Annotated in this window: 102 protein-coding genes and 2 pseudogenes (2 of these 104 only partly in view); 42 read left to right on the forward strand and 62 right to left on the reverse strand. The window is 68.7% G+C overall.

The window, feature by feature from the left end; translation table 11 throughout:
• The 3 genes from WDJ58_RS06290 to WDJ58_RS06300 all read right to left on the reverse strand — a co-directional run.
• A protein-coding gene (locus tag WDJ58_RS06290) for a hypothetical protein (RefSeq protein ID WP_338916790.1) crosses the window boundary here: on the reverse strand, positions 1-454 show its 5' portion. The gene continues 26 nt to the left of window position 1, outside the view; the window shows 454 of its 480 coding nt (coding positions 1-454); its start codon is at positions 452-454; its stop codon lies off the left edge, out of view.
• Between the two features lie 592 nt (positions 455-1,046).
• Entirely contained in the window at positions 1,047-1,439 is a 393-nt protein-coding gene (locus WDJ58_RS06295; RefSeq protein WP_338916791.1) for a hypothetical protein, read from the reverse strand.
• A complete protein-coding gene (locus WDJ58_RS06300; RefSeq protein ID WP_338916792.1) occupies positions 1,436-1,987 on the reverse strand; it encodes a DUF7097 family protein in 552 nt (183 codons plus the stop codon). The genes WDJ58_RS06295 and WDJ58_RS06300 overlap by 4 nt, the downstream gene beginning before the upstream one ends.
• 105 nt (positions 1,988-2,092) lie before the next feature.
• On the opposite strand from WDJ58_RS06300, the gene WDJ58_RS06305 reads away from it, so the two are divergent.
• From WDJ58_RS06305 to WDJ58_RS06315, 3 genes are all read left to right on the forward strand, one after another.
• Positions 2,093-2,452, forward strand: coding sequence for a DUF192 domain-containing protein (locus tag WDJ58_RS06305; protein WP_338916793.1), 360 nt, complete (start codon positions 2,093-2,095; stop codon positions 2,450-2,452).
• A gap of 61 nt (positions 2,453-2,513) precedes the next feature.
• The gene (locus WDJ58_RS06310) at positions 2,514-3,863 is read left to right on the forward strand and encodes an aminotransferase class III-fold pyridoxal phosphate-dependent enzyme (RefSeq protein WP_338916794.1); all 1,350 of its coding nucleotides are present in this window, start codon (positions 2,514-2,516) and stop codon (positions 3,861-3,863) included.
• A gap of 71 nt (positions 3,864-3,934) precedes the next feature.
• Positions 3,935-4,930: a D-2-hydroxyacid dehydrogenase gene (locus tag WDJ58_RS06315; RefSeq protein ID WP_338916795.1), complete on the forward strand. Its 996-nt coding sequence runs from the start codon at positions 3,935-3,937 to the stop codon at positions 4,928-4,930.
• Between the two features lie 4 nt (positions 4,931-4,934).
• Here WDJ58_RS06315 and WDJ58_RS06320 read toward each other — a convergent pair whose 3' ends face one another.
• Both WDJ58_RS06320 and WDJ58_RS06325 read right to left on the reverse strand, forming a co-directional pair.
• Positions 4,935-5,603, reverse strand: a complete 669-nt coding sequence (locus WDJ58_RS06320) for a hypothetical protein (RefSeq protein WP_338916796.1) — start codon at positions 5,601-5,603, stop codon at positions 4,935-4,937.
• A gap of 376 nt (positions 5,604-5,979) precedes the next feature.
• Entirely contained in the window at positions 5,980-7,152 is a 1,173-nt protein-coding gene (locus tag WDJ58_RS06325; protein ID WP_338916797.1) for a M24 family metallopeptidase, read from the reverse strand.
• Positions 7,153-7,334: 182 nt separating this feature from the next.
• Here WDJ58_RS06325 and WDJ58_RS06330 point away from each other — a divergent pair, with 182 nt between their 5' ends.
• Genes WDJ58_RS06330 through WDJ58_RS06340 form a run of 3 tightly spaced genes read left to right on the forward strand, consistent with a single transcriptional unit; the run spans position 7,335 to position 10,932 of the window.
• Positions 7,335-8,738: an aspartate aminotransferase family protein gene (locus WDJ58_RS06330; protein ID WP_338916798.1), complete on the forward strand. Its 1,404-nt coding sequence runs from the start codon at positions 7,335-7,337 to the stop codon at positions 8,736-8,738.
• The gene (locus WDJ58_RS06335; protein WP_338916799.1) at positions 8,735-10,087 is read left to right on the forward strand and encodes an amidohydrolase; all 1,353 of its coding nucleotides are present in this window, start codon (positions 8,735-8,737) and stop codon (positions 10,085-10,087) included. Before WDJ58_RS06330 ends, WDJ58_RS06335 begins: the two co-directional genes overlap by 4 nt.
• The gene (locus tag WDJ58_RS06340; protein ID WP_338916800.1) at positions 10,084-10,932 is read left to right on the forward strand and encodes a VOC family protein; all 849 of its coding nucleotides are present in this window, start codon (positions 10,084-10,086) and stop codon (positions 10,930-10,932) included. Before WDJ58_RS06335 ends, WDJ58_RS06340 begins: the two co-directional genes overlap by 4 nt.
• Before the next feature lie 44 nt (positions 10,933-10,976).
• Here the strand turns inward: WDJ58_RS06340 and WDJ58_RS06345 are convergent, their stop codons facing one another.
• On the reverse strand, positions 10,977-11,594 hold the full coding sequence (locus WDJ58_RS06345) for a hypothetical protein (protein ID WP_338916801.1): 618 nt from the start codon (positions 11,592-11,594) through the stop codon (positions 10,977-10,979).
• 180 nt (positions 11,595-11,774) lie between these two features.
• On the opposite strand from WDJ58_RS06345, the gene WDJ58_RS06350 reads away from it, so the two are divergent.
• The 3 genes from WDJ58_RS06350 (at position 11,775) to WDJ58_RS06360 (ending at position 14,343) form a co-directional block, all read left to right on the forward strand.
• Positions 11,775-12,425, forward strand: coding sequence for a hypothetical protein (locus WDJ58_RS06350; RefSeq protein ID WP_338916802.1), 651 nt, complete (start codon positions 11,775-11,777; stop codon positions 12,423-12,425).
• 135 nt (positions 12,426-12,560) lie between these two features.
• On the forward strand, positions 12,561-13,478 hold the full coding sequence (locus tag WDJ58_RS06355) for an ABC transporter permease (protein WP_338916803.1): 918 nt from the start codon (positions 12,561-12,563) through the stop codon (positions 13,476-13,478).
• Position 13,479: 1 nt separating this feature from the next.
• Entirely contained in the window at positions 13,480-14,343 is an 864-nt protein-coding gene (locus WDJ58_RS06360) for an ABC transporter permease (RefSeq protein ID WP_338916804.1), read from the forward strand.
• Positions 14,344-14,554: 211 nt separating this feature from the next.
• On the opposite strand, the gene WDJ58_RS06365 is transcribed toward WDJ58_RS06360, so the two are convergent.
• The 4 genes from WDJ58_RS06365 to WDJ58_RS06380 form a co-directional block, all read right to left on the reverse strand.
• On the reverse strand, positions 14,555-14,878 hold the full coding sequence (locus WDJ58_RS06365; RefSeq protein WP_338916805.1) for an ArsR/SmtB family transcription factor: 324 nt from the start codon (positions 14,876-14,878) through the stop codon (positions 14,555-14,557).
• Positions 14,879-15,050: 172 nt separating this feature from the next.
• A complete protein-coding gene (locus WDJ58_RS06370; protein WP_338916806.1) occupies positions 15,051-16,130 on the reverse strand; it encodes an ABC transporter ATP-binding protein in 1,080 nt (359 codons plus the stop codon).
• A 55-nt stretch (positions 16,131-16,185) separates the two neighbouring features.
• Complete coding sequence (locus WDJ58_RS06375) at positions 16,186-17,436, reverse strand: substrate-binding domain-containing protein (RefSeq protein ID WP_338916808.1); 1,251 nt, start codon at positions 17,434-17,436, stop codon at positions 16,186-16,188.
• 193 nt (positions 17,437-17,629) lie between these two features.
• Positions 17,630-18,727, reverse strand: coding sequence for a Leu/Phe/Val dehydrogenase (locus tag WDJ58_RS06380; RefSeq protein WP_338916809.1), 1,098 nt, complete (start codon positions 18,725-18,727; stop codon positions 17,630-17,632).
• Between the two features lie 358 nt (positions 18,728-19,085).
• Between WDJ58_RS06380 and WDJ58_RS06385 the strand changes: the two genes are divergently transcribed.
• Positions 19,086-19,274: a hypothetical protein gene (locus WDJ58_RS06385; RefSeq protein WP_338916810.1), complete on the forward strand. Its 189-nt coding sequence runs from the start codon at positions 19,086-19,088 to the stop codon at positions 19,272-19,274.
• A 9-nt stretch (positions 19,275-19,283) separates the two neighbouring features.
• Here WDJ58_RS06385 and WDJ58_RS06390 read toward each other — a convergent pair whose 3' ends face one another.
• Together WDJ58_RS06390 and WDJ58_RS06395 are read right to left on the reverse strand one after the other, a co-directional pair.
• Positions 19,284-19,976, reverse strand: coding sequence for a helix-turn-helix domain-containing protein (locus WDJ58_RS06390; protein ID WP_338916811.1), 693 nt, complete (start codon positions 19,974-19,976; stop codon positions 19,284-19,286).
• Between the two features lie 186 nt (positions 19,977-20,162).
• Positions 20,163-21,176: an agmatinase family protein gene (locus tag WDJ58_RS06395; RefSeq protein ID WP_338916812.1), complete on the reverse strand. Its 1,014-nt coding sequence runs from the start codon at positions 21,174-21,176 to the stop codon at positions 20,163-20,165.
• Positions 21,177-21,263: 87 nt separating this feature from the next.
• Here WDJ58_RS06395 and WDJ58_RS06400 point away from each other — a divergent pair, with 87 nt between their 5' ends.
• The 4 genes from WDJ58_RS06400 (at position 21,264) to radA (ending at position 25,273) form a co-directional block, all read left to right on the forward strand.
• Complete coding sequence (locus tag WDJ58_RS06400) at positions 21,264-22,094, forward strand: SDR family NAD(P)-dependent oxidoreductase (RefSeq protein WP_338916813.1); 831 nt, start codon at positions 21,264-21,266, stop codon at positions 22,092-22,094.
• Positions 22,095-22,438: 344 nt separating this feature from the next.
• Positions 22,439-23,317 (forward strand): zinc metalloprotease HtpX, encoded by an 879-nt coding sequence (htpX, locus tag WDJ58_RS06405; RefSeq protein ID WP_338916814.1) that lies wholly within the window; start codon positions 22,439-22,441, stop codon positions 23,315-23,317.
• A gap of 82 nt (positions 23,318-23,399) precedes the next feature.
• Complete coding sequence (pspAB, locus tag WDJ58_RS06410; RefSeq protein WP_338916815.1) at positions 23,400-24,053, forward strand: PspA-associated protein PspAB; 654 nt, start codon at positions 23,400-23,402, stop codon at positions 24,051-24,053.
• Between the two features lie 179 nt (positions 24,054-24,232).
• A complete protein-coding gene (gene radA, locus WDJ58_RS06415) occupies positions 24,233-25,273 on the forward strand; it encodes a DNA repair and recombination protein RadA (protein ID WP_338916816.1) in 1,041 nt (346 codons plus the stop codon).
• A 94-nt stretch (positions 25,274-25,367) separates the two neighbouring features.
• On the opposite strand, the gene WDJ58_RS06420 is transcribed toward radA, so the two are convergent.
• The 3 genes from WDJ58_RS06420 to WDJ58_RS06430 all read right to left on the reverse strand — a co-directional run bounded on the left by WDJ58_RS06420 (position 25,368) and on the right by WDJ58_RS06430 (position 27,882).
• Positions 25,368-25,925 carry a carboxymuconolactone decarboxylase family protein gene (locus WDJ58_RS06420; RefSeq protein WP_338916817.1) on the reverse strand — a complete coding sequence of 186 codons (558 nt, stop codon included), beginning with the start codon at positions 25,923-25,925 and terminating at the stop codon, positions 25,368-25,370.
• Between the two features lie 86 nt (positions 25,926-26,011).
• Positions 26,012-26,974 (reverse strand): ABC transporter permease subunit, encoded by a 963-nt coding sequence (locus WDJ58_RS06425; protein ID WP_338916818.1) that lies wholly within the window; start codon positions 26,972-26,974, stop codon positions 26,012-26,014.
• Positions 26,971-27,882: an ABC transporter ATP-binding protein gene (locus WDJ58_RS06430; protein ID WP_338916819.1), complete on the reverse strand. Its 912-nt coding sequence runs from the start codon at positions 27,880-27,882 to the stop codon at positions 26,971-26,973. Before WDJ58_RS06430 ends, WDJ58_RS06425 begins: the two co-directional genes overlap by 4 nt.
• A 211-nt stretch (positions 27,883-28,093) precedes the next feature.
• Between WDJ58_RS06430 and WDJ58_RS06435 the strand changes: the two genes are divergently transcribed.
• Positions 28,094-29,191 (forward strand): hypothetical protein, encoded by a 1,098-nt coding sequence (locus tag WDJ58_RS06435; RefSeq protein ID WP_338916820.1) that lies wholly within the window; start codon positions 28,094-28,096, stop codon positions 29,189-29,191.
• A gap of 111 nt (positions 29,192-29,302) precedes the next feature.
• A complete protein-coding gene (locus tag WDJ58_RS06440) occupies positions 29,303-29,545 on the forward strand; it encodes a hypothetical protein (RefSeq protein ID WP_338916821.1) in 243 nt (80 codons plus the stop codon).
• Positions 29,546-29,677: 132 nt separating this feature from the next.
• Here the strand turns inward: WDJ58_RS06440 and WDJ58_RS06445 are convergent, their stop codons facing one another.
• A complete protein-coding gene (locus WDJ58_RS06445) occupies positions 29,678-29,965 on the reverse strand; it encodes a hypothetical protein (protein WP_338916822.1) in 288 nt (95 codons plus the stop codon).
• A 133-nt stretch (positions 29,966-30,098) separates the two neighbouring features.
• Here WDJ58_RS06445 and WDJ58_RS06450 point away from each other — a divergent pair, with 133 nt between their 5' ends.
• On the forward strand, positions 30,099-30,779 hold the full coding sequence (locus WDJ58_RS06450) for a class I SAM-dependent methyltransferase (protein WP_338916823.1): 681 nt from the start codon (positions 30,099-30,101) through the stop codon (positions 30,777-30,779).
• Between the two features lie 412 nt (positions 30,780-31,191).
• Here the strand turns inward: WDJ58_RS06450 and WDJ58_RS06455 are convergent, their stop codons facing one another.
• Positions 31,192-31,755, reverse strand: coding sequence for a DUF1684 domain-containing protein (locus WDJ58_RS06455; protein ID WP_338916824.1), 564 nt, complete (start codon positions 31,753-31,755; stop codon positions 31,192-31,194).
• A gap of 47 nt (positions 31,756-31,802) precedes the next feature.
• Positions 31,803-32,081 (reverse strand): DUF5789 family protein, encoded by a 279-nt coding sequence (locus WDJ58_RS06460; RefSeq protein WP_338916825.1) that lies wholly within the window; start codon positions 32,079-32,081, stop codon positions 31,803-31,805.
• A 185-nt stretch (positions 32,082-32,266) separates the two neighbouring features.
• Here WDJ58_RS06460 and WDJ58_RS06465 point away from each other — a divergent pair, with 185 nt between their 5' ends.
• The 3 genes from WDJ58_RS06465 (at position 32,267) to WDJ58_RS06475 (ending at position 33,887) form a co-directional block, all read left to right on the forward strand.
• Positions 32,267-33,058 carry a PHP domain-containing protein gene (locus WDJ58_RS06465; protein WP_338916826.1) on the forward strand — a complete coding sequence of 264 codons (792 nt, stop codon included), beginning with the start codon at positions 32,267-32,269 and terminating at the stop codon, positions 33,056-33,058.
• Between the two features lie 64 nt (positions 33,059-33,122).
• Complete coding sequence (locus WDJ58_RS06470; protein ID WP_338916827.1) at positions 33,123-33,281, forward strand: DUF6757 family protein; 159 nt, start codon at positions 33,123-33,125, stop codon at positions 33,279-33,281.
• A gap of 147 nt (positions 33,282-33,428) precedes the next feature.
• Positions 33,429-33,887, forward strand: a complete 459-nt coding sequence (locus tag WDJ58_RS06475) for a hypothetical protein (protein WP_338916828.1) — start codon at positions 33,429-33,431, stop codon at positions 33,885-33,887.
• Positions 33,888-33,926: 39 nt separating this feature from the next.
• Here the strand turns inward: WDJ58_RS06475 and ligA are convergent, their stop codons facing one another.
• The 3 genes from ligA to WDJ58_RS06490 all read right to left on the reverse strand — a co-directional run bounded on the left by ligA (position 33,927) and on the right by WDJ58_RS06490 (position 37,670).
• Positions 33,927-36,023: an NAD-dependent DNA ligase LigA gene (ligA, locus tag WDJ58_RS06480; RefSeq protein WP_338916829.1), complete on the reverse strand. Its 2,097-nt coding sequence runs from the start codon at positions 36,021-36,023 to the stop codon at positions 33,927-33,929.
• Positions 36,024-36,085: 62 nt separating this feature from the next.
• Entirely contained in the window at positions 36,086-36,958 is an 873-nt protein-coding gene (locus WDJ58_RS06485) for a hypothetical protein (RefSeq protein WP_338916830.1), read from the reverse strand.
• 313 nt (positions 36,959-37,271) lie between these two features.
• Positions 37,272-37,670, reverse strand: a complete 399-nt coding sequence (locus WDJ58_RS06490) for a hypothetical protein (protein WP_338916831.1) — start codon at positions 37,668-37,670, stop codon at positions 37,272-37,274.
• Positions 37,671-37,780: 110 nt separating this feature from the next.
• Between WDJ58_RS06490 and WDJ58_RS06495 the strand changes: the two genes are divergently transcribed.
• The gene (locus WDJ58_RS06495; protein ID WP_338916832.1) at positions 37,781-38,956 is read left to right on the forward strand and encodes a pyridoxal-phosphate-dependent aminotransferase family protein; all 1,176 of its coding nucleotides are present in this window, start codon (positions 37,781-37,783) and stop codon (positions 38,954-38,956) included.
• Between the two features lie 5 nt (positions 38,957-38,961).
• On the opposite strand, the gene WDJ58_RS06500 is transcribed toward WDJ58_RS06495, so the two are convergent.
• Entirely contained in the window at positions 38,962-40,662 is a 1,701-nt protein-coding gene (locus WDJ58_RS06500) for an acyl-CoA synthetase (RefSeq protein WP_338916834.1), read from the reverse strand.
• A 6-nt stretch (positions 40,663-40,668) separates the two neighbouring features.
• A complete protein-coding gene (locus tag WDJ58_RS06505; RefSeq protein WP_338916836.1) occupies positions 40,669-41,112 on the reverse strand; it encodes an ester cyclase in 444 nt (147 codons plus the stop codon).
• Between the two features lie 164 nt (positions 41,113-41,276).
• Between WDJ58_RS06505 and WDJ58_RS06510 the strand changes: the two genes are divergently transcribed.
• Positions 41,277-42,101, forward strand: coding sequence for a helix-turn-helix transcriptional regulator (locus WDJ58_RS06510; protein WP_338916837.1), 825 nt, complete (start codon positions 41,277-41,279; stop codon positions 42,099-42,101).
• 166 nt (positions 42,102-42,267) lie between these two features.
• Here the strand turns inward: WDJ58_RS06510 and WDJ58_RS06515 are convergent, their stop codons facing one another.
• Positions 42,268-43,695: an FAD-dependent oxidoreductase gene (locus tag WDJ58_RS06515; protein WP_338916838.1), complete on the reverse strand. Its 1,428-nt coding sequence runs from the start codon at positions 43,693-43,695 to the stop codon at positions 42,268-42,270.
• A 175-nt stretch (positions 43,696-43,870) separates the two neighbouring features.
• On the reverse strand, positions 43,871-45,067 hold the full coding sequence (locus WDJ58_RS06520; protein WP_338916839.1) for an MFS transporter: 1,197 nt from the start codon (positions 45,065-45,067) through the stop codon (positions 43,871-43,873).
• A gap of 118 nt (positions 45,068-45,185) precedes the next feature.
• Here WDJ58_RS06520 and hjc point away from each other — a divergent pair, with 118 nt between their 5' ends.
• Positions 45,186-45,713, forward strand: a complete 528-nt coding sequence (gene hjc / locus WDJ58_RS06525; RefSeq protein WP_338916840.1) for a Holliday junction resolvase Hjc — start codon at positions 45,186-45,188, stop codon at positions 45,711-45,713.
• Between the two features lie 205 nt (positions 45,714-45,918).
• On the opposite strand, the gene WDJ58_RS06530 is transcribed toward hjc, so the two are convergent.
• Positions 45,919-46,203 carry a HalOD1 output domain-containing protein gene (locus tag WDJ58_RS06530; RefSeq protein ID WP_338916841.1) on the reverse strand — a complete coding sequence of 95 codons (285 nt, stop codon included), beginning with the start codon at positions 46,201-46,203 and terminating at the stop codon, positions 45,919-45,921.
• Between the two features lie 206 nt (positions 46,204-46,409).
• Positions 46,410-47,105 (reverse strand): SWIM zinc finger family protein, encoded by a 696-nt coding sequence (locus tag WDJ58_RS06535; protein ID WP_338916842.1) that lies wholly within the window; start codon positions 47,103-47,105, stop codon positions 46,410-46,412.
• 159 nt (positions 47,106-47,264) lie between these two features.
• On the opposite strand from WDJ58_RS06535, the gene WDJ58_RS06540 reads away from it, so the two are divergent.
• The gene (locus WDJ58_RS06540) at positions 47,265-47,471 is read left to right on the forward strand and encodes a DUF7472 family protein (RefSeq protein WP_338916843.1); all 207 of its coding nucleotides are present in this window, start codon (positions 47,265-47,267) and stop codon (positions 47,469-47,471) included.
• Between the two features lie 108 nt (positions 47,472-47,579).
• Here WDJ58_RS06540 and WDJ58_RS06545 read toward each other — a convergent pair whose 3' ends face one another.
• The 6 genes from WDJ58_RS06545 to WDJ58_RS06570 form a co-directional block, all read right to left on the reverse strand.
• Entirely contained in the window at positions 47,580-48,350 is a 771-nt protein-coding gene (locus WDJ58_RS06545) for a class I SAM-dependent methyltransferase (protein WP_338916844.1), read from the reverse strand.
• Positions 48,351-48,450: 100 nt separating this feature from the next.
• The gene (locus tag WDJ58_RS06550) at positions 48,451-49,500 is read right to left on the reverse strand and encodes a DNA primase large subunit PriL (protein ID WP_338916845.1); all 1,050 of its coding nucleotides are present in this window, start codon (positions 49,498-49,500) and stop codon (positions 48,451-48,453) included.
• A 169-nt stretch (positions 49,501-49,669) separates the two neighbouring features.
• A complete protein-coding gene (locus WDJ58_RS06555) occupies positions 49,670-50,089 on the reverse strand; it encodes a universal stress protein (RefSeq protein ID WP_338916846.1) in 420 nt (139 codons plus the stop codon).
• A 70-nt stretch (positions 50,090-50,159) separates the two neighbouring features.
• Positions 50,160-51,338, reverse strand: coding sequence for an inorganic phosphate transporter (locus tag WDJ58_RS06560; protein ID WP_338916847.1), 1,179 nt, complete (start codon positions 51,336-51,338; stop codon positions 50,160-50,162).
• Positions 51,339-51,459: 121 nt separating this feature from the next.
• A complete protein-coding gene (locus WDJ58_RS06565) occupies positions 51,460-51,993 on the reverse strand; it encodes a hypothetical protein (RefSeq protein WP_338916848.1) in 534 nt (177 codons plus the stop codon).
• 193 nt (positions 51,994-52,186) lie between these two features.
• Complete coding sequence (locus tag WDJ58_RS06570) at positions 52,187-53,713, reverse strand: (R)-citramalate synthase (protein WP_338916849.1); 1,527 nt, start codon at positions 53,711-53,713, stop codon at positions 52,187-52,189.
• Between the two features lie 388 nt (positions 53,714-54,101).
• On the opposite strand from WDJ58_RS06570, the gene WDJ58_RS06575 reads away from it, so the two are divergent.
• Positions 54,102-55,358 carry an MFS transporter gene (locus WDJ58_RS06575; RefSeq protein WP_338916850.1) on the forward strand — a complete coding sequence of 419 codons (1,257 nt, stop codon included), beginning with the start codon at positions 54,102-54,104 and terminating at the stop codon, positions 55,356-55,358.
• A gap of 105 nt (positions 55,359-55,463) precedes the next feature.
• On the opposite strand, the gene WDJ58_RS06580 is transcribed toward WDJ58_RS06575, so the two are convergent.
• Positions 55,464-56,342 (reverse strand): universal stress protein, encoded by an 879-nt coding sequence (locus tag WDJ58_RS06580; protein WP_338916851.1) that lies wholly within the window; start codon positions 56,340-56,342, stop codon positions 55,464-55,466.
• 198 nt (positions 56,343-56,540) lie between these two features.
• Complete coding sequence (locus WDJ58_RS06585; RefSeq protein WP_338916852.1) at positions 56,541-57,689, reverse strand: DUF4332 domain-containing protein; 1,149 nt, start codon at positions 57,687-57,689, stop codon at positions 56,541-56,543.
• A 354-nt stretch (positions 57,690-58,043) separates the two neighbouring features.
• On the opposite strand from WDJ58_RS06585, the gene WDJ58_RS06590 reads away from it, so the two are divergent.
• Positions 58,044-58,883: a CPBP family intramembrane glutamic endopeptidase gene (locus tag WDJ58_RS06590; RefSeq protein ID WP_338916853.1), complete on the forward strand. Its 840-nt coding sequence runs from the start codon at positions 58,044-58,046 to the stop codon at positions 58,881-58,883.
• A 16-nt stretch (positions 58,884-58,899) separates the two neighbouring features.
• On the opposite strand, the gene WDJ58_RS06595 is transcribed toward WDJ58_RS06590, so the two are convergent.
• Entirely contained in the window at positions 58,900-59,424 is a 525-nt protein-coding gene (locus tag WDJ58_RS06595) for a hypothetical protein (RefSeq protein ID WP_338916854.1), read from the reverse strand.
• A 290-nt stretch (positions 59,425-59,714) separates the two neighbouring features.
• On the opposite strand from WDJ58_RS06595, the gene WDJ58_RS06600 reads away from it, so the two are divergent.
• Positions 59,715-61,478 carry a DUF4013 domain-containing protein gene (locus tag WDJ58_RS06600; protein ID WP_338916855.1) on the forward strand — a complete coding sequence of 588 codons (1,764 nt, stop codon included), beginning with the start codon at positions 59,715-59,717 and terminating at the stop codon, positions 61,476-61,478.
• A 155-nt stretch (positions 61,479-61,633) separates the two neighbouring features.
• Here WDJ58_RS06600 and WDJ58_RS06605 read toward each other — a convergent pair whose 3' ends face one another.
• The 9 genes from WDJ58_RS06605 to WDJ58_RS06645 all read right to left on the reverse strand — a co-directional run bounded on the left by WDJ58_RS06605 (position 61,634) and on the right by WDJ58_RS06645 (position 69,822).
• Positions 61,634-62,302, reverse strand: coding sequence for a cupredoxin domain-containing protein (locus WDJ58_RS06605; RefSeq protein WP_338916857.1), 669 nt, complete (start codon positions 62,300-62,302; stop codon positions 61,634-61,636).
• Between the two features lie 151 nt (positions 62,303-62,453).
• Entirely contained in the window at positions 62,454-63,038 is a 585-nt protein-coding gene (locus tag WDJ58_RS06610; RefSeq protein ID WP_338916858.1) for a hypothetical protein, read from the reverse strand.
• A 250-nt stretch (positions 63,039-63,288) separates the two neighbouring features.
• Positions 63,289-63,843, reverse strand: coding sequence for a metal-dependent hydrolase (locus tag WDJ58_RS06615; protein ID WP_338916859.1), 555 nt, complete (start codon positions 63,841-63,843; stop codon positions 63,289-63,291).
• A gap of 13 nt (positions 63,844-63,856) precedes the next feature.
• The gene (locus WDJ58_RS06620; RefSeq protein WP_338916860.1) at positions 63,857-64,798 is read right to left on the reverse strand and encodes an SAM-dependent methyltransferase; all 942 of its coding nucleotides are present in this window, start codon (positions 64,796-64,798) and stop codon (positions 63,857-63,859) included.
• Positions 64,795-65,205 carry a 6-pyruvoyl trahydropterin synthase family protein gene (locus WDJ58_RS06625; protein ID WP_338916861.1) on the reverse strand — a complete coding sequence of 137 codons (411 nt, stop codon included), beginning with the start codon at positions 65,203-65,205 and terminating at the stop codon, positions 64,795-64,797. The genes WDJ58_RS06620 and WDJ58_RS06625 overlap by 4 nt, the downstream gene beginning before the upstream one ends.
• Entirely contained in the window at positions 65,202-66,218 is a 1,017-nt protein-coding gene (locus tag WDJ58_RS06630) for a zinc-dependent alcohol dehydrogenase (RefSeq protein ID WP_338916863.1), read from the reverse strand. Before WDJ58_RS06630 ends, WDJ58_RS06625 begins: the two co-directional genes overlap by 4 nt.
• A 9-nt stretch (positions 66,219-66,227) precedes the next feature.
• Positions 66,228-66,983 (reverse strand): GTP cyclohydrolase IIa, encoded by a 756-nt coding sequence (locus tag WDJ58_RS06635; RefSeq protein WP_338917821.1) that lies wholly within the window; start codon positions 66,981-66,983, stop codon positions 66,228-66,230.
• Between the two features lie 35 nt (positions 66,984-67,018).
• Complete coding sequence (locus tag WDJ58_RS06640) at positions 67,019-67,831, reverse strand: CDP-alcohol phosphatidyltransferase family protein (protein ID WP_338916865.1); 813 nt, start codon at positions 67,829-67,831, stop codon at positions 67,019-67,021.
• On the reverse strand, positions 67,828-69,822 hold the full coding sequence (locus WDJ58_RS06645) for an aldo/keto reductase (protein ID WP_338916866.1): 1,995 nt from the start codon (positions 69,820-69,822) through the stop codon (positions 67,828-67,830). Before WDJ58_RS06645 ends, WDJ58_RS06640 begins: the two co-directional genes overlap by 4 nt.
• Positions 69,823-70,150: 328 nt before the next feature.
• Here WDJ58_RS06645 and WDJ58_RS06650 point away from each other — a divergent pair, with 328 nt between their 5' ends.
• The 3 genes from WDJ58_RS06650 (at position 70,151) to solA (ending at position 72,928) form a co-directional block, all read left to right on the forward strand.
• Positions 70,151-71,257, forward strand: coding sequence for a glycosyltransferase (locus tag WDJ58_RS06650; protein WP_338916867.1), 1,107 nt, complete (start codon positions 70,151-70,153; stop codon positions 71,255-71,257).
• A 26-nt stretch (positions 71,258-71,283) separates the two neighbouring features.
• On the forward strand, positions 71,284-71,661 hold the full coding sequence (locus WDJ58_RS06655; RefSeq protein WP_338916868.1) for a DUF7475 family protein: 378 nt from the start codon (positions 71,284-71,286) through the stop codon (positions 71,659-71,661).
• Between the two features lie 142 nt (positions 71,662-71,803).
• The gene (gene solA, locus WDJ58_RS06660; protein WP_338916869.1) at positions 71,804-72,928 is read left to right on the forward strand and encodes an N-methyl-L-tryptophan oxidase; all 1,125 of its coding nucleotides are present in this window, start codon (positions 71,804-71,806) and stop codon (positions 72,926-72,928) included.
• A 123-nt stretch (positions 72,929-73,051) separates the two neighbouring features.
• Here solA and WDJ58_RS06665 read toward each other — a convergent pair whose 3' ends face one another.
• Positions 73,052-73,234 carry a hypothetical protein gene (locus WDJ58_RS06665; RefSeq protein ID WP_338917909.1) on the reverse strand — a complete coding sequence of 61 codons (183 nt, stop codon included), beginning with the start codon at positions 73,232-73,234 and terminating at the stop codon, positions 73,052-73,054.
• 119 nt (positions 73,235-73,353) lie between these two features.
• Positions 73,354-73,983: a hypothetical protein gene (locus tag WDJ58_RS06670; protein ID WP_338916870.1), complete on the reverse strand. Its 630-nt coding sequence runs from the start codon at positions 73,981-73,983 to the stop codon at positions 73,354-73,356.
• A 212-nt stretch (positions 73,984-74,195) separates the two neighbouring features.
• On the opposite strand from WDJ58_RS06670, the gene WDJ58_RS06675 reads away from it, so the two are divergent.
• From WDJ58_RS06675 to WDJ58_RS06685, 3 genes are all read left to right on the forward strand, one after another.
• Positions 74,196-75,563 (forward strand): endonuclease/exonuclease/phosphatase family protein, encoded by a 1,368-nt coding sequence (locus tag WDJ58_RS06675; RefSeq protein WP_338916871.1) that lies wholly within the window; start codon positions 74,196-74,198, stop codon positions 75,561-75,563.
• Positions 75,564-75,657: 94 nt separating this feature from the next.
• Positions 75,658-76,842 carry an NAD(P)/FAD-dependent oxidoreductase gene (locus WDJ58_RS06680; protein ID WP_338916872.1) on the forward strand — a complete coding sequence of 395 codons (1,185 nt, stop codon included), beginning with the start codon at positions 75,658-75,660 and terminating at the stop codon, positions 76,840-76,842.
• A 168-nt stretch (positions 76,843-77,010) separates the two neighbouring features.
• Positions 77,011-78,171, forward strand: a complete 1,161-nt coding sequence (locus WDJ58_RS06685; protein ID WP_338916873.1) for a pyridoxal phosphate-dependent aminotransferase — start codon at positions 77,011-77,013, stop codon at positions 78,169-78,171.
• A 48-nt stretch (positions 78,172-78,219) separates the two neighbouring features.
• Here the strand turns inward: WDJ58_RS06685 and WDJ58_RS06690 are convergent, their stop codons facing one another.
• A complete protein-coding gene (locus WDJ58_RS06690) occupies positions 78,220-79,353 on the reverse strand; it encodes an iron-containing alcohol dehydrogenase (RefSeq protein ID WP_338916874.1) in 1,134 nt (377 codons plus the stop codon).
• A gap of 936 nt (positions 79,354-80,289) precedes the next feature.
• Between WDJ58_RS06690 and WDJ58_RS06695 the strand changes: the two genes are divergently transcribed.
• Positions 80,290-81,975: a thiamine pyrophosphate-binding protein gene (locus WDJ58_RS06695; RefSeq protein WP_338916875.1), complete on the forward strand. Its 1,686-nt coding sequence runs from the start codon at positions 80,290-80,292 to the stop codon at positions 81,973-81,975.
• A 185-nt stretch (positions 81,976-82,160) separates the two neighbouring features.
• Here WDJ58_RS06695 and WDJ58_RS06700 read toward each other — a convergent pair whose 3' ends face one another.
• Positions 82,161-82,469 carry a cupin domain-containing protein gene (locus tag WDJ58_RS06700; RefSeq protein ID WP_338916876.1) on the reverse strand — a complete coding sequence of 103 codons (309 nt, stop codon included), beginning with the start codon at positions 82,467-82,469 and terminating at the stop codon, positions 82,161-82,163.
• A gap of 166 nt (positions 82,470-82,635) precedes the next feature.
• Entirely contained in the window at positions 82,636-84,489 is a 1,854-nt protein-coding gene (locus WDJ58_RS06705; protein ID WP_338916877.1) for a CocE/NonD family hydrolase, read from the reverse strand.
• 431 nt (positions 84,490-84,920) lie between these two features.
• Here WDJ58_RS06705 and WDJ58_RS06710 point away from each other — a divergent pair, with 431 nt between their 5' ends.
• From WDJ58_RS06710 to WDJ58_RS06730, 5 genes are all read left to right on the forward strand, one after another.
• Complete coding sequence (locus WDJ58_RS06710) at positions 84,921-86,150, forward strand: MFS transporter (protein ID WP_338916878.1); 1,230 nt, start codon at positions 84,921-84,923, stop codon at positions 86,148-86,150.
• A 647-nt stretch (positions 86,151-86,797) separates the two neighbouring features.
• Positions 86,798-88,570: a hypothetical protein gene (locus tag WDJ58_RS06715; protein WP_338916879.1), complete on the forward strand. Its 1,773-nt coding sequence runs from the start codon at positions 86,798-86,800 to the stop codon at positions 88,568-88,570.
• Positions 88,571-89,653: 1,083 nt separating this feature from the next.
• Positions 89,654-93,685, forward strand: coding sequence for an Ig-like domain-containing protein (locus tag WDJ58_RS06720; RefSeq protein WP_338916880.1), 4,032 nt, complete (start codon positions 89,654-89,656; stop codon positions 93,683-93,685).
• 427 nt (positions 93,686-94,112) lie between these two features.
• Positions 94,113-96,023, forward strand: a complete 1,911-nt coding sequence (locus WDJ58_RS06725) for a PKD domain-containing protein (protein WP_338916881.1) — start codon at positions 94,113-94,115, stop codon at positions 96,021-96,023.
• A gap of 30 nt (positions 96,024-96,053) precedes the next feature.
• Positions 96,054-97,757, forward strand: a complete 1,704-nt coding sequence (locus WDJ58_RS06730) for a hypothetical protein (protein WP_338916882.1) — start codon at positions 96,054-96,056, stop codon at positions 97,755-97,757.
• A gap of 124 nt (positions 97,758-97,881) precedes the next feature.
• Here WDJ58_RS06730 and gfo6 read toward each other — a convergent pair whose 3' ends face one another.
• Positions 97,882-98,958, reverse strand: coding sequence for a D-xylose 1-dehydrogenase Gfo6 (gfo6, locus tag WDJ58_RS06735; protein ID WP_338916884.1), 1,077 nt, complete (start codon positions 98,956-98,958; stop codon positions 97,882-97,884).
• Between the two features lie 113 nt (positions 98,959-99,071).
• Positions 99,072-99,917 (reverse strand): annotated as a pseudogene (locus tag WDJ58_RS06740) (SMP-30/gluconolactonase/LRE family protein); the annotation flags it as partial.
• 197 nt (positions 99,918-100,114) lie between these two features.
• On the opposite strand from WDJ58_RS06740, the gene WDJ58_RS06745 reads away from it, so the two are divergent.
• The 3 genes from WDJ58_RS06745 to WDJ58_RS06755 all read left to right on the forward strand — a co-directional run bounded on the left by WDJ58_RS06745 (position 100,115) and on the right by WDJ58_RS06755 (position 104,438).
• Positions 100,115-100,654: a universal stress protein gene (locus WDJ58_RS06745; protein ID WP_338916885.1), complete on the forward strand. Its 540-nt coding sequence runs from the start codon at positions 100,115-100,117 to the stop codon at positions 100,652-100,654.
• A gap of 513 nt (positions 100,655-101,167) precedes the next feature.
• Positions 101,168-103,093: a VWA domain-containing protein gene (locus WDJ58_RS06750; RefSeq protein WP_338916886.1), complete on the forward strand. Its 1,926-nt coding sequence runs from the start codon at positions 101,168-101,170 to the stop codon at positions 103,091-103,093.
• A gap of 247 nt (positions 103,094-103,340) precedes the next feature.
• Entirely contained in the window at positions 103,341-104,438 is a 1,098-nt protein-coding gene (locus tag WDJ58_RS06755) for a LeuA family protein (protein ID WP_338916887.1), read from the forward strand.
• A 22-nt stretch (positions 104,439-104,460) separates the two neighbouring features.
• Here the strand turns inward: WDJ58_RS06755 and WDJ58_RS06760 are convergent, their stop codons facing one another.
• The 10 genes and pseudogenes from WDJ58_RS06760 to WDJ58_RS06800 form a co-directional block, all read right to left on the reverse strand.
• The gene (locus WDJ58_RS06760; RefSeq protein ID WP_338916888.1) at positions 104,461-105,654 is read right to left on the reverse strand and encodes a CaiB/BaiF CoA transferase family protein; all 1,194 of its coding nucleotides are present in this window, start codon (positions 105,652-105,654) and stop codon (positions 104,461-104,463) included.
• Positions 105,655-105,808: 154 nt separating this feature from the next.
• Entirely contained in the window at positions 105,809-106,921 is a 1,113-nt protein-coding gene (locus tag WDJ58_RS06765; RefSeq protein ID WP_338916889.1) for an ABC transporter ATP-binding protein, read from the reverse strand.
• A gap of 9 nt (positions 106,922-106,930) precedes the next feature.
• Positions 106,931-107,803 carry a carbohydrate ABC transporter permease gene (locus tag WDJ58_RS06770; RefSeq protein ID WP_338916890.1) on the reverse strand — a complete coding sequence of 291 codons (873 nt, stop codon included), beginning with the start codon at positions 107,801-107,803 and terminating at the stop codon, positions 106,931-106,933.
• Positions 107,803-108,714: a carbohydrate ABC transporter permease gene (locus WDJ58_RS06775; protein ID WP_338916891.1), complete on the reverse strand. Its 912-nt coding sequence runs from the start codon at positions 108,712-108,714 to the stop codon at positions 107,803-107,805. The genes WDJ58_RS06770 and WDJ58_RS06775 overlap by 1 nt, the downstream gene beginning before the upstream one ends.
• 4 nt (positions 108,715-108,718) lie before the next feature.
• Positions 108,719-109,897, reverse strand: coding sequence for an ABC transporter substrate-binding protein (locus WDJ58_RS06780; protein ID WP_338916892.1), 1,179 nt, complete (start codon positions 109,895-109,897; stop codon positions 108,719-108,721).
• 135 nt (positions 109,898-110,032) lie between these two features.
• Positions 110,033-110,107: pseudogene (locus WDJ58_RS26330) on the reverse strand (twin-arginine translocation signal domain-containing protein); the annotation flags it as partial.
• A 453-nt stretch (positions 110,108-110,560) separates the two neighbouring features.
• Positions 110,561-112,240 carry an ATP-binding protein gene (locus tag WDJ58_RS06785; protein WP_338916893.1) on the reverse strand — a complete coding sequence of 560 codons (1,680 nt, stop codon included), beginning with the start codon at positions 112,238-112,240 and terminating at the stop codon, positions 110,561-110,563.
• Positions 112,237-112,896: a hypothetical protein gene (locus WDJ58_RS06790; RefSeq protein WP_338916894.1), complete on the reverse strand. Its 660-nt coding sequence runs from the start codon at positions 112,894-112,896 to the stop codon at positions 112,237-112,239. The genes WDJ58_RS06785 and WDJ58_RS06790 overlap by 4 nt, the downstream gene beginning before the upstream one ends.
• A 100-nt stretch (positions 112,897-112,996) precedes the next feature.
• A complete protein-coding gene (locus tag WDJ58_RS06795; RefSeq protein WP_338916895.1) occupies positions 112,997-114,268 on the reverse strand; it encodes a DNA double-strand break repair nuclease NurA in 1,272 nt (423 codons plus the stop codon).
• Positions 114,268-114,873: the 3' end of an SMC family ATPase gene (locus tag WDJ58_RS06800; RefSeq protein ID WP_338916896.1), read on the reverse strand. Its footprint extends 2,109 nt past the window's final position; only the last 606 of its 2,715 coding nucleotides appear in the window; its start codon lies off the right edge, out of view; it ends in the stop codon at positions 114,268-114,270. The genes WDJ58_RS06795 and WDJ58_RS06800 overlap by 1 nt, the downstream gene beginning before the upstream one ends.

A 114,873-nucleotide genomic window follows, 5' to 3' on the forward strand; every position in this document is an offset into this window, starting at 1 on the left:
GACACGGCGGGCGATACTGCGGCTCGGTAGCGCCGGTCTCGCCGCCGGGGTCGCGGGGTGTTCGATCCCGCTCGACGGCGAGGATCGAGGCCGGACGGCCACGGTGACGCCCGCGCCGCTGCCGACGGTCGACGCCGATAGATCCCGGCTGCCGCCGGTCGGTGCGGTGGTCGAGTTCGGTCCGCTCGAACTGCTCGTCGAGAGCGTCGAGCGCTCCGATCGGGCCACCGTGCTCGGGACCGAGATCAGGCTGGTCGACGACGACGAGTTCCTCGCCGTCGAGACCCTCTTTTTGAACACGAGCGATCGGTACCTCGCGGTCGACGTCGACCGGTACGAGGTGGCCCACGGGACGGGGGTCGCCGAGCCGATCGAGCCGTTCGCCGGGCTCGCCGCGTCGAGCTTCGGTGGCTGGGCGTTCGCGCCGGGCGAGCGACGGCGGGTACGGCTCCACTACAAGATCCCGCCCAGGGCCGCCGACGCGCGACTCCGCGGGTCGGTTCGGATCCGCTCGCTCCCCGACGAGGCGACTGCCGTCGCCGTCCTCGAGATCGATCTGACCTCGGTGACTGCCGATTCCACCGGGCTAGAGGGGTCGCTCTCGGCACCGGTTCGCGAGGTCGGCAAGGGGGCCGCCGCGTCCGGGCTCTCGGTGACCGTCCGCGACGTCGCGGTCCCGGTCGCGGTGCCGAACTGGACGCCGCCTCCCGGACGCGAGCACCTCGCGCTCTCGCTCTCGGTCACGAACGAGGTCGAGCCCGGGCGACCGATAGTCGTCGCGCTAGGGCGGTTCGGCGGGCTGACGCTGGCCGATCCCCGGGGGACGGCGTTCACCGAGGAGGTCCGGTTCGACGGGACGCTCGCGGACGAGCGCCGCTACGACGGCTCGTCGGCGCTCCTCACGGGCGAGACCCGTGAGGGGGTACTGGCGATCCCGGTGCCGGTCGAGGCCTCCCGCTCTACCTGTTCTGGACGCCGCCGGTCGCGCTCTGGGAGGTCGGGACGGAGGTCGCGATCAACCGGTTCGTCTGGCGGCTCCGCTGAACTCACCGGAACCCGAGCACCCGATACCGGTGGGCGAGGTACGCGACGGCGACCAACGTTCCCAGCCCGGGGACGAAGACGGCGTAGTAGTACCCCGGGGGGACGCGCCCGGTCCGGGAGGCGACGTACAGCCCGTCGTAGTGGACGGCCAGGGGGCTCGCCAGCCAGTTCCCGACCACGACCGCCCAGTAGAGCGGGACGAGCAGCCGGCCGCCGGCCGGCAGGTACGCGCCGGCGACGCCCGCGAACCACAGGAGGAACGCCGACACGGGGATCACGGTGGCGACGACCGCGACGGGGACCCACCAGAGCGAACTGCCCGGGGCGTCGGCCACCGCGAACACGAGCTCCTCCTCGGTGCTGTCGGCCTTCGTGGGGGCCCGCGACCGGCTCATCGCTCGTCGTCGTACCGCTCGGCGGCCGTGGCGAAGCCGGTCTCGTCGAGCTCTCGCGAGCGCCGCCCCTCGGCGGCCGCCACCGCCTCGGGATCGGGCGAGGCGTCGTCGTCGATGCGCGCCCAGGACCGGTGGACCTTCGCGTGACACCAGCGACAGAGGTAGACCGTCACCTCGTGAGCCGGTTCGTCCCCCGCTCGCTGGGGTGTGTCGGCCGATCCGTCGCGGTAGGAGAGGTGGTGCTCCTCGAGCAGCGGTCGCTCAATCGAGTTGGCGACGCGGTGTTCCTCCAGCCCACACCGGACGCACTCGCGGTCGTGCTGGCGGGCCCGGAAGTGCGGGCAGTCCTTCCACTCCCACTCGCCGTGGGGGTCGGCGGCCGGACACCGCAGGTCGTCCGCCCGGCGCTCGGCGGCGAACTCCGGATCGTTCTCGGCGCGCTCGACGGCGTAGCGACACCGGCCGTCGTCGGTGAGGTGGTCGCATCGCTCGACGAACGCGTAGGGGTCGTCGACGCCCACGGAGGTGCCACCGGGGGCCTTCTCCATGCCCGGAAGTGGGACGCGCGGCGCTTGAACCTGACGCGGCCTCGTCCGCGCTCGCGGTTCGATTCCCCGCCAACCGTTTTGTCCCGGCGTCGAGTCGCTCGGACCGTGCGCGTCGTTCACCGACCGTCGGGCGGGCCGGAGCGGACACTCGCCACGGACGTCGACGTGGCCGACTCCCTCCTCGGGAGGGCCCGCGGGCTGATGTTCCGCCGGTCGATACCCGATGACTACGCGCTCGTCTTCCCGTTCGGGAGACCCGTAACGCGGGGGCTCCACATGGTCTGTGTGCCCTTCGACATCGACGCGGTCTGGCTCGTCGACGGTCGGGTCCAGCGCGCGACGCGACTCCGGGCCTGGCGGGGGTTCGGCCGAGCCTGGGGGGATACGGTCCTCGAACTCCCCGCGGGGGCCGCCGACGGCGTCGACCCCGGGGACCGCGTCGATCTGGTCGGCGCGGGGCAGTAGCGACCCCGCCGGACGACCTCGGAGAGACAAATTTTATAGACACTCTCAACGGTTTCCGTGTATGGATCGGGAGACAGCCACACCGCGGATCGACTCGATGCCGGGCGAGCGCGCCAGGGCCTGGGTCGAACACCACCGCGAGGCGGCCGCACCCAGCGAGCACTCCCACGCGTTCGTCTGGGACATCACCGCGGACGCCGAGGGGCCGTTCGTCACGGACGTCGACGGGAACGTCCTCATGGACTTCACCTGCCACATCGGGGCCGCGCCGCTCGGCTACGGGAACCCCAAGATACTCGAAAAAGTTCGAGAGTTCGATCTGGTCGAGCCGCTGAAGATCGCCGGCCAGGACCTCTATTTCGCCGGCGGGAACGGCCTCGACGACCGCGAGTTCCCGGGCTCGTCCCGGCTGATGCACGAACTGGTCGATCGCTCGAGCCAGTACGGCCACGACACGGTGTTCCTCTCGAACTCGGGCGGGGAGGCGGTCGAGAACGCGATGAAGGTGGCCTACGACGCCTGCGAGCGCCCGAAGTACGGCATCACCTTCACGGGGGCGTTCCACGGCCGGACCCTGGGGACGCTCTCGATCACCCGGGCCAAGGACGTCTACACCCGGAAGTTCCCCGAGATAGCGGGGATCCGTGAGGTGCCGTTCTGTGCCGATCGGACGTGTTCGCCGGGGACGTGTGACTGCGGGTTCTTTCGGGGGTCGGGCTCGCGCTCGCGTCTGGAGGAGCTGTTCGCCCCCGAGTTCCGGAGCCTCGATCCCGCGGAGGTCGCCTACATCGTGATGGAGCCGATCCAGGGGGTCGGCGGCTACAACTTCCCGAGCGAGGCGTTCACGAGCGAAGTCGCCCGTGTCAGCGAGCGGTACGACATCCCGCTGATCGTCGACGAGATCCAGACTGGGGTGGGTCGGTCCGGCCGGATGTGGGCCTCGGATCACTACGACCTCGAACCCGACCTCATCACGGCCGGGAAGGCGCTCCGCGTGGGTGCGACGGTCGGCCGTGGGGAGCTGTTTCCGGACGAGCCCAACAGGTTGGGATCGACCTGGGGCGGCGGCGACGTCGTCTCCTCGATGTACGGCGTGTTCACGCTCGAGGCCATCGACGAGTACGACCTCACGGCCAACGCGACCGAACGCGGGCGACAGATGCGTGAACTGCTCGCCGACGCCGACCCGGAGGGCGTCGTCGACGTTCGGGGGCTCGGACTCCTCCTCGCGGTCGAGTTCGACACGGCCGAGCGCCGGGACGCCGTCGTCGAGGCGGCGCTCTCGCGGGGACTGATGACGCTCGGCTGCGGGAAGAAGACCGTCAGGCTGCTCCCGCCGCTCGACGTCACCGAGCGGGAGATCGAACTCGGGGGATCGCTGTTCGTCGAGAGCGTCGAGGCCGTCGCCTGACCGCCCGGGCCCGACCTCGGGCCGCCGCGGACCGCCACCACTACTACCACCCCCGTCGCTACCACCGAACCATGACCGACGAGACGGACGGGACGGACGGAGCGGACGAGTTCGACGTCCTCGTCCTCCGGCACGGGACCGAGGGGCTCTCGATGGAGTCGTACGCCGAGGCGCTGCGCGAGCGTCTCCCCGACAGGGACGTTCGGCTGGCGCGCACGCCCGGCCAGGAGCGCGACCTGGTTGGGGGAGCGCGGATCGTGACGGGGAGGAACATCGACGAGTCGCTGATCGACCGTGCGGAGCGGCTCGAACTGTTCGCGTGTACGTTCGCCGGGACCGACCACGTCCCGACCGACGCGCTGGCCGAGCGCGGCGTCGCGGTGACGAACGCGGGCGGCATCCACGCGCCCGGTATCGCGGAGGGCGCTATCGGGCAGATGCTCACGTTCGCCCGGCGACTCGACGAGGGGTGGCGACGGAAGGGGAACCACGAGTGGCGGCACTTCCAGTCGAACGAGTTCATGGGTTCGACGGTCACCGTCGTCGGCCTGGGCTCGATCGGGCGGGCGCTCGTCGAGCGACTCGAGGGGTTCGGCGTCGAGACGATCGGCGTCCGCTACACCCCCTCGAAGGGCGGACCGACGGACGAGGTGATCGGCTTCGAGACCGAACCGCTCCACGAGGCGCTCTCGCGGACCGACTACCTGGTGATCGCCTGCCCGCTGACCGACGAAACCAGAGGACTGATCGACGCCGAGGCGTTCGCGACCCTCCCCCCGGAGGCCGTCCTCGTGAACGTCGCCCGGGGTGGCATCGTCGACACTGGGGCGCTGATGGACGCGATCCAGGACAACGGCATCCGGGGGGCGGCCCTGGACGTGACCGACCCCGAACCGCTCCCCCCGGACCACCCGCTCTGGCGGTTCGAGAACGTCCTCATCACGCCACACACGGGCGGGCACACCCCCCAGCACTGGCCCCGCCTCGCGGATATCGTGGCGCGGAACGTCGACCGGCTCGACTCGGGCGATCCGCTCGAGAACCTGGTCCGCGCGCCGGAGGAGTGAGGGCTCAGTCGTTCCTGGGGGTCGGTCCCGTGTCCCCGTCGTGCGCCCGGAGGATCCGCTCGTAGTAGGGGATCATTATCTCCATGGCCTGCCTCCAGTGGTCCTCGGTGTGCATGTCGTGGAGTTCGACCGCGAGGAGGTAGCGCGCGGCCTCGGGGCCGTAGCCGGACTGGCCCTGATGGGGCTTGTGGGGGTACTCGGGGTCGGCCATCGCCGCCCGGAGCTCGTACATCTGCGCGCGCTGCATCGGCTGGGCGTAGTCCCCGCCCACCTTGTGTCGCTTCCAGGCGACCGTGCTGTCCGGGGCGTACTGCGGGTCCATGCCGACCAGCGCGGCGCGCTCGGCGAACGCCTCCTCGACGGGGCTCCAGTCGGCCTCGGCCAGCGCGTCGTAGTCGAGCTCGCCGTCGACCGTACACGTCGCCTCGACGTCGTCCTTCGCCCACAGCGCGTCGACGTACGCGGCGGCCGCCGCCCGGGTCGTCGAGGGGTCGAGGTGGGCGAACTGGTATCGGTCGACGACCGCGAAGGCGTCGATCGCCTTCTCCCGCTCGCGCCGGTCGTGCCACCGGAACCCGAGGCAGATCTGTTCTGCCATCTCGCTCGCGACGTCTCTCGCGGGCTCGTCCCCGAAGACGGCCGAACTCGCCCCGTGGTCGGCCGAACTACTCATTGTCACCCCACGAGGTGCCACCGTCGGCGGACGGGGCCGCCCGATCGCTCCCGAGGCCGCTCCGCGTCGATCCATCGTGCTCAGCTACCCTGCCGGGGGTCGTCGGGGTCGTCGTCGACATATTTTCACCAATCACGGGACGTAGTAAAAACTGGACGCAGTGACTTCAGATTCTGAAGAAACCCCGGGCGGAGTACCGCATATTCTGGTGATACATCGAGAGGCATGTGTGGTTTAGCTCGCTACATCCGCGTACGGATCTACAGGTCATAAACTCCTGATCCGGCTCAGAATCCGATCCACGCTCCCTTCGCCACGAACCGGACGTGGCTCGCGGGGGTGCGACCGTCCCGACCGGGCCACGGTTCGGTCGCCCTCAGAGGAGTTCGCGCGGGAACTCGGCGAACGTCTCCGCGCCGTCGTTCGTCACCCTGAACGTCTCGCTGATCTCGACGCCGAACTCGTCGTACCAGATGCCGGGGATGAGGTGGAACGTCATGTCCTCCTCGAGCACGGTGGTGTCCCCGGGGCGGAGGCTGGCGGTGTGTTCGCCCCAGTCCGGCGGATAGCCGAGCCCGCAGGCGTAGCCGATGCGGGACTCCTTCTCGATCCCGTACTCGGCGATGACCTCCCGCCAGGCGGCCTCGATCGACTCCGCGGTCACGCCCGGCTCGACGGCGTCGAGCGCCGCCTCGAGCCCTTCGACGACTATCCCGGCGGTCTCGTCCATCTCTCTCGGGGGATCGCCCACGTTCACGGTGCGGGCCATCGGGCAGTGATACCGGTGTTTGCAGCCGGCGAGTTCGATGATGACCGGATCGCCCTCCTCGAACTCCCGGTCGCTCCAGGAGAGGTGTGGCGTCCCCGTGAACTCCCCCGAGGGCATCAGCGGGGCGATCGCGGGGTAGTCCCCGCCGTCGGCCTCGACCCCCTCGATGAGCGCCTCGTAGATGGCCGCCGCGGCGGTCGACTCGCGGACCCCCGCCTCGATGGTCTCGACGCCCGCACGCATCCCGTGTTCGGCGATGCGCGCCGCCCGCTCCATCAGTTCGAGCTCCCGGTCGGTCTTCTTCAGCCGGATCCAGTTGACCAGCAGGGTGGCATCCTCGAGGTCCGCCGCTGGGAGGTTCTCCGCGAGGCGCTGGTGTGTCCATGCGGTGTAGTAGTAGGCGTCCATCTCCACGCCGACGGTGGCGTCGTCGAGACCGAACTCGGCGACGACCTCCGCCGTGTAGTCGGCGGGGTGGAGGTCGTACGGCGAGTGGACGTGCTCGTCGCTGTACGAGCGGACGTGCTCGTCGGGCAGCCAGGTCGTCACCTCGGCGGCCTTCGCGTCCATCTCCCGGCCGATCCACACCGGATCGGCGTCGAGCGTGACGAGCACCCCCTGATGGACGTAGAACGACCACCCCTCGTATCCGGTGAGGTAGTTCATGTTCGCCGGGTCGGTCACGAACAGGGCGTCCAGCTCCGCCTCCCGCATCCGCTCCCGGGTCCGGTCGAGCCGCGTCTCGTACTCGGTCGTCGGGAAGGGACTCGCTCGCTCCATACCCGCCGGTCCGGACACGTCGTGATAAAATTTCGTGTACGGGGGGTACAGCATCCGTGTACGACTCCGATCGGCCTCCGGGGCGGCGACGTGACAGCTATTCTCCGAAATAATCGGCAATCGCGTGCCGATTCGGCGCTACGGCGGACAATCTATTTACGTCGGGTTTCCGTCCTCCCGACATGGCCGGTCCACCCATCGACGAACTGCATTTCGCACAGAAACCGGACGTCGGCGAGGTCCCGGGTCCGAAGACCCGCAAGCAACTGGAGCGCCAGCGCGAGATCGACTCCAGCGCCGTCGCCTACCCCGAGGACATCCCGATCGCGTTCGAGGAGGGGCGCGGCGCGACGATCCGCGACGTCGACGGGAACGTCTACCTCGACTTCTTCGCGGGCATCGGCGTGCTCAACGTCGGCCACTCCAACCCCTACGTCCTGGAGGCGGTCCACGAGCAGGCCGACAAGCTGGTCCACACCGTCGACTTCCCGACCGACGCCCGGCTCGACCTGATCGAGAAGCTGAACGAGATCGCTCCCGGGGACCTCGCGGACAGCAATCGCGTGGTGTTCGGCGGTCCCACCGGGAGCGACGCGGTCGAGGCGAGCATCAAGCTCGCGAAGTACAACACCGGCGGCGACGGCCTGGTCGCGTTCCGCGGGTCCTACCACGGGATGACCGCGGGGGCGCTGTCGCTCACCAGCACGAACAAGTTCAAGGAGGACTACTCGCCGATGCTCCCGGACGTCGTCCACGTCCGCTATCCCAACTCGTTCCGCGACCGCGGCGAGGGCGACGCCGTCTCGGTCTGCACCCGCGACGCGGCCGACTGCTGCGGGTCGTTCTCCTGTGCCCGTGCGCTCGACGAGGTCCGCGAGACGATCGAGGACCCCTACAGCGGGCTGGCGAACCCCGCGGGCATCTTCGTCGAGCCCATCCAGGGCGAGTCCGGCGTCGTCGTCCCGCCCGAGGGGTTCCTCGGTGGGCTCCGGGAGATCGCCGACGACAACGACCTCCCGCTGATGTTCGACGAGATCCAGTCCGGGCTGGGCCGCACCGGCGAGTGGTGGGCCAGCGACCACTACGGGGTGACGCCCGACATCATGACCTCGGCGAAGGCGATCGGCGGCATCGGCTTCCCGCTCTCCTGTACGATGTACCACGAGGACCTCGACACCTGGGACGCGGGCGGGCACGCGGGCACCTACCGCGGGCACGTCGTCGCGATGCGGGCCGGGCTCCGGGCCATCGAGTACATGGAGGATCACGACCTGCTCTCCCACGCGACGGACCTCGGGGAGTACATCCGGGGTCGGCTCCGCGAGGCCGGCGAGGGCAACCCCCTGCTCGGCGAGGTGCGGGGCAAGGGGCTGTTCATCGCCGCGGAGTTCACGGAGGACGGCCTCGTCGAGCGCATCCAGAAGCGGTGTCACGAGAACGGTGTCCTCGTCTGGACGGCCGGCCGCGGCGGGCGCGTGCTCCGGCTACTCCCGCCGCTGGTGCTGACCCGCGAACAGGCCGAGGTCGGCCTCGACGTCATCGCCGAGGCCATCGAGGCCGAGTGCGCCCGGGAAGTGAACGCGTGAGCGGGGTAGACCGGGGGGACGCGACGGACGTTCCGGACCGGATCGTCGAGCGACGGCGGGCGTTCCACCGCCGACCGGAGCCGGGCTGGTGTGAGTTCCTGACGACGAGCCTGCTGGTCGACGAACTCGAGTCCGTCGGCGTGGACGAGCTTCACGTCGGGCGCGAGGCGCTCCCCGGCGAGGCGCGGATGGCCGTCCCCGACGAGGCAGAGCTCGACACCTGGTTCGAGCGGGCCCGCGAGTCGGGCGCTCGCGAGGACGTCCTCGCCGCGACCGAGGGCGGACACACGGGCGTCGTCGCCGTCCTCGACCGGGGGGAGGGACCCCACGTCGCGCTCCGGGTCGACATCGACGGGCTGCCCGTCGAGGAGTCGACCGACGGGAGCCACCGGCCGGCGAGCGAGGGGTTCCGCTCCGAACACGAGGGGACGATGCACGCCTGCGGCCACGATGCGCACATGACCATCGGCCTCGGCACCCTCGAGGCGGTGAAGCGGAGCGAGTTCGAGGGCCGGTTCACGATCCTCTTCCAGCCGGCCGAGGAGCTCGGCGGCGGCGGCAAGCCGATGGCCGAGAGCGAGCACGTCGAGGGGGTCGACTACCTCTTCGCGGTCCACGTCGGGCTCGATCACCCGTCTGGTGAGGTGGTCGGCGGCACGGTCGAGCAGCTCGCGGTGAGCAACGTCCGGGTCGGGTTCCGCGGTCGATCCGCCCACGCGGGCAAGGAGCCCAACCGGGGGGCCAACGCCATGCAGGCGACCGCCGCGGCGGTACAGGGCGCCTACGGCATCCCCCGGCACGCCGACGGGGCGACCCGCGTCAACTTCGGCCGAGCGGAGGTCGGCACCGCGGCCAACGTCATCGCAGAGGAGGCGGCGCTGTGGGGCGAGGTTCGCGGTGAGACGACCGAGCTGATGGAGTACACCCGCGAGGAGCTCCGACGGATCGTCCGGGCGGCGGGCGAGATGCACGGCTGTGAGTCCTCGTTCGAGGTCGTGGGCGGGGCCCCCCGGGCCGACAGCGACGAGGAACTGGCCGAACTCGTGGCCGGGGTCGCCGCGGCCGACGACCGGGTCGACTCGGCGGTCACGCTCGACGCCTTCGGCGCGAGCGAGGACGCCACGCACCTGATCGAGACGGTTCAGGGAGCCGGCGGGCTGGCGACGTACGCGATCGTCGGGACGGACCACCCCGGCGCACACCACACCCCGACGTTCGACGTCGAGGAGGCCGACCTCGCCCTCGCTATCGACGTCCTGGCGGCGTCGGTGCTTCAGACCGCCGAGGAGCGCCCCGAACGCGGGGGACGCGAGGGCGACGACGAACGGGAGGGGGTGGTCGGAGGATGAGCGACGAGGGATCGAACAGCGATCTCCCGGCGGTCGATCACGCGGTCGTCGCCGGGTCGGACCTCGACGCGCTCGGGGCCGCGTTCGCCGAGGCCGGCCTCGTCACCGAGTACGGCGGCGAGCACTCGAACGGCGTCACGCACAACCGGGTCCTGGGATTCGCCGACCGGTCGTACCTCGAACTCATCTCGACGGTCGAATCGGGGGCCGAATCCCCCTGGTGGGACGAACCTATCCGCGGCGACGCCGGCCCGTGCGCGTGGGCGCTCCCGGTCGCCGACATCGAGGCCGAGACCGACCGCATCGAGTCTCTCGGCGTTCCCGTCGACGGGCCCGACTACTACACGCGCGAGCGGCCGGACGGCGTCACCATCGAGTGGGACCTCACCGAGGTCGGCGAGGAACTCGGTGCGACGCTCCCGTTCCTCGTCGCCGACCGAACCCCCCGCGAGTACCGGATCACGGAGTCCGAGAGCGTCGCCGGGACGGGGATCACGGGTATCGCCGAGGTGGTGGTCTGCGTCCCGAATCTCGACTCGGTAGGTCGGTTCGCGTCGTTCTTCGAGGCCGACTCGGTCGAGCGGACGACCCACGAGGGGTTCGGCGCGGAGCTCGCGCGGGTCGAGGACGCACCCGTGACGCTCGCGGAGCCGCTCTCCCCGAACTCGTGGCTCCGCGACCGCCTCGATCGGTTCGGCCCGCTCCCGTGTGCGTACCTGCTCGGGAGCGACGGGTCGGAACGAGTCGCCGAGCGGATCGATCTCGGGGGGAGCGAGCCGTGGTTCGACGACGAGGTGGGGTGGGTCGACCTCGACGTCGCAGGGCGGCTGGGCGTGTTGCGGTAGGTCCTCAGCTCCCGACGTCGGGTGGGGGTCGTCGCCGCGACCGCTCACGCGCAGTCGACGAGGATCCGGTCGACCCCGACCTCGACCCGGACCCGGAACTCGGTGACGAGCGAGTGCGGCGGCGCGCAGGCGTCGACCCCGGCGGCGGCGACGGTCGTGGGCACGCCCGCCTCCGCGACGGGCACGGCGACCCAGAGCAGGCTCGTGCCGGCACCAGCACGAGCGAGCGCCGGGAACGGCCGGTGCGTCCCCGACGCGTTCGCCGCCACCCGGTACCGCGCCACCCCGGTGCGGTTCGGTACCCGGACGCCGACGACACCCCCTTCGGCGAGCCGCGCGTCGAGGCCCGAGGGGTCGGTCGCGTAGTCGACGACCGCGGTCCCCCCGTCGCGGTAGAACACCTCGACGACCGAGACCGGGCCCTCGACCACCGAGAGGATCACCACGTACTCCCGCGCCCGCCCGTTCTCCAGGACGACCGGTGCCGGTTCGGCCATCGACGGTTCGGCCGTCGGTGTCGGCGTCGACCCGTCCGCGGGGACCGCCACGGGCGTCAGAGTGGGCGTGGGGTCGCCGTCCGTGGGTCCGCCGACCCCTCCGAGCGTGCCACAGCCGGCGAGAACCGCGAGGAGGAGTACCGCCAGGGCGGGAGTCGGGCGCATCACCCGATTCTCGGACGGTGGGGGGGTAAGGCCTGCGGCTCGTGGATCGTACACACTAACCGTCGACAGACGGTCCTCCCGGTCGGCGTAACGTCGCTCGCGTGGCACAGAAGCGGACGAATCGACGGTAGCCACGCCCGTGCACAACGCTTAAGGGCCTATCGTAAACGATTCTCGTGTATGAGCGATGGCGACGCAGACGACGACCACGGGCTCACCTTCTCGCCCGACCGCTCGCGCGGGATACTCACGCCCAGCGACAGGGAGTTCCTGCTGGGACGCAAGACCGACTACACGGAGCACTCGCGCAAACAGAAGCGCAACCGCATCCGCCGTCGGGTCCGCAACGCGGTCCTCGATTTCACGATCCTGTTCGACTACCTCGAGGACCGGGACCGGGAGCTGGTGTTCAACCCCGACGCCGACCACCGCGAGGAGTACACGCGGGGGATCACGAACATGCTCGCGTTCCTCCACCTGGGAACGATGGGCTACTACACGCCGTTCAAACACATGCTCGGCGAGGGGGTCAACCGGGCCGAACAGGAGCTCGCGGGGTCGGACTACCGGATGGTCTCCGTGGAGTTCAACGTCGACCCGGTGGGGAACATCGACGTCGACGCCGTGCTGGACAAGCTCGAGGCCGAGCGGTTCGAGGAGGTGACCGACGAGGAGCTCCGCGCGTTCGTCCGGCTGCTCACCGAGACCGGCCTGGTGTCGGCCGACGAGATGCGTCCGGCCATGAAGGAGCACATGTCGGCGTTCGTCGAGCGCCTCGAGGCCTCCGACCGGGCACGCGACGCCGCGCTCCGCGATCTCAGGAACGGCTGACCGCCGATCGGGACACGAAGCCGGGGCCCGCGCGGTAGCCCCCGGCTCTCGGAGTCGGGCGGACGCCTTCGGATCCCGGCAGGTTTGGTGTTGTCACAACACATTAGGGGGGGCGGCGAGATGGTCCACCCGTCTATGGCAACCGAATCGTCGTCGATCATCTCCCGGGTCAACGAGGGAGCGTCGGCGTTCATCAGGGCGAACCGGCGGTCCGTGGTCGGGATGGGGCTGCTGTTGCTGCCGGCCCTGCTGTTCGTCGCGCTGTCGATGGTGTTCCCGACGGTGATCCTCTTCGAGTTCAGCTTCCAGCCGTTCGTCGACGGCAACATCGTCGAGGGGTTCACCCTGGCGCACTTCGAACGCGCGCTCGGCGTCGACCTCTACCAGGGCATCCTCTTCCGGACCGTCCGGATCGCGGTGATCGTGACGCTGCTCGACTTCCTGCTCGGCTTCCCGCTGGCCTACGCCGCGGTCAGGAAGGGCGGGCTGGTGGGCAAGCTCATCGTCATCTCGACGCTCGCGCCCCTGACGATCGACCTCGTCGTCCGATCGTTCGGCTGGTTCGTGCTCCTCTCGGGCAACGGGCTCGTCCCCACGCTGCTGACCGCGACCGGGCTGTTCGACCAGCCCCCGAAACTCCTGTTCAACGAGGTGGGGATCATCATCGGGCTGACCCACGTGATGCTCCCGTTCATGGTGTTCCCGATCGTGAACGTGATGCACACCATCCCGCGATCGCTGGAGGACGCCGCCCGTAACCTCGGGGCCAACCGGTTCACGGTGTTCGCGCGGGTGCTGTTCCCGCTCGCGCTCCCGGGCATCAGCGCCGGCGTGCTCATCACGTTCATCGTCGCGATGGCCTCCTACGTCACCCCGGCCATCCTCGGCGGTGGCGTCGACGTGGTCCCCGTCGTGATCACCGACACCATCACCAGCACGAGCAACTGGCCGTTCGCCAGCGCGCTGTCGGTCATCCTCGTGGTGATCGCCCTGTTCGTCATCCTGGGCTACCAGCGCGCGCTCAAGCGCATCTCCGGCGTCGGGGGTGTCTGAAGTGGCGACCGAGGACTCCGGCTCGGGTTCGAACGTCAGGCTCGACCGACTGCTCGAGCGGGCCGCCGACGCCGGCTACGACCTGCTGGTCTACGCGACCATCCTGTTCCTCCTCGCCCCGCTGGTCGTGGTCGTCATCATCTCGTTCCAGTCGAACGCGTACGCGGGGTGGCCACCCCAGGGGTTCACCCTGGAGTGGTACACGACGCTCCCGGAGAACCTCGCCAACCTCGGGGTGGTCTCGGCGCTGTTCTCCAGCATCTACCTCGCGGTCGCCACGGCGGTGATCTCGACGACGCTCGGCGGCCTCGCCGCCTTCGCCATCGTCCGGTACGACTTCGAGTACCAGATGACCCTCGAGACGGTGCTCATCTCGCCGCTCATCTACCCCTGGATCGTCATCGGGTTCTCGCTGCTGCTGCTCGTCGGTCGGATCAACGACCTGCTCGGGCTGAACATCCGGTTGTCGTTCTGGACGCTGCTCATCGGGCACGTCATCTTCACGCTGCCGTACCCGATACGGACCATCGGGGCCAGCCTCCAGAACTACAACCTCTCGCTGGAGGAGGCCGCACAGAACCTCGGCGCGACGGAGCTCGAATCCTACCTCCGGGTGACGCTCCCGCTCGTCCAGCCGGGCGTCCTCTCGGGGCTCGTGTTCACGTTCGTCCTCTCCTTCAACCAGTACATCATCTCACTGTTCCTCTCCGGCCCGGAAATCAGCACGATGCCGCTGGTGCTGTTCAGCCTCTTCTACAACACCTCACCCGCCCAGCTGGCGGCCATCGCCACCCTCCTGATGGGTGGCATCCTCACCATCGTCCTCGTCATGGAGTACGTGGCGGGGATCAGCGAGTTCATGTGAACTCACCCCGGGCCGTCTCCGGCCCGACCCGGCGTCCGCACCGGACGCATCACCGGTCGCTTCCCGCCCGACTCGACGACCCGCGCTACGGCGGCTCGACCTCGGCTCTCCCCGTCGAACGCCGGCCGTCGAGGCCCGTACGGACGGTCGTGACGCCACCGGCGATCGGTCGGACCGTTACACGATCACCGGCTGAGGACGACGACATCCCTCACTCGACCCGCTCCATCGGGTCGCGGGTCAGCGTGAGGTCGATGACGAACTCGCCGTCCTCGATGTCGAACCGGGCGGATTCGAGTGTCGTCTCGTAGACCTTGTGGTGGTGGCCGTCCTCGTCGACCCGGCGGTCCTGTCGGAGCAGGTCGTGATCCTCTAAGACGTCGAGCCGGCGGTAGACGGTCGGCTGTGAGACCTCGAGTCGCTCGGCCAGCGCCTCGGCCGAACGGGGTCGCTCGGACGCGAGCGTGAGGATCCGACGCGCGCGCTCGTCACCGAACACGTCGAAGACGTTCCGGGGGTTCCACTCCTTGCCCACGGTTACCTCACAGCACTCCCAGACCCGTGAATGCTACGCCGACCGAGCGGTCGCGGGCGGGGTCCCGGGCGCGACGCTCGGCGTGTGTGTCGAACGTCCGTGAACGGGCCACAGAACGGAGTCGGAACGGCGACGGGCGAGGGACGGCCGACGGCCCGGTCCGGGGTCGTGTTCAGACGTTGGCGACGCGGGTGTCCCCGCGGTCCCAGGTGAGGACGACGTCGTCGCCCTCCTCGAACCGGTGTGTCGAGTGTTTGTTCTCGGTCTCGGCGATGATCTCCTGACCGTGGACGTCGACGTAGTAGCGCAGCTTCGAGCCGATGAACAGCACCCTGTTGACCGTCCCCTCGACGGCGTTGTCCCGCGAGGGCGTCACCCCGGGGGCCTCGAGGTCGATCTTCTCCGGGCGGACGAAGACGACCTGCTCCCCGGGATCGCCCCCGCGGTCGGTGACGGCGATGTCCGACCCGTTCAGCCGGAGCGAGAGGCCGGCGTCGCTCCGGGAGAGATCGCCCTCGAGGAAGTTGGTGTCGCCGATGAAGTCCGCGACGAACTCCGTGGCGGGCTCCTCGTAGATCTCGGTGGGGGTGGCGATCTGCTCGATGTGTCCCTCGTTCATCACCGCGACCCGGTCGGCCATCGTCAGCGCCTCCTCCTGGTTGTGGGTGACGTAGAGGGTCGTGATTCCGAGCTCGTTCTGGAGCTCGACGAGTTCGACCTCGAGCTGGTCGCGGAGCTTCTTGTCGAGCGCCCCCAGCGGCTCGTCCATCAGGAGGACGGCCGGCTCGATGGCGATGGCGCGTGCGGTGGCGACGCGCTGCTGTTGCCCCCCGGAGAGTTCGGGCGGGTTGCGGTCCCGGAACCCGGACAGGTCGACCATCGAGAGCACCTCCTCGATACGCTCGTCGATCTCGTCGGAGGAGTAGCCCTTTCGCTTGAGTCCGAACGCGATGTTCTCGCCCACGGTCATGTGGGGGAACAGCGCGTAGTCCTGGAACACCATCCCGGTGTCGCGCTTGTGGGTCGGGACGGTCGTGACGTCCCGCCCGGCCAGGGTGATCCGGCCCTCGGTGGGGGTCTCGAACCCGGCCAGCATCCGGAGGGTGGTCGTCTTCCCCGACCCCGAGGGGCCGAGCAGGGCCAGCAGTTCGCCCTGCCTGACCTCGAAGGAGACGTCGTCGACCGCCGTGATGTCCCCGAACCGCTTGGTGACGTTCCGGTACTCTATCGCCGCCGCGTCGCCGTCAGTCATGATCTTTGTGGAGTCGGAGTGTTCGGTGTTCGGTTCATCGACGGGTGGGAGCCGCTCAGCCCGAGAAGATCTCGTTCCAGCGCTGGCTCCAGTCGTCCCGGTTGTCCCAGATGTACTGGAAGTCCGGGAACGCGAGGTCCTCGAACGTGTCCGGCGTCGCGGCACCGAACTCGAGGGCCTGATCGGCGACCGTGGCGTTCTGGTTGGTGACACCGCAGCCCATCGCGGCGGAGGCGGCCTCCTGGAACTCCACCGAGAGACACTCGTTGGCGTAGGTCATCGCCGCCTCCATCTTGTCGGTGTTCCTCGGGACGGCCACGCTCTCGGCGAACGCGATACCGACGGGGTCGGGCCGGAACACCGGTGTGATCGGCGCGTCGTTCTGGAACATGTCGAACACCATGTAGTCCCAGAAGACGTTGAGCGTGTCCACGTTGCCGCTGGCGAGCTGCTGTTTCGCGCTCGCGACGCCCTGGTAGCTGTTCGAGACGTTCGGCTTGAGGTTCTCCTCCAGGTACTGGAAGCCGGCCTCGACGTCCAGGTCCGAGGAGCTGAAGTCCTCCCCGGTGGCGATGGCCGAGGCCATCAGCAGCAGGTACGGACCGCCGGACCACGAGAACGGGACCAGCGACGTCGACTCGGACTCGGTCATCACCTGCTCGTAGCTCGTCGGGGGTTCGTCCCACATGTTGGTGTTGACGACCGGGAGGACCTCGCCGATCTCCCAGGAGACCCCCGTCGAGTCGTAGTGGACGAACTTGTCGTAGATGTCGCCCAGGTTGGTGACGATGTCCTCGTGGTCGCTCATCGGCTCCAGCCACTCGTTCCTGGAGGCCCGCTCGATGCCGATGACGTCCGGGATGATGACGTCCGGCGGGTTGTCCGGGTTGGCCTGGATCTGGGTCAGCTGCTGGGTCGTCACCGCCGTCTCGGTGTTGATGTTCAGGTTGTACTTCTCCTCGACGCGCGGGATGAGCTCCTGCTGGTGGACGGTACTGATCGAGCCCACGTTGAGCATCACGTTCAGCGTCTCGCCGCCGAAGTCCCGGGCCTCGCCCGAGTCCGTCCCGGCGTCGGTCTCGGTGCTCCCGCCGTCGCCGCTGCTGGTCTCCGTCGGGGTCGGGGTCGAATCGCCGTCCCCGCCCCCGCCGTCGCCAACCTCGACGCCGCCGTCCCCGCCGTCCCCACCGTCGCCGCCGCCGAGACAGCCGGCGAGTCCCGTCAGCCCGACCGTCCCGGTCAGCCCGGCGGCCTTCAGGAACGTCCGCCTACTGTCCTTGCGTGTCGGTCTCTCCTCGTTTGTCATTGTCGTACAGTCAACCGTTGCCGGACCAGATACATATAGTTTAACGATACGGAACCCCGATCGGAGATTATTTTAATATATTTAGAACGAAAATAAATGGCTACTGTTTCACGGACGCCATCCGTCCACGAAAAATGTGTACGAGTTGCCGTCCGGCGGGTTTCGGGTCGTGGTTACGTCGCGGTCGCAGGGGTCACCAGACGGGGTCCCGGACGTCGTGGACCTTCGGACGCATCGACCCGACGGCCTCGATCCGCTCCTCGGCCACCTCGTTCGCCACCGCGTAGGTCGGCCGGTCCTCCTGCTCCGCGCGCCGACCGATGTCCAGCATCCGGTCGTAGATGGCGTCGATCATCGCCCGGGCGCGCTCGTGGTTGTACCCGCCCTTCCGGAGGAGGTCCGTGTCGTCGATGGTCCGCCCGGAGTTGGCGAGGTAGTCCGGCGCGTAGAGGATCCCCTCCTCGTGAAGCCGCGTTCCGTGGCGCTCCTCGTCGTCGAGCTGGTTGTTCGCCGCGCCACAGACGATGTCACACTCCAGTTCGGGGATGGTCTCGTCGTTCACCACGAACCCGAGCGCCGAGGGCGCGAACACGTCGCAGTCGACGCCGTAGACGTCCTCCGGGCCGACGACGCCGACCCCGTACTCGTCGACGAGCGCGTCCACGGTCTCGGTGTCCGGGTCCGCGACCGTGACCTGTGCGCCGCGTTCGGAGAGGTAGTGGACCATGCTCGCGCCCATCTCGCCGACCCCCTGGATGGCGACGTGGAGGTCCGCGAGGTCGCGGTCGTCGTAGGTCAGGTCACAGCAGGCCTCCATGGCACGGATGACGCCGAGGCCACCGCCGTGATACTCCTCGCTCGGGTGGTCGAACTGTTCGGGCAGCCCGATCACGTAGTCCGTCTCCATGTTCACCCACCGGAGTTCGCGCTCGCCGGTGCCGACGTCCCCGCCGGTGACGAACCGGCCGCCGAAGCTGTCGACCATCCGGCCGTACGACCGGTAGAGCGCCTCGGAGTTCTGGTCCTCGTCATCGACCCAGATGACCGCCTTCGCCCCACCCATGTTGATCCCCGAGATGGCGTACTTGTAGGTCATCGCGCGCGAGAGCCGGAGCACGTCGACGATGGCCTCCTCCTCCGACTCGAACGCGTAGCGACGGGTCCCCCCCGCGGCCGGCCCGAGGGTCGTGTCGTGGATGCCGACGAACCCCCGGAGACCGGTCTCGTCGTCACGGAACGACTTCAGCTCCTTGTGGCCGTGTTCGGCCATCATCTCGGTCAGATCGGTCATACTCCCGAGTATCGGATCGGGGATATAGTTCTGGTGCCCGGCCGCGCCAGCTCCGGCGTCGTCTCCGGGTTTCTGTCGAACCAGTTCCGCTCGTGCCGCCTCCCGGTGACGGTCGATTCCGAGACGCTTCGAACGGCTCTCACTCGGCGGCGGCCAGCAGGGGATTTTCGGAGACTGGATCACACAAAGAATTATGATGATCGGCCTGTCAGGCACGGTAACGCGAGCAACGGACCGTTGCCGGGCGCATCCCCTCCGACTCCCACCCTGTGTCCTGGCCCGCCCGGGCGAGACCCTGGGTCGGAGGTTCGGAGGGGCCTGCTCCCACAGACGGCCCTGTGTCGTGCCCCCTGGCCACATGAACGCCTCCGATCTATCGGCCCTCGACCTGTCGGACAGAGAGGAATTACGCGTCGCACTCACCGCGCTACTCCGCGCTGCCAACCAGCAGAGCAGCAGTATTTCCGGTGGGTACCGGGTCGAAATCGAGGACGGCGAGCAGGGGTTCGGTGTCGAGATCTACCGGGTCTCGACCCCCGACGAGTAGGCGGCAGTCTCAAGCGTTCTTCGGCTGTGGGGTACGCGCGTGGTTCGATCCCTGGGAGCCGAGCAGGTACGCACAGACGGCCGAGTGCGCTCGCCGGAGTCGCTGCGACGCGGCGGTATCCGAGATCCCGAGTCGATCGGCCAGGTCGACGAGCGTGATCCGCCTGGGGACGTCGAAGTACCCCTCCTCGCAGGCGATCGTCAGCGCCTCCCGCTGTCCCTCGGTGAGCATCGACTGCACCGTACCCTCTCCGAGTCCCTCGGGCGTCGATTCGAACAGCCGTCTGAACTCGAACGCGATCTCGTGGTCGCGACAGAACCGGTAGACGTGCTGGTACGCCGTTCGGTCCGGGAACCGAGCCCGGCACCACCATCCGTTCCGCGTTCCGATGGCCTCTTCGAGCACGCCGCCCACCTCCATGAACTCCGGCAGCAGATCCGCCGTCCGACCGAGTTCAGTGAGGTCCACTCGATACAGTCGACGCTCATCCAGATCGACGAGCGTCGACGGGTTCCTCGCCGAATCATCGTCCTCGATCGCCGTGTTCACCGCCTCGAAATCGTCGCTGGTGACCCAGACGAGCATCTGGGTCGGACCGTCCGGCTGGGTGCACGTCTCCTCCCAGCGGAGCTCACAGTCGGGAACCCGCCGAAGGACCTCACCCAGAATGGGGGAATCGACGACGAACTCGGCGAGGATCATAACTAATACCTCGTTATATATAATTTAAAATTATGCTAAATTTGCATACACGAGAATGGTGGAATTATCCGGGCGCTCCCCGATCCACACATCCAGCGATCACGCCTCCACCTGTGTCTCTCCCGCCACGATCTCGACGTGTTCCCGGCTCATCTCGTCGTGGCACACGGTCCGTGCCCCGTGTTATCAGTCCTCCGCCGCCTTCCGTGCGCCGAGGAACTGCGTGACGACCGCCGCGCCGACCATCGAGGTCGTGTCGTTGGCCTCGAGCGGCGGGGCGACCTCCATCAGGTCGGCCCCCCGAACGGCCTCGTGCTGACCGATCTGGAACACCGCTTCGAGCAGTTCGTGAGTGAGCAGTCCGCCCGGGCTCGGGGCCGTCGTCCCGGGGGAGACGCCGGCGTCGAGTACGTCGATGTCGACCGAGAGGAACACCGCGTCGGTCCCGTCGGTCGCCCGTTCGAGCGCGCGCTCGGCCGTCGCCGCGACACCCTCCGCCCGGATGTCGCGGGTCGTGACGATCTCCGTGCCGTTCTCCCGGAGCCAGTCGACGTAGTACTTCGAGTTGTGCCACCCCGAGAGGCCGTACTCGACGAAGTTCCCGTGGTCGAGCTTCCCGGAGTCGTCCTCCAGCAGCCGCCGGAAGGGCGTCCCCGAGGAGAGCTCGCCGCCGTGGGAGTGCCGGACGTCGTGGTGGGCGTCGACGTTGATCACGCCGACGTCCCCGTCGACGGCGTTCATCAGCCCCTTGCCCGTCGGGTACGAGAGCGAGTGATCGCCGCCGATCGTGACGGGGAAGACGCCCCGTTCGGTGAGCGCGGTACAGACCCGCTCGACGCGGTCGTGGGTCCCCCGGACGTCGGTGTGCTCGACGCGGACGTTCCCGAAGTCCACCACGTCGAGCCCCTCGCTGATGTCGACGTCGAGCGCGGGGTTGTAGCAGGTGCCGTGGGTGAGCTTCGAGCGCACGCCCTCGGGTCCGTAGCGCGACCCGCGCGCGCCCGCGACGCAGGCGGTGTCGAACGGCGCACCCAGGATGCCGACGTCTGCGCTCTCGGCCTCCCGGAAGTCGTCGATGATCTCGCCGACGTTGACGTCGTACTCGTCCTCGACGCCCACGCTGTATCCCGGATACGGTGAGAGCAGCTCCCGCACCTCCTCGGGCAGGTCGAACCCCGTTCCGTCCGTGGTTTCAGACATGTCATGAGAAGTCGACGGGGACGCCATAGGGGTTTGGGTCGCGCGGTGAGAGGTAGGGTTATACCGATCCCCCATCTGCCACGCCACATGACCGGCAGACTGGCGGGGAAGACCGCGATCGTCACGGGGTCGAGCAGCGGTATCGGGGAGGGTATCGCGCGGCGGTTCGCCGCCGAGGGCGCGAGCGTCGTGACGAACTCGCGGTCGATGGAGCGGGCGGAGGCGACGGCGGAGTCGATCCGGGACTCCGGGAACACCGCCGTCGCCGCCGAGGCCGACGTGAGCGAGAAGGCCGAGGTCGAGGCGCTGGTCGACGCCGCGGTCTCCGAGTTCGGGAGCCTCGACGTGATGGTCAACAACGCCGGAATCAGCCACATCGACCCCGTCCTGGAGATGCCCGAGGAGGAGTGGCGGCGCGTGATCGACGTGAACCTGACCGGGCCGTTCTTCGGCTCGCAGGTGGCGGGCGAGCGGATGGCCGAGCAGGGCGACGGCGGACAGATAATCAATATTTCGAGCATCTTCGGCTCCATCGGCGTTCAAGGCCGGGCACCGTACAACGCCTCGAAGGGCGGGCTGAACAACCTCACGCGCAACCTGGCGGTGGAACTCGCCGAGTACGACGTGGGCGTGAACGCGCTCGCGCCGGGGTTCATCAAGACGGCGCTGGACGAGCAGACCCGCGAGGAGAAGGAGGGGGAGGACGAGGACGTCGATCGCTCGGACCGTCCCTGGCCCCGCTACGGCTACGAGGACGGGGACATCCGCGACCGCGTTCCGCTGGATCGGTTCGGCTCCACCGAGGAGATGGCCAACTGCGCGACGTTCCTCGCCGAGGGCGACCACTACATGACGGGTGAGGTGATCCACGCCGACGGCGGCTGGCTGGCGTTCGGCTGGGGGAGCAAGGGCCGGTGACATCCTCCTCGCCGTAAACGACGAGGCTTCCCACGGCCCCGCACCGCTGGGTTGGGAACGTACGTGTACGACCCGACGTGTCGATGGGAGTGCCACGCCCCCGTTACTCCTATCGGCCGGTGGGTTCGGGTGGTTCTGCCCCGGTGACTCGGAGGTATCTCAGTTCTTTTGTGTCGGTGATACTTACTCACTCCCCAGACAACATACGTGTGCGTGTCGGATTCACGCCCGCGGTACACGGCGGGATTTTCTCCTTGATGAAAGACAGCCAGCTCGGCTCCCGGTCCCCGGTTCCGGCCGCGCGCGACGGGGAAGTTTATGAACGCGAGCGAACTAGAGGAGGCATGGAGTGGAAGACGGACTGGGGACTGCGGGGGCGCATGTTCCTGACGATGTTCCTGCTGTTCGCCCTCTACATCGTGTTCGTGGGAGCGATGGCGGCCTTCTTTCCGACCCGAATCCTCCCGATCCTCGTCGTGATGACGCTGTTTCTCGGGGCCCAGTTCCTCTTCAGCGACAAGCTCGCGCTCTGGTCGATGGGCGCGAAGGAGGTGAGCGAGGAGGAGTACCCCGAGCTACACGCGATGGTCTCGCGGCTGTCCCAGCAGGCCGACCTGCCAAAGCCGAAGATAGCCGTCGCGGACTCGCGGGTGCCCAACGCCTTCGCGACCGGGAAGTCCCCGTCGAGTTCGGCGGTCGCCGTCACCACGGGGATCATGCGGACCCTGAACGAGGACGAACTGGAGGGGGTGCTCGCCCACGAGCTCGCGCACATCAAGAACCGCGACGTGATGGTGATGACCATCGCGTCGTTCCTCTCGACCATCGCGTTCGTCGTGGTGCGGTGGGGGTGGCTGTTCGGCGGCGGCCGCGAGCGCGGCGGCAACCAGGCCCCGGTCATCGTCGCCATCCTCGCCTCGCTGGCGGTCTGGATCGTCTCGTTCCTGCTCATCCGGGCGCTCTCGCGCTACCGCGAGTACTCCGCCGACCGGGGCGGGGCGGTCATCACCGGCAAGCCCTCGGCGCTGGCCTCCGCCCTGCTGAAGATCTCCGGACGGATGGATCAGGTGCCCAAGGAGGACCTCCGGGATCAGGCCGAGATGAACGCGTTCTTCATCATCCCCATCAAGTCGGGCATCGTCGGCCGGCTGTTCAGCACTCACCCCTCGACGGAGAAGCGGGTCGAGCGCCTGCGTGAACTCGAGCGGGAACTGGAGACGTAGGCGGCCGGTATCCGCACGGACTGGCCCCGCGTCGACGCGCCGACACCGCTTCCCTTTACCTCCCGGGCCCTCTCCCTTCGGTATGGGCATCTTCGACACCCTCCGGGAGGTCCTGGGGGTGCGGGCCGAGACGGACGCGGCCCGCAACGCCGACCCGGACGACCTGTTCGGCATGACGACGGCGTACGTCACGATGGAGGCCGACCTCGGGTACGTCCCGACCTCCGACGCCGCACTCTGCTTCTCGGGCGTGGACTCCTCGCAGTTCGCGGACGCCGTCGAGGAGGTCGAGGCGATCCTCGAGGCCGGCGAGAAGGAGACGGGAACCGAGTTCGAGGTCCGCGGGGACTCGAAGGGCTACGAGTGGGTCGTCCTCCACGACGACGACTTCGAGGATCTGGTCACGAGCGTCCACTTCGCGGCCGACACGCTCGTCGAGCACGGCTTTGGCTCACGACTGCTCGCGGCGCTGTTCAGTTTCACCCGCGAGACACCTGGGTCTCGGGGGGGAGACGGCTCCGCCGCCGCGCGCGACCGAGACGGCACGACGGCCTACTGGATCTACTCCTTCCGGCGCGGCTCGTTCTACCCGTTCGTCCCCGAGGCGAACCGGGAACGGGATTCGAGCGCCGAGTTCAAGCTCCAGTCCGTCCTCGACGGCGAGATCGAGGTCGAGGACGACACCTCCTACTGGTACCCCCTGTGGCCCGAGGGGAACGGCCATCCCTGGGGCTGAGCGGGCCGATCCGGTCCTTCTTGACTCGCCGCCGCGCGACCCCCGCTCCCGGCCGTTCCGCGATCCCTCATACTTGAACCTGTGTCAGGACTGTCATCCCGTCCCCGCTGTGCCCTTCGATTTCACTTTCACTGGCCTGTTAACGAGGGTTTATGTGCTATCCCGCGGAAGGACCGTCCATGGCAACGACTGCTGCCGACCTGGAGGAGCTGCCGGGCGTGGGCCCCGCGACGGCCGAGAAGCTGATGGACAACGGCTACGACTCGTACCAGAGCATCGCCGTCGCCAGCCCCGCCGAGCTGTCGAACAAGGCCGACGTCGGCGAGTCCTCCGCCGGCGACATCATCAACGCCGCGCGCGACGCCGCCGACATCGGCGGGTTCGAGACCGGCGCGGCCGTCCTCGCGCGACGCGAGCGCATCGGCAAGCTCAAGACGCTCGTCCCGGAGGTCGACGAACTCCTGGGTGGCGGCGTCGAAACCCAGTCGATCACCGAGGTGTACGGCGAGTTCGGGGCCGGCAAGTCCCAGATCACCCACCAGCTCGCGGTGAACGTCCAGCTCCCCGCCGAGTACGGCGGACTCGAGGGACGTGCGGTGTTCATCGACTCCGAGGACACGTTCCGCCCCGAGCGCATCGACGAGATGGTCCGCGGGCTCGACGAGGAGGTCCTCGCGGCGACGATGGAGCTCAAGGGGATGGAGGACGCCGACCCCTCGAACGAGGGCGACATGGAGGAGCTCGTCTCCCGGTTCCTCGACCTGATCCACGTCGCCAAGGCGTTCAACTCCAACCACCAGATCCTGCTCGCGGAGAAGGCCAAGGAGATCGCCGGCGAGTACGAGGAGGACGAGTTCCCCGTCCGCCTGCTTTGCGTGGATTCGCTCACCGCCCACTTCCGCGCGGAGTACGTCGGCCGCGGCGAGCTCGCCTCGCGCCAGCAGAAGCTCAACAAGCATCTCCACGACATCGACCGCGTCGGCAACCTCTACAACGCCGCGGTGATCGTCACGAACCAGGTCCAGTCGAACCCGGACGCCTTCTTCGGCGACCCCACCAAACCCATCGGCGGGAACATCCTCGGGCACAAGTCGACGTTCCGTATCTACCTGAAGAAATCGAAGAACGACAAGCGCATCTTCCGGCTCGTCGACGCGCCGAACCTCCCCGACGGCGAGGCGATCATGCGGGTCAAGGGCAGCGGCCTGAAGCCGGAGTAGTCGGACAGGTTCGCGCGCTCGTCCCTCGTTCGCCCAACCTCCCGTTCCACCCCTATCCGCCGAGCGCGATAGCGTCACGGGAGGCCGTACCGTGCTACGGAAGCTTCGGACTTCCCTCTCCGGGTGTCACCTCGAACGCGTTGAGCACGCAGGCGATCGTGCTGTAGTAGCCCATCGTCGCCGTGAGTTCGACGACGCCCTCGACGCCGAACTCGGCCTTCGCCTCCTCGAAGGGGTCGTCGGGGACCGCGCGGTCACGGAACAGGTGTCGTCCGTAGCGGACGACCAGCGCCTCGGTCCCGGTGAGGTCGTCGAGCGGGTCGCGTTCGGCGACGACCTCGATCGCTTCTTCGCGGACGCCCGCCTCCCGGGCGATCGGCTCGTGGGCCGCCCACTCGTAGGCGCAGTCGAACTCCCGAGCGGTCGTCAGGATAGCGAGTTCGCGAACCGAGTCGGGCAGTCCGCTCTCGAAGCGCACGTACGCGCCGAGGTGTCCCACTCTACCCGCGAGTTCGGGACTGTTCAGGAGCACGCCGAACGGGCCGCTGATCCGCCCCCGACTCTCCATGATGTCGTCGTAACGCTCGCCGCCCCCCTCCGGGACCTGCTCCCGCTCGGTGATGTAGGGGACTCGCGTCGTATTGCCTTCCATCGTCGTGAGGTCCTTCCACCGTGGCTTAGGTGTTCGCCCTCCCCGATGATTCGAACGACCGCCGACGTCTCCACCTCCGTCCGATTCTACAGGTCCGCCCGTTCGAACGCCCAGTAGCCGAGCGCCACCGGAACCACGATCCAGAGCAGCAGGTAGATCACGAGCGCGGGGTCGGTGAGGTAGACGGGGAGGCCATCGCCCTGCTGGAGCGCCTGCGCGTAGATCTGTCCCTGGAAGCCGCTGAAGACGCTCGTCCGGGCTTCGAGCGGCGACTGTGGGCCGACGCTGGCGACGAGCGACTCGTACGCCCTGACGGGGTTGATGTGCCGGATGACGAGGAAGGTCTGGATCAGCGCCTCGTTCCCCAGGTCGGTGTTCTCGGCGATCCGCTGGAAGACCGCGTTCGAGAACTGGCCCCAGAGGAGGGTGAAGAGGACGTAGAGCCCGACGACGCCGACGACGGCACGTCGAGCCGTCGACGCGGCGGCGCTCGCGCCGAGGGAGATGGCGACGAAGACGATCCCGACGAGCGCCGTCGCGAGCGCGAACGCGAGGAACCCCACGGGTTCGAGCGTCACGCCCAGGATCGGGAAGACCGGCGCGGCGACCAGGAATCCCAGGAGGACGGGCACGGCGACGACGCCGCTCCGGCCGAGGAGCTTGCCGAGGACGACCGAGAGTCGCGAGTGCGGGAGCGAGAGCAGGAGCTTCATCGTCCCGGACTCGCGCTCGCCGACGAGCGCGGCGTAGCTCACGACGATACCGGTGAGCGGGATCAGGAGACGGGTGATCTGCGTGAGCGTACCGAGGAACGCGTCGGAGTTGAGGCTCTCGCGGACCTGCTGGGCCTGCGTGGCGTTCGTCCCGTTCGAGGCGTTCGCGGCGTTCTGGAGCGCCTGCGAGACCTGATCGGCGAAGAAGAACGCCGCGCTCGCGAAGAAGACGACGAAGACGGCACCGAGGATCAGCAGCGCCCGGGACTTGATCGCGTCCCGGAAGTCCTTCTCGGCGACGACCCGGACCGATCGGAGCAGGGCGTCGGTGTTCACGCCGACCCCTCCGTGTAGGCGGCGAAGAGGTCCTCGAGCGAGGCCTCGCGGGTGGTGAAGTCCTCGACCTCCGCGCCGGCCGAGCCGAGCGCCTCGAGGACGTCCATCTTCACGTCGCCCTCGCAGGCGACGACGAGCCGGCCGTCGTCCTCTGCGCGGACCTCCGAGACGCCCTCGACCCCCCGAGCGGCTTCGACCGCGCCGTCGGGGAGCGTCTCGACGTCGATCTCGAGGGTGGTCTCCGCGCCGCTGCGCTCGCGGAGCCCCTCCACGGAGTCGACGGCGACGAGCTCGCCCTCACGGAGAATGCCCACGCGGTCACAGACGGCCTCGACCTGTCCCAGGATGTGCGAGGAGAAGAACACCGTGGCCCCCCGGTCGCGCTCGGCGCGGACGAGTTCGCGCATCTCGCGGGCCCCGTTCGGGTCCAGCCCCGCCGACGGTTCGTCGAGGATGAGGAGGTCGGGTTCGCCGACGAGCGCCATCGCGAGCGCGAGGCGCTGGCGCATCCCCGTCGAGAACCCCCCGGCGCGGCGACCGGCCGCGTCCGAGAGTCCCACGCGGTCGAGGAGTTCGTCTGGGTCGTCGGTCGCGCCCTTCGACTCGATAGCGAAGCGGAGGTGTTCGCGGGCGGTCAGGCGTCCGTAGACGTCGAACCCCTCGGGGAGCACGCCCGTCCGGTCGCGGACGGCGACCGATTCGGTACCCGCGTCCCGGCCGAGCACCTCGACGCTGCCGGCGTCCGGACGGACGAAGTCCAGCAGGACGTTGATCGTCGTGGACTTGCCCGCGCCGTTCGGTCCGAGGAACCCGAACACCTCGCCCTCTTCTACCGCGAGGTCGAGCCCGCGTAGCGCGGTCACGTCGCCGAACCGCTTCTCGACCCCTGCCAGCTCGATGGCGGCCATATATACGTGCTTCCCAACCCTGTCCTAAATGCCTTCAGTTCTCCTTCGCCATCCGAGCCGGGGTTCCCGTGACGACGAGCGCACGGCTCGGCTCCTCCCATTTCCTGTCGAGCCTTCGTCGCCGGGTCGCGCTCCCGTCCCGCCGCCGGAGGTAAAAACATTCACTTACAGCGATCAATTTATGATATGTGGTAACATAACAATAGTGATCATGAGTACCACCGAGTCCACGGAACCGACCGGCGAACGGGCGACCTCCGTGTCCGAGACGGCCGAGGGGTTCGGGGGAGCCGGGACCCTCGGGTCCCGGCTGCGCGCGTGGTGGGCCAGACGTTCGATGAACGGGGCGGCCTACGTCCGTCTCCACTGCGAGCTCCGGACGGCCCGCCCCGAGTTCGAACTGCTGGCGACGCGGAGCGGCTCGGAGGACGAGTCATGGGTCGCGTACGGCCGGGAGCTGCTGGAGATGGCCGAGGAGGCCCTCGACCGCGGTGCCATCGACGAGGCCTGGCGTCACCTCAACACCGCGCGGCGGTTCGAGGTCTACGGGCTTGAACGGCTCGCCGCGGCCGAGGAGTGTCAGGGGGACCGGTCGGAGCTCGAGGTCCGCGCTGCCGCCGTCCGCGAGGAGGCGCTCGACGCGTTGAGCGGCTGGCAGCGACGGGCCGTGGTCGACCTCCTCTGTGACGGGTCCGAGGGGCTCAGGGACGACGTCACCGACTCGGAGCTCCGGGCGGCCAGCCGAATCCTCCACGAGCGGTACGAGCGCGTCCACATGGGCCGGAGCGAGCGACAGCGACAGTTCAACCAGCTCGTCCTGATGGCCGCCCTCTCCGGGCTGTCGCTCCTCGTGCTCACGCTCGCGGACTGGATGTGGGCGGACGCCCCCGGCCTCGCCGGGGCCGTGGCCGGCTTCCTCGCCACCCCGTTCGGCGCGACCGGCGCGGAGGTCGCCTCTCCGGGTTTCGCCCTCTTCATGACGGTCGCCGGGGTGATGGGTGCCTCGCTGTTCGGCATGCGGTCGCTCCGCAACCGGGCGCTCTCGACCGACGTCGCCCAGCAGATCAACCAGCTCACCGTCACCGGCGCGCGGGGAGTGATCGGGGCGATCTCCGCGCTGCTGTTCTACTTCGTTCTCCAGACGTCGCTGCTCTCCGAGGGGGCGCTGCTGGCCCCGGAGCTGGTCACGCCGGAGCTGATGATCGTCGTCGGGTTCGCGGCTGGGTACAGCGAGCGGATGGCCCCGGACGTGGTCTCCAGGGTCGCTTCGATCACGGATTCCGACGAGGACGACGAACCGGGGGAGTAGGACGGGGTTATCCCCAGGTCCGCGGTCCCGTGCGGTTGTCCGCTCCCGAACAGGATACGGAGCAGACGGATGTGGCGATACCTCTTTGCCGAGTGCGTGCTACGTCTACGCATGTCGAGGCACGACGCTACCTTCGAGATCAGTTCGAAGACGAACGCCCACGCCGTCCGACGCCTGCTGGAACAGACCTACGACGTGGTACGGGAGGAGGTGGCGCGCAGCGACTTCGAGGAGATCTCGGGATCCCCCGACGAGACGCTCGAAGCCTTCGAGACGCTCTGTGAGGCGATGGACCGTCCCGCGCCAGGCACGCTGACAGTCGTCTACGAGCGACACGCCGAGACGTTCGACTGAACGAACGACGGACCGGGGTGCGGGTGACCCCGACGAATCGACGCTGTGCCCCTCGGTCGAATCTCGTTCCTCACGTGCGTATCGGCCTCTCGACGACGGCCGCCCGTGGAGACGTTCGCGGCCCTCGAGATCTCATATCTCCTCGTCCGGATCGTGGTTCTCGCGGACCCGTCGTGCCTCCCGGCGATAGCGCCCGCGGTCGGCCTCGGGAACGGGTTCGAGGTCGGCGACCGGGATCTCCCGCCCGGCGGTCGTCGGGTTCCGCTCCAGCATCCGTGCCGAGAGCTCCCTGCGGAGCGCGCGCTCGCCGTCCGGGGTGGCGTACACGAGCGACACCAGCCCGCGGTCGTCGTAGTCGCGCTCGACCAGCCAGGTCAGGACCGTCCCTCCCTCGCTCCCGTCCTCCTCGCGCTCGGTCATGCCGGGTGGCAGGCCCCCGGGATGCTTCGGCGTGGCGGTCCGGCGATACGCGAGCCGGGCCCGGTCGGGCCGTCGCCGAGCACCGGGGCCTCCGTGTCGCGTCCCTTATCACCGTCCGCGCGGAGGCCCCCATATGACCGTCCGCGAGGAGTTCGACGCCTGGGCGGCCGACGGCCGCGACCGGGGGATGGAGGAACGCCACTGGCACACCGCGAGGCCGATCCTCGCGCGGATGCCCGTCGAGGCGGGCGAGACCGTCCTCGACCTCGGGTCGGGCTCGGGGTACGCCGCCCGGGCGCTCCGGGGGACGGCGGACGCCGGTCGCGCCTACGGGCTCGACGGCTCGGCCGAGATGGTCCGCAACGCCCGGTCGTACACGGACGATCCCCGGGTGGGGTTCCTCCAGGGTGACTTCGGTCACCTGCCGTTCGCGGACGACTCGGTCGATCACTGCTTCTCGATGGAGGCGTTCTACTACTCGGCGGACCCACACCGGACCCTCGAGGAGGTGTCCCGGGTCCTCCGGCCGGGTGGGACGTTCTTCTGTGCGGTGAACTACTACGAGGAGAACGTCCACAGCCACGGCTGGCAGGCGAACATCGACGCCGAGATGACTCGCTGGTCCCGCGGCGAGTACCGTGACGCGTTCCGCGCGGCGGGCCTCCACGTCGCCGAGCAGGACAACGTCCCCGACCGGGAGACGGAGATCCCCCCGGCGAGCGAGTTCCCAACCGACTCGTGGGCGACCCGGGAGGCGATGGTCGAGCGCTACCGGAACTACGGGACGCTGCTGACCGTCGGCGTCGTCCCCTGATACGGTCGTGCGTAATTCGTTACCGCCGATCGCGTGTCCTCGTTCGGATTCACCCGCTGAGCCCTCTGGAGTCCGAGACTGCCGAAAGTGACATCCTCCTCGCCGTACACGGCGAGGCTTCCCACGGCCCCGCACCGCTGGGTTGGGAACGTACGTTTCCGACCCGACGTGTCGATGGGAGTGCCACGCCCCCGTTACTCCTATCGGCCGGTGGGTTCGGGTGGTTCTGCCCCGGTGACTCGGAGGTATCTCAGTTCTTTTGTGTCGGTGATACTTACTCACTCCCCAGACAACATACGTGTGCGTGTCGGATTCACGCCCGCCGTACACGGCGGGATTCTCTCCTTGATGAAAGATAGTTACGCACGACCGTATGAGCCCCCCGTCGGATCCCCACGAACCCCGATCGGGCTCAGAACCGCTCGCCGGCCTCGATCCGAACGTCGAGGTGGTTCTCCGCCGGCGGGAGCGGGCACGCGAACGCGTCGTTGTAGGCACAGAACGGGAAGTACGCCAGGTTGAAGTCGAGGGCCACGGTCGAGGCGTCCTCGATCCGCCCGTCGACCTCGAACTCCATGTACCGGCCCGCGCCGTACGTCTCCTCGGGGGCGGTCGCGTCGCGGAACGGGACGAACAGCGAGCCCTCCTCGCCGGGCCGCCGGTAGGCGTAGAGTTCGCGGGGGCCGTCGAGGTCGAACTCGAGGCGGGCGACCCGCTCGTACTCGACCGGCTGGCCGGCGGTCATCTCCATCTCGAAGGTCTCGTCCGACTCGACGGGTTCGACGGTCGCCTCCACCCGGCAGGCCGGGTCGGGGTCGTAGTAATCCAGGCCGTCGAACGTCTCCCGCTCGTCGTCGGGGAGCGGCGACTGCCGGTGCTCGGCGAAGAAGCGGTCCTTCTCCTCGCGGTGGGCGAGGAGTTCCTCGCGCCACGCCCCGTTCTCGTCCGCTCGACCGCGGTCGTGACTGTCGCTCACGGACGGTGTTGGGGCTCGCCGGAGAAGACGGTTGGGTCGCCTGCGCTCTAGAACGAGACCTGCTCGGGGCCGGCCTCGCCGATGCCGGGGGCGTCGCGGTCGGAGTAGCCCACGCGACCGACGGCCCCGCTCGAGACGGCCTGCCAGGTCGCGATCCGGGCACTCTCGCTGTCCTCGTAGGTGTACTCCCCCAGACGAGAGAGCACCTCGCCGAACGTCTCGGAGCCGTCCTGGAACTCCAGCACGGTCTCCCCGTAGGCCTCGATCAGTTCGTCGCTCGTCGCCGGGTAGCTGTGGCCGTCCAGCTTCGCGTCCAGGTCTGCCATGAATCGCATCGTAAATTGTGAGAGTTCGAGATCCTTAATGAACTTTATGGTTGGATTCTACCCCGGCGGCTAGGGTCTTTCAGGGTCATTAATGGCCGTGGCACCGGGGGGGTACCGGCAAACGAGGGCCGAACCGGGAGGCTCCGTCCCGCAACGGGTTTGCCGGGGCTCTCCTACTCCCCCCCATGGTCGTCGCCGACCTCCACGTGCACACGAGGAACTCCGACGGGTCGATGGCGCTCGCGGACGTCCCCGCGGCCGCCGACCGTGCGGGGGTGCGGGCCGTCTGTATCACCGACCACGACCGCCTCCACCCCGATCTGTCGACGCCGGTCGTCCACATCGAGGGGACGACCGTTATTCACGGCATCGAACTCCGCGTGGATGCCGGGCCGTTCCGCGTCGACCTCCTCGGCTACGGCGTCCGTCGTACGGACGCGCTCTCCGCGGAAGTCGAGCGTCTCCAGAGCGACCGGATCGAACGCGGCCGGGCCATCGTCGAGTGCGTCGAGGACCGTCTCGGCGTCGACCTCGACGTCGACCTCTCGGCGGGGGTGGGCCGACCGCACGTCGCCCGTGCTATCGCGCGCAGCGACGCCCCCTACGACTACGACGACGCGTTCGCGGAGCTCATCGGCGGCGACGGCCCCTGCTACGTCGCCCGCGACGTCCCCGACTTCGAGACGGGTGTCGACCTCCTGGCCGATGCGTGCGGGCTGGTCGGGCTGGCACACCCGTTTCGCTACCCCGACCCGGACGCGGCCCTCGACCTGTGCTCGGACCCGCGCGTCGGGGCCGTCGAGCGGTGGTATCCATACGACCGCGAGGTCGACTCCCGGCCCGTCGATCGCGCGCTCGACGCACACGACCTCGTTCCGACTGGCGGGTCCGACGCGCACGACGATATCCTCGGGCGGGCGGGGCTCGACCGGCCGGCCTACCGCCGGTTCCGGAGCGAGGTCGCGCTCCATCCCTAAATCCCGTGAGACGCGGATTGACGGGGCCGCAGGGTTCAAACCGGGCGGGGTCGAACCCCCTCGTATGCAGTGTCATTACTGCGACCGCGAGGCGGCCGTCGCCGTCGAGAAGGACCTGGTGAAGGTCGGCCTCTGCGAGGACCACTTCCAGGACCGCCTGGAGGAGCTCTCGGACTCGGGCTGGCTCGACGAGCTCCAGGGCGAACTCGACGTCGACCGGTAACCCTCGCAGGATCGCCCGCCCACGACGCGCCCCCCGGTCCCCTCGCCCTCCCTCCGCCGAATCCCGGTCTGTCAGCTGGTAGCAGTACCCTTCGTCGTACTCGCCGCCGTGAACGGACTTACGTCCCTCCGGTCTCACTCTCCCGGGATGACGAACGGCGCGTGGCCACGTCCGAGTGACGCCCGCCGGGTCCGGCTGGCCCTCCACCTGTTCGAGGGGACCCTGATCGGCGGGGCGCTCGCACTCGGGGCCGGACTCCTCCTCGGCCTGTCGCGCGTCGTCGGTGGTGCCGTCGGGAACGACCCGCTATCGCTGGTGCTGGTCGCGCTCGTCGTCGTCGCGCTCGTCCGCGGGGGGTTAGCCGTCGCCGCCGACCGGAGCTCGGGACCGGATTCGAGCGAACCGTACCGCGACTGGCGGCGAGCCCGCAGGCCGCGACTCGTCGGGGTCGTCGCGCTCTGTGTCGCCGTCACGCTGCTCGCGGCCGCGCTCGTCCTCGGTGGAGATTCGCTGGCGCTCCCCCTCCGTCTCCTGGGTGCCCCGACGCTGCTGCTCGGGACGCTCGGCTACGCGTTCGTTCTCCACCGGGTCGGGGTCCGTATCTGAAACCCCCGGTACTGCCCGGCTCGTCCCCGTCGCCGTCGCTCACTCCACCTCGATCCCGTGCTCTTCGAGCAGGTCGCGGAACGCCCCGCCGTCGAGGACCGGGACGTCCTCGGCGTCGGCGTCGTCGAGCTTGGACTGACCGGGGTTCTCCCCGGCGACGAGGTAGTCCGTGTTGCCCGAGACGCTCGACGTGGCCGACCCGCCGTTGCGCTCGACGAGGGACTGTGCCTCGTCCCGCGTGAACCCCTCGAGGGCGCCCGTGAAGACGAACGTCAGGCCCGCGAGGGCGTCGCCGGTCTCGACGTCGACCTCCTGGGGGTCGACGTGTTCGAGCAGTCCGGCGAGCACGTCCTCGTTGCGTTCGGAGTCGAAGAACTCCCGTATCTCCCCGGCGACGACGTCGCCGATCCCCTCCACCGCCCGTAGCTCCTCGCTCGACGCCTCGCGCACGGCGTCGAGCGAGCCGAAGTGTCGCGCGAGGTCGCGGGCGACCGTCGGCCCCACCTCGGGGACGCCGATGGCGACGAGGAAGTCCGCGAGCGGTGGTTCCCGGGCGGCGTCCAGTTCCGCGAGGAGATTGGTAGCGCTCGTCTCGCCCCACCCCTCCAGTCCCGAGAGATCCTCGCGTTCGAGTTCGTAGAGGTCGGGCAGCCGCTCTACGAGACCGGCATCGAGGAGCTGTTCGACCGTCCGCTCCCCGAGTCCCTCGATGTCGAGTGCGCTCCGGGAGGCGTAGTGCTGGATCGCGCGCTGGAGCTGTGCGTCACAGGCTAACCCTCCAGTGCAGAACGCCATCGGGCCGTCGCGTTCGACCGCCGACTCACAGACCGGACAGTGATCGGGGAACTCGAAGTGCCCCTCGGAGTTCTTCTCGATCACCTCCTCGACGTACGGGATGACGTCGCCCGACCGGAGCACTCGGACCTGATCGCCGACGTTCACCTCCAGCTCGGCGATCTGCTCGGGGTTGTGCAGCGACGCCCGCGAGACGGTGACGCCGCCGACCTCGACGGGATCGAGCAGCGCGACGGGCGTCAATCGACCGGTGCGACCGACCTGGACGGCGATGCTCCGGACGGTCGTCACCTCCGAGCGGGCGGGGAACTTGTACGCGAACGCCCACCGGGGGGCGCGCGAGGTCGACCCGAGCGTCTCGCAGGCCCCGTAGTCGTCGACCTTCACGACCACCCCGTCGATCTCGTAGTCGAGGTCGTCGCGCTCCTCGAGCAGGCGGTCGCGGTAGTCGATGGCGTCTTCCACGTCCCCGACGCGCTCGACCCGATCGTTCACCTGCAGGCCCCACTCCGGGAGCGTCTCGTGGCGTTCCCAGTGGCTCCCGAACTCCCGCGAGGACTCGAGGACGTCGAAGAAGAAACAGTCGAGGGGGCGCTCGGCGACCACGCCCGGGTCGAGCTGGCGGACGGTTCCCGCGACCGCGTTCCGTGGGTTGGCGAACGGTTCGTCCCCCCGTTCGACCAGCTCCCGGTTGTACGCCTGGAAGGCGTCACGCGGCATGAACAGCTCACCTCGAACGGCCAGGAACTCCGGGGGGTCGCCGCCGAGCCGTGCGGGGACCGACCGCACCGTCCGGACGTTCCGGGTGATGTCGTCGCCGGTCTCGCCGTCCCCCCGGGTCGCGGCCCGCTCGTAGACGCCGTCCTCGTAGATCACCTCGACGCTCACGCCGTCGAACTTCGGCTCACAGACGTAGTGGGGGTCCCCCTCCCAGTCGGCCCGTTCGAGGGTCCGCCGCACCCGCTCGTCGAACTCCCGGACGTCCTCCGGATCGCCCGAGGAGTCGACCGAGAGCATCGGGGCGACGTGTTCGACCGATCCGAGCTCGTCCAGGGGCTCGCCGCCCACCCGCTCGGTAGGTGACCCTTCCGTGTCGAGGTCGAACGCATCCTCGAGCTCCTCCAGCCGGGCGAACAGCCGGTCGTAGGTCCGGTCCTCGATCACCGGGTCGGCCTCCTGGTAGTACCGTCGGTCGTGGAACCGGACGGCCTCGCGGAGCCGCTCGGCCTGTGCCTCGGCCGCCTCCGGCGAGAGCTCCTCGACGGGCTCGAACTCCGTCGGGGGGTCCCAGACGTAGGGGTTGTCCACCGCGGGCGACCCGGACTCGGAGGTCTCGCTCATCACCGGAACTCGGGCGCGCGGGCGTCAAAAACGGGCCGGTTACGGTCGGTCGGCGGTCGCGCTCAGGCCGCCTCTATCGTCGCCCGCCACGGCCCGAACGAGTGGACGTTGAAGTAACCCACGTTCCCCTCGCTCGGGGACCAGACGGCCGAGAGGGACTCGGGCGCGGGTCCGAGCGAGTTGAAGATGATCTCGCCCGGTCTCCCCAGCGCGTCGGCCGCCCGGACGTTGTAGTTGTACGTCGCCGGGTCGCCGTCGAACGCCAGTCGGGGCTCGAGCGTCTCCAGCGAGATCCGGGTGGGCCCGTCGAACGCGACCGGACCGATCACGTCACTGTCGTTCCTCTCGACCGTCAGCGGGGATGCCCGACCGGTCGTGGGTACGCCGGGCTGTTCGACCGTGACCTCCCACTCCCCGTTGCCGTAGGGGCCGCCGGCGTGCGTGACGTCGATGAAATACTCCCCCGGCTCGAAGTGGGTCACGAGCCGGGCGGTGTACTCGTTGGTCGACTCGCTCTGGGTCGGTTCGAACAGCTCGTTGATCGCCAGCACCGACGGCAGGAGGGTCTCCCCCGCGTCGTCGACGGCCCTGGCGATGAAGTTGGAGTTCCGCATTCCGGCGTAGTCGAACCGGAGGGTGAGGACCACCGGGCCTCCCAGGGCGGTGAACCGCTCGGAGGTCCCCGCTCCGAGACCGGCCGAGCGAACCGCGGGTGCGCTCAGGTCCTCGACCGACGTCGGTTCGGTCGTGGCCGTCCCCGTGGCGGTCGCCGATGGCGTCGGCGGCGGTGTGGGGGTGGTCGCTGCGGCGCCGGCTTCGGACGACTGCTCTCCCGGGGCCGGGGAGGGTTGGGGTGCCGGGCCCGCGCCGGTACATCCCGCGAGCAGCACACCGCCCGCTACACCGGCACGCACGAGCAGTGCACGACGATTCATATTGGTTGTTAATGTAATATAGAAATATAAGCGTAGCGACGGTAGCGGTCCGCAGTCCCCGACCCGCGGCCCGTCGGAGTGATGGCTATAGTCGCGTTTGGATGTCTGTACTCACGGACGGGGGGAACGTCACCCTCCGGCGTGTGTCATCGGTTCCAAACGCTACTATAACGAGCCCACTCGATCCGGTCCCCAGGGCACGACGGCGGTTCGAGTCGCCCGATAGCGGTCCTCGTGTTCCGGTCCCGGTGGAGTGTGCCACCTGGGGCCATCACGTGCACACGACACGGGGTCGACGTCGCCGGCCGACCGCTCACTCGTCGAGGATCGGCCCGACTTCCTCGTCCAGGTAACGGAGACAGTCCTCGACGTCCCGGATGGTCGCGACGTCGCCGTCACGCTGGATGGAGACGATGACCCCGGACTTACCGGGAAGGTGGTCGGGCCACGCGATCACCCACGCCTGCTCGAAGACGTTGACGTTCGCCTCCAGCGGCCCGGCCTCAAACCGTCGCTCGGTGTCGAACAGTCCCAGCTGTCGGACGATGGCGTCGTCGACGATCGCCCGGTCCTCCTCCTCGGAGTACCGCTCTCTGACGTCCTCGCGCATCCGCGTCTCGAACTTCCGGGTCTCGCAGCGAGTCACGACCCGGAGGTCGTCGCCGACGCGCTCGTGGAGGTCCGCCCAGACGCGGTCGACTATCGACCCCACGTTTCGGGCGTTATCCGGGGGTACGTTAGGAGTGGCGACGGTTAGCACACCCGAACGACGGGTTCACACGGAACGACGAGGCTTATCTTCCCGCGCCCTCACGGGCGTGTATGAGCGACGCAGACGACTTCCTGCTCCTCAACCCCGGGCCGGTCCCGCTGTCGGACGCGGTCCGGCGGTCGATGGACGAGCAGATGGTCTCACACCGGTCGGCCGAGTTCGAGGACACCTACCGCCGGGCCCAGGAGGGGCTCGACTACGTGTTCACCCGCTCGACGCCCGACGAGGCGTCGACGGCCGCCGACGGCACCTCCCTCATCCTCAACGGGACGGCGACGATGGGGATGGAGGCCGCGGTGGCGAATCTCGTGGACGAGAGCAGCGAGGTGGTGACGCTGGTCAACGGGAAGTTCGGCCGCCGGTTCAAGCGCATCGCCGAGCGCCACGCCCGCGCCGAACCCGTCGAGGTCGACTGGGGGGAGTCGTTCGACCTCGACGCGGTGGCCGACGCGATAACGGACGACACCGACGTCGTCACGATGATCCACAACGAGACGAGCACCGGCCTCCTGAACCCCGTCCCGGAGGTGGGCGAGCTCGCCCGCGAGCACGACGCGGCGTTCGTCGTCGACGGCGTCACCTCCATCGGCGGGGACGAGTTCCGCATCGACGACTGGAACGTCGACGTCGCCATCACGGACGCCCAGAAGGCGCTCGCGGCCCCACCGGGCACGAGCGCGATGTTCGTGACCGACCGGGCGAAGGGACGCATCGACGGCGAGGGCGCGCCGTTCTACGAGGACCTCGACTGGCACCTCCGGAAGGCCGAGGGCCACCAGACGCCGTTCACGAGCGCGGTGCCGCTGTTCCGCGCTCTCGCGGTCGCCGTCGAGGAGATCCGTGAGGAGGGAATGGGCCCGCGGATCGAACGCCACCGCCGCCAGTCCCGGGCGTTCCGCGGGGGGTTCGACGCGCTCGGCCTCGAGGCGTTCCCGACGCTCCGGGAGGGGACCGAGAAGTCGAACACGCTCACCGCCATCGAACTCCCCGCGGTCGTGAAGGACGATCCGGACGCGTTCTTCGGCGCGGTCAAGGAGCGCAACGTCTCCATCTCGGGCGGGCAGGCCCACCTCGGCGGGGAGATCTTCCGCGTCTCGAACATGGGGAACTTCACCCCCGAGCAGATCGTCCGCGGCGTGCGGACGGTCGGCGAAGCGATGAACGACGCAGGATTCGAGTGCGAGGTCGAGGCGGGCGTCGAGGCCGCCCGCTCGGAACTGGCGTAGGGCTGCTACTCCGCCAGTCCCTCGCGCTCCCGGAGGCTCTGGCGTCTGACCTTCCCGGTCGTCGTCCGCGGGAGTTCCTCGACGAAGGCGAGCTCTCTGGGGTACTCGTACTTCGCCAGCCGCTCCTTGACGTGGCCCTGTAGCTCCCCGCGGAGCGCGTCGTCCGGCTCGTAGCCCTCCCCCGGGACGACGAACGCCTTGGGGACCTCCCCGCGTTCGTCGTGGGGGACCCCGATGACGCCCGCGACGGCGACCGCCTCGTGGCCGGCGAGCGTCTCCTCGATCTCGTCGGGGCCGACCCGATACCCCGAGGTGACGATGACGTCGTCCTTGCGGCTGTGGAACGAGAGGAACCCGTCCGCCCGGCGGGTCCCGAGATCGCCGGTCCGGTGCCAGCCGCCGTTCCTGACCGCGGCCGTCTTCTCCGGGGCGTTCCAGTACTCGAGGAACGCCATCGGGTTCCCCTCGTACCGGAGGGCGATCTCGCCGACCTCCCCGTCCGGGACCCGCTCGGGCCGCTCGGGGCCGATCACGGCCACCTCCGACCCGGGGAGCGGCTTGCCCACGTGTCCCGGTTCGTGCGCGATGCCGAGGGCCTCGCAGTCCCCGACGAAGACGCCCGCCTCCGTCTGGCCGTACGCCTCGTGGACGGCGATTCCGTCCACCAGTTCCCGGAGCCACTCGACGACCGCCTGATCGAGCGCTTCCCCGCCCTGGACCGCCACGTCGAGCGAGGAGAGGTCGTACTGCTCGATCCCGGGCACCTCCATCAGCATCCGGTAGACGGTCGTCGGCCCGGCGAGACTCCCGACGCCGTACCGCTCGACGGTTCCGAGGGTACGCTCGGGGTCGAACTCGGGGTTCGCGTCGGCCACGACCGAGCCGCCGTAGTAGAGGCTCGACAGCAGGCCGACGTACATCGTCGCCACCCACGACCACTCCACGGGCGAGTACAGCGGCCGGCCCGTCGCGGGGTTCATGTCCCGGGCAACCGTCAGATAGACGACGAGCGTGCCCAGCAGGAACCGGTGGCCGTGGACCGTCCCCTTCGGCGGGCCGGTCGTCCCGCTGGTGTAGAGGATCGCCGCCGGTTCGTCGGCCCCGGTCTCGCGGGTCTCGAACGGCTCGGACTCCCCCTCGATAGCCGCGTGGAACCCCGCCTCGTCCTCCCGTGGCTCGGCGTCCACGGTGAGGACGGTGTCGAGGTCCCGGCAGTCCCCCCGTACCTCCCGGAGCGCCTCCAGCGCCGCCGCGTCGGCGACGAACGCGCTCGCGCCGCTATCCCGGAGCCGATAGCCGAGGCCGTCGGGGCCAAACAGCAGACTCAGCGGGACCGTCACCGCACCGAGCTTCCAGACCGCGAGGTGAGCGGCGACGAACTCGATCTTCTGTGCGCCGCTGACTCCCACGCGATCACCCCGCCCTACCCCCCGCTCCCGCAGGTGGTTCGCCAGCCGGTCCGCCATCGACCGCAGGTCGGCGTAGGTGTACTCGCGCTCCCCGGTCGCCTCGACCGCGTGGAGCGCGACCCGGTCGGGGTCGGCCTCGGCCCACCGGTCACAGCAGTACGTCGCGGCGTTGAACTTCGCAGGTATCTCCCACTCGAACGCGTCGTACAGCGCCCCGTAGCCGTCCCACTCCCGCTCGTGGAAGCGGTAGGTCTCGATACGCGGTTCGACCTCCCGTGCGGGTTCCTCGGTCGCCATCCTCGATCACCGCGTGAGGTCCTCGACCCGGCCGAGCTGTTCGAGCATACCGAGGTCGTCCTGGCGGTACCGCTTCTCGGCGATCCTCCCGTCCTCCATACGGAAGAGAGCGATCCCCTCGACCTCGATGGACTCGCCCGTGGGCTCGATGCCGAACAGCTCCCCCTCGTGGGTGCCGGCGATGGTCCACCGTGCCGTCGCGCGGTCGCCCGCGACGACCACGTCGTGTATCGTTCCCGTGACGTCCGGGAACGCCTCCATCATCGTCGCCGCGTACTTCCCGTACGCCTCGATCCCCTCGACCGGCCCGTCGACACCCCACAGTCCGTAGACGACGACGTCCCCGGTCATCGTCTCCTGCAGGACCGTCGGGTCCTTCTCGTTGTACCCCTTCTCGATGTACCGCCGTATCACCGCTTCGTGCTCCCGTTCCGAGGTGGTCTCTGACATGGCTCCCTCCTGCATCCGGGCGGGGACGCTCGCAGCGGTCCGCGCGGATGCGGTTCGACGGTGGGGCCCCGGCGCCATCCCCTTACCCGCTGGGCGGACGGCCACGGCGTGGGCTCGCGACCACGGTACGAACATTGATAACGGATAACACGGCTAGCTCCCGTATGGCTCGCGACGCCCGGCCGTTCCCCGAGGCGGCGCTCGAGGACGTCGCGTACCTCTCCCGGTCGACCAACCGGGTCCGCATCCTGGAGACGCTCACCGACGAACCCCTGACCCGCCGGGAGCTGATGGACGCGACGGGGGTCTCGCGGACGACGCTGGGTCGCATCCTCAACGAACTCGCCGAGCGGGGCTGGGCGGAACGGAGGGCCGACGGCCGATACGGGGCGACGGGGACGGGCGAACACGTCGCCGCCGCGTTCATGCCGGTCGTCGACGCGATGGCGACGATCCGGTCGCTCGGCGGGGCGGCGGCGTGGCTCCCGGCGTCGGTCCACGACGTCGGCCTCGACGCGTTCCGGGACGCCACCGTCCACCGACCGGATCCGAACGCCCCGATGTCGTTCGCCCGCGAGCTGGTCGACCGCATCGGGGGTGCCGACGACGTCCGGACGCTCACGTATCTCGCCCCCCCCGAACACAGCGTCGCGGAGGTGCTCCACGAACGCATCCGCGACGTCGACGTCACCTCGGAGTTCGTCCTCGCCGGAGGCCTCACCGAGTACCTCGTCGAGAACCCCGAGCGGCGGGAACGGTGGCGCGAGTCCGTCGAGTCCGGCGCCGTCGTCTACGACTACGAGGGATACATCTCCTGTAACCTGTTCGTCATCGACGGGACGGTGCTCGTCGTCAACACCAGTACGGAGGACGGATCGCCGGGGGCGTTCCTCGAGAGCGACCACCCGCGGGTGCTCGAGTGGGCCGAGGACCTCGTCGCGAGCTACCGAGCGGACTCCGAGCGCCTCGACGCCGAGGCGTTCGCCTGAGGCGTCGACCGTCGAGTGGGACGCTCCGCTCCACGTACCGCCGAAACATCGCTACCTGACGGAACCGGCGTGCGAGATGGAGCGGCGCACTCGTCGGATGGACCCGGACGAGTCGGCTCGTCTACACTGTCTCCCAACGGACGGCCGTCCGTCGCCGGGGTACGGATCAGGGGGACCCCGAATCGGTGTCGTCGACGAGCGGTATCGCCTGATCCGGCTCACTGGTGTGTCGGCCGGGGTCGAGTACCGTGGGTCTGAGCACCCGCCACAGCACACCGGGTCGGAACAGCGATTCCGGCCCTCGTTCCAGGGTGAACACGCGGAAGAAGGCGTCGCGCAACCTGCCGTCGGTGTGCGCTTTGCGCGTCAACCGCCCGACGTACCAGTTGAGGACGTCCGTCCCCCGCGGCTTGGGTCCGGTCGTCTCCGCGAAGGCGAAATCGCCGCCGACAGCCGTGTTCCACGGTACGTCGACCGGGGTCTCGATGCGATCGAAGAACCGGGGGCCGATGGCTTCCGTCCCGCCCTCCGCGAGGGTGTGATGGAGCTGCAGCGCCTCGAGGGCGGCGACCGACATCCCCTGTCCGTAGATCGGGTTGAAGCTCGCAACCGCGTCGCCGATGACGACCAGGCCATCGGGGAACCGGTCGAGGGTCTCGTACCGGAGCCGCCGGTTCGACGGGAGTGGGTAGTGGGCGACCTCCTCGGACAGCCACCGCTGGGATTCGAGAAGCCCGGCGATGTCGAGTCCGGGCAGATTCGCCACGAAGTCTCGGAACCCGTCGGGGTCGGTCGGCGGGTGATCGCCGTGCATGCCGAACGCGGAGACGAGCCACTGCCCGTGTTCGGCCGGGAAGACGCCCACTCCCCTGGTGCGTGGCGGATCGGGTGTCACGAAGAACACCCGGTTGTCCCCGACAGGTCGCTCGATGAGGGCCGTGCTGTACGCCAGGTCGATCCCGACCTCGTCTACCGGCGGCGTCGGGTAGCCGTTGCGGTCCAGCCACCCCGGGGTCTTGCTCGCACGTCCGGTCGCATCGACCACGAGGTCCGCGCGATACTCGCGGTAGTCCGCGTCGTCGTCTCGGACCTCGACCCCGCCGACGGCCGACCGCTCGTCGTTCATCCGGTAGTCGACGAACTGGTGACCCGCGCGTATCCTCACGCCATCGAGGGCTGCGACGCGCTCGCGGACGGTCCCTTCGATGAGCGGGCGCGTCGCGAAGAGCGTCTCCAGCGGCTCGTGGCCCTCAGCGAGGACCCCCCCTCTATCATAGATGACGGCATCCGAGACGAAATCAAGAGGCACGGCACCCACCGAGAGTAACTCCTCGCAGTATCCCGGGAAGAGGTCCTCCAGCGTGGCCCGCCCGGCCTCGAGGAGGGCGTGGAGGTGGCGTCCCTGTGGGACGCCCCGGCGGGCCACGGGCTCCTCGGGGAGTCGGTCGCGCTCGATCACGGTGACCCTGTCGTAGCCGTCAGCGAGGACCCGGGCCGCCAGGAGCCCTGCCATGCTCGCTCCGAGCACCACCGCGTGGGTGCCGAGCCGCCCGACCCGTCCCCGTTCGTAGCTGTCTATCGCGTCGAGCGTCATGGTACTGCGGAATCAGGAACGAGAGCGTGTCACATTACCCCGTGGGCCCGCGCTCGCGGTGTGATCGACCGTGCACGCTCCGGGCACCCGTCGACCGGGACGCCGCTCGGAACGTCGTCCGGGCTCCGACGAACGCCCCTGCACCCTTCGGTCATCGCCGGTTGCCCTCGGTGCACTAATCCTCCCCGCTCCCGAACGCCGCCCGACTGTCGGTCTCGAGGTTCAGCAGGGCAGGAAGCAGCCCGATCGCGAGCAGCATCTCCGCCCCACCGACGACGAGGAAGGCGACGAGGAACCCGAAGCGGTCGGCGAGGGTACCGCCCGCGACGATCCCCACCAGGAACCCCACCGAACCGACGAGGTTGAACCCGGCGACCGCCGTGCCCCGATCGGTCTCGTCGGCGATGTCGCCGACGAGCGCGAGCGTCGCGGGCGCACAGAGCGCCCCGGTCGCCCCCACGACGAGCATCGTGCCGGCGGCGACGGCCACGCTGGGGGCGAGACCCACCCCGAGGACGGCGAGGCCGAACGCGAGCGACCCCACCGCGACCGGGGCGGTGCGGCCGATACGGTCGGAGAGGACGCCGAAGGGGTACTGGAGGAGGGCGAAGGGGGCGAAGAACGCGCCCAGGAGCAGGCCGGTCGCGGCGGCGTCGAGGCCGAAGCGGGTCTGGAAGTAGACGGTGCCGACGAGCGCGAAGAACCCCGCCGTCGAGCGGTCGACGAGGCCGAACGCGTAGGGGACGCCCAGCGAGGGCCGACGGCGGAGCCCGGCGAGTGCCGCCCGCGCCCCGAGGAGCCGATCGTCGGGAGCGCGGTCGGGTATCCGGAGGGCGACCGCGGCGGCGAGCAGGAACAGCGCGGCGGTGGCGAACAGCGGGGCGCGGACGTCGACGGCGTAGAGCCGCCCGCCGATGGGCGCGCCCAGCGCCGTCCCGAGGCCGATGGCGATGCCCGCCGCGCCGGTGTTCCGGCCCCGACCGCCCGGCAGATCGAGGAGCATCGTCACCGCGATGGAGAACGCTCCCCCGGTGAGCGCGCCCTGTGCGAAGCGAACGGCCAGAACCGCGAGGAACGGCGGCTCGACGCTCACCAGCCACGCCAGCAGGAGGTACGCGAGGCTCCCGCCGACGGCCCCGACGACGATGAACGGCACGCGGCGGCCGGTCGCGTCCGATATCGCCCCCCAGAGCGTCACCGCGAGGACGACGCCGACGAACTCCGCGGCGAGGAACGGTGTCCCCGCCCCGAGCGCGTCGGGCAGGCCGAGCGCGGCCACCAGCTGGGGGACGCCGGGGTAGAGCAGGACCTGGGCGAACAGGACGGCGAACACCACGCCCGCGAGCGTGGCGCGTTCGCGACGGACGGTCACGGGCGACCGTACGACCGGGGATCACATGAGGGCATCCACTCCCGGTCGTCGGGACTCCGGACCGCAACCGCGTCCGCGTGGCGTCCGACTTAAGCCCCCCGACGACCGAAACCGGGTGATGGCGAACTCGAACTCGAAGGGGGACCGCCGCGAGCGCGAGCTCGTCAACCTGCTCGACGAGCACGGGTTCGCGGTGATGCGCGCGCCCTCTTCGGGGAGCGCCACCGAACGGGAGCTCCCGGACGTGCTCGCGGGGGACGGGGAGACGTTCTACGCCATCGAGGCGAAGTCCTCGAGCGGACGCCCCGTCTACCTCGACGGCGAGGAGGTCGAGGCGCTGGTCTACTTCGCGCGGAACTTCGGCGCGAAACCCCGCGTCGGCGTGCGCTTCGACCGCGAGGACTGGTACTTCTTCCACCCCGGCGACCTCCACGTCACCGATGGCGGGAACTACCGGGTGAAGAAGGAGACCGCGCTCGCGGAGGGGACGGATCTCGCGGAGTTGACGGGTCAGTCGCGAAAGGTCACGCTCGATCAGGTCGATCCGGCCTCGGGCCCACGGGGGGGCTCGACGACGAGGGAGGTGCTCGAACGGGTCGCGGCGGGGGAGCTGTCGGTCGACGAGGGACTGGCCGAGATGGAGTGAGGGTGACGCCGAGTCAGCCTCCTCCGGACGGCGGTGTGACGAGGTGGGCGGCGGCGACGCCGACGAACGGGTACACGCGGGTCGGCGGCCGGGGGTAACCGATCACGGGCCGACGTGCGCCGGTCGGGCGCGCTCTCCGACCGTCACCCGGGACCAGCGGGGTGCGGCTGTGGTGCTCCCGTCGAGTCCCACGAGGGGGCCGCGGTCACCCGTCCTCCGGTCGGTGCACGACCGAGACCCACCCGTCGCTCTCGACGGTGACTACACAGGACTCGACGGGGACGACGAGCCGCCCGCCCTCCCTGGTGGCTCCGTCGGCCGATGGGTGGAAGACGCGTTCGAGCCCGTCGGGGTCGACGCTCCCTCGCAGGTCGCTTCCGACCCGCTCCGGAGGCGTGTCGGTGAGACGCGCCACGGCGTCCGTTATCGACGGCCCGAGTTCGGTTCCGTCGGCCCAGTCGTGTCTGAAGAGGATCGAGTCGTCGTCCACTCTGCGTTCCTCCCTCGCGTTGGTGGTTCGGGATGTGGCCATTGCGCCGGGGTTCTACGACGTAGATCGGGGCTGTACGGTTTGGTTATTCACGGGCTAAACCGGCCGTCGACCGTGTCGGTCGGCTCCTCTCGGGTGTCGATCCGCGCGAACGCTCCACTTCGCCCGGGCGCGATCCCGCTCGGCGCGAGGAGTCACCCGCGCGGTCAGTATCGGTCGAACGGACCGACGAGTGACTCCTCCCGCCGGGCGAGCCGCGAGAACGGGAAGGAGTACCGCGGCAGGTCGGCGAACGACACCCCGGAGCGCGAGAACGGGTAGACCACCTCGACGACGAGGTCGTCGCTCGGGTAGCCCTCGTTCGTGGGGTAGTCGGCGACCGTCCGTCCTCGCGACCCGACGGTCACCTCGTCGGCCCGCACGCCGGTCACGCGGGCGACGACGACCGTGTCCCCGGTCTCGCGATCGGTCGCGAAGTCGCCGGGATCGAGCCGACAGGTATCGCAGAGCGGCGGGCCGCCCTCGGGGAGGAACGCCTCCCGTCCGCAGGCCTCACAGATTCCGCGGACCCTGCCGGGCGGGGCGACCCGTCCGCGGTTCACCTCGATGACGACCCGACGGAGGTGCTTGCACCGCTCGCCGCGGATCGTGTGGTCCGGGCAGGTGCAGCCGCTCTCGGGAAGGTCGACGACGTACGTCTCGTCCGACTGGCCCTCGACGCTGTAGCGTCCATCCCCGAGGGGGGCGACGGACATCGCCTCGGTCCACGCGCGGACCGAGCGATCGTCCATCGCCCCGAAGTCGGGCGCGAGGGGCTCCTTGGGAGTCCGTTCTGCGCCCCCATCGTTTCGGATGGAGAGTCCGGGCTCGTTCGACGCGATTGTGTTCTTCAGGTGCGTCATAGTTCGGTTCCGGAACCAGCGTGGCTCCAGTAGAAACGTAGGTGCTGGAGGATAATGAGTGGTTCGTCCGCTCGACCGTTCCGACCCTCCGAACCGACGGAACGCCGGCGTGAACGGGGGTTCGAAGCCCTTTTGCCACGTCCCCGGAAACGGCCGGTCATGGAGATGGAGCGGGAGACTGTGCTCGAAATCGCGGTCTCCGTCGGTGCCGTCGTCGTCTTCGTGGCGATCATCGTCGGTATCGGCGTCACTTACGGGGGGCGGGGGCTGTCGAGCCAGGGTGGCGTCGCGCTGCTCGCGGCCATCGCCGGGTTCGTCCTCCTCATGACTGGGGTCGGGTTCTTCCTCGCCCGGCGGAAGGGGTAGCCGCGTCCGCCGCCCGGCTCACGGCTCTGCGGACGTCGGGACGGTGGCGGTGCGGGGCCGCGGCCTACACGCTGACGATCGGCTATCCGGTCGACGAATCCACCGCTCTCACCGGCTCCGCTCGGCGTGAATCAGGGCCTTGAGACTCCCGAACGAGTGGACGTCCCCGTTCTCGTACCTGAACTCGAAGAACTCGCCCGCCTCCTCCGGAGCGTCCTCCAGGAACTGTCGGACCCGCTCCCGGTCCGCCGCGTCGAGCGAACTCACCCGGGCGATCCACGGTTCGGCCTCCAGCCGCTTCACGAGGTGGTCCGTCTCCCGGACGGCGAAGCCGGCCGCCTCCAGCCACCCGTGCCACGTCGAGGTCGTGTAGGACCGGACGTGCGTCGGGTCGCGCACCCCCTCCAGGCGGTTGAGGAACGAGGCGAGCCCCTCGTCCTCGGGGGCGACGTTGTCCTCCAGGGCGAAGATCCCCCCCGGGCGGACGACCCGGGCGACCTCGGCGAGGAACGCTTCGGGATCGGGGAAGTGGTGTGCGGCGATCCGGCACGTCACGGCGTCGAACGTGTCGGCGGCGAACGGGAGCCGTTCGGCGTCGCCGCCGACCCCCTCGACCCCGGGGAACGACTCGACGCTCAGCGCGACCATCGAGGGGGAGGCGTCCAGCGCGATCACCTCCCCTACCCCGGCTTCGGCGAGCGCCCCCGCCGTGTGTCCGGCCCCCGTCGCGACGTCGAGCGCCCGCGTCGCGCCCTCACACCAGGCGGCGAGCCGATCCAGGTCCACCCCCTCGCTGTGGGTTCGGCTACCGAGATACCCGTCGGCGCTCGCGCCGAACGAAGCCGCCGTGGCCGACTTCCGGGCCGAGTCCTCGTCCATGTCCACCCTACTCCCCCGGCCCCCTTGAGCGGGTCGGCGGCGGGCTCACGTGACGGCCGTTCGGGAGGAGCCACCGTGTGCGGGGCCGGGAGTTCGGAGCTCAGTCCTCGACCGCCGGCCGGTCGGCACGGTCCAGGCGGGTCGCGTAGTAGGCGACCGGGTGGGCGATCCCCTCGCAGATCTCGTCGGGGTTCACGCAGAGCCCCCGTTCGACCATCGTCGCACACGAGGGGATCGGGAACGCGGGCCCGCGCTCGTCGGAGAGACGCTCGAACTGGTAGCGCAACGACTCGGCCGTCTCGGGATCCTCGGGGTCGTAGAACTCGACGAGCCCCTCGGCGTCGAGGTCGAGACCGGCGAGGAAGGCGACGAGCGCGAACCGAGCGTTCGGGGGTAGCTCCTCGCCCTCCTCCCTGCGGTCGAGCAGCGCCTCCACGCAGGGCGGGAACAGCTCGGGGACGACGGCGTCGGGGGCGTTCGCGAGGTCGGCGTCGACGTCGGCGATGGCCTCGCGGAGCGTCCCGACCTCGGGCGAGAGCGCCTCGGCGATCCCCTCGGGGACCGACAGCGGGAGCCCCTCGGCGACCCGTCGACGGACCGCCTCGCGCAACAGCGTGTAGAGCTCGGTCCGCGAGACGGGGAGGGTGCCATCGTGGAGCTCACGCGAGACGAGCCGCCAGCGGTCGTCCTCGAGGCCCGTCGCGAAGCGGAGGTAGTCGGTGACGCCGATCCGGAACCCGCCGTCGCCGATCGGTCGCACGCCCGAGGAGAGGTCGAAGTCCGCGAGCATCCCGTCGAGGGACAGCCGCTCGCGGTCGGTCGAGCGGAGCTGTGCGTCGGCGTCGAAGTCCTCCGTGAACCGCCGGTGGGCGAGCGTCGCCTCCGCGGCCGCGTACTTCTCGACCACGCCGGGGGTCGACAGCAGCGAGACGAGCACCCGGGCGACCGGGTAGGAGAGGAGTTCGGCGCGGGTGCTCCAGCGGGACTCGGGGGCGACCGTTCCGGCGAGCAACGCCCGCTCGACCCGTTCGACCCCGCGCTCGACCGGCGGCCCGCGCTCGCGGATCAGGTCGGCCAGGTCGACCTCGGCGGCCTGGACCGCCTCGCGGGAAGCCCCGAGGAACGGGTACCGGGCGTGGAGCCGTCGCATCGGCGAGTGTTCCAGCGGGCGGCGAATAAACGCGACGGTCCGTGCGGTGTGACGAGGACGGTCCCCGAGACGGCCGCACGCGCCTCGCGGAGTTCGAACGTCCCTCCACGTCCGGGAGACCTCGAACGCGGCGCCGGCGGGCACGTCTGACCGACCTCGCCGATCCGCGCTACCGGACGACGGTCACGGGAACGGGAGAGCGGCGGAACACCTTCTCGGCGACGTTGCCGACGAACAGCCGGTCGGCCAGCGTCCCGCCGTGACTCCCGATCACCACGGTATCGAACTCCCCGACTCGGTTGAGGATCGCCCGCCCAGGGTGGCCGGTCGTGACACTGGTGTCTATCTCCCGGCCGTGCTCGGCGGCGATCTCGCGGGCGCGCTCGAACACCGGCCCCGCGTGCTCCTCGGCCGACGCCTCGGGGTCGTCGGCGAGGGCGATGGCGGTCGCCTCCCCGAACATCCCCGACGGCTCGCCGACCACCGTCAGGACCGTGATCTTCGCCTCGGGGTGGGCGTCGAGGGCGTACTCGAGCGCGCGTTCGGCCATCTCCGAGTCGTCCATCGGGACGAGGACGCGTGATATCATACGCGGAATACGGCGATGGCGCGAATAAAGACTCCGTGCCGCGGATCCGATCCCGGCTGTGTGGCGACGCTCACCACAGGAACCGGAAGAGCACCCAGAAGGTCGCGTACGCCCCGGCCGTCGCGAGGACCGGGACGAGGTTCTGCATCAGGATCACCCGACCGGTCGTCGCGGGGTCGAACAGGTCGGCGGCCGCCGGGATGTCCTCGGGGTCCTCCTCGCCGATCCCCGGTGCCTCCTCGCCGGGGGCCTCGGCGGCCAGCGCCCCCACCGAGACGTTCGGCTTCGCCTCCCCCCGGACGCTCTCCGTGACGGTGACGGTCCGGGTCGCCCGGCCCCAGCCGAGCCCGACGATGCACATCGTCGCGATGATGACGAACGAGGCGGGGATACCGATGGCCGAGAGCCCGATCACGATCCCGGAGGCGACGACGGCCACGACGATGGCCGCCGTCAGCGGGAGGTCCGTGAGGTCGTTGCCGAGCGTGTCGAGCGTACGACGGGCGATAGTGAGCGCGCCGACCGCGACGGCCGCCCCGCCGAGCAGGATCAGCGGGTTCAGCTCCAGCGCACCGGCGCCGTACAGCGGCGCGATCGCGTTGGCGATGTTGGAGGTGCCCGAGGAGAAGCCCATCAGACAGCCGATACTCACGAGCACCACCGTCCCGATGAACTCCCGTCGAGTGGTGTTCGGTCCCCTCCTCGGGATCGGGATCGGTCCCGATCGGTCGAGTTCGACGAGCGCGCCCTCGCTGCTCGTGATCGCGATCCAGCGGTTGATCGTCGGGTAGAGGTAGCGCCCGATCATCACCGACACCCAGAACCCGACGAGCGGGGCGACGATCCACCAGACGGCGATCTCGCCCATCACCGTCCAGTCGAGCGCGCCCGTCGCGATGCCCAGCCCGGCGATCGCTCCGACGGCGGTCATCGACGTCGAGGCGGGAACGCCGGCGTAGTTACCGACGAACAGCGCCCCGCCGATGAAGAACAGGACGACGATGCTCGTCTCGATCGTGAACACCCCGGGGTCGGTCACGAGCTCCCGGCCGAGCGTGTCCACCACCCGCCGGCCGATGGTCCACGCGCCGATGAAGAAGAACACCGCCATCAACCCACCGGCGAGGAGTTTCGAGATGGCGCCCGCTCCGACGGCCGGCCCGAACGCCGGTCCCGTCGTCGACCCGCCGATGTTGAACCCGACGAACAGCGCGACACCGATCCCGACGAGGAGGAGTAGCTCTACCACCGTCCGGACTCACCCCCGGCGGTCGCTCCCGTAGGGATGGCGTCCGGACGAGTCAGGTGGAGGGGTCGCGTCTGCTGCGGTGGACTCGTGGCCCGCGTCCGACGCATCGAACGGAGTCGCCTCATCGACCACCGTTCGCTCTCGTCCCCTCGTCGGGGTCGTCGTCCTCACCCGCCTTCGCGGTATCCCCGACCCGCTCCTCGATCTCCTCCGCGCGCGGACGCCGATCGATGCGTTCGTTGACCTCCTCGAGCCGGTCGATGATCGAGTCGATGTCCTCCGATAGGGTCGCCTCGACGCTCTCGGTCACCTCCTGTGCGACCTGCTCCTCGACGTTCTCGGTGACCTCTTGGGTGACCTTCTCGCCGACGCTCTCGGTCACTTCTTCGGTGACCTCCTCTGTGACCTTCTCGCCGACGCTCTCGGTTACCTCCTCGGTGATCGTCTCCTCGATGTTCTCCGCGACCTCCTCGGTCATCCACTGGGGGTCGAACCGGGCCATCTTCCAGCCGACGTGGATGATGTAGGAGACGAGCGCACCGAGCCCGAAGGCGATCCCGATCCCGGTCCCGACGTAGACGATGAGGACGATCGCGAAGAACAGCAGTACGCCGTACGCGAGGTCGATGAGGAAGTCGATGCGGTTCGGATTCACGGTTGCTCCGCCAGCGGCCAGTTGTGTTCGCTCATTGAATGAAAACCCTGTACGATACCTCCGCCCCCCGGACGGTTAACCCCCCGCTTTCGCAGGTCCATCGACGCGAAGCGCGACGGAGCGGGATACCCCTTCGGGGTTCGGGGACGACACCGCCCCCCGCACGACCGTGGGGCCGTCCCGGAAACGGCTCTCAGTCGTCGGCCAGCACCCGTTCGGGCTCGTGGGCGAGCAGCCGGTCGAGCGCGTCGACCATCGCCCGCACGCTCGCGCTCGTGATGTCCGTGTCGCTCGCGGTGGTCGTCACCGTCCGATCTCCACGGGACATCTCGACCTCGACGGTGACGACGGCGTCGGTCCCGCCGGTGATGGCGTCGACGTGGTAGGAGTCGAGCTGCGCCCCGCCGGCTGAGCCGAGCGCGGCCTCGACGGCGGTGACGGCGGCGTCGACCGGCCCCGAACCCGTTCCGGCGGCCGTGCGCTCCTCGTCGCCGACGCGGAGCCGGACGCTCGCGGTCGGGGTCCCTCCGCCCGAGGCGGCGGTGAGGTCGAGCAGTTCGACCGTCCGCTCGCGCTCGCGGCCCTGGACCTCCTCGGCGATGGTGAGGAGGTCGGCGTCGGTGACCCGCTTGCCGCGGTCGCCCAGTTCCTTCACCCGTTCGACGACCGCCGAGAGCTCGTCGTCGTCGACGTCGACGCCGTGTTCGGAGAGGGCCGCCTCGACCCCCGCGCGACCGGCGTGCTTGCCGAGGACGAGCCGGCGCTCGCGGCCCACCTTCTCGGGCGGGTAGGGCTCGTACATCCGGTCGTCCTTGAGCGTTCCATCCGTGTGGATACCCGACTCGTGGGTGAAGGCGTTCTCGCCCACGACGGCCTTGTTCGGCGCGAGACTCACGCCGGTGGCTTTCGCCACGGCCTGGGCCAGATCGTACACCTTCGTAAGGTCGAGCGTCTCGACGCCGTAGCCGTGATCGAGCGCGACCGCCACCTCCTCGATGGCGACGTTGCCGGCGCGCTCGCCCACGCCGTTGACCGTCCCGTGGACGAGGTCCGCGCCCGCCGCGACCCCCACGAGCGCGTTCGTCACCGCCAGTCCGAGGTCGTCGTGGGTGTGGACGCTCGTCGGTCCGAGGTCCGCGAGCCGCGAGACCGCGGCGAGCGTGTGATCCGGCGTGGCGTGCCCGACCGTGTCGGCGTAACACACCCGGTCCGCGCCGGCGTCGAACGACGCCCGCCCGAGCCGTTCGAGGAAGTCCAGATCGGCGCGCGAGCCGTCCTCGCCGATCACCTCGACCCAGAGCCCGTGGCCGGCGGCGTACTCGACGAGTTCGGCGGTGTCGTGCACCACCGCGTCGCGGGTCGTCCCCACCTTCGTCTCGATGTGCCGGTCGCTCCCGGGGACGACGATGGTGACGCCGTCGACGCCGCAGTCGAGCGCGAGGTCGACGTCGCCCTTCACCCCCCGGGCGAACGAGGTGACCGTCGCGTCGAGGTCGAGCGACGTGACCCGCTCGATCGTCTCGCGCTCGCCCGGGCCGGTGCAGGCGCTGCCCGCCTCGATGTACTCGACGCGCGCCGTGTCGAGTTTCCGGGCGATGTCCGCCTTCTCGTCGGGCGAGAGCGAGACGCCCGGCGCCTGCTCGCCGTCGCGGAGCGTCGTATCGAGGAAGCTTACGTCGGTTTCACCGAGCGGTACCGTGTCGGGGTGGTTACCGAACAACGCCGTTGAAGAATCAGTAGTGCCGTCGAATTTCGCGGCCAGCCGCCTTGCGGCGACTTCCTCTATCCTCCATGTCGGATGGCGACATAGTGAACCGACCTTCAGGCTCCCTCCTGATAAAGTAGGCGGTACGAGTCGACGTACCGTCCCCGTCGAGAGAGGCTGATCACGTCCACCCGGTCCCGAGCCGTCGGGAACCGACCGCGGACGACGGCCTCACGGCGGTATCCGACCCGATGCGAAACCCTTTGTCGGGGGAGGGTGGAGGGGACGCCCGTGAGCGACGTTCGCGACGGTCACCGAGCGGAGTCAGGCCCGCAGGAGGGCCCGTGGTGAGTCGGGCGAACAGCCGTCCGGGCGGTCGCGTTCGACGGCGAGGGGGACCGGCGTGAACCTCCCATACGAGAGCGACGACCCGAGCGTCCGCTACGTCGTCGGGAGCCTCGTCGCGGGCGTCTTCCTCGGCGGCGTCGGCGGCGGCGTCGCCTTCCCGACGCTCCCGACGCTCGGGACGGTCCTCGGGATCTCGTCGTTCATGGTGGGACTGATCCTCTCGATGAACCGCTTCGTCCGCCTGCTGATGAACACGCCCGCGGGGCAGATCCTCGACACGATCGGGATCCGTCGACCGATGATTGCGGGCTTCTTCCTCCAGGGGCTGGTGCCGTTCGGGTACGTCCTCGGCCTCCACGCCGACGCCCTGCCGATCTCGGCCGCGACGACGTTCCTCCTCGTCCGGGGGCTGTGGGGCGTCGGCTCGGCGTTCGTCTTCGTCGGCGCGTTCTCGACCGTGACCCACATCACCACCGAGGACAACCGCGGCAAGTGGGTGGGCTACATGCGCGGCGGTCAGAGCCTCGGCTTCCCGACGGGGCTCGTCCTCGGCGGCGTCCTCTCGGACGTCTACGGCTACCAGGAGGCGTTCCTCGTCGCCGGGACTGCGGGGCTGTTCGCCGCGTTCGTCGCCTTCCTCGTCCTCCCCAACGTCGACGCGGACGTCGAGGCGACCAGCAGTCTCCGGGAGGTTCCCCGGCTTGTCACGGACGACGTGCGGGTCCTCACCGTCGGGACGGTCAACTTCGTCGTCCGGTTCCTCTTCGCCGGGATCCTCCTCTCGACGGTCGTGCTCTACACCAGCGAGAACGGGATCTCCCTCTCGGTGCTGTCGGCGACGGGCGTCAGCGGCGTCGTCATGGCCGTCTCGGTCGTCTTCGCCAGCCTCACCACCATCGCGGTCGGTCGGGTCTCCGACGGGCTCTCGAACCGCGCCCTGGTGACGATCCCGGCGCTGACGGTGTTCGCCGCCGGATTCGTCACCCTCGGACTCCTCCCCACGGCCGCCGGCACGGTGCTGGGCGTGGCGCTCGTCGGCGTCGGCGTCGGCGGGACTAACCCGCCGCTTCTCGCCTACCTCGGCGACATCAGCCCCGCCGGCGACCTCGGGAAACTGGGCGGCGTCTACAACGTCTTCGGCGACCTCGGGAGCACGCTCGGGCCCCTCGTCGCGCTCCCGGTGGCCGCCCGCGTCCCCGTCACGACCGAGTACCTCGGCTGCGTCGTCCTCGTCGCGCTCGCCGCGGTGCTCGTCGGCGCGACGCTGCTCGGGTCGGACGCGACCGACGTCGCCGGGTGCGACGCCGCGTGAACACGATCGTACGGGTGGGTGCTCGCTCCGCCGATCGCGGCCCGTGAGGACTGGGAGCACGCTCGGTCCGACCGAACCGGTGGACGCCGGGTCCGGTACCTCGCTCTACTCCTCGTCCGCGGGCTCCCGGACGGTCAGTACGGGGACCGACGACGTCCGGACGAGCTTCTCCGCGACGCTCCCGAGCACGTACCGGTCGAGGCCGGTCCGGCCGTGGGTTCCGAGGACGATGATATCGACGTCGTGATCCTCGACGTAGGAACCGATCGCCCGGTGGACCGACGTCCCCTCCCCGACCGTCCCCGAGATCGACTCGACGCCGGCCTCGGCCGCGGACGTCGTCGCCTCCTCGACGGTCGCCTCCGCGCCCTCCCGGAGCGACGCCGACTGGATGTCCGTCCGGACGTCGACGCCCAGACTCGCGGTGTCGACGACCGAGAGGACGTGCAGGCTCGCCCCGGTCGCGTTCGCCACGTCGACGCCCACCCCGAGGGCCGCCCTCGCGCCGTCGCTCCCGTCCGTCGGAACCAGGACGTTCCGGTACGGATACTCGACGGCGTCCCCGTTCGGTCGAATGGTCAGCACGGGTACGTCGGACTGTCGGACGACCCGTTCGGTGGTGCTCCCGAGCAGGAGCCGTCCGAGGCCCCCGCGCCCGTGCGTCGACATGACGACGAGGTCGACGTCCCGGGCGTCGGCGTAGTCGACGATCGCGCGATACGGGCTCCCCTGTACGACGTCCGTGACCGCCTCGACGCCGCGCTCGCCGGCGCGGTCGGCCGCCTCGCGGACGATCCCCTCGCCCTCGCTCTCGAGGACGTCGACGACGTCGCCCCGCAGGCGGGTCACGCTGTCACGGTTCGTGTCGGCGACGTTGAGGACGTGTACCGTCGAGCCGTGTTCGGCGGCGATGTCGAGGACGTGCTCGAAGGCCGCCGTCGCGGCGTCGCTCCCGTCCGTCGGGAAGAGGAGTTCGTCGAACATGGGCCGACTTCGGCACAGGGACACAAAAAACGGACAGGCGTTTCCCGACCCCCGGGACCGGCGCGGGGCCACCGGTAGCGGTATCCCCGTCCGGAGGCCTGGTCGCCCGATCCCGCGGGTCGGTGGCGACGAGACCGGATCGAGGGCCGCCAGCGTGGCGAGACGAACCGGGGTCGGGCCGAGTCGGAATCGGCGGGGTCAGGCCGTGGCCGCTTCGATCCACTCCGCGGCGCGGTCCTCCGAGACCTCGGCGGCCTCGGCGACGTAGTTCGCGTCGGACGCGGCCAGGTCGGCCAGCGTCTCGATGCCTGCCTCGCGGAGCCGCTCGGCGCGGCTCTCGCCGATGCCGTCGATCACTTCGAGGCCCTCCTCCTGACGACTCCGCGCGTCGTCGATCCACTCCCCGGCGTGCTCCTCGGAGACGCCGGCGGCTTCGGCCACGCGGTCCGCGTCGGCCTCGGCGAGGTCGGCGATCGTCGCGATCCCGACCGCGTGGAGGTCCTCGGCGTGGGCGTCGCCGATCCCGTCGACCAGATCGACGTCCTGGGCGTACGTCGCCCCGGCGCGGTCGATCCACTCCCGGGCCTGCTCCTCCGAGACCCCGGCGGTCTCCGCGATCGCGTCCGCCTGCGCCTCGGCGAGGTCCGCCAGCGACTCCACGCCGGCCTCGAGGAGGCTCTCGGCGTGGGCGTCGCCGATGCCGTGGACCCGCTGGTCCAGCCCCGCCCCGTTCGTCGACTCGGCGACCTCCTCGGCGGCCGCTTCGGTCGCCTCGGCACCGTTCTCGACCGCCTCCTCGACCGCTTCCGCGGTCGACTCGGCGACTTCCTCGCTCGTCTCCGCGGCGGCCTCGGTGGTCTCCTCGGCCGCTTCGATCGCCTCCTCGGCGGCGCGCTCGGCCGAGCGGACGGTCTCGCCCTCGACGCGCCGCTGGGCGTCGACGGCCGCCTCGGTCCGACCCCGGAGCGCCTCGACGTACTCCTCGGAGAGCTCCTCGTAGCTGTCGAGGTTCGACTCGATGGCGTCGAACGCCTCCCCGTGGATCTCCTCGAACTCGTCGAACCCCTCGTCGACGGACCGCTTGACCTCGGAGAGGTCCCCGCCGTCGGCCGGCATCGCCGCCTCGACCGCGGAGAGGTAGTTCCGTGTGGCGACCCGCGACAGTTCCAGCGCCTGCTGCTGGGCGGCCTCCTGTGTCCGCAGTCCGATCAGCATCGCGTCGGCGGCGTTGCGCTGGGCCGACCGGCTCCGTTCCAGCGCCCGCCGTCCGGCCTCCATCGCGCTGCGCTGTGCCTCGAACATCGACTGGAGCGGTGTGGTGAACCCGCCCGTGGTACGATCACTCATGATATTTCAATTCGTCTTCACGTGAAGGGAACGCCGTCTCTCGTTTGAATCCTTCCTCTGCATTCGCAAGGCCGGTAACCGTTCACTCTATACAAGTGTAGTTTAGGTACGGGATACCATCCCTAATTGTGAAATAATTACGCAAAAGTCGGAACGGTGTGGCTATCGTTCACACTGCCATCACGGCGCTATCGCTCTGCTCGTCGCTGCTGGCTACCAGGAAGCCCCGGTGACCCGTCGGGTTGGAACGATCGCCGAACACGAGGGAAGCCGCCGCCTGCTGACCCGCGGTACGCGGAGGGGGCTACGACAGGTTTAATCCACCCGTTGCTGACAGCTACCGCGAGTAGAGCGATGCGCCAGCGCCTCCGAACCGTCGTCGACGATCACCCGGTGGCGGCGTTCTTCGTCCTCGCGTACGCGCTCTCCTGGGCGGTGTGGATCCCGACCGCGCTCGGCTCCGGCGGGCTGGCGACCGCCGGGACGATCGTCGGGAGCTTCGGCCCGGCCGTCGCCGCCGCGGTCGTCCTGTGGCTCGACGGCGGGTCGGTTCGCGAGTGGGCCGAACGGATCGTCCGCTGGCGGGTCGCGCCGCGGTGGTACCTCGTCGTCGTCGCGCTCCCGCTGGTCGTCGTCGGGCTGGCGAGCGTCGGCATCGCGCTCCTCGGGGGCGACCTCGACCTCTCCACGCTCCGGGGACGCGGGTCGATGGTCCTCGCGTCGTACCTGATCGTCGCGCTCGTCGGCGGGGGCAACGAGGAACCGGGGTGGCGGGGGTTCGCCCTCCCCCGGCTCCAGGAGCGGTACGCGCCGGTCGCGGCGACGCTCCTCCTCGGTGTGGTCTGGGCGTTCTGGCACCTCCCGCTGCTACCGGTCGACACCGCCGGGCTCCACGGGCTGGCCTGGCTCCTCGAGGAGGGTCCGCTCGTCGTCCTCCGGGTTCTGAATATCGTCGGCTTCGCGTTCCTCCTGACGTGGATCTACAACCGCACGGGGAGCGTCCTGCTGGCCCTGCTGCTCCACGCGGGCATCAACACCGCGAACAGCACGCTCGTTCCGCTCCCCCTCGAAGCCCTCGCCGGGGACGTGTACCCGACGGTCCTCCTCGCCGTGACGGTCGGGGTGTGGGTCGTCGCCGTCGCGCTCGTCGCCCTCACGCGCGGGCGGCTCGGGTACGAGACCGACGGTCAGTAAGTCCCCCCCTCGCCTCTCAGGAGTCGTCCGTGCACGTCAGCGACGAGTGCAGCGATCCATCCGAGTGGATCCTGAGCGCGAGGTCGGTGCTCCCCGCGTCCGCGGCGCAGCGGACCACGCCGGCACCACGGATACGCGAGGGGCCGTCCGTCGGGAGCACGAAGTAGACGACGGTGGCGTTCGCGGGAACGGCGTCGATCGTCGCGCCGATACCCTCCGCCGGTCCGACGGTGAACGTCCGGGACGGCTCCTCGGTGCCGGTCGCGTCGACCGCCGTCGCGTTCCGGAGCGCCGTCGGCGGGAGCGCGTCGAACGAGCGAACCTCGTACCGTGCGGTCGACCCGTTCTCGTACGTGACCTCGATGCCATCGATCCGGGCCGGAACGGCGGTCACCCTGACCTCGTAGGTCGCGTCGTGTTCGTTCGATACGGAGACCGAGAGGCTGTGGTCCGCGGCTGTCGGCGTCCCGCCGCCGGAGTAGCCGGCACACCCCGCGAGGGCGACGAGGATCGCCACGAGAAGGTGATGGGCTCGGACCATACCGACGCTACCGGAACGAGCTGACTACACTCCGTCGGTTCGTCCGCTGGCGAAGCCGGAAAGTATCGCGGCCGAAAGCTCGACCCGACTCGACGGAAGGCCGCGGGTCCCCTGGGGGGATGGGCCCCGGCGGCGAGCCCGGCGTCGTTCTCGTGGCCCAACCCTCCGACCGCGGGTGATCGCCGGCATCTCACGCGTCGGGTGCCCGGATCGCCTCGTGTGCCGGCGGAGCTGTCCGAGCAGCCGAACGACCGTGTCTCTTCATGTCCTCCGGGCGTCTCCCCCGTCGTATGGCGGACGAACGCAGCGGGTGGTCCAGACTGCTCGAACTGGACGCCAGCACGTACCTGCTCGGCGGTGCGCTGCTGTTCTACGGTCGGGGCTCGATCGTCCTCCTCCCGTTCGTATTCGGTGTCCTGGTCCGGGTGGTCGACTCCGGACGATCCGACGACGAGCGGCCGGTGTTCGATCGCTGGTTCGACCTCCTCCACGACGGTGCCCGGGTGCTCGTGATCCTGTTCGTCTACCTGATCGTCCTCCCGACCGCCGTCCTCGTGCTCGTCAACACCGAACTCGTCGAGGAGGGTATCGTCACGGAACTGGTCCTGCAGTCGATCCTGAACCCGCTGTCCGTGACCATCGCGTTCGGGCTCCTGACGAGCATCGCCCTCGGGCGGCTCGGCCCGACCGGCGGGGGCGATCCCGTCGTGGAGGCGATCAGCGTGGGAGCGACCAGCTACAGCATCGGCACCGTCGAGCCGCTCGTCCTCTTCGCCGTGCTGTTCTACCTCTATCCGGCGGCTGTGCTTCGGTTCGTCGACGAGCGGACGCTGTGGGCGGCTTTCGACCTCGCCTCACTGCGGTCGATCGTGCTCGACCCGGAGTACCCCGTTCGGTGGGTCCTGTTCGCGGTGCCGACGGTCGGATCGCTGTACCTCCTCTCCGAACAGGTGTTCCTCGGGCCGAGGGCGGGTGAGATCCTCTCCGTTGAGTGGAGTATCGTCCTCTCGAACGAGGTCGGGGAGCTCGTCGTGTTCGCGATGTCCGTCGCGAGCTTCTCCCTCCTCGTGGTCGCCCACGTCGCACTGGGTCACTTCGACGCGTCGTCCCGCCTGCGGACCGCGAAACGGTACCTCGAGCGGCACGACGCGGCCGTTTTCACGGTCACGCTCGGCGGCGTGCTCCTGAGCCTGGGGTTCTCCGTGTCGTTGCTCCTGGTGGCGGGGTACCTGTCGCGGGTGATCGAGCACGCGATGGACGGGAACGAGGGATACCCCTCGTTCACGCCGTGGCGAGGTCTGCTCGCCCCCGGGCTCCGCGCGCTCGTACTCTGGCTGGTCTGCGGTATCCTTCCCTGGACGATACTGGTGCTCGGTCAGCGGCCGGGGGACTTCGCGCGGGAGTTCTCGCCGGACGCCGGAGCTGCCTCGACCGGCCTCTCGCTGACGGATCACGCCGTCGCGAACACCGTGATCGGCTTCTCCGGGCTCCCCATCGGATCGCCGGTCGCGTACCAGTTTGACCGACTCGGCGGGGACGTCCTCGGCGCTCTCGGCGTGGCCGTCAGGTCGCGGGCCCCGTACCTGATTTCCGATCCGTGGAGCGTTCCGTCGGTCGTCCTGGTGACGTTCGTTCTCTCGACGCTCCTCGTCTGGGTCGTGTTCCCGGCCGCGATCGTCCCCGGTCGGGCGAAACGGGCGAGCGACGGGTCGGTGCTCGGACGGTTCCCACTCCTCCGATCACTCCGACTGTACCGTGCCGCCGAGTTCCGGCGGGCCTGGGTCCGTGCCGCCGGCTACTGGGTGGTCGGTGGGCTCCCGCTCGTGGGCTGGTACGTCTGGCGGCGGCACGACATCGTCCGGAACCCGCAGTACCGCGAACTGACGTTCATCGGCCTCCCCTCGCTCGACGTCTCCCTGGCCGTTCCGACCGGACTCAGCGTGCTGAGTATCCTCTTCCTGTTGAGTGCGTCCGCGTTCGGTTTCTACTCCCTGGTGAAGGCGTACCTCGGACTGGGAGCCGCCCTCCGGCAAGCAGCCCCCGGAGACCGGTAGCCTCCGCCGGTCTCCCGGCCTCGGCTCGGTCGTACTCCGCATCCTCCGCCTCGGAGCTGCCGCCACGGGACAGTCGGGCGAGCCGCGGCCGCGGGGAGGACCCCCGCCCGCGGAGCCCCCGGGTTCGCGCGTCCTCTGTCGACACCGGGACGTGGTCAGGCGTTGCCGCTCGTGTTGCCCATCGGCGGCCGAGTGGGCGTCGACGTGGGGAGGTCCTCGGTGACCACGATCCGACCCACCTCTCCCGGGGAGTGCACCGCACACACGTAGTCGAACGAGCCCGGCCGTGTGAACGAGACCGTCACGCTCGCACCGGCGGCCAACTGTCGGTCGATGCGCAGTCGCGGGACCGTGAAGGTGTGGTCCTCGGAGTCGGCGTTCTCGACCGTCAGGTCCGTCCCCGGTTCGACGGCGGTCACGAGGGGCTGGAACTCGACACGGCGCGACTGCAGGAATCCCGACGTGTCCCGCAGTCGGATGCGGGCCGCCGCCACCGGGGCCGCGGCGTCCACCTTTGCCCACTCGTAGTCGGGGTACGCCTCCCGTGCCGTCGGCGGTTCCGGCGTGCGGGTCGCTGTCGCCGTCGGTGTTGGCTCGCGTGTCATGGTCGGGGACGCCTCGTCCGACGTCGTCGGGGGAGCCGTCGATACTGTCCTCGCCGTCGTCGTCGGACGCTCTGCCGTCGCCGTCGGCGTCTCGGTCGGCGTGGGTGACTGCTCCTCCTCCGTGACGAGCGCTCCACCGTCGTCCTGCGCCGCGACGCATCCCGCCCCGAGCGAGCACGCGATCGTCGCGGTCGTCCCGAGGTACGTCCGACGGTTCATACCCCTACTGAGTTCCTTTCTATAATGAACTTTAACCATGGTGTAGGTCGAACGAACGACCGAACGCTCCGATACAATCACGGCGTCGGGGGCTCGTTCGGTCGGCGGCGGTTCCGAGGCGACGAGCGGAGCCGATTCACCGGACCAGAGTTCACCGTAGCCGACTCCGTCCCCCCTCGCCGGCCAGCATCGTCCTGACCCCCTCCCCGACGAGGAGCCGATCGAGGGCGTAGGCCGCCGTCTCGAAGGAGACGAAGAAGACGACCATCACGGCGAACGCGGCGAGGTCGAACGCGCCGCCGTCGAGCGCCGCGACGACGCGGATCAGCGACACCGCCGTCTCGATCGCGGGTTCGAACGTCCACGCGGCGACGAGCCCCCCGACGGCCAGCAGGGCGACGTACGCGAGCGTCTGCGTCTCGGAGGGGATAGCAGGGGACCAGAAGCTCTCGCGGGTGTCGCCGTCGACGACACCGAGCGCGGCGAGCTGACGGCGGGCCTGATCGAGGGCAGTCGTGACGAGGACGAACCAGAGGAACGCGGCGAGCCCCAGGCGGATGAGCGACGCCGATACGTCGAGGACGCCCGGGATGACGTCGACGACTGTCGGCGTCGCACGGTCCACGACGACGTAGAACAGGACGTAGCCGAGGACGGCGTCGACGGGTCCGTAGGCGGGGACGGAGCGCCGTCTCCGGGGAGCGGTGCGGGTTCCGGAACCGACGTGTGCGTTCATGGGCGTAGAGACGTCCTCCGGGCGCATCAAGTGGCGTGGCGATTCCCGGGTGGCGAGAGCGAGTCACCGAGCGGGCCTGGGAACACTCGGGTCTTCGATTCGCGTCGAGCGCTCGCGTACCCTCTTTCCCCGGTCGAATCTTCCGGCCTTCGACCGGCGTCCCGTGAGCTGTGAGCACGAGCGCGGTATCGGCCGATCCGAGCCCCCGGGTAGGTCGGAGGCGTGGCGACTGCGTCGACCGTTCTACCGATCAGACGACCCGCTCGAAGTACGGAACGAGCCGGCGACGGAGCAGCGTGTACACCGCGGCCATCCCGAGGAGCCCCCCGAGCACCAGCCGGACTGGGCCGTCGTACACCACGAGCACGGGCAGGCTGGCGGCGACGGCGACGAGCAGGTCCCGCGGGGAGCCGTCGTAGGGGACGACGTAGCGGGCCTGCCACCACCGGCCGCCGACGTGGTCGTAGACGGCGTCGGTGTTGGTCCGCTCCCAGGGCCGAAGCTCCTCTCCCGCGCCGAGCGCGTCGCTGGCGCTGTGGACGCCGAGACCCACGAGGGCGAGGGCGGCCCCCACCGTCAGTGGGGTCGTGACGAGCAGGGCGAGCCCCACGGCGGGCACCGCCAGCGCGGGACCGACGACCGGGAAGTGGAGCGTCCGCCGGTGGACGCCGACGAACAGGTCCAGGTCCGGGAGCGCCCCGCCGACGAACGCGCCGACCGCGGCGGGTCCCGCGAGACTCGGTTCGACCAGCGCCACCGGGACGGCGAACAGGAGCGCGACCGCGACGTGCGTGATGACCATCATCGTCGGTCCTCGGCTACCCCCGGGGGCTCCAGAGCACGTCGTAGTTGTGTGCGACGTAGGTGAGTTCGCCGGCGCGGAGCTGCCGCCGCCGGGTCTCGAGCCACTCCGGGCCGCCCTCGACGTCGTCGAGCGCGTCCGCGACGAAGCGGAGGATGCACGCGAGGAAGTACCGCTCGTCCGCGGGGTAGCGCCCGTCGACCGGGCGGACGATCCAGTTCGACGCGCCGACGGCGTGGATCCGGTCGCCGCGCTCGCCGAGTCGTTCGAGGAGGTGCCGCCCCGCGCGGACGTCGCGACCGGGGGTCGAGTCGATGTCGCGGTGGAAGGCCTCGATCACCCGCTCGTCGGCCGGATGCCCGGGCAGGAACGCCGTCACGCCGTCGAACGTGACGGGCGCGTAGGCGAGTCCGTCGGGCGAGAGCGCGTGCTCGGCGGCGTCGAGCGCCGAATCGAGGGGGACGAGGTCGAGGAACGACTGGGCGAGCAGGAGGTCGGCACCCAAACCGGCGTCCGACTCCCCCGGCTCCGAGGCCGCCTCCGGTCCCGCGGAGGGGAGCCGTCGCAGTGCATCGCCGATCTCGAAGACGACCTCGACTCCCTCTACCCGACACCCCTCGGTCGTCCCGACCGCTTCGTACCCGCGCCGGCGGAGCACGCGCGAGACGAGGTGGCGGGCGAACGGCACGATCCCGGTATCGGTGTCGACCCCGCGGTACGACGCTGGCGTGACGCCCCACTCGTAGAGCGTGGGGACGGACAGCCCGGCTCCGCATCCCGCCTCGACCACGTGCGGGTGGTCGGGGAGCGCACGGAGGAGCCGTTCCCGGACCCGGCGGTCGCGCGCACGGTCGTCGACCGACCGCTTGGCCGTGAGGTACCGCCGGCGCGCGTGGTGGTGGCCGGACGGGTCCTCGTCACTCCGTCGTCCCCCCTCCGCCCGGCTTCCGTCGCTCATTCCAGCACTCGCTCGTGGCTCGCCCACGCGAGGTCGTCCTCCCACATCCGGACGACCAGCCGGGTCGGCGTCGGGTCGTCGAGGGCGTCGGCGAGCCGGTCGCCGAACAGCTCCGCGAACCGCTCGACGCTCGGGTTCCGGTCGCCGAACTCCGGCAGGTCGTTCAAGAGGGCGTCCCGGTAGCGGGACTCGAGGTCGTCGAGTATCGCCTCGACGGCGTCGATGTCGACGAGGTAGCCGTAGTCGCCGAGCTCCGGCCCGGCGAACTCCACCTCCGCGGTGAACTCGTGGCTGTGGACCTCACCCTCGGGTCCCGGGTCGGGGACCGTGAGGACGTGCTGTGCGATGAACTGACGGCGGACCGTCAGGCGGTGCGGCTCGGTCGGTGGTGTCGGTTCGTCGGTCATCGGTAGGTGAGGACGACGTGGGGGCCGTCGACGCCGCCGGCGTCGAGGCGTCGGTACGCCTCGGTGGCCTCCTCGAACGGGACGGTCCCGCCGTGGAGTGCGTCGGTTTCGAGCGAGTCCAGGTGATCGAAGGCGACGTCGAACCGTCGCTGTCTGTTCCAGCGACCGCGGAGCGACGGGTCGATCGTGCTGACCTGGCTCGACTCGACGCTGATCCGCTCGCGGTGGAACGACCCTCCGAGGTCGATCGCGGCGCGCCTGGAACCGTACCACGAGCCGACGACGACCCGTCCGTCGTAGCCGACCGTCCCGATGGCCGCGTCGAGCGTCGATGGTTCGCCCGAGAGTTCGTATACGAGGTCGGCACCCCTGGCGTCGTCGTCTCCGTCGTCGGCGAGAACCGAGCCGACCTCCCCGGGGGCGACGGCCCGATCGGCACCCAGCGTCTCGGCCAGTTCGCGGCGCTCCGGAACCGGTTCGACGACGACGAACCGGTCGAGCGGGAACCCCGAGAGGAGGTGGACGGTACAGAGCCCGACCAGTCCGGCTCCGAACACGACGACCCGCTCGCCGATCCGCGGGTGGCCGTCGAGGACCAGGTTGGTGGCGGTCTCGACGGAGGGGAGCAGCGTCGCCGCCGCCGCGGTGGTCCGCTCGCGGATCGGGACCACCCGATCGGGCGTCGTTCGGAAGCGATCGGCGTGGGGCTCGAACGCGAACACCCGGCGGCCGAGCCAGTCCTCGTCGACCGCCTCGCCCGTCCCGACGACCTCGCCGACCGCGGCGTACCCGTACCGGAGTGGGTACTCGAACTCGCCGTCGAGGGCGTCGATGGTCGCGTCGACCTCCACGCCCTCCGGGAACTCGCCCCGATAGACCAGGAGCTCCGAACCGGGACTGATGCCCGACGCGACCGTCTCGACCAGCAGTTCGTCGCGGTCGGGACGGCCGATCGTCTCCGTCCGTATCTCGACGGTCTCCGGCCCGCTGAAGTAGAGGACTCGTGCATCCATCGGCTCGATTCAGTCGTCCGCGGCCTCCCACGGGCCGTGGATGCGGTCGCCGGTCTCGCGACACTGTTCGAGGGCGTGTTTCGCGTCGTCGCCCGCCGCGTGGGCGGTCGGCCCGTGGCCGACGCCGACCTGTAGCTCGACGCCGGTCCGCTCGTGGACGTGCTCCCGGGCGGCGTCGAGATCCCGGCGATCCAGCGGTGGACAGACCGCGATGACGTTGTCGCCGCCGACGAACTGCGTGACGGCGTCGTGCTCCTCGCGCAGGTGTTCGCCCAGATCCAGGGCGACCCGGCGTATCGTGTGGGTCGCCCGGGCGGGCGAGACGCGGTCGGTGAACTCGCCGGTCGCGTCGACCAGGTCGAAGTGGGCGACGGTCACCGTTCCGGGCGAGGCTCCGTCCTCGGTTCGGTGGCCGAGCACCTCCCGTCTGTCGGGTCGCTGTGCGCTCCCCGCCTCACGGAGGACCCCGCCGGCCGCGTCCAGCGCCGCGGCCGGCGTGGGTGCGGTCCCGACGCCGACGCTGACCGTAACGGGGTAGCGGTTGCGGACGCGCTCCTGGAGCCGCTCGAACGTCTCTGGGGGGATTCGGTTCGCGACGCCCACCATGTTGTCGAACCGGCCGGTGAACGCGTAGCCGTCGCGGTCGCCGAGGAAGTCCGCGACGGTGGCGAACAGCCGGGCCTGCAGCGCCTGGAGATCCGTCTCGCGGCGGGGCGCCGGGCTCGTGGTCCACGGCCCGTAGTCGTCGATCTGCACGGCGGCCATCCGCACGCCACCGTCGCGAGGTTTGGTCACATCTGTCATGATAGCTCCGAGATATCTTTAGCCTTCGCCTTGCGGAACCCCCTCGTCACCGCGAGGTAGTCCCGGAGGAAGACGGCGAGCGACGGGAGCATGACGAGGGTCGCGGCCGGCCAGACGAGGTCGGTCGGCGTGACCGGCAGCAGGGCCACGGTGATGAACACCATCTGGAGGGCGGCCAGCGGCCGCCGGACACGGCTCTCGGGGAGGTCGCCGACCGGCTCGCCGCGGAGCCGCCGCAGCCAGCACCCGAACCTGAACAGGTACCTGGCCGCCGAGATCGAGAGGTACCAGACCGGGAGCTGACCCCAGACGACGCCGACGAGCGGGGCGACGAGGAACCCGAGGGTGTCGAACGCCATGTCGAGGCGCTCGCCCAGCACCGTCCGCCTGCCGAGGGTCCTGGCGACGAGGCCGTCGAGCCGGTCCAGCAGGACGCCGGTCCCGTAGAACAGGGCGGGGATCCACTGCCAGGCGCTCCCCGTGGGTGGGACGACGAGCAGGAACCCGGCGACGCTCGCGTAGAGCCACCCCCGCGCGATGGTGAGCCCGTTCGCGAGGCCGAGCGTGGGATGTATCCGCGCACCGCCGTCGGTGACCGGGCCACGCTCGGGGGTGTAGTTCAGGTCGAGCGACCGCCGGAGGAACCAGAGCGTGTAGCCGATGGGGACGGCCGCGGCGACGAGCCACATCACTGCGACGGCGGCGTCGAACGCCCGCGTCTTCGCGAGGACGACACACGCCGTCGCGAGGACCGTGAGGAGCGCCACCCGCCACCACCGTCGCCGGAGCCCGGTCGGTATGTGGGTCATCGTTCGAACCCCGGCTCTGCGAGCGCGTCCAGCCGCGTCATCTCGTCCGCGCCGAGCCGGTGCCGGGCGGCGGCCAGGTTCGACGTCGCGTGTTCGGGGTCGGTCGTCGAGGGGATGGGGACCACGCCGCGCCGGACGTTCCACGCGAGCACCACCTCCGCGGGCGTCGCGTCGACCTCCTCCGCGACCGCCTCGATGACCGGGTCCGAGCGCAGTCCCGGCGCGGAGAGCGGGGAGTGTGCGACCACGCGGATCCCCCGCCGGTGGCACCAGCGGACGAGGTCCGTCCGGGGCCGGTACGGGTGGCGCTCGACCTGGACCAGCGACGGCGGGATTCGGGCGTCGTCGACGAGTCGGGCCAGTTGCGGGAGCGTCACGTTACACACCCCGAGCGTCCGTGCCAGCCCGCGGTCGTGGAGCCGCTCCATCCGCTCCCAGGTCTCGGCGAGAGTGTGTTCCGCTCGGACCGGGTCGCCGTCCCCGTCGGTGGGAAAGGTACGCCGCTCCTGCTCCTCGACGGGGAGCCGCGAGAGCTCGCGGAGTTCGCCCCGGTGGGCCCACGCGTCGGGCCAGTGGAGCGCGTAACAGTCGAACGTCTCGACGCCGAGTTCGTCGAGCGACCCCTCGCAGGCAGCCCGGAGGTTCCCCGGACCGTGGCTGGTCCGCCACGGCTTGCCGAGCAGGAAGACGGCCTCGCGGTCCGGACTGCCGCGCCCGGAGAGCAGCGAGCCGAGCCGCCACTCGTTGCCGTAGAGCTCCGCGGTGTCGAACAGCCGGTAGCCGGCGTCGACGGCCGCCCCGAGCGCCGGGGAGACGTACTCTCCGTCGCGGTAGCGCGAGCAGCCGAACCCGACCGGCGGGAGCCGGATCGCGGCGCGCTCGGCGTTCCTGTATTCCCGAGGTGGGGGGCGGACCGGCGGCGGGTCACGCGGCAGGGGGTCGACGGACACCTCGCCGTCGACCTCGACCGGCCGTCCCTCGCTCGCGGCGCGCTCGATGGCCCCACAGACCGCGACGACGTGTGCGCCGCGGCGCGCGCTCTCCCGGACCTGTCGGCCGCGCTCGACGGCGCGGGCGAGCCGCTCGGGGCCGGCGAGGTGCGGGCGGTCGAGCTCGGGTGTCGGATCGGGCGCGACCGTCGGGTCGCGGTCCCCGCCGCGGACGGTCACGGCGTCCCGGGTCGCCGAGAGTGCGCCCGTGTCGTCGAGGTAGAGCGTCCCGTCGTCGCCGTGGAGTTCGAGACCGTAGAACTCCCTACTCCGGTGGTCGACGTAGAAGCTCGCCCGCAGGGCGACGACCGGTCCGTCCGCGAACTCGACGGTCGCCTCGACGTGGGGCGGAGCCCTCGACTCCTCGTGGCTGGCCCCGTACGCGGACGGGTCGTCTCCGGGTCGGATATCGAGCGCGTCGGCCCGCCGGACCCGCTCGACCTGCCCGAACCAGGCGATGAGCAGCGAGAGGGGGTAGACGGCACCGTCGTACAGCGGTCCGACGTCGAGGAAGGAGTCGGGTCGTTCGTGCCACTCGCCGACGCGGCCGACGTTCGCGGTCGCGCTGGCGAACCGGACCGGCCCGAGTCGCCCGTCCGAGAGGAGGGAGTGGGCGTGTCGCTGGGCGTCCGCGAGGTGGTTCTCCGGCGCACAGGCCAGCGAGAGGCCGCGCTCGCGGGCCGTCCTGACGAGCCCCGCCGCCGTGTCCGCGTCGAGCGCGAGCGGCTTCTCGGAGAAGACGTGTCGTCCGGCGTCGAGACACGCACGGGTGACCGGCCCGTGAGCGGCGTGACTGGTCAGGTTCACGATCAGCGGTGCCGACCCGGCGGCCAGCATCGTGTCGAGGTCGGTGTAGGCCGTCGCAGTCTCGCAGCGCGCGGCGAGCCGCTCGGCCCGGTCGGCGTCGAGATCACAGACGGCGGTCAGTCGGAGTGGCGACTCGGAGAGGTCTGCGGCGTACTGCTCCGCGACGCTTCCCGCACCGACGAACGCGACCTTCACCCCCGCTTATACGTACACTGTTGTCAAATAATCCGGTGTAGCGGTTCGCAGTGCCGGGAGTCCACGATGTCGTCCCTGCCGGGCCGGCCACGACCTCGCCAGTCTCGGGTAGCGCGTCGGCACACTCCGGCTCGGAGCCGTTCGACTCGGCGAGGAAACTCACGGTCCGGCGGCGTCGTTTCCGGCCCGTAACAGTGACTGTCGCTGACCCTCGCGACGCTCGACGTGGGCGGCGGCCGGTGCGCACCTCGGCGCTCCCGACCCTGCCGTCGTCGGTAGTCGCTTCCCCGGCCCCGTAGTTGAAAGCGGTGGAGGGCGAGGGGGGGCCATGGCACGGGTCGCGGTGTTCCACAACACCCTCGACTTCCGCGGCGGGGCCGACGCGGTCTGCGTACACACCTGTGCTGCGCTGGCCCGCGACCACGAGGTCACGCTGTTCACCGCCTCGACGGCCGATCCGGGCACGGTGGCCGACCGGTTCGACGTCGGGTTCGACGCCCGGGTCGTCCAGCCTCCTGGCGGGCGGGCGCTGGCCGCGGGGCTCGGGGCGCTCGGTCCCTACGTCGGCCCACAGCTAGCGGCGCGGACGGTCCTCCTGCGGTCGTTCCTCCTGCGGCGCGTCGACGCGTACGATGCCGTCGTGAGCACCGCCAACGAGCTATCGCTCCCCGTCCCGTCAGTACAGTACGTCCACTTCCCACAGTTCCACCTCCGCCGGACGGACGCGGCCGAGTCGGGTCGGCTGAATCCGTTGTGGAGTCGGCTGGCCGCGCCCGGTCGGGCCGAACTCGATAGTTCGATACGGCTGGTCGCGAACTCCGCGTGGACCGCCGGCGTCGTCGAGGAGGTGTACGGCACGCGGCCGGCGGTCTGTCACCCCCCGATCGACGCCGTCGACGGCCGTTCGTGGGACGACCGGGCGGATGGGATCCTCGTGCTCGGCCGTATCGCCCCGGACAAACGAACGCTCGACGCGTTCGAGGTGGTCGACCGACTCCGGGCCCGGGGCTACGACCTGTCGTGTCACGTCGTCGGGTCGGCACCGGCGTCCTACCGGGAGTACGTCCGGACGGTTCGACGGACCGCCGCCGCCCGATCGTACGTCACGGTCGAGACCGACGCCACCCGCGAGCGAGTCGAGGAACTGCTCGGGCGCTACCGCTACGGGCTCAACACCAAACCACGGGAACACTTCGGGATGGCCGTCGCCGAGTACGTCGCGGCCGGGATGCTCCCGTTCGCCCCCGCGGACGGGGGACAGGCGGACGTGCTGGCCGGCGACGAGCGACTGCTGTTCGACGGGATCGGCGAGGCGGTCGACCGTATCGCGGCCGCCATCGAGGCGGATCTCCGGCCGTTCCTCCCGCGGGACCGGTTCGGCCGCGACCGGTTCGCCGCCGAGATGCGCGAGCACCTGTCGACGACCCTGAAGTAGAAGACGCTGGAGCGCCATGGGATGATATGGCAACCCGAGACTCCACCTCCCGCGGGACGGGACTGGCCCTGGCGACCGAGTCGATGACACTCCTGCACTGGGCCGGCGTCGTCCTGGCGGTCGTCACCGGCGTACTGCACCTCGTCTTGGGCGTCTCGTTCGGACTCAGCGGGTTCGGGATCAGCTTCGTCGTGGCCGGCCTCGGCTTCCTCGTGGGGGCGGCGGCCGTGCTCGTCGACTACCGGCGGCGACTGGTCTACCTCCTCGGCATCCCGTTCACGCTCGGACAGATCGTCATCTGGTACTTCGTCAACGCGCCGGATTTCTCCCCGCTGGGCATCTTCGACAAGGTCGTCCAGGTGGCGTTCGTCGTCGTGCTCGTCGTGCTGTACCGGCGAGGCTGAACCGGCCGTCGGGATCCCGTCCCGCGGGAACGGGAATCGTCCGCCCGTCGCGGTGTGAGACGATCCCGTGGGATGCTCGCTCCGCCACGTTCCGCGCCCGACGGACCGAACATATACGACCCGCCGCCGCGAGCGGGCGGGTGTGACCGAACGACACGACGCCATCGTGGTCGGGGTCGGGGGCGTCGGGAGCGCGGCGACCTACCACCTCGCCGACCGTGGCCTGGACGTCCTCGGCATCGAGCGGTTCGACGTCCCCCACACGCGGGGCTCCTCGCACGGGAGCACGCGGATCATCCGCCGGGTCCAGCACGAAGGAGAGGCGTACGTCCCGCTCGTCGAGCGGGCCTACGAGCTGTGGCGCGACCTCGCAGCGCACACGGGCCGTGACCTGCTCCACGTCACCGGCTCGGTCCACGCCGGGCCTCCCGAGACGGGCGTGGTCGAGGAATCACGTGAGGCCTGTGACGCCCACGGGATACCCTACGAGACGCTCTCCAGCAGTGACGTAAACGAACGGTTCCCGGGATACGACCTGCCCGACGGGTTCGGCGCGGTGTACCAGGACGACGGCGGGTTCCTCGCCTGCGAGCAGTGCACCATCGCGCACGTCGAGGCCGCACACGAGGCGGGTGCCACGGTGCGAGGACGCGAGCGGGTGCTCGACTGGTCGGAGACGACCGACGGCGTCAGGGTGCGGACGGACAAGGGCCGGTACGCCGCCGACGAACTGGTCGTGACCGCCGGGCCGTGGACGCGGGAGCTGGTGCCCGAACTCGCCGCCGAGGCCGTCCCGGTCCGGGCGGTGATGGCGTGGTTCCAGCCGGAGGAGCCCGAACTGTTCGCCCCCGATCGGTTCCCGGTGTTCGTCGTCCGCGACGCCGAGGGCGGCGGGTACGGGTTCCCACGGCACGACGTCCCGGGGTTCAAACTCGGGGTGAGCGACCCGACTCCGGTCGTCGACCCGGACGCGATGGACCGCGAGCCGACGCGGGCCGAGGAGGAACTCCACCGCCGGTTCGCAGAGCGGTACTTCCCCGCCGGGGCGGGCCCGACGGTCGGGCTGTCGACCTGCATCTGGTCGATGAGCGGGGACGAGCACTTCGTGCTCGGCCGCCCCGACGGGTACGACGCCGTCACGGTCGGCGCCGGCTTCTCGGGCCACGGGTTCAAGTTCGCGAGCGTCACGGGCGAACTGCTCGCGGATCTCGCGGCCGAGGGCGAGACCGACCACGAGATCGGGCCGTTCGACGTGAACCGGCTCTGAGCGGTGGACGAGCCCGACCGCCCCCACCTACCACGAACAGCCGCCACCGAGGGATCGGCGAATCGTCCCCGACCGCGCTCGACGGCACGGACGAGTCGGACGGTACCGGACTCGGACCGGGGCTCAGGAACCGGACAGCGCCGAGATCGCCTCGGAGACGTCGTCCCGCCGGATGTAGAGGATCACGAGCCCGGGGACGAGCAGGCCGACGCCCCACCACACCGAATCGCCGGGGATCGCCCAGAGGACGAGGCTCACGATCCCGGCCGTCACGAGCGACCAGCCGATCGTCGTCTGATATGCCACGTTGGCGCCTCGGCCTCGCGCCGGTTATCCCCGATGGTGTGGTGTGGACGGCGGTCCGGTGTGGACGTCCGACAGGGGCGGTGGAGGTCGCCGATGGTAGCGGCTCGACGGGCCCCGTCTCAGATCGCCGCCGTCGGCTCGGTCCCGTCGTCGGTCGGCTCCGCCGTCGGCTCGTCCCCGTGCAGGGGATCCTCGTCGATCCGCGCCGGCTCGCCGTCCAGGTACCGGTACTCGTACTCGACGCCGTTGGCGTCGAAGATGTCGCGCAGTGCCTCGGCACCGCGACGGATCTCGAGACCGACGTGCTCGACGTGCGGCCGCGGGTACTCCGTCGGCTCGAGCTCGAAGTGGGGCGCGAGCTCGAACGTCGGCCCGTCGAACCCCGCCTCGGGGCCGTGGAGGTACCCCCGGATGTGGACCTGCCACCACTCGAACCCGAGCGGGTGATCGGAAACGTACTCGACCCGGCGGAGGTTGAGCGTCTCGTTTCGGTAGCTGTAGGAGATCTCCCAGCCCGGCTCGAAGTACTCTCGGCCGAGGAGTTCGACGAGCTCCTTCTCGGTCATCGAGACGAAGAACGCGGGGTTCCGGGGCTTTGGCTTCGTGAAGATCGTCTTGCGCATCCACCACAGGGCGAACTTCGCCATCTTCAGCGGGCCCTCCGGCAGGTGGCGGATCCGCTCCAGGTCCGTCGAGATCTCCGTCTCGTCCTCGCGCAGGAAGTGCGGGATCAGGCGCTCCGGAATCATGCCTTATTAATAACTCGGTATTGCTTAAATTTATCGCCGGTCTGAACTGACGGCCCGACCCGCTCGGGGGAGCCCGCACGGAGCCCGCCTTTGGATCGCGAACCCGTACCGACGAGCGGCGGGCGCTCCCGCCGACGGGCATCCCTCCCCGGTCGCGTCCGGCCACAAGAGCGAAACCCCGGCGACGCCGACACCCGACGTAGGACGACCGCATGTCCGAGGACCCTCCATCGCCGATCACCCGCCGGGCCGTGCTCGGTAGCGCCGCGGGACTGACGGCCGTCGCGTCCCTGACCGGCCGGTCTATGGCCGCCCAGTCCGCCACGACGAGGCCCACAGTCCTGACCCGGAACGTATACCTCGGCGTCGACCTCTTCCGGCTGTTCCGGGCGGAGTCGGCGGCGGCGTTCCGCCGCATCGCCGGCGAGTTGCTCGAATCGGTCGACCCCGACGTCTACGAGGCCCGCGCCGACGCCATCGCGGGGGAGGTCGCGGCCACCGACGCGGACGTCGTCGCCCTGCAGGAGGCCGCGCTCCTCCGGACGCAGCGGCCGGGTGACTTCGGCTCGGCGTCCCCGGAGCCGGCCACGGACGTCCTCGTCGACTTCCTGGGCCTCGTCGAGTCCGCGCTCGCTGACCGGGACCTCGACTACGAGGTGGCCGCCGTGACGACCACGACAGACGTCGAACTCCCGGCGGACGCGGACGGGAGGCAGGTCGACGTCCGGCTCACCGACCGGGACGCGATCCTCGTCCGGGGCGACCTGGAGACCGCCGACGCCACGGCGGAGACGTTCGAGACGTCGCTCCCGCTCCCCCTTCCCGGGGGCGACCGGACGGTCTCGCTCGAACGGGGCTACTGCGCCGTGGACGTCACCGTGGACGGCGTGGCGTTCCGTGCCGTCTCGACGCACCTCGAATCGGTCTCGCCGGAGGCCCGGCTCGGGCAGGCCCGGGAACTCCTGGCGGCGCTCCCCGACGACCGGCCGGTCGTCGTCGGGGGGGACTTCAACAGCGGGCCGGGTACCGACCCCGGGACGTACGAACTCCTGACCGCCGAACTCGGCGACGCGTACGCCGTCCTCGGCGGGGACTCGGGCGGCGGGGAGGACGGAGAGGGGTTCACCTGCTGTCAGGCGTCGAGCCTCCGGAACGACCGGTCCCGGCTCGACGAGCGGATCGACGCCCTGCTCTACCGGGGTCGTGTTCGACCGGTGGACCTCGGTCGCATCGGCCACCGGCCGGAGGACCGTATCGAGGTGCGGATCGACGGCGGGACGGTTCGGCTCTGGCCCTCCGACCACGCGGGCGTCGTCGGGACGTTCGAGGTCGCAGCCCCGACCCCGACGGTCACGCCGACCGCGACCCCCACGTCGACCGCCATGGGTGAACCGACCGCCACGGGGACACCGACTCCCGCGAACGAACGGACCGCGACGACCACCGCCGAGCGGACGCCCACGGAGCCGTCGAGTGAAGGGACGCCCGTCACCACGTCGGACGGGTCGGGGCCCGGGATGGGTGTCCTCGCGGCGCTCGCGGGCCTCTCGGGGGCCGTCGCCCGACTGCGCCGCGACTGAGCCGTCCGGCACGGGGCCGTCCTGACACCGAAGGAGGCCGCGACGAGGAGCGACCGGGGAATGAGTTATCGCACAGGGGCGTCCCGGGCCACGTATGGCCACTCGCTACGCTATCGTCGGTGGCGGGATCGTCGGAGCGAGCGTCGCGTACCACCTCGGCGAGCGAACCGACGACCCGATCGTCCTGTTCGAGCGGGGGTCGCCGGCCGCCGAGACGACCGCCAGGTCGGTCGCCCAGTACGGGTTCTACGGCGACGAGACGCAGTACCGGATGAAACGCTACGGGATGGAGCTCTACAACGAGTTCTTCCGTGACCCGAGGGCCGATCCGGCGTACACCACGATGGGGATCCTCCTCGTGACGACCGAGGAGGAGAACGCGGCGGCGTTCCGACGCGCCGTCGAGCGAGGCGGCGACGAGGCGCTCGGGAAGATGGGGATAGGGTTCGACCGCGACCCGGTCGAGTACGTCCCCGGCGACGAACTGGAGGAGACGCTGCTGCTCCCGCTCGTCGACGCCGGGATCGTCTCCGGTGCGCTGTTCCGGCCGAAGGTCGGGTACATGGCCCGCCCCCGGGAGCTCGCCTTCGAGTTCCTCGAACGGGCGCGTGAGAACGGCGTCACGATCCAGTCCGACACCGGGGTCGCCGGGATCGAGACAGAGGGCGGAGGCGTAACCGGCCTGCGGACAGTCGGCGGCGAGCGGGTGGAGGCGGACGAGGTGATCTGCGCCGCCGGGCCCTGGAACCTCGACGTCGCCGAGTCGGTCGGTGTCGACCTGCCGGTCCGGCACACGCTCGCCCCGATCCTGCAGGTCGATCCTCCCGACCAGCCCGACTACAGCATGCCCGTCGTGAGCCACTACGAGTCGCCGTTCGCGTTCCACCGCCGGCGCGAGGACGAGTTCCTCATCGGGTACAATCCCGGCGGATACGAGGAGGGGACCAGATACGACCCCGGATCGGTGGGCGAGACGGTCCCGGCGGGGATCCGCGAGGAGGGTCTCGCGCTCGCGGCGGAGCTTGCTCCCGACCTGGCCGACGGGGAGGTCGTCGACGAGTGGGTCGGCGTCCGGTCGGTCACGCCGGACGGGAACCCGGTCGTCGGGTGGACCGAACTGGAGGGGTTCTCGATCGCGGCGTTCCACACCTCCGGGATCCAGCTCGCGCCCGCGGTCGGCGACGTGATCGCCCGACAGCTCGTGGACGGTGAACCCACCGAGCACTACGACGCGCTCTCGATCACCCGGTTCGAGGGGTACGCCGACCACCGGTCGTGAACGACGTTCGAGCCCGCGCGTTGCGGCGAGCGGCTTCGCACGGCGAGACGGGCACCGTGCGATGGTCCTCGGTGAGTCGCTCGGACACTCGGAACCGCCCGTTCCCGGGACCGTCGGCGCGTCCGCGAGATGCGGTGGGACTTTGACGGACGACTCCCGTCTCCCGTCATGACGCGAATCGAGCGCGGCGAGGTCGGGAGCGCCCGGGTGTCGGGCACCCGGGAGTCGGTCATCCGGGAGATGACCCGTGAGGCCCACCGCCACGACGCCATCAACCTCTCGCAGGGGATCCCCGACGAGAGCGAGACGCCCGAGCGGGTGAAGGAGGCGGCGGTCGAGGGGATCGCCGAGTCGAGCCAGTACACGATCACCTGGGGGCTCCCGGCGCTCCGGGAGGCGGTCGCCGAGCGGTACGCCGACTGGAAGGGGGTGCACTACGATCCCGAGCGCGAGGTGACGATCACCAGCGGGACGAGCGAGGCCGTCGTCTCCTCGATGCTCGCGCTCTGTGACCCGGGAGACGGCGTGATCTACTTCGAGCCGACCTACGAGTCGTACATCCCGGCGACACAGTTCGCCGAGGGGCGACCGCTCCCGATCGACATCACCGACGGCCTGGCGATCGAGGAGGGGCCGCTCCGCGAGGCCGCGGCCGAGGCGTCGATCCTCGTGCTCAACCACCCGCACAACCCGACCGGGACGGTGTTCACCCCCGAGGAACTGGAGCTGGTCGCCGAGGTCGCCCGCGAGGAGGACCTGATCGTCCTCACCGACGAGATCTACGAGCACATCGTCTACGCCGACGACTACCGCAGCCCCGTCGAGGTCGGCGACCTCGCCGAGCGGACGGTGGTCTGTACGGGGCTGTCGAAGACGTACAGCGTCACCGGCTGGCGCGTCGGGTTCGCGCTCGCGCCGGAGCCGCTGTCCGCGGAGCTCCGGAAGGTCCACGACTACACCAGCATCTGTGCGCCGACGCCCTTCCAGCACGCGGGGGTGGAGGCGCTGTCGATGCCTCCCGGGTACTACGACGAACTCGCGGCCTCCTACCGGGAGCGCCGAGATCTGCTCTGTTCGGGGCTGCGCGAGGCCGGCCTCGACCCCGTGGTGCCGGACGGTGCGTACTACGTCGTCGCGCGCTACCCGACCGACGAGGCGGACACGGCGTTCGCGAAGCGACTGGTCCGGGAGGCCGGGGTCGCGACGGTGCCGGGGAACAGCTTCTACACCGAGACGGACGACAGCGGCTGGGTGCGGTTCACCTTCTCGCGGAACGAGGCGACCATCGAGGACGCGCTCTCCCGCCTCGAAGCGGGACGCTGGTGGTGAGCGGGCGCGACGCCCCCCGCGGTTGTCGGATCCCGGATTCCGAGCCGCTCACATCGCCTCGATCGTCCTGATAGCGTCCTGCACCCCCTCGTAGGATATCTCGCGCTCGACGAGGTCGTAGTCCGCCCCGTCGTCGATCGCCCTCGCCAGATCCGAGACGACCCGCTCGTCGACCGCCGTCAACCCGAGGGATTCGAGGGAGAGCTCCGGTCCGAACGACTCGTACCACTCCTTCAGTTCGGCCACCCTCCCCTCGCCTTCGCCCATCAGTAGCTGGAAGAGCAGAACCCCGTACGCGACCCGCTCCCCGTGGTAGGAGCGTTCGCGCACGGCGTCGTCCTCCCGCAGGCGGTAGCAGAAAACGTGTCCGAGCAGCAGGTGGGACTGACCGCCCAGCAGGCCCGCTGTCAGCCCCGGACCCGCGATGCAGGCGTCGATCACGTCTTCGACGGTCTCGGTCAGTTCGCCCCGTTCGCACGCCGCGATCGCCTCGACCGCGTCGTCGCGCAGACAGGCGCGGTACGACTCCTGGGCGACCCCCGTCCCCCACTGTGCCGGCTTCCGCATCTCCCCTTCCGGGATGTAGGCGGTCTCGAAGTGCTTCGCGGTGGCGTCCATGACGCCCGCGGCCAGGAGGCGGGACGGTGCCCGTGCGATGATCCCGGTGTCGACCAGCACCCACTCGGGACACCGCGAGAGCCGCACCGCGCCGAGGTGCGAGCCGTCCTCGTCGTAGACCACCGAGAGCGGGGTCCACGCGGCGCAGGTCGAGGCGACGGTCGGCAGGAGCGCAACGGGGCAGTTCCCCTCGGCGATCAGCTTCGCCGTGTCCAGGGCCTTCCCCCCGCCGAGGCCGACGAGGACGTCAGGGTCCACCTCCTCGACGACCTCCCGGTACTCACTCACCCGGTCGGGGGTGCACTCCCCTTCGAGCGTGACAGCCTCGTACTCGACGCCAAGCGTGTCGAGGCTCCGTTCGACCTCCCCCCGGGCGACGTCGAGGGCCGTCTCGCCTCCGGCGATCAGCACGTTCGAGAGGTCGTCCTCGGTCCCGAGGTAGTCGTGGAGGTCCGCCGCGATCCCGTCCCCGGTCGTGTAACAGCCCGGCGCGATCCTGAGGCCCGCCTCGCGGCTCTCCGGACCCAGGTCGGCGAGTCGGTCGTCGGCTCCCTCCCCGGGCATCACCCGGGCACCTCCCTCGCTCCGGTGGATCGGCTCCCGTCGGCGGTCATGGGCGACCCTCGTCGCTGCGTTCCATGAGTCTTCGGTCGTCACGCCGGGGTCGGGCCCGACCCGCCGGCCACGCGCTGGCGGGTGCCCCGTCCTCGACGGCGCCCAGTCGCTCGTCCCGGAACGTGAGGAGCGTCGCGTCCACGATCGCGGTGCCCATCCCTGTCCCCGAATCTGCGGTGGCAACGGTTTGACATCCTCCTGCGCCTGAAGACGCAGGAATCCCGAGCGTTGGGAGTTTCAGGCTCGCAACCATGTCTCTGCCACTTTTCGGGAACCCGTTTAACCCAGCCATCGTGGACAGTGGCTGACTGGCGGTACCAAACCGCCGTTACTCTTATCCTCGGCGTCATTCGACTCCCATCTGTTGTTTTTGCCAGCAGGGAGTCAACGTCGCTTCAACGGACTCGGAGTTACCTTTGGGCTTGCTCGACCAACAGGCACGAGGCGAACGTTTCTGCGTTCGTGTGCACCGTGTTGGCGTTTCGGATATTGTCTCATTAGTGGCGGGTAGACCGCCTCCGAAGGTCGTTCGGAATCGCTCCGTTCCGACCTGACCGTGCTCACTGCTACGAAGGAACAAGACTTGAAACTACGGATTGGAAACTCAGAACAGCCATCGAACGTGGTTCGTGTAGTGTATTGTCGGATTCATCCTGACCCCGAAGGGTCAGGTATTCTCCTTGCTCTCTATAACACACCACCCTCCGTCCGGGGCGGCGGGACGGCACGAAACGGATACCGACACCGCGAGACCACCCCATCCGGTGTCGGCACGCCCCGACCGGTCGGATACGGTGATCGGCACTGGATGCGGATCGAGCGCCGCCGAGTGACGCCCCGTAACGCGAACCGTTATCCTCCCCGAGCGAGTCGTCGGCGAGTGATATGGGAGAGACCGGAGCGGACCTGTTCCTCGCGGCGCTCGAACGGTACGGCGTGACCACGTTCTTCGGCAACCCGGGGACGACGGAGCTCCCCGTCGTCGACGCGCTGTCCGGGACCGACATCGAGTACGTCCTCGGCCTCCACGAGGACGTCGCGGTCGGGATGGCCGCCGGCTACGCCTCGACCCACCGCCAGCACGCCGACGCCGGACGGGACGTCCTCCCGCTCGGCGTCGTCAACCTCCACGTCGCCCCCGGGCTGGCCCACGGGCTCGGGAACCTCTACGGCGCGCGGTTCGCCGGGGCTCCCCTGCTCGTCACCGCGGGGAACTACGGGACGGACTTCCAGCACGAGGAGCCGATCCTCCACGGCGACCTCGAGTCGATGGCCCGCCAGTTCACGAAGTGGAGCGCCGAGGTGAAACACGTCGACGCGCTCCCGACGATGGTCCGCCGCGCGGTCCGCGTGGCCCTGACGCCCCCGACCGGTCCCGTCTTCCTCGGGCTTCCGGTCGACGTGATGACCGCCGAGACGGATCGGGAGCCGGAGCGATTGGGTGCCATCCCGAACGCGGGCGGCGGCGACCCCGAACAGGTCGAGGCGGCCGCCGCCGCCGTCGCCGGGGCCGACGAACCGGTGTTCGTCCTCGGGGACGCCGTCGCCCGGTCCGGGACCGACGCCGTCGAGAGCGCCACCCGGCTCGCCGAGGTGAGCGGCGCGCGGGTCCACGGCGAGTACATCACCAGCGAGGTGAACATGCCGACGGGTCACGAGCAGTGGGTCTCCAGCCTCTCCGGAAACGCGGACGCCGTCGCGGACCTGCTCGGGGGTGCCGACGTGCTCCTGCTCGCGGGCCGCTCGACGGACACGGACGCGTTCAAGCACGCGACGGATCGGCTCCCCCACGAGGCCACGCTGATACACGTGAGCGACGACGCCTGGCAGGTGGGAAAGAACGAACCCGCCGACGTCGCGGTGGTCGGCGACCCGGGGCTCGTCCTCGGGTCGATGGCCGACCGCGTGGGCGAGCGGGTCGACGACGCCGAGCGGGAGCGACGGCTCGAACGGGTGCGGGAGGTCGCCCGACGCGTCGGGGCGACGGGCGGGGACGCACGCGAACCCGACGACGGGCCGGCCACGAAGACACAGCTCGCCCGCGCGCTCCGCGAGGCGACGGACGACTCGCTGATCGTCAACGAGGGCGTCACCAGCGGGGCCGCCGTGCGCCGGGAGGTCCCGTTCGAAGCGAACGGCTACCTCTCGAACAAGAGCGGCGGGCTGGGCTACGGCCTGCCGGCGGCGGTCGGGGCGGCCATCGCGGAGACCGAGGCGCGGGGGGAGGACGGCCGCGACGTGATCGGCTTCGTCGGCGACGGCTCGTACCTCTACTACCCCCAGACCCTCTACAGCGCCGCCCGTTACGGCGTCGACCTGACCGTCGTCGTCGCGAACAACCGGAACTACCGCATCCTGAAGGACAACACGCTCCGACTGCTCGGCGGCGAGGAGGACGACTACGAGTTCACCGGGATGGACTTCGATCCGGCGGTCGACTTCGTCCACAACGCGGAGAGCCACGGCGCGACCGGCCGTCGTGTGGACTCGCCGACGGGGATCGCGGCGACCGTCCGCGACGCCATCGCCGAGGCGGGCCCCGTCGTCGTCGACGTACCGATCCGGGACTAACCAGTTCCTCGACGTCCCCGTCGGGTTCGCCCGGTTCGCAGCCACGGATACTCCCTGCCGTGCGGGCGTCACCGCCGAGTGCGACCGCCGGCCGGTCGACGCCCCGGGTCGGGGGACCGTCACCCGATCGGTCCGAGTCCTCCTCCACGGGCTCGATACGGAGGCTGGGGTTCCCGACCTGACACTCAGTACTCGGGTGGGGCGTAGACGTTGAACGTCTCGAGGGGCACGTCCCCGTCACCGGTGATCTCGTGGGTCTCGCCGGCCTCGACGAGGACGAGCGTCCCGTCCTGGAGGTCGTACGACTCGCCCTCGACGGTCGCCGTTCCCGTGCCGGAGACGACGTACAGCCACTGGTCGCTCTCGGCGTGGGCGTTCTCGGGTCCGCCCGTCGACTGGCCGGGCGCGAGGGTCATCGTCGCCGCCTGCGAGCGATCGGTCCCTCCCAGGACGTCGAAGAACCCGTCCGCGTCGGTCGTGTCGAACCGTTGCATGATCGCGCGGTGGGCGGCGAGGGACTAAAGTACCGTTCGTGTGCCTCCGGTACACACCGATTCGATCCGGGTGCAGCCTTCCAGCGAGCCGTCTCGCGGCCTCGCCCTCCACGGGTACGGGAGCCGGAGAGCGAGCGGACGCCGGGGCCGATCGGCACCGGCCCCGCTACTTCTCGATCGGTCCGTCGAGGACCCGGCGCTCCAGCGTTTCGACTGGAACCACCGGTAGTTCGACCGACGAGGGGTGAGCGGCGTCGTGGTAGACCGTCTGGTCGGCACTGTTCGTCCCGGTGCCGTCGAGTCCCTCGCCGGTGTTGGGGTTCCGGTCGTACCGCGGGAAGTTGCTGCTGGCAACGTCGATCCGGATCCGGTGGCCCGCCTCGAACAGCCGCGCGGTCGGCCAGACGGCGATCTTCCAGGCGTACACCCCATCGGGTTCCAGCAGGTCGACCTCCGTGTACGTCTCCCGGCTCCTCGGGTCCGCTTCGACGTCGCCGACCCGTCCCCGGCGCGCGCCCTCGGCCACCCAGGTTCCCCCGGGGCGCTCCGGCGGGTCGACGTCCGAGAGGACGACCACGAAGTCGGTGTCGACCGCGGAGGTCGAGGCGTACAGCGTGACGGTGATCGGACCCACCAGGGCCACCGGCTCCTCGAGGGGGTCGGTCTGGTAGACGAGGATGTCGTCGCGATCCCGGTAGGCCGTCGCGCGGTCGGCGACGCCGCCGTCCCAGTGGGTGTTGTACCCGCCGACCGTGACCACGGGGTCGCGCGGGTCGTAGGTGTACTCGTCGGGGGGCTCCTCGCCGGGGGTCGCCGTCGTCAACCGGCCGGCGTACCCCGGCGACTCGGCGCTGACCGCGTCCACCCCGGCGTCGCCATCGCTGTGGAGGTAGTACTCGCGGAACTCGGTCCCCGGGAGCGGGAACGCCGGCGAGCCGACCCACTCGTCCAGCCCGGGGACGTACAGACGAACTCGCGTCGGTTCGCCGTCCGGCCCGGTCGCCCGGTCGCCGTCCCCGTCGCGCAGGTGCCGGTCGAACCACGTCGCCAGGAGATCGACGCGCTCGTACGTCGAGTTCTCGGGGAACTCGTGGATGTGGCCGACCATCTGACCCTGCCCCCGGAGGGTGTTGTCGCCGTGGGTGTGCGGCCCCACGACGAGTTCCGTCGCGTCTCGGGCCCCGCTCGTGGCCGCCTCCTCCCGCAGTCCGGTGAAGTTCCGTACTGTCCCCTGGGCGAAGATGTCGTACCAGCCGCCGAAGTTGAGGACCGGTACGTCGACCGTGCCGTAGTGGCGGGTGTGGTCCTGTCGTTCCCAGAACTCGTCGTAGGTCTCGTGTCCGTGCCAGTTGGCGAGCCAGTCGTATCCGACCGCCTCGAACGGTTCGTAGGGGGCTACGGGCAGATCCCAGTAGAGCTGTGGCATCGCCTCCTGGGCTCGGTCGAGGGGCGAGACCTCCTCGGCGCGGTCGGGATGCTCGCGGTCGAAGCGCTCGACGGCGAACTGGTTCAGATAGTCGACGTTGTGTGAGAGCAGCGCCGCGCCGCCGGCGTACGCGCCCTGGCCGTAGTAGCTGGCGAGCGCGAAGCCCGGTGCCATCGCCTCCAGGGAGGGCGGGAGTTCCTCGCCGTGGGCGAGCGCCCACTGGGTCCCCCCCGCGTAGGAGATGCCGAACGTCCCGACGCGGCCGTTCGACCAGGGCTGGGCCGCGGCCCACTCGACGGTGTCGTATCCGTCGGCCTCCTCGGCGAATCCCTCGCTCCGGTAGGGGTAGAACGTCCCCTCCGAGGCGAACGTGCCCCGGACGTCCTGCACCACGACCGCGAACCCCCGGCGGGCGAGCGCGACCGGTATCTCCGTGTTCTCCCCCTTGTCGTACGGCGTCCGTTTGACCAGTGTCGGGAGTCCCCCCTCTCCGGTGTCGGTCCCGCTCCGGTCGGGCCGGTAGACGTCGGCGGCGAGGACCGTCCCGTCGCGCATCTCGACCGACGCGTCCTCGAGACGGTGTACGTCGTCCATGAGTTCCGGACGCTACAGGGAGCGGGGCGAAAAACGTAGTGGGGACTGGCGGACGAACACCGGCTTCCGGACCGTCCGAGGTTACGATTCGCCAGGTTCGAAACGCGACCGACAGTATCCGGACCAACAGCGGGAGGCTCGTCGTCTCGCGTAGCGCGTCGGCGGGCCGGATCGGGGTCGTCGAGCCGGTCTCGGTCCCGATGTGCCGGTGCCGGGGGACGCGCCCGGTTCTCTGCCCGTCGGCACGCACCGTTCTGGGCGCGGGGGGTACGACACCCCGATACTCGCGATGCCCCGGCACGTGACGGAAACCTGCCGACGGGGCTACTCCCCCGACCGGATACCCGACGAGCGCGTGGCTCTCCGCGCTCTCCGACGACAGTCGCGGAGAACGGTCGGGTTAAGACTCTCGGCCCGGATGGACGGCCCAGATGGGCGAGTCGTACCCCGAGCGGACGGTTCGGTGGCTGTTCGGCACCGAGGGCGTGGTGGCGCTCCGGCCGGAGATGGGGGTCGTCATGGCGATGACCGCGATCGGCGTCTCGGGTATCTTCGTGGTGAGCCCGATCGTCACGCAGCTCTCCGGGCCGTTCGGCGTCCCCGAGGAGAGGGTCGGTCAGCTCATCACCGCCTTCGTCGCCCCCTCCGTCCTGCTGGTGCCGGTGATGGGCGCGCTCGCCGACCGGATCGGCCGGCGGGCCGTCATCGTGGGCGGGCTGGTCGTCATCGGTGTCGCGGGCCCGGCGGTCGGACTGACGTCCTCGTTCACCGTCGCGCTCGGGTTGCGCGCGATACAGGGGATCGGCTACGCGGCCGTCATCCCGATCGGGGCCGTCCTGATCGGCGACCTCTACGAGGGGAGTCGGGAGGCGACGGCACAGGGGCTCCGCGTCGCAAGCATCCAGACGACGAACCTCGTCTCGCCGCCGCTCGCGGGCGTGCTCGTGCTCGCGTCCTGGCGGTTCCCCTTCTTCCTCTACGCGCTCGCGCTTGTCGTCGCGGTCGTGGCGTGGCGGACGCTACCACCGGCCGAGCATGGAGTGAGCGACGGGCTGGGACAGTACGCCCGGGATCTCCTCGCACTCGTCTCGGAGCCCGTGCTCGCGATGGTGATGCTCTCCTTCATGATCCGATTCCTGCTCACCTTCTCCTTTTTCGCGTACGTCTCGGTCCTGCTCTCGCGGACGATCGACGCCTCGGCCGTCCTCACGGGCGTGATCGTCTCGCTGTTCGCGCTCGTCTCGCTCGTCAGCGCGGCCCAGGCCGGACGACTCGCCGAGGCCTGGGACATGCTCCTCGTGACGCTCGTCGGGGTCCTCCTCTCGGGGATCGGGATGGTCGTCATGGGGCTGTTCCCGACGGTCCCGGCGATCGTCGCCGGCGTCGTCCTGGGTGGGGTCGGTGCGGGGATCGCCGGTCCGCTCCAGAAGAGTCTCGTGACCCAGCTCGCGCCCGCCTCGCTCCGCGCTGGGGCCCTCTCCTCGGCGGTGATCTTCCAGAGTATCGGCTCGACCGGCGGCCCGCTCCTCATGGGGATCGCACTGGGCACTCTCACCGTCACCACCACGTTCGTCGTCTTCGGCCTCGGCGGTGCCGTCGCCGGCCTCGTCGTTCTGGGTGTGGCGTACGTGAAGGCCGCTCCCGGCGAGTACGGTCGGTGAACGAACGGGCTTCCCGACCCTCGAATCCGCCGCGTATCGCTCGGTTGGCATCGAGTAATGACAGAAACGCGTATATTACCGATACCGGATCAGGACTCTGGAGTCGAATCGCGAACCAGATTGTAGAGCCCGATGGAACGCTTCTGTGCCTCGAGAAACCGGTTTAAAGACTTAGGTTCTTTGTTTCTTGACGTATCGTCTTAACCCATCGATCTGGGGGGTACGAGAATTGTGAAGAATTTATATGAGTTCACCCGAAGGTATAACTAGGTCGATTGGGGGGTGGGAACCCAAACCGACCAGGAGCCGTGGGGATGAGTCCGAAGTGGGGATACCAGAGCGGTCGGGGTGGGACGACGTCGGGGTGGGGCAACCTCCCCTGCGACGAAGCCGAGAGCCATCACTCTCGATACGTCACGTTCGACTCCGAACGACGAACGCCGGCGGGACGCTCCCTTCTTCCCGCCGGGGGAGGACGCCGCCGTGGCATCCACGGCGTCGCCTCGTCCGACCGGTACCCTCCCGAGCGACGCGCCGCCCGGCAGTCCACACGGCGTCGGGGGCACGTCCGCGTCGCGCTCGCGGTCCACTCCTCGGCTCCACGGACGTATCGAAGACGATCGAACGGACGGAACACACGATAACGGATGATAGACACGAAACACACGGCACGAGCCCAGCAGACGGTCGTCGCGGCCGTCGCGGTCGGGTTCGTGCTCACAGCGATCGTCGGCGTCCTCGCGATGGGTGCCGGCGGTATGACGAGCGGTATCGTACCCGGCGTCGATAGCTTCGGCGCTGGCGACACGACGATGGCGGAGAACGACGGTAGCGCCGCTGCTGCGAGCGCGGACGCGGGCGAATCGGCCACCGCACCGTCGACCGAGGCCCCGTCCACGGAATCGCCGCCGACCGAGACAGCAACCACGGACGTGCCGGACACGGAAGCCTCGCCGACCGAGACGCCGTCGACGGAGACCCCGGAGACGGAGGCGACTCCGACCGAAACACCGGCCGCGGGGTCAACGTCGGCCGACGCGCCGGCGACCGAGGCCCCGGAGACGACGCTGCACTTCGATTCGGACAGTGAGCGGGTCAAGTCCGGGCGGACGGCGACCTACGACGTCGTCGTCGCCAGCGCGCACGACGGCGTCGGTGGTGCCGAGATGGCGATCGTCGTCGGGGACACGGACGTCGCCACGATCACCGAGGTGCGTGTCATGGGATCGGTCGAGCAGGACGTCAACATCAGCGAGAACGGCTCGCGGGCGGACCTCAACTACACCGGCGGGGACACCTACGACAGCGGGTCGTTCTCGATCGTCGAGGTGACCGTCGAGGGCCAGTCGAACGGGGAGACCGATCTCTCGATCGCGCCCGCCGCGGGCAACGAGGAGGTGCTCCTCTTCGACGAGCACGGAGCCGGCTACAACGTGACCGGCACCGTCGGTATGTCCCTGACCGTCGGACCGGGCGGCGGGTCGGCCTCCGAGTCGACGTCCGAGATGGCTCTGGAAAGCTCGGTAGCGGTGCAGCCGGCCGAGCAGTCCGTCGAAGCAGGTGAGACGACGACGTACGAGGTGGTGCTGGAGAACGCGAACGGCGGGGTCGGGGCGTACGGGCTGACGGTGTCGCTCGACGACGCCAGCGTCGGGACCATCACCGGGGTCGACCTCGGTGGGGATCCGCCGTCGTCGTTCAGTGACGTCTCGATCAGCTCGGACGGCTCCTCGGCCGAGATCGACGCGGTCGCAGCAGACACGGCCGACTCCGGGCCGGTGACCGTCGCGACGGTCACGGTCGAGGGGGTGGCAGCCGGGACGACCGGCCTCTCGGTCGACGTCAGTTCGGTCGGGACCGAGAGCGGGTTCGACTACGCTATTACCAGCGTCAGCGGGGCCAACCTCACGGTCGGGACGTCCGACACGTCGCCACCGGACTCGACGGACGACCCGGCGGCGTTCCAGATCGACCTCGTCGAGGGTGAACCGATCCAGCAGCTGGATCCCGAGACGGGCGAGACCTACCACAAGCAGGACCGGTTCATCGTGGCGTTGCAGATCACCGAAGAGGAGAACCAGTCGGGGGGTCCCGGCTCGCCGATGACCCGGACCTACCAGGCCGACGGCTGTGAAGTGACCTACAGCTGGCTGAGCTTCGACAACACCACTGGGGAGTCCCAGGTCGCCGTCTCGGTCTCCGATGCTGGCGGTTGCGAGGGGGTCACCCTCTCGTACGTCGGCTACGAGTTCCCCGACGGCACGACCAGCTGGGACGCCGAGCACGCCGACGAGCAGGAGCTCAAAGACTCGATGACGGTTACCCTCCAGCCCGACGAGGAGGCGGTCCTGACCGTCGACGTCTCCCCCGAGGAGCCGACCGCCGCCTCGATCAGCGCGCCGGCCGGGATCGGGCTCTGACTGCGCCGGAGCCCCCGGCGTTCCTTTTGCGATCCGCTAGTTCGTCGCGTCCCCGATCCCGGTAGCCGACGCGACGGGCCGACTTCCCTCTTCTCGTCTCTCTTCGTCGAAGACGATGGCTCGAGACACCACACCTCCACACCCATCCCGGGAGACGGTGGGTGCCCGATGCGATCCCCGAGAACGAGGCGTTCCCGGGGGTGAGCGATCAGGTGGCGGTACGTGACGGCTACTGCTGGAAGGTACGACGCCGTGCATACGGAGGAACTCCCGCGACGGGTCGCCGACGGGAGCGCGACGTACCGCCCGAGGAGGTAACCTACGAGCAGCGCAAGCGGATGCACACCGCGTTGTACCGGAACTACCTGCTCAGCTATAGTAGGGTTTGGTACCGATGACACACGTTGGACGGGGACGCTCCTCCCCGTCCGTGAGTAAAGACTTCCAAACGCTACTATAGGGACGTGGAGTTCGTCGATGGCGCGAGCTCAAGGCGACACACTCAGCAACAGGACGGCACCTCCGGTTCTTGTCCCGATCGCGGCCCGACGGACGAGGCGGCGTGGCCAGGCCGAGATCGGACTCACACTCGAGGAACCCTCGCTGGCGGTCCTCTCGTGGCTGGACCGCTATTGACTCTGCTCTCGGATCTGTTCGACACGGGTCCCTGGGGGTCGTGACCGTCGTGAGTACTTTCGCGTTTACGACCCGCGGTTCGGACTCGCTGGCCGAGGCTGTCGGTCGGGCCTACCGTCCCAGTCCTTCGACCCGGCCGGGCGATCGATAGAGCCCAATCACCCGGTCTTCCCCGACCGCCGGATCGATCACGAGAATATATCAGAAAATTTTTTCGCGTGGTGGGTATATAATGACAATCGGCACCAGTCAGCGGGTTTCGGACGATCGTTATTGTATCATTAAGATTACTTAACCGGGTGTTAGGGGCCCGGTAGCATCCGTATATAGACGTTGGATCTCCCCCGATGAGTGGACAGGATGGGGGGACCACCATCGAGGTGTAAGCTGAGATGTATCGATCACCGACTCGGCGCGACAGTCGTCGCACTGCTGGTAGTGACGTCCATGATCGCCGGGCCGGCCGCGTTCGTGGGCGAGGCGTCGGCCGCATCGGGCGATGTGGCGTCGGCCGCGGACGTACAGACGAACGACGCCAGCTCGATGACGGCCGACCTCGCCCAGGAGGACACCAGTACGGCCGATCCGGACTTCCGCAAGAGCACGCTCCAGGGGTTCAGCGCGACCAACCCGACGGCACTTGAGTGGGGGCCCGACGATCGCCTGTACGTCTCGACGCAGCGTGGCACGCTCTACGCGCTCGACGTCGAGCGCACGGGCGAGAACAGCTATCAGGTGACCAACGAGGTCCGGATAGACGCGATCAAGGACATCCCGAACCACGACGACAACGGGGACTACAACCCCGGCGAGACTAACCGGCAGATAACCGGTCTCACTGCCGGCGGGACCGCGTCGAACCCCGTCGTCTACGTCTCGTCGAGCGACCCGTCCATCGGTATCGGGCAGGACGACGACGACACCGACACGAACTCCGGGACAGTCTCCCGGCTGACGATGTCGCCCGGGAGCGACGGGACGCTCCAGGCCAGCGAGGTCCAGCACGAGGTGCTGGTCTTCGGGCTGCCGCGCTCGGAGGAGAACCACGCGCCAAACGGGCTCGACCTCTCGGCGAACGGTGACACGCTCTACCTCGCGGTGGGCGGTCACACCAACAAGGGGGCGCCCTCGGACAAATTCGGTCACACGCCCGAGTTCGCGCTCTCCGCGGCAATCCTCAAGATCGACCTCGCACAGATCGAGAACAACTACCAGACGAAGAATCTTCAGAACTACGACCCGCAGGGGAGTACGCAGTCGTACCCCGACCTCGACTTCCACTACGCGATTCCGACGATCCAGAACGACGACGCTACGGACGGCGACGACCTGCCGTTCGGCGGGAACGACGGGATCAACCAGGCGAAGCTCGTCGAGGGCGGGCCGGTACAGATCTACTCGGCCGGATACCGCAACGCGTACGACCTGGTGCTCGCCGAGAGCGGTAAGCTCTACCTCAGCGATCACGGGCCGAACGGCGGCTGGGGTGGCCAGCCGGCCGATGCGAGCGGCAACATCGTCTCCGACGCCTCGTCGGTGACGAACCACCCGAACGAGGACGGGGGCTTCCAGAAGCCGGACGAGTTCATTCAGGTGGACGAGGGTGCGTACGGCGGGCACGCGGCACCGATTCGGGCGAACCCCACCGGTGCGGACATCTACGACGCGAACGGGAACGTCGTTCTCGACATCACGTCGTCGAACTCCCCCGTTCCGCAGAGCATGGTGAACCCGGCCGAGGCCGACTACATTCCGCCGACGAGCGGCTCGCCCGACCCGGGAGCGCCCGCGGGCAGCGCCAACACGATGGAGACCACGGGCGGACAGAAGGTCCTCTTCGACCCGACGGGCGGCACCGATGAGTACACCGCGTCGAACTTCGGCGGGGCGATGCAGGGCGACATCCTGCAGGTCGAACTCAATGGTGACGTCGAGCGTGTCGAGCTGAGCGCGGACGGCGAGACGGCCACGAACGTCGAGACGATCTTCAACACCGGCGGCCCGCTCGGGATCGCCACCATCGGCGACGACGGGGCGTTCCCGGGGACCGTGTGGACGGCGAACCGCGGTCCGGGCGACGTCACGGTATTCGAACCCGTCGACTACGACGGGGCCAGCGGCGGTGGCGACTGCGCCGGAACGGACGACGCCTCGCTCGATGAGGACGGTGACGGCTACGACAACGCCGACGAGATCGACGCGGGTACGGACCCGTGCTCCGCGGCCTCGACGCCCGCCGACTTCGACGACGACGGTACGTCGAACCTGAACGATCCCGACGACGACAACGACGGCCTCGACGACACCGAGGACCCGTTCGCGGTCGACGCGGACAACGGCGTCGACACGACGCTGCCCGTCCAGTACGACCTCTCGGAGCTGAGCCTGTTCGGCGAGAGCGGCCAGGGCTGGACGGGGCTGATGACGAACGGGCAGGACGACTACCAGGATCTCTACGACCCGACGAAGATGACGGTCGGCGGTGCGGCGGAGGTCCTGACGGTCGAGAGCGTGCCGACGGGCGACGCGATAAACGACGATCAGCAGTACGCGTTCCAGTTCGGCGTGGACGCGCCCGACGAGCCGTTCACGGTCTCAACGACCGTCAGCGGCTACCCCTCCGACCCCGCGAACTATCACGGGCTCGGGGTGTACGTCGGCAACGGCGACCAGGACAACTACGCGAAGCTGGTCGTCTCCGCCAACGGCGGCACCGGCGGTCTCGAGTTCGCCAAGGAGACCGGGGGTTCGTTCTCGTCGATGGCACGGCTGGACGATAGCACGGTCAAGGGACCGTCGACGAGTACGGATCTCTACCTGACGGTCGATCCGACGACCGATCCGAACCCGAACAACGGGCAGGACGAGGTCGAGGTCACGGCGGAGTACGCGGTCGATGGGGGTCAGCGGACCGAGGTCGCAACGGGAGCGATCCCGGCGTCCTGGCTGGACAGTTCGGACGGCACCGGCCTCGCGGTCGGCGTCATCTCGACGTCCTACGAGGCGGGCTCGCCCTTCGCCGCGACGTGGTCCGACATCTCGGTCGAGCGGGTCTCGGACGATACGGGCGACATGACCGTCGCGGAGGCGGTCGCGAGTCAGAACGCGCCCGCGGACGAGATCGACCGGTCCGAGATCCAGACCGCGATCAACTGGTGGGCGACCGACGCCGAGGTGCCCGGCACCGCCGGCGAGACGATCTCCCGATCGGAGCTCCAGTCGCTGATCAACGCCTGGGCGACCGACGCCACCGTCGGCGACGGCGGCGGTAACCAGGCCCCGTCGATCCAGGCCATATCCGACCGGACGGTCACCGAGGGCGACTCCACCCAGGTCTCGGTCAGTGCTTCCGACGCGGATGGCGACTCGCTGACCCTGTCGAAGACGAGCGGTCCCTCGTTCGTCACGCTGACCGACGACGGTGACGGATCCGGGGCGCTCGACATCGCCCCGGGGTCGGGCGACGCGGGCACGTACACGGTGGAGGTGACGGCCGACGACGGTAACGGTGGGACGGCCACCGAGTCGTTCCAGCTCACCGTCGAGGAGACGACGACCGGGACGGGGAGCGCCGAGATCACGGTCAACGCGAACAGCGACAACATCGACGTCAGCACCTACGGTCAGGGCTCGTTCGAGATAACGAACACCGGCGACCAGCCGATCACGTCGGTCACGTTCGACGTCAGCGAGAGTCTCGTGCCCGACGCGGTGTTCGATCCGGACGGGAAGGCCGGCGACGAGACCGCGAAGCCGCTCAGCATCGACAGCGAGTCCGGTGACGGCGTCGGCGTGGTCAGCACGGCCGACGACGACGTGTTCAGCCAGCCCCACAACGGCCAGGACGACACCGAGGGCTACGACCGGATGACCATCGAGTTCGACGACTTCGAGCCGGGTGAGTCGGTCAGCTTCTCGATCGACCTCGACCCGACCACGATCAAGGGCGTCTCCGGCGCCGGCGGTGCCGGATCGATCTCGGGGCTCGAACTCACCGCAAGCGACGTGTCGGTGGGCTACGCCGACGGGGCGACCCAGCAGACCGACCTGTTCGGTGACGGCAGCGACGGCGGTGCACAGGCGACCGTCGATTCGGACGTGGAACCCGCGCCGACGCTCGGCGTCGAGGGGGTCACGCTCCAGTCGACGGACTTCCCGGCCCACGAGGCCGCGGCCGTCGGCAGCCAGCAGCAGACGCTCACGCTGAGCGGGGCCGCGGGCACGACGGTTCGGCTGATCGAGATCGAGGGTAGCCTCCCGCCGTCGGACGGGTACGACCTCGACGAGTTCGAGGCCGACAGCGCCGAGTCCGTGAGCTACCGGACGGTCACGCTCGACTCGAACGGCCAGGCCACCGTCCAGGTGAGCCTCTCGGAGTCGAATCCGAACTACTTCGTCGCCGTCGGCGAGGCGAGCGACGGCGACACCGGTCGGACGTCGGGGACGGTCATCCTGGAGTACGACTCGGGTTCGAACTGACGCGATCGAAAGAGAACACGATCATGACATCACGCGAATGCGAATCGAGCGGTTCGGGTCGGGGGGACGCCAGCGGTGCGTCCGCTCGCGATCGGCTCGCCGTCGGCCCGGATCGCGGCAGCCCCGCGATCGCCGTGGTCCGTAGCGGCCGGTCGGACGGGCCACGGACTCTCGTTAGCACTGCCGATGACGGCACGACCGGGTCTCCGCAGGGGGGTACAGGTCGATCGACGACTCGCTCGAGGACAGTGCTCGCGGCAACGACCGCCCACGCGGGGGTCCCACGCCACGTGGGGTCACGCGTGACGGCAGGAGTGGCGGAGTGCAGTGGTGCGGGAAGCAGCGGTTCGGACGGAACCGAGAAGCGATCAACCGATCAATGACAGACAGAGAACGAAACAGAGGTAGAACGTACGGCGGACGGATCGTGGCATCGCTCCTCGCGGTGCTGATGGTCACGTCCGTCTTCGGAGCGGTGGGGACGGTCGCGGCCGCCCCTGGGGTATCGGTCTCGCACGGGACGAGTCAGACGACGGTCCAGCCGGGTGAGACGGTCACGATCACGGCGACGTTCGAGCAGACGGAGGCGAACTCGCCGGCGATGGAACCGTCCCTCCCGGAGGGCTGGACGATCACCGCCACGTCGCCCGGGATCGCCTGGTCGTACTTCGAACAGCAGGGGACGTTCCTCGGTAACCTGGTCCTGTCCGACTCGGAGGGGGTCACCGAGACGTACACGCACTCGTACACGGTGAAGGTCCCCGACGATGCGTCGCCGGGTGAGTACACCATCAGCTCCGAGGGTTCGGTCATCGACCCGCCCACGGGCAACCAGCTCGTCGACACCGCCTCGACGACGGTCACCGTCGGTGCGCCCGGATCGCAGACGACGAGCGCGTCGGTCGCGATCAACGCTGACAACACCAACATCGACGCGTCGACCTACGGCAGCGGGTCCTACGAGGTCACCAACACGGGCGACACGAACATCGGGACGCTGACGCTGGATCTGAGCGAGACGATGCTGCCGGACATGGTGTTCGACCCGTACAACACCGCGGGTGACGACGTCGGCAAGGAGTTCACCCTCGACAGCGGGGACGTCACCGTCCAGAACGTCGAGTACACGAACTTCCACAACGGCCAGAACAACGACGCTGGCTACGACACGATGGTCGTCACGCTCTCCGGATTCGAGCCCGGCGAGACGATGTCGTTCTCGGTCGACAACGACCCGACGTCCATCAGCACGACCGATCTCGGCATGCAGGCCGCGGGCCCGGTCTCCGGGCTCGAACTCACCGGTGGAACGGTCTCGGTCGACTCGGGTAGCGGCCCGGTCGAGGCGACGATCGTCGGGGACGGTAGCGACGCCGGCGCGACGGCGACGGTGATGGAGGATACCGACGAGTCGACGCCGTCGTTGAGCGTTGACGGCGTCACGCTCTCGGACGTCGGCCTCTCGGACCGGCACTCCGCCGCGACGGTCAGCAGCGCCGACCGGACCCTCACCATCAGCGGCGCACCCGCGAACGCGGAGGTGACGCTCCTGCGCGTGGAGGGGGAGCTGAATCTCAACGACGTCCCCACGGGCTACGACATCGAGGAGTACGAGGCCAACAAGGCCGTCCAGGTCGAGTACTACACGGCGACGACCGACTCGAACGGCGAGGCGACCGTCGACGTGACGCTCACCGACAGCGGCACGGTCGAGGAGAGCGGGCTGAACTACTTCACCGCCTGGGTGGAGGAGCCCGACGGCGACACGGGTCCGATCTCGGACTACGTGGTCCTCGAGCTGGCCGCGAACGCGCCGCCGACGGCCAACGCCGGCGGGGACCAGACGGTCGACGAGGGCACGACGGTCGGACTGGACGCCTCCGGGTCGAATGATCCGGACGGGTCGATCGAGAGCTACAGCTGGACGCAGACGGACGGCCCGTCGGTGGACCTCATGGGGGCGGACTCCCAGGTCCCGACGTTCGACGCGCCGGACGTCTCCAGTGACCGGACGCTGACGTTCGAGCTCGAGGTGACCGACGACGACGGCGCGACCGCGACCGACACGGTCGACGTGACCGTCCGGGACACCGGCGACGCCGGTCCCGGTCCGATCGGTGACTTCCAGAACGCGCCGACGGATCCGGACGGTGACGGCCTCTACGAGGACGTCAACGGCAACGGGGAGGTCACCCTGACCGACGTCCAGGCGCTCTTCGTCAACCGCGAGTCGACGGTCGTCCAGGAGAACGAAGAGGCGTTCGACTTCAACGACAACGGCGAGTTCAACATCGTCGACGTCCAGCGGCTCTTCGTCACGATCAGTGAAAGCAACTAGAACAATCGATAACACGGAAACAACGACAAAATGTACAAGGATATCATACGCGGACTGACCTCCGCGAAGGGTGGGGCTGCAGCAGTAACGATCCTGATGCTGGTCGCAAGCGTCGTGGCTCCGGCAGCCATGGCCGCGCCCAGCACCGGAATTACCGTCCAGACAGCGGACGATTCGATCGACGTGGGTGAGACGACGACGTTCGAGGTGGTGCTGGAGAACGCGAACGGCGGGGTCGGGGCGTACGGGCTGACGGTGTCGCTCGACGACGCCAGCGTGGGAACGATCACTGATGTCGGCCTCGGTGGGGCTCCGCCGTCGTCGTTCAGCGACGTCTCGATCAGCGCCGACGGTTCCTCGGCCGAGATCGACGCGGTCGGGGCGGACACGGCCGACTCCGGGCCGGTGACCGTCGTCACCGTCACGGTCGAGGGGGCGGCGGCCGGTCAGACTGACCTCTCGGTCGACGTCAGTTCGGTCGGGACCGAGGGCGGAGTCGACTACGCCATAACTGGCGTCAGCGGGGCCAGCCTCACGGTCGGCGATGGCGTCTCGACGCCGGAGCCGGACCCGGCCACGCCGACGCCGGAGCCAGCGACGCCGACGCCGGAGCCGGACCCGGCCACGCCGACGCCCGAGCCAGCGACGCCGACGCCGGAGCCGGACCCGGCCACGCCGACGCCTGACCCGGCCACGCCGACGCCGGAGCCAGCGACGCCGACGCCGGAGCCGGACCCGGCCACGCCGACGCCGGAGCCGGACCCGGCCACGCCGACGCCCGAACCGGCCCCGGAGACGACGCTGCACCTCGGCCCGAGCAGCGACACCGTCAAGCAGGGCAAGACCACGACCTACGACGTCGTCGTCGATAGCGCGGACGGTGGCGTCGGCGGTGCCGAGATGGCGATCGTCGTCGGGGACACGGACGTCGCCACGATCACCGAGGTGCGGATCATGGGTGCGGACGAAGAGGAGGTCGACATCAGCGAGGACGGCTCGCGGGCGGATCTCACCTACACGGGCGGGGACACCTACGACAGCGGGTCGTTCTCGATCGTCGAGGTGACCGTCGAGGGTCAGTCCAACGGCGAGACCGACCTCTCGATCGCGCCCGCCGCGGGTAACGGGGAGGTGCACCTCCTCAACGAGGAGGGAACCGGCTACGACGTGACCGGCACGACCGGTGCCACCGTCTCGGTCCACTCGGGTGGTGGGGACGATGCGGAGCCGACGCCTGAGCCGACGCCCGAGCCGCCGGCTGACGGCCCGGACGCGTTCCAGATCGACCTCGTCGAGGGTGAACCGATCCAGCAGCTCGACCCGGACGCGGGCGAGACCTACCACAAGCAGGACCGGTTCATCGTGGCGCTGCAGATCACCGAAGAGGAGCGTCAGGGCGGTGGGGCCGGCTCGCCGATGACCCGGACCTACCAGGCCGACGGCTGTGAAGTGACCTACAGCTGGCTGAGCTTCGACAACACCACCGGCGTTTCGGAGGTCGCCGTCTCGGTCTCCGATGCCGGCGATTGCGAGGGGATCACCCTCTCGTACGTCGGCTACGAGTTCCCCGACGGCACGACCAGCTGGGACGCCGAGCACGCCGACGAGCAGGAGCTCAAGGACTCGATGACGGTCACCCTCCAGCCCGGCGAGGAGGCGGTCCTGACCGTCGACGTCACCCCCGAGGAGCCGACCGCCGCCTCGATCAGCGCGCCGGCCGGAATCGGGCTCTGATTACCGGTTGAACCACGGGATCCGACGCCAACCGAGCGGGTGACCGCCGGCCGGATCCCTCGCGATCGGCCTTTTTATTCGAATCTACGCCGCCGAGCGGACGCTTCCGGGTTCCCGTGAGTCGCTACTCTCGCAGACGGACGCTCGCGTCCCTCTCGCCGGCCCGGTGGATCGCCCGGACGATGCGCATGTCCGTCAGCCCGTGGTTCCCGTCCGGGTGGATCTCCGCCCCGGTGAGCACGCGGTCGGCGAAGTAGTCGAACTCCTCGCGCATCTCCTCCTCGGCACCGAAGGCGTCGTGTTCGATCGACACCGAGCGGTCGTCGCGGGCGAGGTGGAGCGAACACTCCCCGTGGAACGCCGGTCTGAGCTCGATCCGTCCCTCCGTCCCCGTGAGCTGTAGTCGCGTGTCCTCGTACCCGTTCTGGCTCGCCGTCGAGACCATGTGGACGTCGTCCTCGAGGGCGAGGAGGAACGACGACCGCTCGTCGGGCACGTCGTCGAACGGTTCGCCGACCGAGGACAGCCGGGACTGGACGGCGATCGGGTCCCGCCGCAGGAGAAAGCGGGTCGTGTTGATCGAGTAGATCCCGAGGTCCATGACCGACGTCCCGTACCCCGTCAGATCCGGGTCGAGCCGCCACTGGTCCTCGTTCGGGATCATCTCGAGGAGCGGCTGTGAGTTGTTGCCGTACACCGACACCGGCTCGCCGAGGAACCCGCTCTCGACGAGTTCGCGCGCACGGCGCACGGCGGGATCCGTCTGCATTCGATAGGCGACCATGAGCGGGACGCCCGCCGACTCGCAGGCTTCGACCATCCGCTCGGCCCGCTCGACGGTCGCCTCCATCGGCTTCTCGCAGATGACCGGCTTGCCGAGCTCGGCCGCGCTCTCGACGAACTCCAGGTGGGTGGCGTTCGGCGTCCCCACGTAGACGGCGTCGTAGGCCCCCTCGTGGTCGCCGTCGTGGAACCCGTCGTAGTCCGTGCCGTGCTCGACGCCGTGTTCCGAGGCGATCCGCTCCGCCTTCGCGGCCGACCCGCTCACGAGGACCGTCGTCTCGCCCAGATCCGAGCCCTCGATCGCGGGGAGCGCCACGTCGGTCGTCCACCACCCGAGCCCCACCAGGGCGTACCGGACCGTCCCCTCGCCCGTCGTCTGCCAGTCCCGCGCCTCGTAGGAGTCGAGCCACTCGTGCATCGATCGGAACGAGGCTCCACGCCGTCAAAAACCATCGTGGCGCGGACTCCTCGTCCGTGACCGTGACCCCCGTCGAGCGGACGGCCCGATCCGGGCCGTAGTGCACGGTTCCTCGCGTTCCTCACCGGGAACTCGATCGTCCGCTGGACCGAGCCCTCGGGGTCGTGTCGGACGAGCGCGCCGTGGTCCCACAGCGCCGACCAGACCGCCCCGTCGGCGTCGACGGTCAGCCCGTCGTACATACCCGGTCCCGAACGCACGCCGAACACCTCGCGGTCGGCGAGGGTCCCGGTCGAGGCGTCGTAGCGGAACTCGTGGATCGTGTTCGTGTTCGACTCCGTGAGGTAGAACCCCTCCCGATCGGGGGTGAACCCCATCCCGTTGGCCAGCTCGACGCGCTCTACCACTTCGGTGATCGACCCATCGGTGTCGAGCCGGTAGAGCCGCCCCGCCGTGGGGTCGTCGTCGTCCATCGTCCCGCAGAAGACCCGTCCGCGCGGGTCAGCGACGACGTCGTTGAACCGCATCCCTGCCTCCCGGGGGATGCCGTCGACCACGGTGGTGAGGTTCCCGTCGTCCCAGCGAGCCACCCGTCCCTCCTCCATGAACAGCAGGAGCGAGCTGTCCGTCTGGATGGTGAACGCGCCGACGACCTCCCCCTCGTAGAAGCGCTCGGTCCCGTCGGACCTGGGGTCGTACCGATACATCCTTCCTTCGACGTTGTCGACCCAGTACAGCCGTCCGTCGTCGGGGTGCCACAGCGGTCCCTCGCCGACGGTACACCGCTGTTCTGTGACTGCCTCGAAAATGAACACTTCTTCGACACCCGGCGGAATCAGTGCATCCCGTCCGGACGTCCCCCGTTCGCCTCGGCTGCCCCTGGCCGGAGTTCCGGTCTCGGTGTCGAGGAACTGGGGGGGCTCACCGGCATCGATGGGCACCGGCGGACGGGGCGACACTGCGAGATGAACCGGCGGTTCTGGCTGGAAATGGTGACAATAGTTATCCGTCTCGGTTACCGAATTCTAGTCGAAATGGCTGACGACGCGGAACGAAACGCGGATACCGCGCTCCGGTGTCGACCGGTCGGTGGCGGAGGCTCCCGGGCGGTCGAGACGTCGAACGTGCCCCGATCCACCCCGGGAGGTAGAGAGGCTTGACCGGGTCGGTAGCGAACGAGGAGCCCCTCCTCGGTGGGCAGGGGGTCTCCTCCGACTACCGCAGTACCGAGGACAGTCTCGAGACCATCCTCCTTCCCGTCGGGTTCTCGAACGAGGATCGGACCCGGGCCCTCGCCGACGCCGCGGCCCAGATCGCCGGCCCGATGTGCTCGACCGTCCACGTACTGCACGTCTTCACGACCCGGGGCTTCGAGCGGATCGTCGAGCAGCTGGGGTACGACCCCGCCTCGCCGCCCGAGCCCGACGAGGTCGTAACCCGGATACTTGCCGTCCGCGAGACGGCCCGGGAGCTCACCGATCCGTTCCGTAACTACGGGGTGACCGTGAAGATCGAGGGGCGGGTCGCCGACGCCGTGGGCAGCGAGATCGCCGCCGTCGCCGACGAGATCGGCGCGTCACGCATCCTGGTCGGCGGCAGGCGGCGGTCCCCGACCGGAAAGGCCCTGTTCGGGAGCACGTCACAGCAGGTCATGAGCGAGGCTCCCTGTCCGGTGACGTTCGTCCCCGATCCCTGACGCCGGACGTTCGGTCGGATCGATCCCGCTCTCTCCTCCTCGCCGATCCCACAAGCGATCTCCCGACGACCGAAGCGCCATCCGTCATCGACGAACGCCGACCGCGGTCGCCTCGATCGATGGGAGTCCGGTTCGGACGAAGCGGCCGTCAGATCCGCGGGATCAGACGTTTCTGATGTGACCACGGTATGGGTTCGGAGAATATCTATCCAAAACTGAATAGTCGGCCGGATGATCGTTGGTGGCTCGGCACGTTCCCGACGCGCTCCGAATCCCTCCCGGCGTCCCGTCGTCCGTGACGACCTCCGGGCGTGCGGGAGTGACGCAGAATTAACTGCGATCGCGCCTCGGCTGATATGATTCGAGGATCATCGACTGGGCTACCTCCACCATGTGTACCCTCTGTGAGCGCCTCGTCCGAACTTTATCTTAGCGAAATTGTAGTAAATTGAGAATTACAACCTAGGGAATAGCTGCCAAAACATTATGATCCGGTAGAATGCAGAGACCGCCATGTCACACCACGAGATGTTGAAAAATAGCGCAGTACTGGTGATGGCAGTACTCGTCGTCCTGTCTCTCGCGTCCCCGGTCGTGGCCTCCGAAACGGACGCGTCGACGCCGGAGCCGACGCCGACCCCCCAGCCGGCCACGCCCACGCCGGAGCCAGCGACGCCGACGCCCGACCCGGCGACCCCGACGTTAGACCCCACGCCGCCACCGGACTCCACATCGGCACCGGAGCAAACACCGACACCGGAGGCGACGCCGGAGCCGACACCGACGCCCGAACCGACGCCCGAGCCGACGCCCGAGCCGCCGGCTGACGGCCCGGACGCGTTCCAGATCGACCTTGTCGAGGGTGAACCGATCCAGCAGCTCGACCCGGACGCGGGCGAGACCTACCACAAGCAGGACCGGTTCATCGTGGCGCTGCAGATCACCGAAGAGGAGCGCCAGTCGGGCGGCCCCGGTTCGCCCATGATCCGGACGTACCAGTCGAACGGCTGTGAAGTGACCTACAGCTGGCTGAGCTTCGACAACACGACGGGTGAGTCCCAGGTCGCCGTCTCCGTCTCGGACGCCGGGGAGTGTGAGGGGCTCACCCTCTCGTACGTCGGCTACGAACTGCCCGACGGCACGACGAGCTACGACCGCGCCCGGGCCGACGAGCAGGTGCTCAGAGACTCGGTGACCCGAACGCTCGGCGCCGGGGATACGGCGACGTTCACGGTCGACGTTATCGACGAGAACCGCCCGCGACCGAGGGCCACGTTCGAGGTGGTCGACGTCGACGCACCCGACGTCGAACGGGGCGATACGGCCGACGTGACCGCGACGATCGAGAACACCGGCGAGGCCAACGGCACGCAGAACGTCTCGCTGACGGTCGACGGCGAGGACATCTCGATGCGCTCGGAGACGGAACTCGCCGCCGGGACGTCGACGGACGTGACGTTCGGCGTCGGGACCTCGGCCCTCTCACCGGGTACCTACGACGTGACCGTCGCGACCGAGAACGACACCGCCACCACGACGCTAACCGTCACCGAGTCCTCCCGGCCCGCCCCGGCCACGTTCGAGGTGGTCGACGTCGACGCGCCCGACGTCGAACGGGGCGATACGGCCAACGTGACGGCGACGGTCGAGAACACCGGCGGCGCGACCGGAACCCAGAACGTCTCACTGCTGGTCGAGGGCGAGAACGTCTCCGTCGGGACGAGCGCCGTCGACATCGTGTTCGTCGTCGACGACTCCGGGAGCATGGCCGACGATATCGAGACGGTGCGGAACGAGCTCCAGACGTTCTCCCACCGCCTCGAATCGGAGGGTATCGACGCCCAGTACGCGGTCGTGACCATCACCGGCCAGGTGGAGGTTCGACAGGAGTTCACGGCGAACGTCTCGGAGACGAACCGGACGCTCGACGCCATCCCGGCGATCGGGGGGACCGAGTACAACTACGACGCGATCGGGACCGCGCTCGATCTCGACGGCCGCTCGAACGCGAAGCGTGTCGTCATCGACCTCACCGACGAGGACTCGGACACTCAGCCGGGGACGCCGAGCCAGCAGGAGCTCTCGGACCGGCTGAACGTGACGAACACGACCTACATCGCCGTCACGCCCAACGCGACGAACCTGGCCGGGTCGTTCTTCTACCCCGAGTACCAGAAGCGTCCGCTCGCGAACATGACCGAGAGCGGTCGGTGGTACGACCTGCTCCAGGCGGACTTCGGCGCGAAGTTCCGCACGGCGATCGCCCAGGACGTCATCGACGTGACCGAGGAGCGTGCGAGGACGGTCTCGCTCGATGCCGGTGAGTCCGCACGGGTGACCTTCCGGGTCGACACCTCGGACCTGCCGCCGAGCATCTATGACGTGACGGTCTCCACGGAGGACGACGCCGAGTCGACGACGCTCACCGTTACGGGGTAGTCGCGCATTCCGTCTGGGACTCGTGCTGAGGTGGTCCTCTACACGCTGGATTACCGGTCGATATACGGCAGATATTCCGTCTGGAATGGCTGGAGTTCGCTTTTCCAGCGTCGTCTCCAGATAATAGTTTCTGCTTGATTCGTATTTTTCGTCTGTACTCTGCCCGTCGGTAACCACGCCATCTTCACGACTTCGCTAATGACGAGCCTAATTATTATGAGGTGTGCTAGCAATAGGTGGTCAGGTAATGGAACTCAGCCTACTCGATGCTACGCTCAGAGAAGGTGAACAGCGCTCCGGCCGTTCCTACTCAGTCGATCAGAAAGTCGCCGCCGCCCGAAAGTTAGACGACCTCGGCCTGGATATGATACAGGTCGGTTTTCCCGTGGCCGAAGACGGAACCAAGGAAGTCTGTGAACGACTCGACACGGACGCGAAGATCGCCGGGATAGCTCGGGCGATCGAGAGCGACATCGATGCAGCGGCCGACGCCGGCGTCGACGTCATCCAGTTCTCTATCCCGTCCAGCGATCTCCAGCGCGAACACCTGATCGGAGTCAGTCGAGAGGAGTTGAAAGAGATGGCCGTCTCGACTCTCAACTACGCTCGGGACACAGGCCAAGAGGTCCACTTCGGGACGATGGACGGGTTCCGAACGGATCCGGAGTATCTGAACGAGTTGATGGAGGCTATCGACACGCCATATTTCGGGATCTCGGATACCGTGGGGGCGAGAAAGCCCGGTGAAGTCGTCGACTTCCTCGAACAACTCGATGGGGATCTGTCCCGTATTTCGGTCCATTTCCACCGTGATCTGGGCGTCGGAACGGCGAACGTGCTCGCGGCCGCCGAATGTGGCGTGGGAAAAGCTGACGTGACCGTTGGCGGCATCGGGGAGCGAGTCGGCAACGTCTCGTTCGAGGAGGTAGTCGTGTCCGGATCCCTCGGATCTTCCCCGATCGACTTCTCGATCGAGGTCGACAACCTGGTGTCCGAGTGCAAGGAGATCCTGGACATTCTCGGGGAAGACATCCCGCCGAACAAACCGATCCTGGGGGAGTTAGCCTACGAGCACGAATCGGGGATGCACACGTCGGCGATGCTTGACGACCCCGACACGTTCCAGGCGTTCGAGCCGGCCCGATTCGGCGGGGAGCGACGTCTCCTGTTCGGCCCCTCAAGCGGGAAGGGCTCATCCCAGCGACTGCTTGAACAGGCCGGGATCGAGGATCCGAGCAGCGCCCAAGTGAGCAATCTCCTTGACCGACTGCATGGCTTCGACGAGCATGTCTCACTTGAGCGGGCGCTCGAACTGGCGAGAGAGGAAGCGAACAGTAACCGATGACGAACCCGATGACTGGGAACCGTTAGATCGCGTTCTTATCGTGTAGTTGTTGGATCTCGGTCTCCGAATATCCGATCGAGGCGAGGACTGCATCGGTGTCCTCGCCGAGCCCCGGCGGGTCTTCCGGGTTGGTCGACTCGTACCCGGTAGAGCGCACAGGGGTGCCCGGGACCCTGATAGTGTCCTCCTTGCCTTCGGCCGTGTTAATCTCGCCCAGTGCGCCGGTCGCCCCGAGATGAGGGTCGTCAGGCACCTCTGCCGTGTTGTTCACCGGCGCAACGGGGACGTCCGCCCCAGCGAGCAGCTCGATGATCTCGACCTGGGTGTATTCCTGTAGTTCAGACGAGAGTATATCGCCAAGCGCCTCGCTGTTGGCACGCCGATCGGCGAGCGTCTCGAAGCGGTCATCGGAGGCGAGGTCCTGGCGGCCGAGCGCACCACAGAGGGCGTTCCAGTGCTTCTCCGAGGAGGGGCCGACGAACACCCATGCGCCATCCTCCGTCTCGAACACGTCGTACGGGGCCCACTGGGACTGTCCCCCGCCGCCGTACGTCGGGGCCGGATCACCGTAGGTCTCCGAGAACGCGATCTGGCCGCCCATCAATCCGACCGTACCTTCGAACATCGGGGACGTGATGTGCTGTCCCTCACCCGTACGATCGCGCTGGCGAATTGCGCCGACGATTGCAAGCGCCCCGTTGAATGAGGCGACCATGTCGCCGATACTCGTCCCACAGCGTGCCGGTGGGTGATCCGGATAGCCGGTCGTGCTCATCAGCCCCGACAGCGCCTCGGCGACGGGGTCCAGCGCGGGGCGATCGTCGTAGGGTCCACTGTTGAACCCCTTGATCGAGCAGTAGACGATCCCGTCGTTGATCTCTTTGACCTGCTCGTAGCCGACGCCCAGCTCGTCGACCGTTCCGGGGCTGTAGTTCTCGACGATGATATCCGCTTCCCTAACGAGGTCGTTGAACACCGCCCGCCCGTCGTTATCTTTTAAATTAACCGTTATGCTCTTCTTATTCCGATTGACATAATTGAAGGTGCTACTCCCATTCGGGCTGGATCCCCGAAGTGAGTCGCCCTGACCTGGGCGTTCGATCTTATAGACCTCCGCCCCCAGATCCGCGAGAAGCAGCGAGCAGAATGGGCCAGCGACGATATGGCCGAGTTCTAACACGGTGGCATCTGATAGCGGTTGGCTACGTTCTTCCATGCGGGTCTATGACATACTGCGCGGACAAATAAGTTGGGGGCGGGGATCTTATTATCAGAATTCAAAACACCAAAGTGTGTTATTTTAGTAATAACTATCGTGGCCGAACGGGCGGCGACGAGTACGTCGCCCCGGGTGGCCGGGCCGCCCCCGGTTAGCGCTCGGTGTTACGCGGCTCTCCGGACGCGACCCCGGTTTTCATCGCGTCAGTCCGGATACGATCCCCCGACTGGTCGAAGAGGTAGATGTCCCCGTACGACGCCCCGATCGTGGTTCGGTCACCCTGTTCCAGCCCGTTCAGATCCGAAGTGATGAGGTCCAGGTTGAGATCGGCCGCTGTCGCACTCGTGTGGACGATATACTCCGTCCCGATCGTTTCGACGACGTCGACCTCGACGTCGAACGAGAGATCGCCCTGGCCGATCGAGAGGTGCTGAGGACGGATTCCGAGTCGCATGCGCTCGGGATACTCGGAAGAGGGTGGAAGCTGGAGTTCGATCCGCTCTGCCCTGGCGACCCCGTCGCTGACCTCACTGGGGATGATGTTCGTCGAGGGGGTCCCGATGAACGTCGCCACGAATTCCGAGACCGGGTCGTTGAAGACGGAGTCAGGGGTGTCGAACTGCTCGACTGAGCCGGTGTTCATCACCGCTATTCGATCGCTCATCGTCATCGCCTCGTTCTGGTCGTGGGTCACGTAGACGAACGTCGCATCCAGGTCCCGGTGGAGTCGCTGGAACTCGACTCGAAGGTCCTCCTTGAGGTTCGCGTCGAGATCGCTCATCGGCTCGTCGAACAGCAGCACTTCGGGATCCTCGACGAACGCTCGGCCCAGGGCGACGCGCTGTTGCTGGCCGCCCGAGAGCTCTGCAGGAGCTTTGTCGATCTGGTCCTCGATCTGGAGATTCCGTGCCGCGCTCTCGATGCGCTTGTTCCGCTCCTCCTTCGCCATCCCCTTGATCTTGAGTCCGAACCCGATGTTCTCCCGACAGGACATATGCGGATACAGCGCGATGTCCTGAAATACCATCGAGAGCGGCCGCTCCTGTGGGGAGAGGTCCGTCATGTCCTCTCCGGAGAACCGGACTTCCCCCTCACTGGGCGCTTCCAGCCCGGCGATGATTCGGAGGAGAGTCGTCTTTCCGGATCCCGAGGGGCCGACCAGCGTGACGAAGTCGCCCGCCGGGATGGTGATCGACACGTCGTCGACGGCCACGATACTCCCGAACCGTTTCGTAATCCCGCTGAGTTCGATTTCGTTTGCCATTGTCACATCTCACCCGTGTCCGAGGTTGAACCCCTGCAAGAGGTAGTTCTGGAGGAACACGGCCACCAGGAACGGTGGCGTGCTCATGATCAGCATCATCGCCATCTGCTCACCCCAGCCGATGAAGAACTCCTGGAAGATCAACGTCGAGCCGACGGTCAGAGGATAGAGGTTTTGATTGCTCAAGACCACCTTCACGATGGTGTAGTCGTTCCACGCGACGGCGAAGGAGAAGATCGCCACGGAGATGTATCCGGGCCGGGCCAGGGGCAGGACGACGGCTCGAACGGCACGCCACCGGCTGGCCCCGCGGATCCAGGCGGACTCCTCGTAGGCGATCGGGATACTCTGGAAGTACTGCCACATGAGCCAGATGGAGAACGGAGCCGAGATGGCCGTTATCGCCAACACGGCCGAGACGTACCGGTTGAGTAGGCCGAGCCGGAAGAAGATGACGTAGAGCGGAATCGCGAGTACGATCGGGCTCACCATATAGCTGAAGAGGATCACGCGGGCGACGAGCTTCCGTCCGGGGAGTTCGAACCGCGTGAGGCCGTATCCGGAGATGATCGCCAACACCGTGGAGATGAGCACCGAAGCGATCGTGATGATCAGACTGTTCTTGAGGTAGGTTACCGTGGCTGTCTGGTTGACAAGCGTCTGGAAGTTCTCCAACGTCAAGGTCGTCGTAAAGAGGGTCAGACCGCCGCCACTGAACAGCGTCTGGGGCGACTGCAGCGAGATGATCACCATTACGTATAGAGGTGTGAGGATGAACACCGCGACGAGAATCGCGACGACGTATATCGCGACGTCCCGGATTCGCTTCTGGGTCTCGTTGGGCACGAGGCCGCCTGCGCCCCCGAACCGATCCTCGAACATCAGCCTGTCACCTCCGATTCAGGACTGAGAACCCAGAAGTAGACGATTCCGACGAGGGCGAGCAGAACGAACATGATTCCCGCGAGGGCGGTCCCTCGGCCGAACTCTCCCAGTCGAATCGCCAGGTCGTACACCCGGATCGGCAGCGTCGTGGTGACCCCGGCTGGTCCACCTCTCGTCGTCAGCCAGATGACGTCGAACTTGTTGAACATCCAGATCCCGCGTACCAGTAAGATGAGCAGGATCGCCCCGCGCAGGTAGGGGAACGTGATGTTCCAGAACTGCTGCCAGATCGACGCCCCTTGGACCTGTGCCCGCTCGTAGTACTCGTCCGGGATCGCCTGGAGGTTTGCCAGGAGGATGAAAAACGAGAACGACCCCCACTTCCAGATGCTCAGTACGACGATGCTCGGCATCGCCAGAGTCACGTTCGAGAAGAAGGGGATCGGATCCGTGATCAGGCCTGATTCGAGCAGTACGAGGTTGACGAGGCCGATGTTCTGATCGAGGAGGAACCGCCACAGGAAGACCACGACGACGGTCGGGAGGAGATACGGAAACACCATCAGTGTCCGGAGGGCCGCCCCGCCGAACAGCACCCGGTCGACGACGAGCGCGAACCCCAGCCCGACCACCAACGACAGAACGGTCGTACTGACCGCGAACACCAGACTGTTCCAGAGATACACCCAGAAGCCGGCACCGGTGATGATCTCGGCGTAATTGTTCAGCCCCACGAACGTGGCGGTGCCCAGGGGATCCACGAAGAAACTCGAGTAGAGCGCGTACACGAGCGGCACGAACCAGAGGATCCCGAAGAAGACGATGAGCGGGAGGATGAAGAGATAGACCGTCAGTTCGTGCCGGCCGCTCAGCAGGGAGAGTGAATGAAACCGGTCTAGGGTCGACATTCAGTTAGTTCCCGAGATTCCGGAGTTCGTTTGCGAGCCAATCGACCGCCTCACCGGGCGACTTCCCACCGTAGAGCATCTGGTCGACCGACTGCCCGTACAGTTGCTGCCCGTACGCGTTGGCCGCGACGAGGTTTGGTGACCCGTCATCACCAGTCTGTAGCACTGGCCGCATCGAGTCCCAGTTCTCCGCAACGACGTCGAGGAAATCGGGATGGTTCTGAAGGATCTCGGCACTGGCAAACCGGTCGTCAGTAAGCCCTTCTTCGGACGTCGGGAAGTTCGACCCAGCAGTCTGTCGGAGGAACTCGTAGTAGTAATCGGACTGGACGAAGAACCTGATGAACTCCCTCGCGCCCTCCAGGTTCTCTGCGCTCTCATAGCAGTACATCCCCTCGAAGTACGACCACCAGTTGAACTGCTCCTGTCCCTCAGCGGCTGGGTACGGCGCAGCCGTGACGTTCTCAGCCATATCCGGGCGGTTGGCGATGATCTCGAGGAGGGCTAACCCACCGATCCCCGCCCACGCGGCGAGTTGCTCCTGGATCAGGCTACCCATCACGTCGCCCCATGCCCACCCGCTTGCCTGTGGGCCCAGTTCGTCCATCGTCTGGAGCCACTCGTAGCTCTGGACGGCGAGTTCCCGAGTCTCCCCCTGATCGAGTACCACCTCGATACTGCCAGCCGTGCCGTCGTAGGGGTCGACCCCGCCGTTCCAGAGCGTCTGATTAGCATGTGTAGTCGCCGCGTTCGTTCGGCCCGATGGGACGACATAGCCGGCCATGTTCTCCTCGCTCTGGATCCGTTCGGCTTCCGCCTGCCACTCCTGACGGGTCCGCGGTTCGTCCTGGACGATATCCGTCCGGTAGATCATCGTCAACGGGATGGCGACGACCGGCACCATGTACGACTCCCCCTCGTACCGGACGGTGTCTTTGACCCCGAGTTCGTCCACCACGTCGGTCAATGGAGCGGTGTTCCCGTTGCTGGTCTCGCGATAGGCGTCAGTCGAGGTTTCAAAGGCGATCGCCGGCATGTTTCCGGCGGCCTTCATCTTCTGTATCTGCTCGTTCGCAGCCGTCCCCTTTGGCAGCCACGTGATGTCGAGGCTGTAGTCCGACTGGGAGTTGAACTCCTCGGCCGCGCTTTCCCAGATGTCACGACCCGACCGATCGTTGAGCATGTGGATGGTCCCGCCGCTCGAGGAGCCGCTCGTGGCTGTCCCCCCAGACTCGGTCGGTGCCTCGGTGCTCCCCCCGCCCGACGACCCGTCACCAGCGCCCTCCGTTGGGGTCGACGGCGGTTGCTGACCGGTGCACCCGGCGAGTCCAGCTACCCCCGCAGCTCCGGCCGCTTTGATGAACCGTCGCCGGCCTGTGCTATCTGGTAGCATGGTTCGCGGCAAGTATTTCCCTATCTATAAATCCTCCGGTCAAATAGTCACTTTGGAGTGAGTACGATGACTGATTCACGAGTATCTAACAGTTAAGAGATCGTGGAAATTCGAGTGAAAACCAAATTTTTCTCGCTACAAACCGTATCGCGGGAAATTGTATTCATGGACATACATCTGGCCGATATTAAATATAAATATAATGGTAGTTAATTGTCCATGGGCCCGGAGACGATATGAATACCAGGAGCGACGGGAGACCTCACAAAATATAATGGTGTATGTCAATACTCCGTACCCGGTCTACTATCCCCATAGTGGCTCGGGCGAATGCAGGCTTGTATCCGAGAAACACTAATATGTGGTTATAGATACTCGATTCAATATCCCATGACAGACTGGGGTGTTCACGCGCACTGTGGGCGTGAATTGGAGTCGGAGCCGGAACAAGAGCTACAGTTCTTCGTACCCGTTCGAATCACCGCCGCCGAAGTCGGCACCCTCGGACCGTGACGGTTCTCGCTCCCGGTCATCGTACGCCCTCTGCCATTCATCCGTCGCATCCATGCTTTCGGCACCATGGTCGGTGTGTCGTTCCCGAACCCGGATGAGAACGGGTGTGTTCATCGCATCACCCGAGAGGATCGCCTGCCCAGGCGTCAACCCGGGTAACTCACTCAGGACCGCCTCGCCGGCCGCTTCGACGCTCTCCCTGATCGCCTGCTGGTCCGTCGGATTCTGTATCTGCATCGTTACCTGCGTCCCACACTGGGAGAGGACGTCCGGGTCGATCTTCGACGGCCGCTGGCTGATGATGCCCAGGCCAAAGCCGAACTTTCTCCCCTCGGATGTGATCGTTCGCATGATGCCCAGTGACGGAGCATCGCCGGTCGCCGGTGCGAACCGATGGCCCTCCTCGAACAACGCGAACAGTGGGAAATCAATAGACGACTCTCGGCCGCGCATCGCGTCCAGCCGCTCCTGATAGAGCTGCCTGAGCAGGACGGTCGTGATCAACTGCTGGTCACGGCGGTCGAGCGTGTCCATCTGCAGGACCGTGCACTTCCCCGGTGCGACGAGGTCGTCCAGCGGGACGTTCATATCGGTCGCGAACAGGTCATTGCGCTGGATTGACCGCCGCAATCGCCACTCGAGCGCACCCACACTCGCGTCGTCCTCACCATACTGTGTCCGCATCTCGGTCAGTAGATCATCGATACCCCAGGTGCGGCTCTCCCTGTTCTGTATCGCCCGCCAGCCACCGGCGAGTCGTTCCTGCATCCGATCGCTGGGGTTGTCGAGGATCGCCATCACGTCACCCACCGTGAGTTCCGAGATGCGGATCTTCAGCCGATCGGGATCGAAATACTCGACGTCGGGAGTGTAGCCGTCGTCGCCGGCGAACTTCGGGTGGCCCTGCATCTGTGCGAGCGTCTCGTACTCGTTGTGTGGGTCGAACACCAAGAGCGATGCACGCGAGTCGGGCATCATCATCTCCTCCATCAGGACACCCGCCGTGTACGACTTCCCGGATCCCGTCGACGCGAGGATCGCCAGGTGTGTCGACGCGAACTCGTCGATCGGGATGTGGAGGTCGACCGCCTCCGTTTCACGGTTCAGCAGCCAGCCGACGTGGGCGAGTCCCTCCAAGTCGGTGACGGCCACGTCTCGGGGAGCGGTGTCGATCCCGAGGTTCGGGAGCACCGATTCTAGAAACGCATCAGGTGCGGTTCGGAGGCGAGTGCCCGGACGTGGTAACTGCCGCGGATTGGAGAACGTCGCCATGTCCTGGTCGTAGAACCCGATAACCATCGCTTCCAGCCGGTAGAGGTCGATATCGTTCGAGGGTACACCCAGCGTCGCGGCGACGGTCTCGGGAGCCACTGCGGGGTCGGCCATGAACGTGTCCGGGTATCCACGAGCCTGTTCGCGGTTGGTGATACGGGCGATGACGTCTCGAGACTTCCCCTCGACGGGGACGCTGTAGGTGATGAACTCGCCCGTCTTGACGGCCTGCTCGTCGGGCGTCACCACGATGAACTCGTTCGGTCCTTCTCCCGGGCCGGCGACCGTCCCGATGACGCTGTCCTCTCGAGACTCTGTGCTAGCCTCATCGGAGGAGGGTGTGCTCATCTGACCACCCCACGATCGGAGGAGGACTGCCAGCGGACGTTCTTCTCGATGACGTCCAGAACGCGCTGGTGGTCGGGCTGATCGACGAACTCTCGGAGGCGCTCGATCAGCGCGAGTGTTACCTCGGCCCCGAGCGAGCCGGCGACGTCTCGCAGCCGCTCGATGTAGGCGAGTTGGAGTTGATCGTCGACGGTGTGGAACGCGTGGATGACGCCGTCGGGGCACTGATAGACGAAGTCGTCGACCGCCAGTGTCCACGGTGGTATCCGCTGTGACGGTGACTCGATCGCGCCGTCCTCGGCTACTGTGGCGTATCCGAGGAGCGTGACGCCAGCGAGCGTCGTCCGCTCTTCGACGTAGCCCGGTGTGAACGTCGGCTGGTCGTCCTGGGCGAGCCGTGGTCCCGACCGTCCCTGGTCGGGGTCGACCAGCATGGTGTCGTAGATGACGCCCATGATGGCGTACTCCGTCCCATCGATGGGCTTGTGGATGAACACCGGCTGTCCGAAGGCCCGCTCATGCGGTTGGGGCGGGCGCTCGCGGTCCCGTTCGTTGAAAATCTCGACGGTGTAGTCGATGTGGCTGTTCGAGTTGACGATCGTGCCGATCGCCAGGCAGTCGTCGACGCTGATGCTGGGGATGGTCGAGGAACTCATGTTCGATCTGATCGGGGCGGGCGTGACGGGCCCGCGACCGTAGCTACGGAGCGTCGATAACTCACACGAGGAGGCCGTCGCCGAAGACGGGTTGCTCCGGTCATCGGCGGCGGAGTTCCTTGCTGAGCGCCTTCGCGTTCCACTCGAGGGGGACGTCGTTCGCCTCGGCCCAGTTCTGGAGAAGTCGAAGGAACTCGTTCCGGTCACGCTGGTCGAGGACGGCGTCCGTATCGGCCTGCTGGAGCACCTCCGGGTAGCCTCGACCGATACCAGCCTCCGCACGGACCATCGTGATCACGTAGTCGTAGAGGGTTTCGTATCCCTCGGGGCCGTCCCGACGCAACATCCACCCGGGGAACTCGAGCCGGTCGAGCCCGGCTCCGGGCGGCACTTTGAGATACGAGAAGTGGATGTCGCGGCCGAAGGCGAAGTCACGTCCTTCGTACGTGGTCTCCAGGGAGTCGACGCTCCCGTCCCGACGGCAGACGAACGGAACCGTCGCGTCACCCCACGGGCTCATCATCCCCGAGAGGATCCTGGCGTCCGGGATTACGCGATCCTCGCTGAACTCCTCCGGCATGAGCAGGCGGGTCATCTTCGCGAGTTCGTTGGCGTTCGTTCCGGCGACGTAGCCCACGACAGGCACCTCGTGGTGCTGGCTGGCAGCCAGGATGCGGCTCATCGCTTCCAGATACCGATCACGTGCCTCGGGGCGGAGCGGATTGGCAAACGAGACGACCAGCGGGCCGTCGTAGCAGACGATCGGTGGCCGTTCGAGGTCACCGGCATCGTGGGCGGTTGCCAGCCGCTCGATCTGCTCGACGACGACTGCTGCCTCGTGTTCGTACCGGTGGAGGCCGACGAGCGAACCGTCGACGAAACGGTACTCCTCGTCATCCTCGCCGCCCGTTCGTGTGACGTCCATCGGGCCGAGGAGCTGTCCGTCGCGTGCTCGTTCGAGGTCGCCTGTCGGCAGATGGTGGTTGAGACACCACGCCGCCTGGACGTACGCGAGGGGCACGTTGAACCGGGTCGTCGGTGGGATTTCCGAGCCGTCGGTCGCGAGCATCGGAACGCCTATGAGGAGATCTCGTGCCCAGTCGTTGACTGCTTCGTGGCTCTCCCACCCGTCCGATTCGTGATGTGGGTCGACGAGTGACTCTCGTTGCTCGAGTGCCTCCGTGGGAAGTGCGCCCGGGTACGACGCGCTCGTCAGTTCGGCATGAATCTCCTCGGGCGTGTACTCCTGTGGGAGTCGATGGAACGCCGCCCGGTAGCGGTCGATGAGGTCCTCGTCGTCCTCGAGATACGAACGGATGCTCGTGAGGTTGGCATCCAGAGCCGTCGCCACCCCGGCCTTGTCGAGTGGCATCAGTCGCTCGTGACCTCCGTCGTCTGGTTCGGTTTCTCGACCCTGATGGCGTAGTCGGTCATCCGGTCGAAAGTGTTGTCGTGGCTGATGACCGTCAGCTGCTCGAACGCGTCGAGCCGATTCAGCTGTTCGACGAGGTTCTCCTTCTTCTGGACGTCGAGGTTGGCCGTCGGCTCGTCGAGGAACGCGATGCCGACCGTCGAGAGTTGTTCGAGGATGGCCAGTCGGACCGAGAGGGCCGCGGCCATCTTCTCCCCACCGCTGAGCGTCGAGAACGACTTCCGGACGTCAGCGTCCACGACGACGATGTCGTAATCCGATGTCCACTCCAGCGTCTCCGAGGAACGTCCCCTGATGGTTCGGAAGAGGTCGTTGGCCCGCTTGCCGATGCGGTCGGTGATGACCTCGCGCATCTTCGGCCCCGCGGCACGGACGTTCTCCCGGACCCAGTCGGCGAACTTCCGATCGGCCTGTAGCTCTCGGAGCGTGTCGATCTTCTCTCCTCGCTTCTCGAGTTTAGTCTCCAGTTCCGCCACGTCCTCCTCCACACCCTCCAGTTCCTCCTGACGGGCGTTCCGGCGCTCTCGGTGACCTGCGATCTCCTT

Source organism: Salinirubellus litoreus (genome assembly GCF_037335815.1).
GTDB lineage: Archaea > Halobacteriota > Halobacteria > Halobacteriales > Haloarculaceae > Salinirubellus > Salinirubellus litoreus.

Coding starts and splice junctions, on each gene's coding strand:
- WDJ58_RS06710 (WP_338916878.1), top strand. CDS start 84,921: ATGGGCGAGTCGTACCCCGAGCGGACGGTTCGGTGGCTGTTCGGCACC.
- WDJ58_RS06715 (WP_338916879.1), top strand. CDS start 86,798: ATGATAGACACGAAACACACGGCACGAGCCCAGCAGACGGTCGTCGCG.
- WDJ58_RS06600 (WP_338916855.1), top strand. CDS start 59,715: ATGGCGGACGAACGCAGCGGGTGGTCCAGACTGCTCGAACTGGACGCC.
- WDJ58_RS06695 (WP_338916875.1), top strand. CDS start 80,290: ATGGGAGAGACCGGAGCGGACCTGTTCCTCGCGGCGCTCGAACGGTAC.
- hjc (WP_338916840.1), top strand. CDS start 45,186: ATGGCGAACTCGAACTCGAAGGGGGACCGCCGCGAGCGCGAGCTCGTC.
- WDJ58_RS06485 (WP_338916830.1), bottom strand. CDS start 36,958: ATGAATCGTCGTGCACTGCTCGTGCGTGCCGGTGTAGCGGGCGGTGTG.
- WDJ58_RS06625 (WP_338916861.1), bottom strand. CDS start 65,205: ATGACCGACGAACCGACACCACCGACCGAGCCGCACCGCCTGACGGTC.
- WDJ58_RS06680 (WP_338916872.1), top strand. CDS start 75,658: ATGGCCACTCGCTACGCTATCGTCGGTGGCGGGATCGTCGGAGCGAGC.
- WDJ58_RS06300 (WP_338916792.1), bottom strand. CDS start 1,987: ATGGAGAAGGCCCCCGGTGGCACCTCCGTGGGCGTCGACGACCCCTAC.
- radA (WP_338916816.1), top strand. CDS start 24,233: ATGGCAACGACTGCTGCCGACCTGGAGGAGCTGCCGGGCGTGGGCCCC.
- htpX (WP_338916814.1), top strand. CDS start 22,439: ATGGAGTGGAAGACGGACTGGGGACTGCGGGGGCGCATGTTCCTGACG.
- WDJ58_RS06385 (WP_338916810.1), top strand. CDS start 19,086: ATGAACGCCTCCGATCTATCGGCCCTCGACCTGTCGGACAGAGAGGAA.
- WDJ58_RS06555 (WP_338916846.1), bottom strand. CDS start 50,089: ATGATATCACGCGTCCTCGTCCCGATGGACGACTCGGAGATGGCCGAA.
- WDJ58_RS06630 (WP_338916863.1), bottom strand. CDS start 66,218: ATGGATGCACGAGTCCTCTACTTCAGCGGGCCGGAGACCGTCGAGATA.
- WDJ58_RS06535 (WP_338916842.1), bottom strand. CDS start 47,105: ATGACGCACCTGAAGAACACAATCGCGTCGAACGAGCCCGGACTCTCC.
- WDJ58_RS06510 (WP_338916837.1), top strand. CDS start 41,277: ATGGCTCGCGACGCCCGGCCGTTCCCCGAGGCGGCGCTCGAGGACGTC.
- WDJ58_RS06705 (WP_338916877.1), bottom strand. CDS start 84,489: ATGGACGACGTACACCGTCTCGAGGACGCGTCGGTCGAGATGCGCGAC.
- WDJ58_RS06345 (WP_338916801.1), bottom strand. CDS start 11,594: ATGCGCCCGACTCCCGCCCTGGCGGTACTCCTCCTCGCGGTTCTCGCC.
- WDJ58_RS06700 (WP_338916876.1), bottom strand. CDS start 82,469: ATGCAACGGTTCGACACGACCGACGCGGACGGGTTCTTCGACGTCCTG.
- WDJ58_RS06315 (WP_338916795.1), top strand. CDS start 3,935: ATGACCGACGAGACGGACGGGACGGACGGAGCGGACGAGTTCGACGTC.
- WDJ58_RS06615 (WP_338916859.1), bottom strand. CDS start 63,843: ATGATGGTCATCACGCACGTCGCGGTCGCGCTCCTGTTCGCCGTCCCG.
- WDJ58_RS06350 (WP_338916802.1), top strand. CDS start 11,775: ATGAGCGATGGCGACGCAGACGACGACCACGGGCTCACCTTCTCGCCC.
- gfo6 (WP_338916884.1), bottom strand. CDS start 98,958: ATGCACGAGTGGCTCGACTCCTACGAGGCGCGGGACTGGCAGACGACG.
- WDJ58_RS06585 (WP_338916852.1), bottom strand. CDS start 57,689: ATGAGTGATCGTACCACGGGCGGGTTCACCACACCGCTCCAGTCGATG.
- WDJ58_RS06355 (WP_338916803.1), top strand. CDS start 12,561: ATGGCAACCGAATCGTCGTCGATCATCTCCCGGGTCAACGAGGGAGCG.
- WDJ58_RS06620 (WP_338916860.1), bottom strand. CDS start 64,798: ATGAGCGACGGAAGCCGGGCGGAGGGGGGACGACGGAGTGACGAGGAC.
- WDJ58_RS06765 (WP_338916889.1), bottom strand. CDS start 106,921: ATGGCAAACGAAATCGAACTCAGCGGGATTACGAAACGGTTCGGGAGT.
- WDJ58_RS06445 (WP_338916822.1), bottom strand. CDS start 29,965: ATGACCGAGCGCGAGGAGGACGGGAGCGAGGGAGGGACGGTCCTGACC.
- WDJ58_RS06755 (WP_338916887.1), top strand. CDS start 103,341: ATGGAACTCAGCCTACTCGATGCTACGCTCAGAGAAGGTGAACAGCGC.
- WDJ58_RS06640 (WP_338916865.1), bottom strand. CDS start 67,831: ATGACCCACATACCGACCGGGCTCCGGCGACGGTGGTGGCGGGTGGCG.
- WDJ58_RS06430 (WP_338916819.1), bottom strand. CDS start 27,882: ATGGCCGCCATCGAGCTGGCAGGGGTCGAGAAGCGGTTCGGCGACGTG.
- WDJ58_RS06310 (WP_338916794.1), top strand. CDS start 2,514: ATGGATCGGGAGACAGCCACACCGCGGATCGACTCGATGCCGGGCGAG.
- WDJ58_RS06760 (WP_338916888.1), bottom strand. CDS start 105,654: ATGGAAGAACGTAGCCAACCGCTATCAGATGCCACCGTGTTAGAACTC.
- WDJ58_RS06650 (WP_338916867.1), top strand. CDS start 70,151: ATGGCACGGGTCGCGGTGTTCCACAACACCCTCGACTTCCGCGGCGGG.
- WDJ58_RS06670 (WP_338916870.1), bottom strand. CDS start 73,983: ATGATTCCGGAGCGCCTGATCCCGCACTTCCTGCGCGAGGACGAGACG.
- WDJ58_RS06545 (WP_338916844.1), bottom strand. CDS start 48,350: ATGGACGAGGACTCGGCCCGGAAGTCGGCCACGGCGGCTTCGTTCGGC.
- WDJ58_RS06500 (WP_338916834.1), bottom strand. CDS start 40,662: ATGGCGACCGAGGAACCCGCACGGGAGGTCGAACCGCGTATCGAGACC.
- WDJ58_RS06790 (WP_338916894.1), bottom strand. CDS start 112,896: ATGAGTTCCTCGACCATCCCCAGCATCAGCGTCGACGACTGCCTGGCG.
- WDJ58_RS06440 (WP_338916821.1), top strand. CDS start 29,303: ATGTCGAGGCACGACGCTACCTTCGAGATCAGTTCGAAGACGAACGCC.
- WDJ58_RS06590 (WP_338916853.1), top strand. CDS start 58,044: ATGCGCCAGCGCCTCCGAACCGTCGTCGACGATCACCCGGTGGCGGCG.
- WDJ58_RS06720 (WP_338916880.1), top strand. CDS start 89,654: ATGATCGCCGGGCCGGCCGCGTTCGTGGGCGAGGCGTCGGCCGCATCG.
- WDJ58_RS06690 (WP_338916874.1), bottom strand. CDS start 79,353: ATGCCCGGGGAGGGAGCCGACGACCGACTCGCCGACCTGGGTCCGGAG.
- WDJ58_RS06770 (WP_338916890.1), bottom strand. CDS start 107,803: ATGTTCGAGGATCGGTTCGGGGGCGCAGGCGGCCTCGTGCCCAACGAG.
- WDJ58_RS06495 (WP_338916832.1), top strand. CDS start 37,781: ATGAGCGACGCAGACGACTTCCTGCTCCTCAACCCCGGGCCGGTCCCG.
- WDJ58_RS06375 (WP_338916808.1), bottom strand. CDS start 17,436: ATGACAAACGAGGAGAGACCGACACGCAAGGACAGTAGGCGGACGTTC.
- WDJ58_RS06320 (WP_338916796.1), bottom strand. CDS start 5,603: ATGAGTAGTTCGGCCGACCACGGGGCGAGTTCGGCCGTCTTCGGGGAC.
- WDJ58_RS06370 (WP_338916806.1), bottom strand. CDS start 16,130: ATGACTGACGGCGACGCGGCGGCGATAGAGTACCGGAACGTCACCAAG.
- WDJ58_RS06295 (WP_338916791.1), bottom strand. CDS start 1,439: ATGAGCCGGTCGCGGGCCCCCACGAAGGCCGACAGCACCGAGGAGGAG.
- WDJ58_RS06330 (WP_338916798.1), top strand. CDS start 7,335: ATGGCCGGTCCACCCATCGACGAACTGCATTTCGCACAGAAACCGGAC.
- WDJ58_RS06505 (WP_338916836.1), bottom strand. CDS start 41,112: ATGTCAGAGACCACCTCGGAACGGGAGCACGAAGCGGTGATACGGCGG.
- WDJ58_RS06470 (WP_338916827.1), top strand. CDS start 33,123: ATGCAGTGTCATTACTGCGACCGCGAGGCGGCCGTCGCCGTCGAGAAG.
- WDJ58_RS06420 (WP_338916817.1), bottom strand. CDS start 25,925: ATGGAAGGCAATACGACGCGAGTCCCCTACATCACCGAGCGGGAGCAG.
- WDJ58_RS06685 (WP_338916873.1), top strand. CDS start 77,011: ATGACGCGAATCGAGCGCGGCGAGGTCGGGAGCGCCCGGGTGTCGGGC.
- pspAB (WP_338916815.1), top strand. CDS start 23,400: ATGGGCATCTTCGACACCCTCCGGGAGGTCCTGGGGGTGCGGGCCGAG.
- WDJ58_RS06635 (WP_338917821.1), bottom strand. CDS start 66,983: ATGGCCGCCGTGCAGATCGACGACTACGGGCCGTGGACCACGAGCCCG.
- WDJ58_RS06340 (WP_338916800.1), top strand. CDS start 10,084: ATGAGCGACGAGGGATCGAACAGCGATCTCCCGGCGGTCGATCACGCG.
- WDJ58_RS06390 (WP_338916811.1), bottom strand. CDS start 19,976: ATGATCCTCGCCGAGTTCGTCGTCGATTCCCCCATTCTGGGTGAGGTC.
- WDJ58_RS06515 (WP_338916838.1), bottom strand. CDS start 43,695: ATGACGCTCGACGCGATAGACAGCTACGAACGGGGACGGGTCGGGCGG.
- WDJ58_RS06580 (WP_338916851.1), bottom strand. CDS start 56,342: ATGTTCGACGAACTCCTCTTCCCGACGGACGGGAGCGACGCCGCGACG.
- WDJ58_RS06750 (WP_338916886.1), top strand. CDS start 101,168: ATGTCACACCACGAGATGTTGAAAAATAGCGCAGTACTGGTGATGGCA.
- WDJ58_RS06540 (WP_338916843.1), top strand. CDS start 47,265: ATGGAGATGGAGCGGGAGACTGTGCTCGAAATCGCGGTCTCCGTCGGT.
- WDJ58_RS06435 (WP_338916820.1), top strand. CDS start 28,094: ATGAGTACCACCGAGTCCACGGAACCGACCGGCGAACGGGCGACCTCC.
- WDJ58_RS06395 (WP_338916812.1), bottom strand. CDS start 21,176: ATGTCTGAAACCACGGACGGAACGGGGTTCGACCTGCCCGAGGAGGTG.
- WDJ58_RS06655 (WP_338916868.1), top strand. CDS start 71,284: ATGGCAACCCGAGACTCCACCTCCCGCGGGACGGGACTGGCCCTGGCG.
- WDJ58_RS06465 (WP_338916826.1), top strand. CDS start 32,267: ATGGTCGTCGCCGACCTCCACGTGCACACGAGGAACTCCGACGGGTCG.
- WDJ58_RS06610 (WP_338916858.1), bottom strand. CDS start 63,038: ATGAACGCACACGTCGGTTCCGGAACCCGCACCGCTCCCCGGAGACGG.
- WDJ58_RS06605 (WP_338916857.1), bottom strand. CDS start 62,302: ATGAACCGTCGGACGTACCTCGGGACGACCGCGACGATCGCGTGCTCG.
- WDJ58_RS06595 (WP_338916854.1), bottom strand. CDS start 59,424: ATGGTCCGAGCCCATCACCTTCTCGTGGCGATCCTCGTCGCCCTCGCG.
- WDJ58_RS06795 (WP_338916895.1), bottom strand. CDS start 114,268: ATGCCACTCGACAAGGCCGGGGTGGCGACGGCTCTGGATGCCAACCTC.
- WDJ58_RS06550 (WP_338916845.1), bottom strand. CDS start 49,500: ATGCGACGGCTCCACGCCCGGTACCCGTTCCTCGGGGCTTCCCGCGAG.
- WDJ58_RS06775 (WP_338916891.1), bottom strand. CDS start 108,714: ATGTCGACCCTAGACCGGTTTCATTCACTCTCCCTGCTGAGCGGCCGG.
- WDJ58_RS06780 (WP_338916892.1), bottom strand. CDS start 109,897: ATGCTCAACGATCGGTCGGGTCGTGACATCTGGGAAAGCGCGGCCGAG.
- WDJ58_RS06460 (WP_338916825.1), bottom strand. CDS start 32,081: ATGGCAGACCTGGACGCGAAGCTGGACGGCCACAGCTACCCGGCGACG.
- WDJ58_RS06380 (WP_338916809.1), bottom strand. CDS start 18,727: ATGACCGATCTGACCGAGATGATGGCCGAACACGGCCACAAGGAGCTG.
- WDJ58_RS06450 (WP_338916823.1), top strand. CDS start 30,099: ATGACCGTCCGCGAGGAGTTCGACGCCTGGGCGGCCGACGGCCGCGAC.
- WDJ58_RS06400 (WP_338916813.1), top strand. CDS start 21,264: ATGACCGGCAGACTGGCGGGGAAGACCGCGATCGTCACGGGGTCGAGC.
- WDJ58_RS06475 (WP_338916828.1), top strand. CDS start 33,429: ATGACGAACGGCGCGTGGCCACGTCCGAGTGACGCCCGCCGGGTCCGG.
- WDJ58_RS06675 (WP_338916871.1), top strand. CDS start 74,196: ATGTCCGAGGACCCTCCATCGCCGATCACCCGCCGGGCCGTGCTCGGT.
- WDJ58_RS06730 (WP_338916882.1), top strand. CDS start 96,054: ATGTACAAGGATATCATACGCGGACTGACCTCCGCGAAGGGTGGGGCT.
- WDJ58_RS06325 (WP_338916797.1), bottom strand. CDS start 7,152: ATGGAGCGAGCGAGTCCCTTCCCGACGACCGAGTACGAGACGCGGCTC.
- ligA (WP_338916829.1), bottom strand. CDS start 36,023: ATGAGCGAGACCTCCGAGTCCGGGTCGCCCGCGGTGGACAACCCCTAC.
- WDJ58_RS06785 (WP_338916893.1), bottom strand. CDS start 112,240: ATGAGCACACCCTCCTCCGATGAGGCTAGCACAGAGTCTCGAGAGGAC.